The organism is Actinoplanes subglobosus (genome assembly GCF_042650585.1).
Classification (GTDB): domain Bacteria; phylum Actinomycetota; class Actinomycetes; order Mycobacteriales; family Micromonosporaceae; genus Actinoplanes; species Actinoplanes subglobosus.
This window is the reverse complement of record NZ_JBHSBL010000019.1, coordinates 272-110,718: the sequence shown is the minus strand read 5'-3', so window position 1 is coordinate 110,718 and position 110,447 is coordinate 272. Positions and strand designations below refer to the sequence as shown.

Sequence of the window (110,447 nt, the reverse complement as noted above, 5' to 3'; positions counted from 1 at the left end):
TCGACGAGGACGGCGATTCCCGCCTCCAAGAGGGCCTCATAGGCCTCGGCTTTGCCTTCCCGGTAGTCGTGGTTCTTCACCAGGGTGTCGTTGCGCAGTACCACGGGCGTGAGCTTCCTGACGAATCCTCGAATCTCGCCGGGCCCCGCCAAGCCCTGCACTCTCGCCCACTCCTGGGCTTTCCCGCGGTTGGCCGGGTCACCCAGGAAATCGGTGAGTCTTTTCTTCGCGCAGGATTTCTTGTTCCGGGTCCCGCCGTACAGACCAGGCTGATCGCCCTTCTTCGTGCCGCCGCCGATGGCGAACGTCTCGTCGACCATCGCGTCGATCCCGAGCTCGAGGGCCTCATCGAAGAAGGGCGCGACGGTCTTGGCACCGCGGGCCACCGCCTGGACGAGAACGGGCCCGCTGCACGCCGCACTGGTCCCGCCAACGGCGATCAGAAGGGCCAGGAGTACCGCGCACGCGACTGACTTACGCCCGATCCGCTGTTTCCCTGCCCATTTAATCTCAGTCACGGAGAAACAATAGAAACAGCAGTCAAATGCGAATTTCACTCCACTTGCACAGCCGATTCGAATGCCTTTCACAAAGGACTCCCATGACGTCACGAGATTGCGTGACCGTGTATAAAACCAGTCGTACCCGTGGGGAAAGGTGACCGCATGCGGCCTGATCGGCAGGCGATGGCAGAAGGAACGGTCTCCACCACGCTGACGATCGTCGTCGGTGTGGCGATCAACCTGGTGACCGGCGACCACCTCCTCACCGGCGGCGTCGCCCTCGTGATGGGAGGAGTGCTCACGGTCTGGTGGACCTCGAGGCTGGCGTCACGCCGAGCGGAAGCCGACGCCGGGGACGGCCGGCTCGAGAAGGCAGCGCTCATGCTGGCCGCAGCCGTCAGCGCCCGATGGCACGACGAAGCCGGCCGGCGGAGCCTGCTCGGCAGTCACCCCTTGAACGTGCGCTGGGGAAGGGTCGGCGCGGAGGCCGACGCCGGCGCGGATCTCGCCACCGTGTTCGCCGGCGCGCAGCGGCTGGTGGTGCTCGGCGAATCCGGCGCCGGCAAGAGTGTCCAGGCGATTCTGCTGACCTGCGCCCTGCTCGACTCCCCGGCACCCGGTCGGCCGATCCCGGTGCTGCTCTCCCTGGCCCGGTGGAATCCGGTCCGGCAGCAGTTGTGGCCATGGGTGGAGCGCAGGATCGTCGAGGACTACCGGATGTCCGAGGAGACGGTGCGCGAGCTGGTGGGATCAGGGCAGGTGATCCCGTTCCTGGACGGCCTCGACGAGTTGCCCGCGGGCCTGCGTACGCCGGCCCTCCGGGAGATCGGTGCGGCGGTGGGACAGAACCGGCCTTTCCTGCTGACCAGCCGGACCGCCGAGTATCAGCGCACGCCGTACCTGCTCACCGGGACCGTGGTCGTGCGGCTGGAACCGATCCTCGTCGACGACGCGGCCGACTTCCTCACCCGTGACGAGTCACCGGGCGCCACGCGCTGGCAGGACCTTCTCGGCACGTTCGCGACCGGGGGAACCCCGCTGGCCGCGGCCCTGTCCCGGCCGCTCCTGCTCGATCTCATGCGGACCGTGTATCTCACCGGCGAACGTGATCCCGCGGAACTGTCGGACCGGCAGGTCTTCGCGACCGTCGCGGACATCGAACACCACCTGCTCCGCTGGTATCTGCGTACCGTGTACGAGCCCCGCGCACCCCGGCCGGACGAGCGCTGGCGTCCCGGCCGGTACCTCTACCAGCGGCCCGCCGAAGCGGAACGCTGGCTCGCATTCCTCGCCCGCCGGCTCGACAACCCGGCGCGGCAGGGCATGGCCTGGTGGCGGTTGCCCGCAGCCGTACCCGGCCAGGGTTACGGCACCGCGATCGGCGTCAGCACCGCCGGACTGGTGAGCGTGCTGCTCGTGGTGCTCGGGGGCGCCCCGGACGGTGTCGTCCTGGCCCTGCTGTGGGGTCCGGTCGCCGGGATCGCCGCCGGGGTGGCCGGGCAGCAGGCGGTCGCCCACCTGCCCGTCGAACAGCCACGCGCCTTCACCCCGGTACGGCCCGAAACGGCCGTGACCGGTACGACCTGGCGATTCGGCCTGGCCTTCGGGGCGCCGGCCGCCGTCGCCGGGCTGCTGAACTTCGCCGATGGCCCGGTCATGGGGTTCATGACGATATCGATCATCTGCGCGGCCGCGGCGGGACTCGGGCTGGCCCTGGCGTTCGGTGCCCCGGTCACACTGGCGAGTGCGGCCAGTCCGTCGTCGGTGTTGCGCCGTGATCGAGCCACCGCCCTGGTCACGGCGGTGCCGGCGGCGCTGCTGGTGAGCTTGGTGTTCTGGACGGGCGTTGGCCCCCGTGTGGGTGTGGCCTGCGGCGTGGGAGTGCTGCTGGCCCGCATGTCCTGTGGCGCATACGGGGGTTTCGTCCATGCGCGATGGTGGCTGGCGGCGCGTGGCAGAACCCCGCTGTCGCTGATGACGTTCCTGGACGACGCCCACCGTCGTGGGGTGCTGCGCCAGGCCGGTGCCGTCTACGAGTTCCGGCACGACGCCCTGCGCCGTTACCTGCTCTCATCCGGCACGGGAGGCCGGAGGGCCCGCCACAGCGCCCACGTTCCGTGAATCATCACGGCCAGCCCCACAATGATCATCAGAGCCAGGAAGAACATGTACGGCGTGTACCAGGCCGCGTGACGGGAGAACCTCGGCGCAAACGTGATCAGCAGCATCCACGCCGACAGATAGGCGGCGATCAACAGGACCAGGGAGAGGCAATGGGCCAGGAGCCCGAGGAACGGACGGAAGCCGGCGAACCCGTCCGGGTGGCCCCGCTGAGGTTCCCACCGGACCCCGAGGCCGCGCAGGCGCAGAGGCAGGCCGCTGAAGAAGAGCACACGACCGATGAACCGCCCGGCCAGCAATCCTCCGGCCGTCTCCAGGAAGGCCGCGGCGACATTTCCGGTGAACATGCGCGACCCGTCCGCCTGCCACTGCGCGATGACGACGGCCCATGCCACGGCGATCAGCGCGGCCACCGACCAGCCGCCGTACCGGGCGTACCCGGCGGCGATCCGATGGAGGCGGGCGAGGGACGGGTCGAGCTGATCCGGCAGCACGGCGACCCCGTTCCCGGCCAGCGCCCGTACCACCGGTGTGGCTCTCATCGCCACCAGCAGCGACAGCGGATAGGCGAGCAGCAGCAGCGCGAACCCGGTACCCCACTGCCAGTCCCAGCGCACCGAATGCTGCAGATGAGGCAGCGTTCCGGCCACGACCAGCACGATCACGACGGTCACCAGAAACGGATAGTTGCGGAGCGCGAGACGCTCGAAATCATGGAGCGGTTCGGAGGTGCCGGTCTCGGTGAAGCTGCAGGGCCGCATCTGACCTCAACGGACAAGGCCCCCCGGAGGTTCGTCCGAGGCGCTCTAGCATGTCGGCATGGTCGAGCACGAGATCGCCTCGGAGGAAGACGGATGGTTTCGAGGCGACTGTCATGTGCACTCGCGCCGGTCGCACGCCGGTGAGCTGACTCCGGAACAGCTCGCGTCGGCGGCTCGTCAGGTCGGGCTCGACTTCGTCGCCGTCACCGAACACAACACCGCCGACACCCACAGCGCCTGGCAACAACTCGCCGGCGACGATCTGCTCGTCATCCTGGGCCAGGAGGTCGTCACCCGGACCGGGCACTGGCTGGCGCTCGGCATCGAACCCGGCCGGGTGATCGACGGGGACTACGGCGTGCGCGACGACCGCATCGGCCGGGCCATGGCCCAGGTCCATCGCACCGGAGGTCTGTGCGTCGCGGCCCATCCCCACGCCCCGTACCCCTCCGGCACCTTCGCGTATCCGTTCACCGGCTTCGACGCGGTGGAGGTCTGGAACGGCCTGTGGGCCTCCGACCTGCCGTGGAACGCCGACAACGAGGCGGCCCTGGCCGAATGGGGGCGCGGTCTGGCCGCCGGCGTCCACGCCGGCCACTGGATCCCGGCGATCGGCAACAGCGACGTTCATCTGGCCGGCCAGATCGGCACACCCCAGACGGTGGTACGGGCGCGGGCCCTCGACTCCGAGGCCATCATCGCCGGCATCCGCGCCGGACGTTGCTGGATCGCCGGGTCGGCCACCGTCCAGCTCGCCTTCACCGCCGAAGCCGGTGACCGGGTCGCCGAGGTCGGCGATCAGCTGACCACCGGCGGCGAGCCGGTCGTGCTGCGGTTGCGGGTCCACGGCGTACCGTCCGGCATGGTCTCCTTCCACACCGACCGTGGCCACGCCCACCAGCAGACTCTGCCCCCGGACGGTGCGGGTTCGATCGAGTGGTCCACCAGCGCGAGCGAATCGATGTTCGTCCGCGTCCAGGTCCGCCACTCCGACGGGCGCATGGCGGCCCTGACCAACCCCATCGTCCTGAAGTGAGGCGTGGGCGCCGTACTCAGCTGGTGGCCCGCGCCCACAGATCGTCCAGGACCGTGCCCGCCTCGGCGCCGTCCCGGGCCGCGACCGACAGGATCTCCCTGGTCAGGTGGACGGCCGCGGTGCTGATCACGAGCGTCGGCGACAGCCGGGACGAGAACCCGCGGGCCACGTCGAGAGCGTCACCGAGCCGCCCGTCGGCGACGTCGCCGGCGATCGCGTCGAGTGCCGGGTTCTCCCCGCCGGCGTCGATGCGACCGGACACGCCGTGAGCCAGGCCGAAATACCAGACCAGCAGGTCAGCGGGATCGCCGGTCTCGATCAGCACCCGCAGATGCTCACGCTGGGCGTCGGCGTCACCGGTCATCTGCGCCCACACCAGCCGGAACGGCGTCTCCGACACGGCGACCAGCTGCCCGGCCCGGCCGCAGCCCAGCGCCAGCAGATCGTCGCGGTTGTCGAACTGCATGACGAGCGCGGCCAGCGCCAGGATCGCGTCCATCGGCGCGTCGAGGGCGGTGTCCCCGGCTTCGGCGATCATCCGGTTCGCGGCGCGGCGGCAGAGCAGGGCGAAACTCGGCTCGGTCCAGCGGCGGGCCGTCTCGACGACGATGCCGCGCAGGGCCGGGCGTGGCGTGTTGGTGGTGCCGATGGAGGTGAGGAGAGCGTCGACCAGGCGGTCACCGGCGAGACCGTGGACGGTCCGCAGGATCTGCCCGGCGGCGATCAGCGCGATCTGGGTGAGGTCGACGGCGTGTTCGCCGCCGCTGTTCTCCTGGACAAGACGGCCCGCCCGCTCCGGCCGCCGGGCCAGATATTCCCCGGCGGCGACTTCGACGACGGCAGCCTTGCTGACGGTATCGGTCACGGCGAACGATTCTGCCCCAGCTGTCACATTCGGAACTCCCCGGCCGTCCCTCCCTTCGACCGACCATCGAGGAGGGCCCGTTGTCCACGGCATTCACCGTCGTCACGCTCGTCACCGCGTTCTTCACCGGTAGCGCCGCCGTGTTCTACCTGATCGGCCACGAATACCCTAAGTCGCAGGCGGACATGAAACGCATCCCCCGCAAGTATGTGCCGGTCCTCGGCTCGTTACTGGCCGCGGGCACCGCCGGGCTGCTGATCGGGTTCGCCGTACCCCTGATCGGAACCTTGGCCGCCGTCGGCCTGGTCCTCTATTTCACCGGCGCCCTGATCGCGCACTTGAGGGTCGGTTCCCGCAACCTGCTCGGCTGGGCGATCTTCGCCGTCACCGTCGTCACCGACCTGGTGGTGAATCTGCTGTACCACTGAGGTGCCGACCGACGTCGGTCAACTCGGCCAGCCGGCGACACAGAACCGGTTGCCGTCCGGGTCGGCCAGCACCACGAAGGGCAGCTCGCCGGGGTGCCGGTCCCCCGGCTCCGGATAGAACGGCCAGTCCACCCGGGTCGCACCGAGCTCCAGCAGCCGTTCCACCTCGCCGTCCAGACCGCCGGGGCCGGCCAGCAGGTCGAGGTGGACGCGCGGGAAGTCCTCGGCCGGGCTGCCGCTGTCGTCGAGGGCGATCGGCGCGCCCGGCTCGCCCGGTGGTGGTTCGAGGACGATCCAGTCGTCGCCGGCCCACCGGGGTGGCCGCCGCACCCAGCCGAGCGCCGCCGACCAGAAGGCGGCGGCCCGCCCGCAGTCGGTCACACCGAGGGAGATCTGTGCGAAGACGGCCATCCGCCGATCGTAGGTCGCACCCGCAGCCGCCCGGTCAGCAGGAACACCGCGACCATGTTGGCCACGAACAGGCCGGCGGTGGCGGCGGCGACCCAGCCGGGCAGGTCGTTGTTCAGGGCGAGGGCGGTCAGTCCGGCGAAGGCGACCGCGATCAGGGCGGTCACGATGCAGCCGGTGAGGTGGGCGGCCCACGTGCGGACGCCGCCGACCAGCGCCGCCACCGCCGGGCAGATCAGGGCGACCGCGGCGAGGCCGACGAACATCTGGATCACGGAGTCGGCCATCGTCCAGAACAGCTGCACGGTCACGGGGACGGTCATCGCGAAAGCGGCGACGGCGTCGGCGACCAGGACGATCGGGGCGATGACGGCCGCCGCCGAGACGGGGCCGCGCGGGTTGTCGGTGAGCACGCGGGAACGCTAACGGTCTTCTATGCTGCGACGGTGGCCCGTACGCGCCACCTGCACCGGTTCTCCACAGTCTCTCCGCAAGGGATCAGCCGTGGCCCACACCGACGTGTTCGACGACCTCGAAGCCGAGCAGCAGCAGCTGGAGTCGGTCCTGGCCCGGTTGTCCCCGGCCGACTGGGCGACGCCGTCGGCGGCGGCCGGCTGGACGATCGCCGACGTGGTGCTGCATCTCGCGCAGACCGAGGAGGCGGTGACCGCCACCGTCGGCGCGCACGGCGATCCGGTCCGCTGGCACGAGCTGGGCGCCACCGTCGACGAGGCGATGGGCGCCCTGGTCGCCGCCGAGCGCGGCGACGGCGAGCAGATCTTCGGCAGGTGGCGGGTCGCCCGGCGCGATGCGGTCGCGGCACTGCGGGCCGCGGACCCCCATCAGCCGGTACGGTGGGTCGCCACCCCGTTGAAGCCGCCCACCCTGGCCACCACCCGGCTGGCCGAGCACTGGGCGCACGCCCTGGACATCACCGTTCCGCTGGGCGTCGGCTACCCCGACACGGCCCGTCTGCGGCATGTCGCCTGGCTCGGCATGGGCACCCTGCCGTACGCGTTCCGCCTGGCCGGTCTGCCCCCGGCACCGGTGCGCTGCGACCTGACCGCCCCGGATGGCTCCCAGTGGCTTCTCGGCGACCCGTCCGCCGACAGTGTGATCAGCGGCCCGGCCGCCGACTTCTGCCGGGTCGGAGCCCAGCGCCTGCCTCCCGGCGATTCAAAACTGCAGGTCAGCGGGCCACACGGAGCGACCGCCCTGCGGCTGCTGCGCAACTACGCCGTCAGCTAGCCACCTTCCACGGTCAGGGTCTGCCAGGCCCGCTGCACCGCTGTCGACGGGCTGTCTCCGAAGCTCTCCGGCGCCTCACTCCAGGAGCCGGTCGACCAGCCCGTCACCCGGCTCCTCGTCGGGGAGAAGATCCTCTTCGACTGTGGTGAGGAGGCGTTCGGCGATCTGCTCCACGTCTCCGGTCACACCGGCTGTGCGTAGTGCGGTGGTCAGCTCCGCCCGTACCCCCGGGGAATTGAGGATCGGAACCAGCAGCAGCAGGACCATCGCGCCCAGACGCGGGGTGGGCTGGCGGCCGGCGAGGCCGGACAGCTCGGCCCAGCTGATGCCGCGCCCGGCCCGCGCCCCCTCGTCCACCGCGAACGTGATCGCCGTCCCACCGTCCGGGAGCAGCAGATAGTCGACACCCTCGTCCTCGTCGAAGTTCCGCTGGACGACGGCGAGCCGCGCACCCCGGCCGGTGTCGAAGACGAACACCGGCCACGCCGAGGGATCAGTCAACCGGGCGTAGGCCGACTCGACATCGCCCTCGTCCATGCCGAACAGTGCCGCGACCTGGTCCATCGGCTCGTCCAGGCGGCCGCCCAGGAAGGCGGGCCAGAAACCGGGCAGGTCGAGCAACTCCGGCGCCTCGCGGGCCAGGCCGTCGTCGTCGTATCCGGGGAGCAGCGTCACGGGACGACGATAGGCGGTCGGCCGCGTCTAGGATCGGCCGGGTGACGACGGCGGAGTGGGCGCGGAACTGGGCGCAGACGTGGCGGACCGGCTGGCCGGCGCAGGACGTCGAGGCGATCGCCGCACTGCAGGCGCCGCACGGTGACCACTGGGCCGGGATCCTGCGCCGTTTCCGGGGCCGCGACGGGCTGCGGACCTACCTCGCCGAGTGTTTCGACGAGGAGACCCGCCCGGCCGAGGTGTGGTTCGGTGAGCCGGTCGTCACCGGCGACACGGCGGCCGTGGAGTACTGGGCGGTCACCTATCCGGGTGGCGAGGCACTGACCATCTCCGGCTGTACGGTGCTGTTGTTCGGCGCCGACGGGCTGGTCGTCGAGGCCCGCGACTACTCGCACGCCGAGCCCGGGGCGCTCCGGCCGCACGCCCGGCAGTTGCCGCGCCTGTCCGGATGGCCGGATTCGGACGAGTAGAGTGCGGCCGTGGCCTGCCGCGGATACTTCCTCGCCCTCGACGAGCGCTGCACCGCGCGACTGCTGGCCTGCGACTCCGACGACGCGCTCCGCGACGTCCTGGAGGAGTTCGACATGAACGCCGACATGTCCGACGAGTGCGTCGTCGACAAGGCGTGGGACGGCATCCACCGCTGCCTCACCGAGGGCGGCCTGGGCAGCGACGACGGCACCTATCCGCTGAACGCGGTGGTTCTCGGCGGCCGGCACCTCTACCGCGGCGACGCCTACATCGTCTGTCACAACAGCGCCGGCGAGGTGCGGGAGATCGCCGCCGCCCTCGACGAGGCCGACCTGGAGCAGTTCGCCGCCGTCTTCTGGTCGCTGGACGCCGGCGACTACGGCGCCTACATCGACCAGCACGGCCTGACCTACCTGCTCGACTACTTGAAGGACGTGACCGCTTTCTACCACCGAGCGGCCACCGCCGGCTGGTCCACGGTCTTCGTCGTCGATCAGTGACAGGGGTTAGCGTGGGGTATGGGCCACGACGGGACGATTCTGGTTATCGGCGGGACCGGCACGGTGGGGAGCCGGGTGGCTGCACGGCTTCGGGAGGCCGGGCGGGACGTGCGGGTGGTGTCGCGCCATACCGTGCCACGGTTCGACTGGGCGGAGCCCGGCTCGTGGGCGGCCGCGTTGGTCGGCGTACCCACGATGTTCATTCTTCTGCCGGATCAGACGGCGATGCCGGAGGCGTTTCTTCCGGAGGCGCTGCGCGCCGGGGCGCGGCGGGTGGTGCTGCATTCCGATCGGGGCCTGGAGGTGATGGGTCTCGGTCACCTGCAAAAGGCCGAGCAGTGGGTACGGGACTCCGCCCCCGAATGGACAATCGTGCGTCCCGACTGGTTCCACCAGGATTTCGAGACGTTCTTCCGGCAGCCCGTGGTCGACGGCCGGCTGTGTGTTCCGGTCGGTGACGCCCGGCAGGGTTTCATCGACGCCGACGACATCGCCGCGGTGGAGGTGGCCGCCCTGACCGGCGACGACCTGCTCGGCCGGCTGGTGGAGGTGACCGGCCCGCGGGCGCTGTCGTTCGGTGAGGCGGCCGCCGAGATCTCCCGCGCGACCGGCCGGGAGATCACCTTCGACGGTTCTCCCGACGCGTTCCGCAAGGCGATGAGCGCCGACGGCCTGCCCGACGAGGTGATCGAGTCCCTGGTCGAGGGCTACACGCGGCTGCGTTCCCGCGGCGACACCGAGCCGACGGGCACGGTCGAGGAGGTCCTGGGCCGCCCGGGCGTGGACTTCGCCGCGTATGCCGCCGGCGCCGCCGCCCGCGGGGTCTGGTGACCGGGGGCCGGAAGACCCTGGCCGGGCAGGCGGACCGTGGGCAGGATCAGGGCCGGCGGTCACAACGGGAGCGGACCATGGGTGAGGTTTTGGTCGCACGCCGGCATCCGGGCGGGCACGGCGGGGACACACCGGGCGGTTGTACTCACCCGGTGCAGATGTCGTGGCCGGACGCCTACGCCACCGCGCGGGACGCCGCCAAGCCGCTGCCCGCCGAACTGACGCCGGTGGTCGCGGCGACCGGCCGGGTGCTGGCCGCGGCGGTGCGGTGCGAGCGGCCGGTTCCGGCGTTCGACAACGCGGCGATGGACGGGTATGCGGTGGCCGGCGACGGCCCGTGGGCGGTGTGCGGGCGGGTGCTCGCCGGCAGTCCGGCCGGCGCGGCGGTCCTGCGGGCGGGTACGGCCGTGGAGATCGCGACCGGGGCGCTGCTGCCGGCCGGCACCGAGGCGGTGATCCCCTACGAGGACTGCTGGGTCGAGGACGGCCTGGTCATCGGCGCGGTCGGGACGCGCCGGCACATCCGGCGGGCCGGTGACGCCCTCTCCCCCGGCACACTGATCGCCCCCGCCGGGCGGATCGTGACGGCGACCGTGGCGGCGGCCGCGCTGCAGGCCGGGGCCGAGCACGTGCTGGCGTACCGGCCGCCGACGGTGACGATGCTGGTCACCGGCGACGAGGTGATCACCGACGGGACGCCGGGGCCGGGGCAGGTGCGGGACACGTTCACCGGGCTGGTCGCGGCGGTCACCGCGCGTGCCGGTGGTGGGTTCACGCTCTCGCGGCGGCTGCCCGACGAGCCGGACCTGCTGGCGGCGGCGCTCGGGACGGCCGGCACCGACGTGATCGTGGTCAGCGGCTCGTCGTCGGCCGGGGCGGCCGATCATCTGCACCGGCTGCTCGGCGCGGCGACCGCGACCTGGCTGGTCCGGGGTGTCGGCTGCCGTCCCGGTCATCCGCAGGCGCTGGCGGTGCTGCCGGACGGTCGTTTCGTGGTCAGTCTGCCCGGTAACCCGTACGCCGGCCTGGTCGCCGCCCTGACCCTGCTGGAACCGCTGGTGGCCGGCCTCGCCGGACGCCCGCCCACCGGCCTGCCGACCGCGACGGTGACCGGCCGCGCCACGCTGATGCCCGGCGGTGTCCGCATCGTCCCGGTCGGCCCGGACGGCGACCTGACGGCGGCCGGACCGGTCGGTCTGCACGCCGCCGCCGCTGCCGGGACCCTCGCCGTCCTGCCCGACGACTGGGCCGACGGAAAACCGGTCGTCACGCTGACCGTCCCGTGACTACCATCGGCGGCAGCTGTGGGCGGCCATCGCGGCGCTTCCTTCTCACACTTTCCGGGTTCAGCACCGTGTCTCTCCGCCCACAGCTTCACGTTCCCGGCGGGTCGTCGTTGAGGATCCGCTCGAAGAGATGGCTGTCCTGCCAGGCCCCGTTGAGGAACAGGTGGCTGTGCGCGGTGCCGTAATGGACGAATCCGTTCTTGGTGAGCACCTTCTGCGAGCCGGTGTTCGTCGGCGCGGTCGCCGCCTCCATCCGGTGCACCCCGCGGTCCGCGGCGATGACCAGAAGATCCGCGACGGCGGCGGTGGCCAGGCCCCGCCCCTGCTCGCCGGGGTCGACCCAGTAGCCGATGGTCGCGCCGCACCGGGGTGACGGCGTGAGATCGGCGAACGACGCGTAACCGACGACCCGGTCGCCGCGGATCATCGCCCGGGTGGCCAGCTCGCCGGCGCGTTCCCTGGCCACGATCGACCGCATCCGATCACGCTGGCCGTCGAGGGTGAAGAACGACTCGGACCGCGGCGGCTCGAAGGGCGCCAGGTAGGCCCGGTTGCGCAGGTGGGCGTCGAGGACCGCGGCGGCGTCCTCCTCGCGCAGCGAACGCATCACGATGTCCGGCATCGACGCATCCTAACGGCGCCGGCCCACCGGCGGGGTCAGGGCCCGATGTCGTACCCCTGCTCTAGGGTTCGCGCATGGTCGATGTCGAGGTGCGCAGCCGGGTGACCGGCACGTCCGGAGGGCTGCCGCCGGTGCGGGTGCGCCCGGCCGGGGAGAGCACGACCGCGCGGGAGCTGATCCGCCTCGCGGTCGAGGAGCAGCTGCGGCTCGCCGGGGCCGACGCGGCGCGCTGCCGTGGTGCCCTGGCCCGGCAGTTCCTGTCCGACGAGGACGTGCGTGCCCAGGCCGCGTCCGGCGTGATCCGCATGCCGTCCGGGCCCGTCTCCCCACCCGGGGTGGAGGGCGAGGTCACGCGGGCGCAGCGGGCGTTCGGCCGGGGCGTGTTCGTCATGTTCCACGCGGGCCGTCAGGTCACCGGCCTCGACGAGCCGGTCACGGTCCGGGCCGGCGAGCCGGTCGTCTTCCTGCGACTGGTCGCCCTGGTGGGTGGCTGATGGCCGATCCGTTCGCCGACATTCCCGAGTCGTGTGTGCCGGCCGCGCGCGACGGTCGTGAGGTGCTGCTGGCGTTGCTGGAGCGGGCGCGGGCCGCCGGTCCGGCGGAGCTGGTCCCGCTCGCCGACGAGATCCGCCGCTCGATGCGACGCGGTGACCGGCTGGCCGGCGGTCATCTGCGGTCCTGTTCGGCCGACGTCGTGGCGGCGCTCGACGATGTCTATGACGGGGCGTTCCCGGTCGCCGGCGGCGCCGACATCGGTGCGGTGCTGGACACGCCGTGGGCGAGCGCCTCGCGCCGGGCGTTGCTGGCCACGACGCTGAGCGGGCTCGGCCTGTCGGTCTGGCTGGACGACGTGGCCCGGCAGGCGCTGGCCGCCGCCGACCTCCGGTTGCTGCGGGCGCTGATCCACACGCCGCTCGGTGACATCGCCCGGCATCTGACGGCCCGCGCGCTGGACGCGCTGCACACCGCGGGCGTCCTCGACGCGGCGACGGTGGTGCGGGCTTTCACCGACGATCGTTACCTGTGGGCCGACATCGAGTCCCTCCCGTGCGCCGGCGCGGTCCGGGCCCACATCGACACGCTGGTGTGGAGCCTGCTCCCCGCCGGGACCGCTGCGGCCGATCTGCCGGAGGAGATGGATCTTCCGAGGGCGCCGGCTCCGCGGGGGCTGCGGTTCGTGCGGGTCGCGCTGGACTGGCCCGGTGACCCGGAGGTGGCCGCATACCTCGGGACGGCCGAGCTGACCTTCGCCGAGCAGCACGAGCTGGTCGCCGTTCTCCGGGAGCGGCCCGACGACGACAGGCAGCGGGTCTGGCAGTGGCGGGTCGAGGCGGGTGACGACGCGGCGATGCTGCCGCTGTTCGACCTGGAGGCGGGCGGGCCACTGCTGCGGCTGATCCGGGCGATGCCGACCGGCCACGAGGCGTTCCGGCAGGACCGGGCGGGGATCCTCGCCACGGTCGAGGCGATCGGCCCCGAGGTCGCCCGCAGACTGCTGAGACGGCAGCCCTGCGAGCTGATCTCGGCGGTCCTCGGCGACAACCGGCCGGCCGTGCAGAGACGGGTGAGGAACAACGCACTTCAGGGCATCGCCGCGTTCGGGATGCTGCCGCTCGCCCCCGGCGAGACGGCCCTCGACCGCTATCTGACGTTGCGGGAGGTGGCGAAGAGGGGCGCCAAGCTCGGCCCGAACCGTCGTATTTCGCACGCCGCCGCGATCGACATCGCCCTCGGCCACCTGGCCCAGGTGACCGGGGCCGCCGACGCGAGCCGCCTCGAGTGGGAGTGCGAGGCCCAGCTCGCCGCCGAGACACCGTCCGGCGCGGATGTCGGCGATTACCGGATCGAGCTGCGGTTCGACGGCGCGGAGCCGCTGCTGGCGGTCACCAGGGGCGGTAAGCCGCTCAGGTCGGTCCCGGCCACCGTCCGCGGGCACGAGGCCTACCGTGATCTGCGCGAGCACCAGGAGCGGCTCCGCGAGCAGGCCCGCCGTATGCGGACCGGCCTGGTCGAGCGGCTCGTCGCGACCGCCGCGACGCTGGCACCCGACGAGCTGGCCCGGCTGTCGTCGCTCCCGGCCGGCGCGGCGATGCTGCCCGGCCTGATCTGGCGCGACGCCGGCGGCACGGTCGGCCTGCTCGACGACGTCGACACGACCGGCCCGGTCACCGCCGTGCACCCGTTCGACCTGCTGACCGGGGGGACGCTGGCCGCCTGGCAGGAGGAGATCGTCCGGCGCAGGCTGCGGCAGCCGGTGAAACAGGCGTTCCGCGAGCTGTACGTGGTGACCCCCGCCGAGCGTGACGCCGTCGACGTGTCGCAGCGGTTCGCCGGCCAGACCGTGTCCGGCCGGGTCGCCGCCCAGCTGCTGGCGGGCCGGGGCTGGTCGACCGGCCACGAGTATGGTGATCATCAAGCCACCCGCCCGGCCGGTGCCGGCCTGACCGCCGCGCTCAGTGCCGATCTCCACGGCTACTGGGGCATGGACGACGTGCGGATCGGCGAGGTGCGGTTCCTGCGGTCCGGCCGGCCGGTCCCGCTGGCGGAGGTGCCGCCGACGGTGTTCTCCGAGGTCATGCGCGATCTGGACCTGGCCGTCTCGGTCGCCGGCACCGCCCCCGACCGATGGGGTTCACCGGCGCGGGCGGAGAGCAGGGCCCGGGTGCTGGCCGCGTTGATCACCGACCTGGGCCTGACCCGTGTCACCGTCGACGGCACGGCCGCCGTCGTCCACGGCACCCGGGCCACCTACCGCGTGCATCTGACCAGCGGCAGCATCCACGTCGAGCCGGGCGGCTACCTGTGCGTCGTCCCGGCCGGTTTCGGCGCCACCGACCATCACCGGTTGTTCCTGCCGTTCGCCGACGACGACCGGATGACCAGCGTGATCCTGAGCAAGGTGCTGCTGCTGTCGGAGGACGACCGCATCACCGACCCGTCGATCCTCCAGCAGTTGACGACGCTGACCTGACCCGAGGAGCCACATCATGCAGTTCGTCCCATCGGCGTGGGCGCAGTTCCGCGACAAGCTGACCGGCGAGGCCGCCTCCGCCCTGGAGGCTCTCGCACTGCCGTCGGTGCGCCTGCATCCGGATGACACCGCCGATGTTGTCCCGGGTCAGCCGGGCGGCCCCGCCGATCCGGCGGGCGTCGTCACCCGTTTCGGCGGCGTGCCACTGGTCGACGACGACTTCACCTGGCCGCACACCGACGACGGCCGGCCGCTGTGCCTGATCGCCCAGGTGAACACCGACCAGGTCAACGGCTGGGCCGGCGAGCAATTGCTTCCGGCGGGCCTGCTGCTCAATTTCTTCTACGACGCGGTCGAGCAGGAGACATGGGGTTGCCAGCCGCAGGACGCCCACTATTGGCGGGTGGTCACGGCTGATTCGGCCGGAGCACGCCCGGCTGAGGCCCCGGAGGAGGCGATCACGTTCGCGGCGCGCTCGGTCACCGGGCAGCCGGTGGCAACGATGCCGTGGCCGTCGGAGCCGGCGTTCGAGGCGGTCGCCGCCACCCACGACGTGGACGACACCGCCTACGGCAACATCGACGCCGAGGAGGAGTCGCCACGATATCGGCTTCTCGGCTGGCCGGAGCCCCAGCAGGGACCGATGCAACGCGACTGCCAGCTCGTCTCCAGCGGTGTCGACCTGTGGGACCCGGCAGACCTCCACCATCCCCGGGTGGAAGGCCTCGCGGCCGGCGCCGACGACTGGCGGTTGCTCCTCCAGGTCGACTCCGACGACGAGCGGGAGGAGGACGAGTGGCTGTGGGGCGACTCGGGGATGCTGTATTTCTGGATCCGCCGCCAGGACCTCGCCGCCGCCCGCTTCGACCGCGTCTGGGCCATGATCCAGGGGTAGTGGCGAGTTCACGGGCTCCCGGCCATGCCCTGTCGGCGCCCGAGGGTCATGCGCCCTCGGGCTTGCCCGCGCGGCGTTTGTAACGCTTGTAGAGCCACTCCCCGGCCATGTAGACGAGGACGGCCGGTATGGTCACGACGACCAGCGCGGCTTTGAGGGCCTTGTCCAGCAGCGGGTCGACGACACGGTCGACGGCTCGGCTGACCCCCTTGTCGATCGCGCCGAAGACGAGGACGAACGGCAGCAGGATCAGGTACACCCCGCATGTCGCGAACACGGCGATGAGGTGGACGTAGAGCGGGACACCGGCGATCTCCCGCTCGAGGAACGACGGCTCGGGCGCGCGGGGCGGGTAAGGATGCACGGCCTCACTGTAGAGAAGCCTGCCAATACCGTGCCCAGTCACATGTCCGAAAAGGATCTCACGCCCCGATTCGGGAACGGGCGACGATTCGACGTCGACGGTCCCGTCGAGCGCGTCGACCCGTTGCCGGAGCGGTCAACCCGAACCCACCGACTCTCCGGGCCTCCGGGGCAGACCCCGGCGCGGGCGCACGTCGGGCAGCGCCTCCTGAACCGCCCGCAACACCGTCACCTCCACCTCCGCATGAACCGGAACCGGCGTCCCGGTGACCGTATCGCCCGCCGTCACCCCGTACAGGGAGGAAAGGAGGTGACCGTCTGGCTGACAGCCTCGCTGAGCCGCACGCCTCCAACGGCCCGGGGCCCGGAACGCTAACGGGCGGCGGCGGGCACCGCGTCGGCGGTCAGGTTGCGGGCCTGCGCGACCAGGTGGGCGAGCGGCGGCGGCAGGTGGCGGCGGAACTGGTCGGACAGCCGGGCCCGGTCACGCGGGTTGCAGGTGTCCAGGACGAACTCGTCGAGGCCGGTGGCGAGGACGAGCCCGGCCAGCATGAGGTCGGCGACGTCCAGATCCTCGTTGTACGACAGGTGGGTGCGGATCCGGGCGGCCGGCTCGCCGGGACTCTTCGGGTCGGTGAGCACCAGGGAGGTGGTGCCGGCGCCGAGCAGCCGCCGTTTGGTCTCCAGCCGCATCACTCCGGCCACGATGAGCCGCCGCTCGATGAGCTCGGTGGCCTCGGCGGCGAAGTAGTGGATCCACTGGCCCGCCCCGTACGGCCCGGGGCCGCCCGCCATCCGTTTCAGCACCGCCGAGCTGGCCGGGTCGCCCGTGGGCGTGGCGTCCACCACGTGCAGCAGGACGCCGTCGGGCCGCAGGCGGCGCCAGAACATCAGCTCACCGAGCAGGGCGGCGGCCAGGCCGACGCCGAGCACGCGGTCGGACAGCAGCAGCCGTCCGCCGATGCCGTCGTGCGCGGCCAGGTAGAAGTCGTCGGCGGGTGCCAGTTTCGGCGGCGATGTCATGGCTCAGCCCCAGAGATCGACGTCCGTGTCGGAACGCCACGTTAGCCGCGAATGGTTGCCACAAGGTTGCCGCCCGGTGAGAGGTGCCTGGGGAAAGCCGACGTAGGGTGAGCAACGGCTCTCACGTGCGGCACGGACGTGTCGATACGGCAAGAGGATCGCGTGGTCGCATCGGAGCGGAGGTCGGATGGACGAGTACGGAACGGATTCCGCCGGGGTCGGGGCGGCTCCCTCGGTGGCCCGGTTGCTGCTGGAGTTGCGCAGCCGGACCACCGTCGACGTGAAGACGCTGGGCAGGTCGTTACAGGTGCGCCCGCAGGGCAAGACCGCCGTCGCGGTGCGGATTCACCCCGGCGGGGTGGATTTCGCCGTCGATCGTGAGCGGGCCAACGAGGTGGCGCTGAGCATGCCGGGCGCCTTCGTGATCGACCCGGACGATCCGGACTGCTGGGTGTCGATCCAGGCGGACTACATCGACGACAACTACGACGCGCTGCTGGACGCGGCCGCCGAGGCGGTGGACCTGCGCGCCGCGGGTAAGCCGGCGCCGGCGAAGCGGACCCGGGCGGCCGCCGCACCGAAGGCGGCCGGTACGGCTGCGGCGCCGAAGTCGCGGGCCGCGGTCAAGCCGCCGCCCCGGCCGGACCCGCCGCGGTGCCCGAAGTGCCGTCAGTACGAGCTGCTGGCCAGCGGGGAGTGTCCCTCCGGCTACTGCTGAGGCTGATCGCCGGGCGGTGCCGGGAAGGTGACGACCATCGCCACGCCCCGTTCGCGGGCCTCGGCGGCCGCCTGGCCGCCGTGGGCCACGGCCAGTTGCCGCACGATCCACAGGCCGAGGCCGACGCCCTGGTCGCCGCCGACGGCGAACTGGCCGAACAGCCGGGGCCGCAGGTGGTCCGGGATGCCCGGGCCGTGGTCGCGCACCTCTAGCCGGTCGCCGGTGGCGTCCCGGGTGAACCGGACGATCACCGGCGGCCTGCCGTAGCGCAGCGCGTTGGTGACCAGGTTCATCAGGATCTGCTCGAAACGCTGCTTGTCGACGTATACCACCAGGTTCTCGTCGACCTCGGCGCGCACGTCGGCGTCCTCGCGCACATATGACAAGGCGTCCTTGACCAGCAGGTGCGCCGGGTGCGGCGCCCGGTCGAGCTTGAGGTGGCCGGTGCTGTCGATGCGCTGGACGTCGAGCAGGCCGTCGGCCAGTCGCGCGATGCGCGAGGTCTGGCGCAGGGCGGCGCCGATCATCTTCGTCTGCGGCGCGGTCGCGGTCTCCTCGAGTTCTTCGAGCACCAGTCGTACGGTGCCGAGCGGCGCCCGAACGTCATGAGCCAGCGTGTTGATCATCGCGGCACGCCACTGTTCGATCCGGGACAGTCGTTCCCGCTCGTCACGCAGGTGGCGGGCCTGAGCCTCGATGAGGAAGGCGACGGCCAGGGCGATCGGCATGAGCACGGCCGCGCTGCCGAGCACGAGGGGCGGCTGACCGGTCATGATCAGCGGGACCAGGTAGGCGAGCGTCGCCGGCAGGGCGAAGAGGCTGAGGATCCAGCGCGGGAAGTGCAGTGCCGCCCATGCGTAGAGCAGCACCAGGAACGGTCCGGTGCCGGCCGCCACGCCGCCGAACGACCAGGTGGACAGGCCGAGCACGGCGAATCCGGCGAGCCCGAGAAAGCCCGGGGCGTAGCGGCCGAGGCGCCGCCACGGGCCGAGCAGCCCGGCCACGGCCAGGGTCAGGTCGCACGCGGCGACCAGGAGCAGCCGGCCGGTGTGCAGCGGGTCGTTGAGGATGCCGACCAGGGCGAGCAGGCCGGCCACCGCGAAGAGCACGCCTGCCTGCCGGGCCGCCGCCCGCGGCCCGGTTCCCAGGAGGCGAAAGGGTCCGGTTTGCACAACTCTGGCAGCATATAGCGGCCCGGGAGTGTGAACGGGCGGCTCCGGTGGCCTGCCCGGGCCGCGATGGCCCTATCCTTGCGCTTTCCCTCACGGCACGGAGTTCGACGATGAGCACGGGCGGGCGGCGGGCGCGGACCGACCAGGCCGAACAGACGCGGGCGCTGATCCTGGCGACAGCCGAGCGGTTGTTCGCGGAGAAGGGTGTGCACGCGGTCTCCAACCGGCAGATCGGCGAGGCCGCCGGGCAGGGCAACAACGCGGCCGTCGCCTATCACTTCGGGACCAAGACCGATCTGGTACGGGCGATCATCCGCCGTCACTCGGTTCCGACCGAGCGGATCCGCCGCCGGATGCTGGCCGTGCACGCGGGCAGCGACGACCTGCGCGACTGGGTGACCTGCGTGGTCCGGCCGATCACCGACCACCTCGCCGATCTGGGGCATCCGAGCTGGTATGCGCGGTTCTCGGCGCAGCTGATGACCGAGCCGGCGCTGCTGGAGGTGGCGGCCGAGGAGTTCCGGGACGCGGCGGGGCTGCTCGCGGTCATCGACGGGCTGCAGCGGTGCCTTCCGGATCTCGCCGAGGAGGTACGGGAGGAGCGCACCCACATGGCGCACACCCTGCTCGTCCACTTCTGCGCGCAGCGCGAGCGGGATCCGGCGCCGGTGTGGGAGACGACGGCGGCCGGTCTGATCGACGCGATCGTAGGGCTGTTCACCGCACCGGTGACCTGACGACGCCTCTTCCGCGCGGCGTGGTGGCGTCCGATCGTACGATATGAGGCTTTTTAAAGGGGTCTCGCCGCTGTTGAAGTTGAATTTTCGGACATCCATGATGTCGAGCGCCCTTTTGGTAAGACAAGTGCTTTAAATTGTGCCCTCTGAGTTTGGTCGCACCACCGGATCAACCCCGCGAAAGGGCCCGCATGTCCCCCTCACCCCCCATCCCCCACCGCCTCAAGCCCGAGGACCTCGTAGCGTTGCGCGAGCGTTACCGGCTGGAGCGGGACCGGCGCATCCGGCCGGACGGCACCTCGCAGTACCGGCGGGCCGCCGGCGATTTCGGCTATTACGCCAAGGATCCGTACACCGAGCGGGCCGACCGGGATCCGAAGACCGACCGGGTCGAGGCGGTGGTGATCGGTGGCGGATTCGGCGGGCTCCTCACCGGCGCCAAGCTGCGGCAGGCCGGGGTCCAGCAGATCCGCATGATCGACGAGGGCGGCGATTTCGGCGGTACGTGGTACTGGAACCGTTATCCCGGGATCCACTGCGACATCGAGGCGACCATCTACATGCCGCTGCTGGAGGAGGTCGGCTACGTCCCGAAATGGCGGTACGCGCCGGGTGAGGAGATCCGGCAGCACTGCATCGCCATCGCGAAGCGCTTCGATCTGTACGCCGACACCCTGTTCCACACCCGCGTCACCGGCCTGACCTGGGACGAGGAGAACGCCGAGTGGCAGGTGACCAGCGACCGCGGCGACGATTTCCGCGCCCGTTACGTGGTGATCTCCTCCGGCACCCTGACCCAGCCGAAACTGCCCGGCATCCCCGGCATCGAGGACTTCCAGGGGCACACCTTCCACACCAGCCGGTGGGACTACGGCTACACCGGCGGTGACCAGACCGGCGGGCTCACCGGGCTGGCCGGCAAGAAGGTGGCCGTCGTCGGCACCGGCGCCACCGGCATCCAGGTCATCCCGCACCTGGCCGAGGCCGCCGAGCGGCTGTACGTCTTCCAGCGCACCCCGTCGACCGTCGACGTCCGCGACAACCGGCCCACCGACCAGTCCGTCCTGGACAGTGTGCGGCCCGGCTGGCAGCAGGAGCGGATGCAGAACTTCCTGCTCAACGTCACCGGCGCCTGGGCCGACGAGGACCTGATCGGCGACCGGTGGACGTCGACGGCGAAACTGCAGCGGCAGATGCTGACCGGCAGCGTCGACTCCAACATCACCGACGAGGAACGCGATCACCTCGACGAGCTGGCCGACTTCCGCAAGATGGACGAGATCCGCGAGCGCATCGACGCGATCGTCACCGACAAGGCCGTCGCGGAGACGCTCAAGCCCTGGTACCGGTACATGTGCAAGCGGCCCACGTTCAGCGACCTCTACCTGCAGACGTTCAACCGGCCCAACGTGACGCTCGTCGACACCGCCGACCACGGCGGCATCACCCGGATGACGGCGACCGGTGTGGTCGTCGGCGACACCGAGTACGAGGTGGACTGCGTCATCTTCGCCACCGGTTTCGAGGTCGGCATCTCCGGTGTGCTGTCCGGGACCCTGCCGGTCACCGGTCGGGGCGGGATGCCGCTGCTCGGGCACTGGGCGCGCGGGCCGCGGACCCTGCACGGCTTCTACAGCCACGGCTTCCCGAACCTGTTCCACCTGGGTTCGCTGCAGAACGCGGCCGCCGTCAACTTCGTGCACGTTCTGCAGGAGCAGGCCACCCACATCGCCGCGGTCGTCGGCGAGGCCGGCAAGCGTGGCGCCCGCTGGATCGAGCCGACCGCGGAGGCCGAGGAGGAGTGGGCCGGGATCATCTTCCAGACCGCGCCGAAGACCTTCGCCTTCCAGACCGAGTGCACGCCCGGCTACTACAACGGTGAGGGCCAGCCGCGGCCGGTGATGTTCTCCTACGGGCCGGGGCCGGTCGCCTTCCACGAGTTGCTGCGCGAGTGGCGGGCCGACAGCATCGACACCGTCCTGCGCTGAGGATGTCCCCGGGCGGCCGACCGGCCGCCCGGGTCTCCCCGCGTCTCCCGTCAGGCGTCGATCTTGACGGACTTCTTGGCCAACTCGTAGGCCGGCTGCATCCCGGTGAACTCACCCTCGTCGAGCGGGCTCAACATCACCACGACGATGCCGGCCTTGGTGTTCAGGGCGAACGCGGCGTACTTGCTGCGCATGTCGTACTCCTTGTCGAGGGTCTCCCACGACGCCTCGGCCGCCTGCGCCGCACCGATCTGCACGTCGGCGATCTCCGTGTTGGAGGCCTCCTTCTTACCGATCGACGCCTTGACGAACTCCTGCAGGTGCTCGGCCGGCGCGCCGCTGAGCCCGTCGGCCACGTGCACCCGCAGGAAGCCGATGTTGCCGGCCGGCTTGGCGTCGACCTCGCAGACGACGGTGAAGTCGCCGACCTTGGCCAGCGCGGCCAGCTCACCGAGCTTCTTCAGATCGATGGGCTTGGCCTTCCAGTCGGCCGCCGTCTGGAAGGAGATCGGCAGCTCGCAGGCGCTGCCCTTGGCCCCGATCGTCTCCCCCGCGGCAGCAGCGGGCACCTCGGCCGCGGCCGGCGCGCTGCTGGCCGCCGCAGTGGTCGGTGCGGCGGCGGTGGAGGTGTCGGCCTTGTCGGAGGAGCAGCCACCGACGGCGAAAAGGACGGCGAACGCGAGGCCCGCGGAGATGTTCATGGTCTTCACAGCCGGGGAACATACACGCCGGGTACGACATCCGTGGGGTCAGAGACGAGCGGCCCAGTCCAGCACGTGATCCACATCGCAGCGCTGCCAGCCGACCGCCGGATCGACCGACACCAGCAGCGTCGGCGCCGGCCGGGCCGCGGCCCACCGCAGGCCCCGCGGCGTGTGGTTGTCGTCGATCCACGCGGTCGGCCGGTCACCGGCGACCAGATCGACCGCCGGGACCTTGAGCTCCGGCTCGAACGGCACCGCCGGGAACCGCACCACCGGCAGCGGATCCACCCCGAGCAGCGGCAGGAAGCGCTCGTTGGCGTGCTCGCCCCAGCCGGTCGCCCACCACAGCTCCCCCGCGGCGGCCAGCTCCTCGATCCACGCGCCGTGCGCCGTGCAGTAACGGCCCGGCTCCTCACCCTCGAAGAAGACGCGCTCCTGATAGCCGTCCGGGCAGATGGGCGCGGCGAACGGGTTGAGCACCCCGTCGAGGTCCAACAGCAGGACCGGCCGTTTCGTCACGCGCCAACCCTATGCCCGCTCAGACGCCGGCCGGGAGCCCGTAACCGCTTCCGCCGGCCCCGAGAATCTTCAGTTTGTCGGCGTAGTACTCCTTGGCGGCGTCCAGGATCCCGTCGACGATCCACGCGTTCACCCCGCCGGCCACGACGGCGCCCAGAATCGGCACGAACCCGGCGAGCGCCTTTCCCGACATTTTCGCGGTCAGTTTCGCGGCGATCTTCCCGGCCACTTTCGCACCGAGTTTCCCGCCCGTCTTGGCGCCCGCCTTCGCACTGATCTTCTGCCCGGCCAGATAGCCCAGGCTGCCCATCATCGTGTGGACACCGGCGTTCACGGCGACCGGGTTCCCGGCGACCAGCGGCATGAATCCGGCGACCGTACGGCCCAGCGCGGCCTGTTTCATCGCCGCGGTGAAGTCGCCGGCGCCGACCCAGTAGAGGACGACGGCGGCCATGTCGTCCTCACCGAGGACGTCACCGCGCCCCGCCCGGTACCCGAGGATCGCCCCGGCCCCGTGACTGGCCACACCCAGCCGGTTCACCACGAACGCGATGTCGGCCAGCATCGCCACCAGGTGGTAGCCAGGCAGGGCCGCCGACCCGGCGCCGGAGGCGGTGACCATGGCGACCTGCTTGGCGTGCCAGTCCCCGATGTCCTGCTGATGGCTGCTCGCATAGATGCTCCGCAGATCCGGAGTCATGGAATTGATGGCGGCAATGAACTTCTCGGCGAATTTCTCGGCAAATCCCACGCCCACCCCAGGTGACGGACCCGACACGGCAATGACCGTCATTCGAGCAGTCCGCGACCCCCATCTCAAGGCGGAGATTCCCCCCGACAGCGACAATCCACCACGATTACCCGCCGCGGAGCCTGGATTTCACCCATCTGCGCGGAGAACCGCCCACAGCGACGACCGCCGTTCCCCCGTTCGCCATCCGAACCTCCACATTCGACTGACCCACCTGGTTCACTGAGCCTTTTCATCCTGAGTAGGCCGGGTTCTCGCGGAGAGTTCGGCCGGTAGCGGTGCCGTTTGAACGGTGTCCGGATGCTGCCGCGGGCGCCTTGGTAGGCCTTGCCGGCGAATGTCATCACCTTGGCGATGGTCAGCACGTCGATGATGGCGTGGGTGCGGGCCGCGGTCAGGTCGTGGACGGTGCCGGGCAGAGCGGCCGATGCCCAGACGAGCCGGCCTGCGGCATCAGCTATGACCTGCACGTTCACGCCGTGACAGCGGTGTTTGCCGGAGTAGTAGGGCTTCTGGTCGGCGACCCGGTCGATGGGAGTCAGGGTGTCGTCGTTACGCAGGTGGGCGAGAGCGGGCAGGGCTTGCCGGCCGGGGTCGAGGCGCCGCCATCGGGACCTGCGCTGGTTGCGGTGGGCTCGGATGAGGCCGGCGAGGTGGTTCAGGCTGCGAGTGGACAACGGAATCGCGGCAGCGTGAGACAGCACGGCGAGGCTCCCGGTCGGGGCATCGGATCTTGGTCGACTGCTGTCTTACCGAGAGCCTCGTCCTATGTCGACTTCGGGGCTCTGTCTCTGCCGCGACCTGCACCGTCACGATGAAAAGGGCTCGTTGGATGGCGTCTCATCGAGTCCCAGTGGAATCGCCATTGGGGCGGAATAGTGTTTCTCGTCAGCAGTACTTAGTTACGGCCGCCGTAAAGTTTTGCCTGAGTGGGTGGATCTTTACGGCGAATCGGGGTGCTCTTCTCGGATAGTCCGGTGAAAGCTGGAAACTTACGGCTATCTTCGATTCTCATGCGAAGGAGGTTGATCGAGTTTACTGTCCGGTCTGCGCGGAAAGTTGGGCGCCGCGCGCGCATCGTCGGCGAGTTGCTGATGGCTCATTGGCGGACGATCGCCGGATGGACAGTGGTGTTGGTGGTGGTGGCGCTGGTGGTGGCAGGCCAAGGCCGGGTCAGGCCAGCTGCGCATTTTCTGCTCTTCTGGTTCCTATGCCTGGTGGCGGTGGCGGCGGTATTGGTGGCAGGCCGCCGTTGGCCGATTGATGCCCTGCTGGCGATGGCCGCAGGCGCGTCCGCCCTGGCCTGGATCGTGCGATATCCACCGGAAGAGGGGGTGGCGAGTTCTGTGCTCGCCGAGGGCGGCGTCATGGGACAGTTCCATCCGGCACTTGAGAACACGCAGGGAGGGCTGGCCGACCAGCTCCCTTGGCCGGCGAATGACATCCTGTCCGCGCTGCTGTGTGTGGTGATGGGATCGGCGTCGGCCGTCGTGGCCTGGAGGTGCCGCGTTCGGACGTCGGTACCGATCCTCGTACTGGCGGGAATGATCCTCGAGGTTGTTCCAGATCCCACGCCGTACAGTGCCGTCGTTTTCCCGAACTGGCGTGCGGTCGCCATTCCAGCTGCCCCGCTGCTTCTGCTCAGGTGGTGGCGTGCGCCGACGAGGGCAGCATGCCCTGCGACTGCGCTGACGCTTCCGGCGCCTTTACTGCGGCAGGCCGCGCCGGAGGTTCCGGATGCGTCGGATGACTCCGGTCCGGCGAACTGGATTGGAGCGGTGTCAGCCATGGTCGCTCTGGCCGGGTTGCTGCTCTTCGTTCCGATCCACTTCGGGTATTCCGCGTTTTATAGCCAGTACGGCCTGCAACCTGAAGACGTTGGAATCGGGTACGCCCAAGCGATCACTCTGCAGTTGGACCGCATCCTTCTGGCATCGATCGCGCTGGCGGTGGTGCTGGCAGTTACGGTGGCGCTGGTCGTGAATGCAGTTAATAAGCGTGGCCTGTCCTTATTTCGGGTCCGATTCGGGGTGGTGCCCAGTCCGGCCTCTCGCCGTGCATGCGCGGTAGCTACGGTCACGGTTCTCCTTCTCGCCGGCTTTTATGTCAGAGAGCGGATTCAACCGCCTTACTATTCAGAAAATGGTATTCCGGTCAATCCCGAGCAGTCGTCGTTCCTGAATCTGCGGACAACGGTGGTGGAGGCTACCTGGGTAGCCGACGGGCCAACCCCAGCCCTTCCACGCAGAATGCTCAAACTCGCTACCGTCAACGGTGAGACGATCTTCTGGAACAATGTCACCTCTAATGTGGTCACCGTTCCCAGTGAAGCGGTGGTGATGACCAACCTGTCCAGTACGGCGATAAGTGTCTACGGGCGCCGAGAATTTGGAACTCCAGCATCCGGATGGATGATGTTTGACGCCGAGGCAAACCCTCTCAGGTTGGAAGGATTGCAAAAGACGCTGTCACTAGACCGGAATTGCTGGCCGACGAACGATTGGTTGACGGGACTGGCGTACGATCGTGGCCTCGTCCTGACCGCTGTTTTCCCGCCTGAATACAGGCGCTACGGTCTCGAGGGACCTGCGCCATATCTGTTGTACGGGCCGGGGTACCGGCTGCTGAACGCGGACCTGCTGGCGGCGGGAGCAGAGCCGGAGACCGCCGCTTGGTTCCCCAGCCCGAGCATCGAGGCAGAGATGCGCCAGGCGGCCGAACGAGGGCAACGGATCCGCGCCGGCACTGAATCCTGCAAAACGGATTGACGGCGTCACGGCGTGAACGTGCAGGTCATAGCTGATGCCCAGACGAGCCGGCCTGCACGACCGTGAACGACAACAGATCCCGATCACCTTTCGCGATCAGGGTCCGACGCTGCAACCCCGAAGCGATGACCAGGCGACACAATCGCGCTGCGTGCGATCCCGTCCTCGTTGAGTCAGGACGCCGACGAGGTCGGCAAACACCCGATGCGCTCGAGGCCGGTTCACGAGCCGCCACCGCGACACCCGACAGCCACTCTTTGGAGGTGTCGCACCGCACCGCGGACGTTTGATCAGCGCCGGGACGTATCGAAGAACCCGTTTCAGGTCTGGACCGGACGGCACAGGGTGGTGACGATGCGGTCGATCTCGGCCAGGGCGTACGCGGCGAGCCGGCGCTGTGCGGTCTCGGCGGCCGGATCGGTCTCCTCCAGGTCGCCCAGGATCACGAGGTTCTCGTCGTTGAGGGTGTTGGCCGGGGCGGTGAAGTTGAAACTGCCCGCGATCACCAGGCGCCGGTCGATGATCATCAGCTTGTGGTGGACCTTGCGGACACCGTTGCCGAAGGCGTTCTCGTAGAGTGCGGCACCGGCCGCCTTCAGGAGTTTCGTCGCCGCCCACTCCTGCGAGCCCTGCCCCCGGTCGAGCACGCCACGGATCGGGATACCGGCCTTGAGCAGCCACTCCATCGTGTCGTCGATACCCGACGACTGGGCGAAGGTGAACATCGCGAAGTCCACCCGCTCCCGCGCCTTCAGCATCTGCTTCATGATCTCCATCTCCGGCCCGTGGTAGGGCGCGAAGATCGGCTTGACCCGGATCCGGCCGAGACGGAACTCCGCCGGGCGCGGGTTGACCCGTTCCTGGAGAGCGCCGAAGGTGCCGCTGCGCATCCGCTGGAACTCGGCCAGGTAGAGGCCGGCCGCCTTCTGCCCGCGCAGGACCACCAGATGGTTGAGGTTGTTGCCGGGCTGCTCCGGGTTGTCCGGCGGGTTGATGCCGGTGTCGGTACGCGTGAAGTTCGTCGACCCGGTCAGCACCGCCGCGGTGTCCTGCCCCGGGTCACGGACGATGAACTTCTGGTGGAAGATCTTCGGGTTCAGGTCGGTGATCAGGTCCACCCCGGCGCGCAGCAGGGCCGCGTGGATGACCCGGTTGCCCTCGTTCTCCCCGGCCACCGCCCACGGATCGGCCCGCGGCGGATCCTCCCGCAGATAGTCGCCCTCCAGGATGACCTGGATGCGGACCTTCCGGCGCTTGGCCGCCAGCACGGCTTCGGCGATCGGCCGGGAGTCCAGCTCCTGCACGGCGATCAGCAGCGTCTCGGTGGCGCCGTCGATGAACTCGCGGATGACGGCGTCCAGGTCGTCCGGCCCGCCGAGCACGGGCGGTCCGGTGTAGAACTCGACACTTCCCAGGTCCAGGCCCATGTCCTCAGTGTGTTCCCCGGCCCGCCACGACACCTCGTTTGATCGGATTGTCCAATCGGTTGAGCGACACCGGAAAGCTCTAGGATCCGGGACATGTTCGACACTGCGGCTGAGCTGACGCCGCGCATCGGAGACCGGGCCGGGGTGTGGGAGTTCCTGCGCCTGTTCACGGCGGCATGGGACCTGACCGGCGAGAGCCGCGACTACGACCAGCCACTGCCGGCGGCGCTGCGGGAGGCCTATGCGCTCGGCGGCGTCCTGGAGCGGATGGGCCCACGCGAGGACGACGGAGTGCTGGTCTTCCACTTCGCCGACCCGGAGATCACCGAGACACGATGGGGTGTGCCGCTCGACGCCGCCGGCCAGGACGATCCACCGGTCCTCATCGACACCGGGAGCGGCTGGGAGCCGTACCTCGACAGGGTTTCCCTGGCCTGCGTCGACATCGCCATGACCACGGTCGTGCAGGAACACGAGTTCGAGCTCTGCAACGCCGCCGAGCTGGCCCCCGAGCTGGTCGGCCCGGCGTTGGCGGCGTTCGACCGGGTGCCGCTGCCCGACGTGCCGATGTGGATCGACATCGAGGACTCCCCGGTGCGGTGGTATTCGGGGCCGGGCCAGCTGCTGCGCACCCACGGCGACGACTGGGTGTGGCTGTGGGTCAGCGCCCAGTCCGGCGCCGCACTGGACGCCCTCTACGCGGCGATGCCCGGCGCCGAGGGCCACTGGAGCAACTAGCCGGCACCGTCCACGTCATACTGTTCGACCGGCTGGGCGACGCCCCCGTGAAACGTTTTCGAGAAGGAGGGCGCGATGGAGCCCGAGGAGACGGCTGCGCTGGTACGCCGTGCCGCATCCGGCGACTCGTCGGCCTGGGAGGACCTGGTCGGGGCGTACGCCGGGCTCGTCTGGTCGGTGGCGCGGGCACACCGCCTGGGCCGTGCCGACGCCGAGGACGTCAGCCAGACCACGTGGGAACGGTTCGCGCGGTCGCTGGACAGCCTGACCGACCCGGGACACGCCGGCGCGTGGCTGTCGACGACCGCACGCCGGGAGTCCCTGCGGGTCCTGGCCGCCCGCAACCGCATGGTCCCCACCGGCGATCTGGCCTGGATCGGCCCGGCCCGGGAGGAGCAGTCGCCGGAGGAGATGGCCGTCGCCGCCGACGAGGAGATCCGCCGCGACGCGCTGGCCGGCCGTCTGTGGCAGGCACTCACCCAGTTGGGTGACAACTGTCAGCGGCTGTTACGGGTCCTGATGTCGCAGCCACCGCCCTCCTACGCCGACGCCGCCGCAGCTCTCGGCGTTCCGATCGGCTATCTCGGCCCGACCCGGCGGCGGTGTCTGGAGAAACTTCGCCGTCTCGCGGATGTATCAGAGCACGCGGAGCGCGGTCATGACCGGTGACGAAGACCTGCCGCCGACCCAGGAGGAGGCCGACGCCATGAATGTGGACGCGGCGCTCAGCGCACTGATCGCCCGGGTGGATCCGATGCCGCCCGAGGTGGCGCGATATGCCATTGCCGCGTACGCGTTCCGCTCCAACGGCGAGGAGTTCGCCGACCTGGAATGGGATTCGCTCACCGACGCCGAGGTCCTGACCCGCGGCCCCGACGACGTGCGGATGCTGGTGTTCGGCCCGGCCGGGCCCGACGGCATCCGTGTTCATCTCGGCCTGGCCCGCACCGCGGGCGGTTTCGAGGTGGACGGCTACGTCGAGCCGGCCGGTCACACCGAGGCGGAGCTGCTCCACGACGGGGGCGCCGTCCGCCGGCCGATCGACACGGCGGGCAGGTTCTACAGCGACCTGCCGGTGGTGCGGTCGATCCGGCTGCGGCTCAGGGGCACCGAATCCGCGCCGATCGTCACCGGTTGGGTGGCACTCGGCTGACAGCGAGAAGCTGACCGCGAGAAAGCGAGACGACGAGGATGCCCGGAGAAACCAGCTTCCCCAACCCGTGGGCGTTGGACCCACGGGTCCGGCGCACCGGTAACACCTACTACATGGCCAACGAGATCCTCGTGGCGGCCGACGACGCGCCGATGGTCCGCGGCGCCATGCGGGGCCTGGGCGCCCAGCGGTCGGAGGCCCCGGACGGGATCGACGAGTACGTGCACCGGTACGTGCTGCCCGATACCGGCGACGACCCGCCGGCGATGACCGCGGTGGTCGGCCAGCTGCGGGCCACCGGCAACAGCCCGCGGGTCGGGCTCAACCACGTGTTCGCCGCGAACGGCAGCATCCCGATCAGCGGCCAGCCGAAACTGCACGGCGGCACCGCCACCGACCCGGCCCCGGCGCCGAACCCGCAGGTCAGCGGTCTGGCGACGGACAGTCGCGTGGTGCGGGTCGCGGTCATCGACACCGGGCTCGACCCGGCGGCGCTGACGCTTCCGGTCTTCTACCAGCACGCCCGGCACGGCCGGCACGAGCCGGACACGGTCTATGAGAACCCGGCGGTCCGGCGGATCGGCCTGATGGGCGGTCACGGCACGGCGGCGGCGGGGATCATCGCGCGGTACGCCCGTCGCGCCCACCTGACGTCCATCCAGGTCCTCAACGTCCACGGTATCTGCGACGAGTGGACGCTGGCGGCCGGGATCCTGCGGGCCCGCGACGCCGGGGCGGAGATCATCAGCATGTCGCTGGGCGGTACCTACGTCGGTGACGAGGAGCCGCTGGCACTGAAGGCGGTCCTCGACGACCTGCCGGCCGGGACCGTGGTGGTCGCGGCGGCGGGCAACGTGGACGCGGCGACGCCGAACTTCTACCCGGCCAGCCGGCCCGGGGTGGTCTCGGTGGCCGCGATCGACACGACCGATCCGGCCGGGACGGAGGTTCCGGCGGCGTTCAGCAACACCGGTGACTGGATCACCGCCTGCGCGCCGGGTGTCCGGGTCCACGCGCCGTATGTCTTCGGCACCTGGAACTACGGGGCGAACCCGATCGACTTCACCGGGGCCGTCGCGTGGAGTGGCACGTCGTTCGCGGCCCCGTTCGTGGCGGCGCAGATCGCGGCGAACACGACGTTGAAGGAGACGTGCGCGGAGGCGGCGGACCGGCTGCTCGGCGGCCTGTCGCGGTCGTTCCCCGGGTACGGGCGTTATGTCCCGGCGCCGCCGGGGTTCATCCTGCCCTGACCGGCCACGATGCGCCGGTGACCGATCATCGTGCTCCGCTGATCGGTCATCCGGCCCGGCTGGCCGGTCATCGGCACCGCTGATCGGTCATCCGGCTCCGTAACAGACGTACGCGGCCGCGGCCGGGTCGTCGCCGGACTGTCGCTGGGCCTCGGCCAGCGCGGCAGCCGGTGACGACCCGGATCGCAGGTGCTGGTGCAGGCGAAGCATCACGTCGCGGGCGTCACCGTCGCGCACGGGGGCGACGGTGGCGATCACCGAACGGGTGCCCATCGCCAGCAGCGCGGCGGCGAAACCCATGATTTCGTCGCCGCGGTGCACCGACGACATGCCCGAGTCGCACGCCGACAGCACCACCAGGCCCGGCGGCCGGTGCAGGCCCTCCAGGTCGTAGACGGTCAACGGCCCGTCCTCCAGCCGCAACGCCGAGAACTGCGGGTTGTCCGCCCGGAAGGTGCCGTGCGCGGCGATGTGCGTACGACCGGATCCGTCCATGGCGGCCAGCACCGCCGACACCCGCGCATCGGCGCCGAGCAGCGCGGACGTCGCGCCGTACCGCCCGGAGAGCGCGGTGACCTCATCGGCCGCGCCCGGCAGGCCCGGACCGGCCACCAGCACCGTCCGGTCACCCGCCGACTCCGCGGTGACGGCCCGCAACCATGCGGCGGCGCTCGGCGCCACCGACACCGTCCGATCACGGCAGAGAACCCTCCACGGTACGCCGTGCAGGCGCCCGGACGGCACGATTACCAGGTCGGCATCCCCGATCCGGGCTTGCAGCGGGCCCAGCAGGACCGCGTGGAGCCGCTCCCCGCCCACGCCCGGCCCACCCGGCCGCACCGACATCCGATGCAGCGCGAACCGCAGCCCGCGCACCTCGGCGTCGACCACCGTGACCGGCCCCAGCTCGTGCCGGGTGAGACGGCCACCAGCCAGCACCACGGCATACAGCGTGTCACCGACGGTGATGAACTCCACAAGCGCACGGTCACCGAGACACGAGAACAGCGCCCCGACATCCCACCCGGCCGTCCGCGTGCCCGTCACGTCGACCGGGCCGGTGACCGCTGTTCCGGGACGGGTGCGGCGGGTACGTTCGCGGATCGAGCGTTCCAGCTGAGCCTGGCGGTGGCTGTACCGGCGGGCGTCACGGCCCTCGGCCAAGGCCTGCTCGCGTTCCGCGGCGACCGCCCGCAGCTCGGCGATCTCCGCCGCGAACCCGTCGTCGGCCGGCGGATGAGCCGGCCGGACCTGCTGCGCGGCGGCCCGCACCCGCTCGGCCCAGGTGAGCAGCGCCAGCGCCGAGCCGTCGGCCACCGCGAGCTCCATGGCGGTTCGGACCAGCTCCAGGCCGTGCTCAGCGGCACGAACCCGCAGCTCCGTCGCGCCGAGCGTGAGCCGGTGCTCGTCCAGCGCCCGCAGCCCGGCCCGTAGAGCGGCATCCGCACCGCGCCGGTCCCCGGCCGCGATCCGCAGCAGCGCCTCGGCATGCCAGGCACTGACCCGCTGCGCCGCCGGATTGCCGGCCCCACGGGCCCGCCCGGTGTGCCGCAGCAGCACCGTGGCCTCGGCGGTACGCCCGGCGGCCAGCGCACACCGGGCCGCGATCAGCGCCGCATCGGCTGCCGCGACCGCCCAGCCTCCGGACCGCAGCTCCTCGGCGCCGGCCACGGCAGCCCGCAGCAGGTCAGGGCCGTGCCGTCCGGCCGCCCAGTCGGTGCGGATCAGCATGTACCGGGCGACGGCCGCCCAGCCCGGACGGCCCTGCTGGTCGAAGGCCCGCTCGGCCAGTCGCGCCGCCTTGCGTGCCTCGTCGGTCTCCCCGCAGGCCAGGGCCGCGGCGGCCAGCAGCAGCCGGGCCTCGGCCAGGTCGGCGGCCATCCGGCGGCGGGCCAGCTCCCGCACGGCCGCGGCCGCCACCTCCCGGGCCTCCTCGTGCAGACCGGCCGAGAGCAGCACGTCACAGCGGTCCATCATGATCATGGCGGCGGAGAGGTTGTTGCCGACGTAGTGCTCCTCGGCCGCGGCCAGGTGGGTGAGCGCGGCGACGACCTGCCCGGCCCGCCCGGCGGCGAAACCCCGGTTCCAGCGCACATCGGCGACCGCCAGGTCCTGGCCGAGCTTGCCGTACAGCTCCTCGGCCCGCAGCAGGTCCGCCTCGGCGGGACCCGGCCGGCCCCGGTACGCCTGGAGCACCCCCCGGTTGTTGAGCACCTTCGCCTGCCAGAGCAGGTCACCCTCACGGCGGAACACCGACAGCGCTCCGCCGTACTCCCGCAGGGCCTCCTCGAGGAGACCCCGCCGCTGCGCGACGACGGCGAGCTGATGACGCAGGCGGGCCGCCTCCAGCCCTTCCAGGTACGCCGCGGCGGCCTCACCCAGCCGTACCGCCCCGGGAATGTCGCCCTGATCGGCCCGGACCAGCGCCAGCGTCATCCTGGCCCGCGCCGCCGCCACCGGAAGCCCCGCCTGGTCGGCGACGGCGACCGCCCTGCGCAGATGCAGCGCCGCCGAACGCATCCGGTTGCTCTCCCGCGCCGCCAGGCCGAGCACGCGCTCGGCCGCCGACTCGGCGCCGGCGTCCCCCGCCCGCCGGGCCGTCGCCCGCAGTCGCAGCGCCTGACCCTTGGCCACCCGCGGGTCGATGTGGACCAGGCGCATGGCCTCGGCCGCCACCGCGAGCAGGGCGGGGTCGCCCGGGTCACCGGCCTGTTCGGCGGGCACGATCGTGTCGCCCGGCGGTGTCGTGCCGGCCGGCGGGGTGCGATCGGCCATGAAGTCACCGGTCCCCGGATGTATCAGGGTGGACACTGGCCCCTCCTTCTGTACATGACACCGGATGAGAAGGCGAACCGGATCATCAAAGCGATGATCCCCAGTGGAATCAACGCGGGCAGTGTGCCGGTGTCCGTGTCGCGGTCTTCGCGCGCGTCGCCGGCCGGTTCATCCCTCATCATCCCGAGGCGGCCGGGGCAGTCCCCGTGTCGCCTCTGATTCGTGTCCGGGTCCTGGTCAGCGACCGTTTCACGGTTCAGCTGCTGGGCCGGGCCGGCCGGGGTGCCGTCGGCAGCGCCGAGCCACGCTCGATCAGCCGTGCCGCCAACCGGACCAGACGAGAGCAACCGCGCGGCGTCGTACGCCGCACACACACATCACGTTCACCTTTCACCGTTCCCGAGGAGCAGAAAGTGATCGACGCTGACCTGATGGACAAGATCCTGATCAGGCTGATCGGAGTGACCGCGGATGTCTCCGAGCGGGTCGTCGACCTGGTCTCGGACCTCGCCGACGAGCTCGGCGAGGTGTCCCACGACGACGTCGTCAAGCTGGTCGAGGCCGCGGTGACCGCGACCGCCGGCACGGCCGTGACGGCGGCGTTCAACAAGCGGCGGGCTCTCGCCCACGCGTCCGGGGGCACCGCCCCGATCAGCTGAGTCCGAGCCTTCGCCGGCTCGGCATCCGCAGGACACCCGGTCGAGTGGGGGACAGCTCGGCCAGGCCAGGAGGCTCGATCACACCGAGGGGGGCCCGGTCACGATCGAGGGGGCCCGGTCGAGCCACGTGCTCGACCGGGCTGGGGCCTCCACTGATCAGCCGGAGATCGGCGACGATCATCGGAGTGGGGCTGTCCGAGCCATGTACCGTGCGGTAGGACGCTTCAGGACAGCCGATCGAAGGGTCCAGATGAGCTACAACCCGTACGAGCCGAGCCAGGACCCCTACCAGCAGCCGCAACAGCCGTCGTTCCCGCCGCAGCCGTACTCGCCGGGACCGTCCGATCCGTATCCGCCGCATCCCCCGGCGCAGTCGTATCCGCCCGCGCAGGCCTACCCGCCGCCGCAGGCCTACCCGGGCCAGCAGTATCCACCGGCGCCCGGCTATCACGGGCACTACCGGCCCGGACCGTCCCACCACGGCCATTACCGTCCGAACGTGGCGTTCGGCTACGGGCAGCCGATGATGCCGGCCTCCGGCTGGGCGACCGCCTCTCTGGTTCTCGGGATCATCGGCGTCCTGAGTGGCTGGTGCCTCGTCGGGCTGCCGTGTGTGGGCGCCGTGATCGCCGGCCACATCGGCCTGGCAGAGACGAGGACGGGCGCCCGCACCGGCCGAACCTTGGCGATCATCGGGCTGACGCTCGGCTACATCACCCTGATCCCGGCGGTCCTCGTCTTCTTCATGGCGGTTCTCGCGCCCAGCGGTTCCTGACCGTGTCATGGCTCGACGGCGGACGGGAGCGGGGCCCGTCGGTTTTGCCCGGGTGCCATGATCGGCAGCGATGAGTACGAATGACGAGATCGGCCGACGGGTTGACGCCTGGCAGCATCACTTCAAGCAGCTGAACGACGTCCTCCGGCACCCGGGGATGTACGGCCGGGACGAGATGGCCGAGCGCCTCCTGCTGGAGGCGATGGCCGCGGTGGACGACAGCCTGGATCGGTGGTCAGCCGAGTGCCAGGAACTCCGTGACCACGATGCCTTCACCGCCACGGGCGTCATGGGGTCGTACAGCCGCATCCTGCCGGCGGACTCCTGCCGTGACGCGGCCACCTCCGTGTATGCCGAGATCGCGCATCGGCTCGGCTGGCTGGAACTGGACCGGGCCCTGTCACCGGCGGAGTTCCAGCGGCTCGACGCCGAGGTCGACGAGTGGGTGCACGAGGACCGGACCGTCGATGAGCTGGTCGAGACCTTCGGCGACCCGTCCGTGCGGATCGGGCCGTCCAGTGAGGTGCGCCCGAAGACGTTCGCCTACACGACCGCTGATCCCGGGTCGCCGCTGATCAGCTTCCACCTGGGACACGATCTGCCGCAGGCGGCCCGGACGACGCTGGTGGTGCTCGCCGTGCGACATCGGCGTGGCGGTTTTGCGGACGCCTTCTCCTTCACACCGGCCGGCATGCGGCACCGGTCGGCACCGGCCACACCCGGGTCGAACGTCTGGGTCTTCCACGGCGACGGCGCCCGGTTCGCCGCCGGGGTGTTCACCAGCATGGCCGCGGGCCTCGAGTGGGCGGCCGAGCATGGCGTGACGGGGATTCTCACCGAGTACGCCATCGGCGGGACCTACGACCTCGCGGTCGCGGAGGGCCGGTTCACGCCCTCGAAGGAGCACCACGGCACTCCCGGGCACGTCGCCGGGTTCGGGCCGGGGCTGGAGCACATTCACCTGTTCGACGGCCGCCGCGATTGACACATGACGCCGTGATCGCGGCGGCGTCATGTGTGCCACGGCCCGGTGTTCGCGCGACTCCAGCGCCTGCCAGCCGCGGCCGCCCGCAGGGCACGGCGCCTCGCCCGCACTCGCCAGGTCCGCGCTGGAAAGACCAGGTGGTGGAGCGCGGCGAACGGAGAACCGGGACGAAGGCGCGGCGAACGGAGAACCGGGACGAAGGCGCGGCGAATGGAGAGTCGGGGCGGAGGGTGTGTGGATGGGGCGGGGCGCGGTGTGGGTCAGGTGGTGGCGGTTATGTGGCTGATGACGGCCTGGCGACCCTGGCGGGCCTCGGGGACCGGGAGCAGTGGGTAGACGTGCACGGCGCCCTCCTGCTCGTGGTAGGTCAGCGGGACCGACGACGGCAGGCGGGAGCGGAGCAGGCGGCAGTCGGGCAGGGTGATGTCGCGGGTGCCGACCAGGATCTGTAGCGGGGGCAGGCGGGACAGGTCGCCGAACAGCGGGCTCAGCCGTGGGTCCTGGAGTGGGATCTCGCCGGCCCACGCGGCGGCCAATGGGCGCAGGCCGGGGCGGCGCAACCACGGGTCGTGTGGCTCGACCTCGTCGACCTCGGGGTTGCTGATCGACAGGTCGAGCCACGGGGCGATCGCGGTCACGCCGGCCACTCCCCCGGCGACGCCGCCGACCGCCTGGGCGGACAGCAGGGCCAGGCCACCGCCGGCCGAGTCGCCGGCCAGGTAGCAGCGCCGGCCGCGGGCCGTCTCGGCGGCGATCACGCCGGTGACGAACTCCAGCGCCTCCAGGCCGTGATGGTTGGGGGCCAGGCCGTAGATGGGGACGGCGACCTCGTGACCGGTCCGGTCGGCGATGTGGGCGATCAGCGACCAGTGCTGGCGGACGATCTCGCTCGTATACGCCCCACCGTGCAGGTAGACGACGGTCACGCCGGTGCCGGTGCCGTGCGGGCGGACGCGGTGCAGGTCGAAACCGTGGTCACGGGTGGTGGTCACCGCATATCGCCGGGAGATCGCCGGAGGCGGCTGGGAGGGGCCCTTGGGGCGCGCGAGGGTGCGCAGCCCCGCCTCCTCGGTGATGAATCGTCGCTGGTAGGCGAGCCTGGTGAAGGCGGCCACCACGGTCATCTGCCAACTGGGCACGGTGCCCCGCTCACATCGCGGTGAAGACGACGGCACGGCCCGCGGCGGCGGCCCGCTGGAAGAACGAGCGCACGTCGATGAAGTTGGACCAGGTATAGGCCATGTCCTGGTCGTCGGCGGCACCGTCGTAGTCGTCGTCGAACCCGGCGAAGCGGGCACGCAGCCATGGCTCGTCGATGTCGAGCAGGGCGGCGGCCACCTCACGGGTCTGGGCGGCGGTCACGTGCACCACGTAGATCTCGTCGTGCAGGTGGCGGCCGCCGACCACGGTCAGCGCGAGCGGGCGGGTGCCGCCGTCGGGGTCGAGGGAGCCGTCGGTGAGGCACCGGTGGATCGCGTCCCACGCCTTGTCGGTCTCGACCTGGAAGGCGTCGTCCGCCCACTCCTCCTCGAAGTCGCTCATGATCTCGCTGACCGCGTCGTCGTCGCCATCGGCGTCGAGCAGGATCTTCTCCTGCTCGGCGGTGATCGCGAAGTGCACTCCCAACATGGCGCCGATCATAGGGCGGCCCTCTGACAGAATGGCGCCTTCACGTTCTGACTCAAGGGGTGGCTACTATGCGTGTTCTCGTCGGCTCCGTTCCGGTCATCTTCAGTACGTCCGACGTGAGGAATCGTAGAAGTGGATCTACCACGTAGTTTTGCCGTCCGGGAACGCGATCACCGCATCCACGACCCGTTCACCGCTGAGAAACTGGCCACGCTGGGTGCGGCCATCCGGCTGCGGCCGGGCATGTCGGTGCTCGACCTGGCGTGCGGCAGCGGCGAGATGCTCTGCCAGTGGAGCCGTGACCACGGCGTCTCCGGCGCCGGTGTCGACATCAGCACCGTGTTCCTGGCGAAGGCCCGGGCCCGCGCGGCCGAGATGGGCGTCGACGGCCGGGTGACGTTCACCCATGGTGATGCCTCCGGCCATGTGTCGGCGACGCCGGTCGACGTGGCCGCGTGCGTCGGCGCCACCTGGATCGGCCGGGGTGTCGAGGGCACGATCGCGCTGCTCGAGCGCAGTCTGCGGCCGGGCGGCACGATGCTGATCGGTGAGCCGTTCTGGCGGGAGGCCCCGCCGGACCAGGTGGCGGTCGAGGGCAGCGGCGCCGGGTCGCGGGAGGACTTCCGGGACCTGCCGGCTCTGGTGGAGTCGTTCGGGCGGCTCGGCTGGGATCTGGTCGAGATGGTGCTGGCCGACGAGGACAGCTGGGATCGGTATGTGGCCGCCCAGTGGTTCACCGTCCGGGCCTGGCTCGACGAGAACCCGGACGATGAGCTGGCCGACGCGTTCCGTGCTGAGCTGGACACCGCGCCGTTGAACTATGTCCGCTACCAGCGGCGCTATCTGGGCTGGGGCGTGTTCGCCCTGCGGCGGCGCTGACCGGTGACCCCGGGCCGGGTGTGTCTCATCCGGCCCGGGGTTCCAGGATGACGACGGCGGTCGGGGTGGTCCGGTTCGCGGCGAACGCGTCGAGGTCCTTGTTGGTGTCGCGCCACAGCTGCCAGAGGCGCTCGTGTTCGGCGCCCTCGGCGGCCCGGGCCCGGACGAGACGTTCGCCGCCCGGCCAGACGACGTGCGCGTCCGAGTTGGCCTGCAGGTTGAGCCACCAGGCCGGGTCGCCCTCGCCCCAGCCGTTCATGGCCAGGGTGGACAGGTTCGCGCCGTCCTCGATGTAGGCGAGGATGACGGGGCGCTCGCGGCCGCTGCGACGGCCGGTGACGGTGACCCGCATCGTTCCCCAGTGCTGCGGTTTGGCCCGCTGCAGGGCGAATCGGCCGCCGGTGATGCGGTAGAGGCCGCGGTGGACCGCCCAGGCGGTACGGATCACCCAGCGCGGCGGTAGCCACGGGGCTTTGGTCTGTGGACTGTCTGACACACCGATCACCTCAGACGGAGTCGAGTCCGATGCACTGACCATCCACTGTGTCACCGGCGGGCGAGCCCGGATACTGGCCGGATGAAGTCACGGGGAGATGTCTGGGTGTTCCTGGGGATCGTGTTCGCGCTGCCCTGGTTGTTGCGGGGGCTGGAGGTGGTCACCGGGACCCGGTTCCTCTATTGGGCGATCATGGTGTCGGTGGCGGTCGCGACGTGGGTGGCCGCGCGGTATTTCTGGCGGCCCGCCGAGGGCGTCGCCAGGGCCACGTCGATTCTTCCGGTACGGCCGTGGCACCGCACCCTGGGCTGGTGCGGGCTGGCGTTCGTGCTGTTCGTGGTGATGTCGGCGGCCGCGGTGGCGTTGAACGCGGTCACCGGGATCTACCCGGTCGACCTGGACGGCTTCTCGGCGCTGCGGGACGTCTACGCGCCGGACACGGCCGGGCGGACCGGTGTTCCGTGGGATCTGATCGGGCAGGCGCTGGTGGCGAACCTGGGGCAGTTCGTGCTGATCCTGCCGCTGGCGTTCTACGAGGAGTGGGGCTGGCGCGGCTATCTGCTGAACCGTCTGCGGGAGCCGCTGGGCACGTGGCCGGCGATGATCCTGATCGGGGTGATCTGCGGGGTGTGGCACATGCCGGGTTTCGTCCCGGCGGGTGCGGACGGGCTGTGGCCGCTGCTGCCGTTCACGGTGTTCTGCGTCTTCTTCGGGGTGTTGCTGGGGTGGCTGCGGCTGGCGTCGGGTTCGATCTGGCCGGCTGTCGTGGGGCATGCGGTGAACAACACCGTGGTCTTCTCGTTCGTGCAGGTGGTGGTGGCCGACAAGGCGGCGGAGGACCGGATCGACGGGTGGCTGACGGGGCTCAGCGGCTGGCAGGGACTTGTGATCATGAGTATTCCGATCGCGGTTCTGGCCGTCCGTACGCGAAGATCGCCGGGTGTTGGCATTGAGAATCGTCAAGGGTGACGCGACCAGTCCGCAGGCCAAGGGGCCGAAGATCATCGCGCATGTGTCCAATGACATCGGCGGCTGGGGCAAGGGTTTCGTGGTGGCGATCTCGCGCCGGTGGAAGGAGCCGGAGCGGGCGTTCCGGCAGTGGCACCGGGAGCGGGCCGGCAACGACTTCGGGCTCGGCGCGACCCAGCTGGTGCAGGTTCAGCCGGACGTTTGGGTGGCGAACATGGTCGGCCAGCGGGGTATCAGGAGCGGCAGCGGCGGGCCGCCGGTGCGGTACGAGGCGATCGAGCGCTGTCTGCACACGGTCGCCGGTCACGCCGCCGAGCTGGGTGCTTCGGTGCACATGCCGAGGATCGGCTGTGGCCTGTCCGGAGGCAGGTGGGAGCGGATCGAGCCGATGATCGTGGCGGCGCTGTGTGCGCGCGACATCCCGGTGACCGTCTACGACTTCGGGTGATCCTCGGTGCGGAGCCCTGCCCGCCGGGGACATCAGGCGTAGGGTGGCAGTGACACCTTCAGCAGTGAGGGACCGCCACCGCGTGCCTGACAGGGGTCTTTCATGAATTTCGCGCAGTCCGCCCATCGGCTCACCCTCGTGGTGGGTGAGGCAGATGCTGACGCCCGCGTCCGGGTCGGCCTGATCGGTGAGCTCGATTTCGACGAGGCCGACCGGCTGCGGGACGCGGTGGACGGCGCGATCGAGCAGTTCGGTCCGGCGCATGTCGCCCTCGACGCGACGGAGCTGGCCTTCCTCGACTCCGCTGGGATCAGGGCGCTGCTGCAGTGCCGTGACTCGGCGGAGAAGGTGGGGGCCACGCTGTCGGTGGAGGGTGTCTCCCCGATCGTCCATCAGGTGCTGCGGGTCACCGAGCTGCTCGAGTACCTGCGTGTCACCACCGTCGTCGACGTCTGAGTTCCATCGTTTGCCGGGTTGGAACGGTGCGAGGGAGAATGACTGGGTGACCGCCATCCGATGCGACGTCGAGTCGGTCGGCACACGACTGCTGGTCCGGGTCACCGGCCAGTTGTCGGTGTCGTCGGCGTCGCAGGTGCGGCTGGCGCTGATGAAATGCCTGGTCGAGCAGCCTGACGCGGTCGTTCTGGATCTGGCCGGGATGGGTGTTGCCGAGCCGGCGGCAGCGGCGGTGTTCCTGGCCGTGTCCCGGCAGGCGGCGGTGTGGCCGGGCACGCCCCTGCTCCTGGCCGCGCCCGGGCCGGGGATGTCGCGGCTGCTAACCGGCGGTTGCTATGGACGGATGACGGTGTTCTCCACGGTCGACGCGGCGATGTCCGCGGATCCGGGGCCGCGTCTGCCGGCGATCAGCGACATGATGCTGCCGGCCAGCGGGGCGCCCCGGCGGGCGCGGGATGTGGCCGCCGGCGCCTGCGCGCGGTGGGACCTGCGGCATCTGGTCGATCCGGCGCGCCTGATCGCCGGGGAGCTGGTGACCAACGCGGTGGTGCACGCCCGGACGCTGCTGAGTCTGCGCCTGACGCTGAGCGTGCGTCATCTGTTGCTCGCGGTCCGTGACGGTTCGGCGGAGGTGCCGCGGCTGCCGGGCCGGGTGTCCACCGATCCGGACGCGCCACGGGGGATGTTGCTGGTGGACGCGATGTCGGTGCGCTGGGGCAGCCAGCCCACCCACGACGGCAAGGTGGTGTGGGCCACCCTTTCCCGATCATGATTTGATGCCCGGGCGGGTGGGGTGGCACGGTGTGCGGCATGGACCTGACCGTGATCCTCGGCCCGATGAAGGGCGGCAAGTCGCTTGAGATGATCAGCCTGTTGTCGCCGCTGCAGTATGCGAACATTCCGCACCGGGTGTTCCAGTCGGCGCGGCACGGGCGGGACACGGCGGTGACGTCGCGGTCGGGCGGCAGCCTGCGGACGGTCAAGGTGCACAGCCTGGCCGGGGCGGCCGACGACGGGGTCGAGGTGATCGGGGTCGACGAGATCCACATGTTCACCGTCGACGACATCGCGATCCTCGGGGCGGCGGTGCGGTCGGGGGTCAAGGTGGTGGTCGCCGGCATCGACCTGGATCATCGGGGGCAGCTGTTCGCGCCGGTGCGGGCGCTGTTCGAGCTGGCGCCGGCCGAGGTGATCTACCGGCGGGCGGTCTGTGACGTGTGCCGGTCGCTGGACGCGACGCACACCCAGGTGCTGGAGCACGGCAAGCCGATGATCCGCGAGCTGGCCCCGTCGACGGCGCTGCCCGACGACGGGACGTACACCTATGAGGCCCGCTGCCGGCGGTGTGTGGTCCTACCGTGAGGGCGCCGCTCCCAGGCCGGTGAGGAAGAGGCGGCCCAGTTCGGTGAGCATCCGGCGTGGTTCGATGCCCTGCTCACCGGCGAGCCGGTCGCCCATGCCGTAGACGCGCTGGGCGAGACCGAGGTAGGCGTTGGTCATGGTGGAGGCCATCAGCTCGGGCGGGACCGTGTAGTGCAGGGTGCCGTCGCGGCGGCCGGCGGCGAGGATCTCCACGATCGGGGCGAGCAGGTCACGGACCACGGCGTGGAACTGCCGGCCCAGCTCGTCGGTGACGTTGACGCCGGGCTGGGCGTCGAAGACGCGGGTGAAGCGGACCTCGTCGGCGGCGTCGTCGACGAGCTGTTCGACGTCGGCGAAGGCGGCCCGTAGCCGTTGGGCACCGGTGCCGGTCCACCGCGGGCTGTGTTCGGCGAGCACCTGGGCCCACCGCTGGAGCACGTCCACCTCGACGGCGAGGGCGACCTGCTCACGGGTGGCGAAGTAGCGGTAGACGGTCCGGCGGGTGACGTCGCAGCGATCGGCGATGTCGTCGATGGTGACCTGATCGACGCCCCGCTCCAGGAACAGTTCGCGGGCGGCGGCGACCAGTGCCTCACGGCGTCTCTCCCGTACGCCCACGGCTAGCCGACCACACGGCCGGTGACGTCGCCGAGCGCGAGGCCCAGCGACCCGCGATCGGTGACGAGGTGGTCCACTCCCCCGGCCCGGGAGTGCTGGCGGACGGTGGCCGCGCCGGGCGGGTCCCAGCCGGCCAGGAGCGCCATCGTCTCGTCGTCGTAGCCGGCGACGTCGTCGCTGACGAACACCAGCGACCCGAGGGTGGTGTTGACGGTGAACAGGGCCCGGCGTTCGGCCTCGCTGAGCCGGGTGTCGTCGGTGCGCAGGATGACCACGTCCGGGTCGTTGCCGAACCAGACGCCGTCCGTCCAGGCGCGGGCCACGCTGCTGCGCATCGACGACACGGTGGAGATGCGTTCCGGGTAGCGCAGGGCCCGCTGGACCGGGTCCTCCCACCTGGCCGCGACGTCGGCGCCGACCCGGCAGTACTCGACCAGGCCGGCCGCACTGACCAGCGGCACCCCGCAGCCCAGGACGGCGGCCTCGCCGCACCACTCGCGGAGCAGGGTCATGGCGCGGCGCATCCGCTGGGCGCGGGTGGCGCCGGGGCGCCCGTCGAGCGCGGCCGCGTAGAGGAAGTCGAGTTTGAAGAACCCGAAACCCCACACGTCGCGGGCGGTACGCACGACACCGGCCAGGTGGTCGACGACCTCGGGGTGTTGCAGGTCGAGGGCGTAGAAGGTGCCTTTCCAGCCCGGGTTCCAGCCGGCCGGCACCCGGTGGCCGCGGTCGTCGCGCAGCAGCCAGTCGGGGTGTGCCTCGGCGAGGTCGCTGTTGCGGGCGGTGACGAACGGGGCGAGCCACAGGCCGGGCCGCATCCCGGCGCGGCGGGCGGACGCGGCGAGCGGGGCGACCCCGTCGGGGAAGCCGGGGGCGAAGCCGGTCCAGTCGCCGACGCGGGCCTGCCAGCCGTCGTCGATCTGGAACACGTCGAACCGGACCCCGGAGGCGGCGAGGACGTCGATCTCGCCGGTGAGCCGCCGGGCGTCGATGTCGCCGTAGTAGCGGTACCAGCTGGTCCAGCCGGTGATCGCGTCGGCGGGCCGGGCGGTGGCGACGGTGGCGGCCCAGGCGCGCAGCAGTTCCGGGGCGTGCTCGCCGTGGTGGTGCTCGATCCAGGCGACCCGGGTGGTGCGGCCGGGTTCGAGGCGCCAGCCGGCGACGTCGACGACGATCCGCAGCTCGTCGGTGCCGGCTTCGATGACGGTGTACGCGTCGAAGCCGAGCCGGGATCCCCACAGCTGGGCGCCGGTGCCGTTCTGGACGGCGAGGACCTCGTGGGAGCATTCGGCACGCGGGTCGCGCTGGTCGCGGGCGATGGCGGCGTCGCCGTACCGGTCGAGTTTGAAGAGCCGGGCCACCGGGTGCAGGGGCCGTCGCCGGGCCGCCAGGGGCCGGACCTGCGACTCCGACCAGGTCTGGTAACCGGACAGCCAGGCCAGGTCGCCGGGCCGCACCGCGGCGGGCAGCCGGATGACCAGGTGGTCGAGTTCGAGCTCGGCGGCGCCGGCGGTGACGTCGAGCCAGAAGCCGGGGCCGTCGCCGCTGGTGGTGACGGTCGCGTCGGTGGCGCTGACCGGCACGACGGTGCCGCGCCGCCGGACGGCGAGCCTCCACTCGGTCATCGCGTCGTCCCTTCGATCAGCCATGCGCAGTGCCAGGTCCTTCCGGGGGCGAGCCGGCCGGCCCGCTGGAGCCGCAGGTCGCCCGGCTTGTCGCCGCCGACCCCGCGCTGGGCGACGTCGAGCGACAGCGTCGCCGGCCCGGTGGCGGGCAGTTCGTCGGCGTACGCGGCCGCGGCGAGCTGCTCCTGCGTGTACGGCCGGACCGACGCCTCGAACGGGTCACCGGCGATGCGGCGGATGGTCAGGGTGAGGCCGCCGCCGGTGAGTGTCAGCCTCTCCAGACCGGTACGGTTCCCGTTCTCCTGCGGATGGGCGTACCGGTGCGGGAATTCTTCCACCGACCGTGACCACCGTCCGAGCGGGGACCCCGAACAGCGGTCACGATAGTTCTCGCCGCGGCCGCGCCCGATCCATTCGACGTGGGAGAGCCGGTCGTCGAGGGTGCCGGTCAGCCCGGCCCGGATCAGCTGGTGCCGTCCGGCGGTGGCCCACATCTCGACACGGACGCCGGACAGGGTGGCCTCGACGGCGAGGCGGATGTCGGCGCCGCGGACGCGCCAGCGCATCCGGCCCGGATCGTTGCGGTAGGGGCGGGCCCGCCGGTTCGCGCGGCGCCACGCGTTCACCCCGGTCAGGGGTGTCAGGACGGGTGCGAAGTTGGCCAGGCCGCGATCGTTGTCGGTCGCGGCGCGCCACAGGTTCAGCCGGAGTGGGCTGCGCAGGAACTCGACGCCGCCGAACCGCAGTGAGGTGATCGCGCCGTCGCGGGTGTCGACGCCGGCGTATTCGGAGAAGCCGGTGTCCGGGATGCGGGCCAGTTCGAACTGTTCCCAGGCGATCTCACCGACCTCGATCATCAGGGCCCACAGGCCGGGACCGGCGATCGGCATGATCGGCAGCCGGAGGTCGCGGGTCCGGCCGGGGGCGGTGACGATGTCGCCGACCTCGCCGGACGCGACCGTCGTGCCGTCGCGTTCGAGGCGCCAGCGCAGGGTCTGGCCGGTCAGGTCGAGGAAGGTGTGCCGGTTGGTGAGCCGGATCCCGTCGCCGGTGCGGGTGATCACGACGTGCTGGTAGACCTTCGCCAGTTCGTCGTAGGCGGGGTGCGGGGTGCGGTCGGCGGCGACGATGCCGTTGGCGCAGAACCAGCGGTCGGTCGGCGTCTCCCCGAAGGCGCCGCCATAGGCCTGCCGATCAATACCGGACTTCAGCGGTACGGCGATCGTCTGATCCACCCAGTCCCAGACGAAGCCACCGGCCCAGTTGGGGTACCGGTGGAAGTTCTCGACGTGGTCGGCGGCGTTGCCGAAGCTGTTCTCCATGGCGTGGGCGTACTCGCAGGCGATGACCGGCCGCCCCGCGTACTGCCGCGCGGTGAACGCCTTGTCGTCGCCGCCGAGCTTGTTGAGCAGCCGCTGGAGTGGGTTGATCCGCACGTCCCGGTGCCGGCCGATGCGCCGTTCGAGCTGGGGTGTCGGGTACATCAGGGAGTACACGTCGGAGGTGGTGAGGGTGGTGTCGCCCTCGTAGTGGACCGGCCGGGTGTCGTCGAGGGCGAGGACGGCCCGTTTGGCGGCACGGAACGCCTCGCCGTCGCCGGCCTCGTTGCCCAGCGACCACATGATCACCGACGGGTGGTTGCGGGAGCGGCGGACCATCGCCTCGACGCGGGCGAGCACCGACGGCAGCCATTGCGGGTCGTCGCCGGGGATGCCTCGGCGGCGGACCCCGTGCGACTCGACCTCGGCCTCGTCCATGACGTAGAGGCCGTGTTCGTCGGCGAGCCGGTAGACCTGGTCCGGGTTGGGGTAGTGCGACAGGCGGATCGCGTTGACGTTGGCGGCCTTCATCAGGGCGATGTCGTGTTCGCGGACGTCGGCGGGGACGTCCCAGATCCGGCTCGGGTGGAAGTCGTGGCGGTTGACGCCGTGCAGGACGATCGGGCGGCCGTTGACTCTGAGTTGCTCGCCGGCGATCTCGACGCGCCGGAATCCGACGCGTAGGTGGCGGACGTCGGGGGTGCCGTCCTGCGGCTGGGTGGTGACGCGGAGCCCGTACAGCATGGGGGTCTCGGCGCTCCAGGGACGGACCCGCAGGTCGACCGCCTGCAATGACCCGCTGCCCTCGGCGATGAGGTCGTCGCCGAGGTGGACCTGGACGTGAGCGTCGACCTCGACCCGCAGCGAGCCCCGCTCTTCGACATGGTCGTAATCAGTCGTGACGGCGATGTCCCAGGGGGCGTGGGCGGGTTCGGCCTCGAGCCAGACGTCGCGGGTGATGCCGGAGAGGAACCACATGTCCTGGTCTTCGAGGATGGTCCCGGTCGAGTAGCGGTGCACCACGACGGTGACCTCGCAGCCGGTCCGGCCGGTCAGGTCGAAGGTGGCACCGGTCATGGAGCCTTCGCTGTAGCCGACGAGTTCGCCGTCGATCAGCAGGTGGAAGGCGGATTTGACGCTCTCGAAGCGCAGTGTGATCCGGCGGCCGGCCCATTCGGGCGGGATGTCGAGGTGGCGGCGGTAGACGCCGGTCGGCCGGTCGGTGGTGCTGAGGCGGCCGTCCCGGCCGATCGCCGGTGGGTAGCGGAACGCCAGGTAGTAGGGGGTGCCGTGGCCGTTGAGTTCCCAGACGGCCGGGACCTCGATCTTCCCCCATGTGTCATTTTCGGACAGGCCAGGATTGAAGGACAGGGTGGGGCTCCAGGCGAAGTCCCAGGTGCCGCGGAGGCTGATCCGTTCGATGGTGTCGGCGTCGGAGCGTTCGGCGCGTTGCGGCATGCGGCCCCAGCCCACCACGCGCGGGTCCTCGACGTCGCGGCGCATACGGTCGATGTTCACGCGAGTTCGAGCTCCCGGACCAGTTCGGCGTGACGTTGTTCGTCGAGGCGGTACCAGATGAGCGGGATCGCGGCGAGCACGCCGATGACGCCGGGAACGATCGTCATGGTCGCGTGCAGGCCGTCGAGGGTGGCCCGGGTCTGGTCGGTGTTGGCGACGTAGCCGAAGACGCCGAGCAGGGCGAGGCCGAGGGACGCGCCGATCGCGGAGGCGACCTTGGTCTTGAAGATGTTGCTGGAGAAGACCAGTCCCTCGGTACGCCGTCCGGTGCGCCACTGCCCGTACTCGACGGTGTCGGCCAGCATCGACAGCAGGGTGATGTTGGTGACGCCGTAGCCGAGCCCGGTGATCGCGATCCACACCAGCATCGGTGTCAGCGACTCGTAGCCGGTCAGCCACGATCCGATCGAGGTGACGGTGGTGACGGCGAGGCCGGCCAGTGCCGCCGTCCGCTTGCCCCACAGTCTGGCCGCGGCCGGGCTGATCAGTGAGCCGGTGACCGTGGTGATCGCGAAGACGCCGACGAACGCGGGCACCAGCGCCTCGGCGTCGAAGTTGTAGCGCAGGTAGTAGGCGGGGATGATGCTGCGGATCGTGAACGCGATCTCGGTCAGCAGCATCGCCAGGAGCAGCAGCAGGAGCGGGCCGTTCCTGGCGAACAGCGCCAGCATCTCGCGTGCCCCGTAGCGGGGGGACGGCACGTAGTCCTCGCGTTCGCGGACCCGGGCGAAGGTGATCCAGGTCAGGATCATGGCGGTGACCGCGTAGAGGACCGCGACCGCCGGCCAGGACAGCGCGGCCACCAGCGGCAGCGTGATGATGTTGACGCCGATGAAGCCGATGCTGGCCAGGGTGCGCGGGACCATGACCAGCGAGGTGCGTTCGCGGGCGTCCAGGGTGAGGGCCGCCGACATCGACCAGTAGGGCACGTCCATGGCCGAGAACGACAGCCCCCACAGCAGGTAGCTCAGGTAGGCCAGCGCGAGCGTCGTCGACTCGCCGAGCTGCGGGATCGAGAAGCACAGCACGGTGAGCAGGCCCAGCAGCGGCGGGGCGAACAGCAGGTACGGCCGGAACCGTCCCCAGCGTGACGAGGTGCGGTCCACGAGCATCCCCATGACCGGGTCGAACAGGGCGTCGACCACCCGGACGACCAGGAACAGCAGCGACGCGGCGGCGGCCGTGACGCCCAGTTCGTCGGTGTAGAACAGCGCCAGGTACGTCGCGACGAACCCGTAGATGATGTTGTTGCCCAGGCTCCCCCAGCCGTAGGCGAGTTTCGTGCTCCAGCCCATCGCGTGTGCCTTCCTGTCCCGGCGATCTCACCGCGGGCCAGAAAATAACACACGTGTGTCATTTTAGCGTGGTGCGGATCACGTCGTACATACGCGCGGCATCCGAGGCGTCCGGCAGCGGCACCGCCACGCCCCGGCGCAAAGCGGTCAGGCAGTCCGCCGGAGGGACATCGACCAGGGCTTTCAGCGGCTCGGCGGCCCTCCGCGCCGACATCCCGAGAACTTTCGCGGCGCCACCGACCAGTGCACGCATCGGCTGGTCGAAATGGACGTGCATCCCGCTGTCGACGAACAACGGGTTGTAAAGGACATACCGGATCGGAGTGCCCGGATACTCGCCCGCGAATCCGGCGCCGAGCAGATCGTTGGCCCGTGCCACCTGCATCGTCGCCGCGAACAGCGAGTACCCGCGGGTCAGGGTCAGGTCGTCCCAGTGCACATGACCGGCCCGGATGCCACCCACCCCGCACAGGTTGAGGATCATCGGATCCGGGGAGCGTTCCAGGGCCGGGCGCAGGCCGTCGGCCAGCAGATAACGGGCCAGGACACCGATCGCGAACGTCCGCTCGTGGCCCTCGGCGGTCACGATCCGCCGCCGCGAGAACGATCCGGCCGACAGGACCAGGGCGTCGATCCGGTCCGGCAGACGACCGATCAGGTCCCGGGTCTCCCGCACCGACGTCAGGTCGGCGTCGGCGCTGCCGAGAGCGATGACGTCGGCGTCCAGCGAGGTGGCCAGGGCCCGGCCGATTCCGCGGGTCCCGCCCGCGATCACCACAGTGCGCATACTGGGATCGTCGACGCCACCGGACCCGGCCGAAAGAAGGCACATTCATGTCACCGGTCGTGCCCCTGCCGGTCACCGCCGCCGACCGTTCGTCGTGCGCGGCGACCGGGGTGCCCGACGTGCTGCGCCTCGTCGGCGAGAAATGGTCCGTCCTGATCCTGGTCGTCCTGCGTGACGGCGGGCCCTCCGGGTTCAACCGGCTCCACCGCGCGGTCGAGGGCCTCAGCCGGCGCATCCTGACCCGCACGCTGCGCGGCCTGGAGGAGAACGGCCTGGTCAGCCGACGGGCCGCCGACTCGCACGTCGAGTATGCGATCACCGCTCTCGGTGCGTCCCTGCTGCCGCTGATCATCGCTGTCGGTGAGTGGGCGGTCGAGCACGAGCCGGCGATCACCGACGCCCGGGCGCGTTACCGCAGCCGCTTGCGGTAACGGTGATGACGGGTCGCCACCCGGAAGCCGAGCCTCTCGTACAGCGTGCGCGCCCCGGCCGGATCGTGCGCCTCCGTCCGCAGCCGCGCCGGCCCGCCGAGCGCCACCAGCGCCCGGGTCAGCAGTGCCGACGCCAGCCCGCGCCGCTGGAAATCCGGGTCGACGGCGACATCCTCGATCTCGTCACCGTGCACCGCCACGAAACCGGCGATCCGCTCCCCCGACGTCGCCACCAGGAACGACGACCGGTCCGACCGTCGCAGCCAGTCCCGCAGCCGGTCCTCCGGCGGCAGGGTCACGAACGGCCTGCCGGCCCACGCCCGCTGCGCGAGCCGCCACAGATCCCCGGCATCGTCCACGGTCGCGTTGCGCACCGCGATCCCTTGCGGCAGATCCCTCAGCGGTACGGCCGAAGCGTCCCGCCGCATCCAGATCATCGTGAAGATCCGTGCGTACCCCCGGCTGGCCAGCAGCGCCGCCCGGTCGTGCTGCCCGTCGTCGGCGTTGCCACCGAGCATCACCGTCCCACCGAGGCGCCTCTGCTCGCTGAGCCGGGCCGCGGCCACCTCGGTCTCGTCCAGCAGCATCCCGCCGAGTCCACGCCGCCGGTCCGCCGCCCGCACGTGCCCGTGGGTGAGGAACAGGTGAACCCCGTCGTCCTCGGTCCACGACCGCAACGACGCCCACCCGGCGACCGTCCCGTCCCCGTCCTCCGCCACCAGCGACCACTCCGCCGCCGCCAGCCGCTCCCCGACCGCATCCCCGGCCCGCAACGGCCGCAGCAGAAACCCCGCCATACCACCGCACTGTAAGCCCTACCGGCGGGTCACCCTCGCGGACCGAACGGCGCCAGCCCGGAACACCACGCCGGGCAGGTGCAGGCGCCCTGCTCCAGCAGACGGCGCCGCAGGTCGTCCGGTGTGTTCGGGTGGTGGGCGATCATCGCGCGGTCGAGGAGGTGCCGGTCGCCGAAGCGGACCTCCTCCCGGCCGGCCGTGCGCTGCAGAGCGGGACCGGGAGTGTCGTGGTGGAGCAGCGCGTTGTACTCGACCGAGCTGTCCTCGTCGTCCATCAGCCGGTCCAGTGCGTCGGGCGGGGTGCGCGGGTTACGGGCCGTCCACAGGCGCACCGGGCGAATCGGGTCGCCGGCCAGCTCCCGCAGACGATCGAGGGTCGTGTGTGGTGACCGCGCTTCGAGCACCCGCCGGTAGCCGGCCATCCGTTCCTGGTAGGAGCGCACCACCCGGACGGGTTCCGTCACCGGTGCGGCCACTCGCCGATGAGCGCGACGGCATGACCACCGCCCCCGCACCACCAGACCGCGGCCCCGTCATGCTCGCGGGCATGCACACCGCCACGGTGACCGGGACACACCGGCCAGGCCGACCACAGCGCGTGCATCACCGCGTCCTGCGCGTCCTCGGCCACCGCCACCAGCGCGGACACCGGATCGGCGCCCTCACGCGGGTGGACACCGCACCCCGACCCGGTGTGCCCGTCCCACGTCTCGACGTAGGCGTTGCCGTTGCGGCCGCGCTCCTCGTCGAAGAACCGGAACCGGCACTCCCGGCCCGGCCCGATCGTCGCCACATCCCGGTTGACCAGGCGCAGCGCCTCCTCGACGTGGACCATCAGCTCCGGCGCGTCCAGAAAGCCCGGCTCGACGCCGTCGTCGCGGTCGTCCACGCTATTCACCGACGAGGGAGCTGAACTGGATACCGGCCAGGCGCCAGCCGCCGGCCTGCTCGACCCACGTCTGACTGACCCGGACGGTCAGCTCCATCGGCTGCCCGCGCCAGACCGAGCTGCTGTGCTGCACGCACCTGACGATGGCCGCGTGCTCGTAGGCGGCGATCTCGATGTCGCTGCTCTCGACGCCGGTGTAGGCGAAGTCGGCGAACTTGCCGAGCCATTGCGCCTTGTCCAGCACGTATCCCTGCTCGCCGATGGAACGGAAGTCGTCGGCCAGCAGAGTGTCCAAGGCGCCGGTGTCGCCGCGGGACTCGGCCTCCTCGAACGCCCGGTGCAGCCGGTGGATGTCGACGGTCACGGACCCATCATGCCGGTCGCCCGCGAGCACTATCCTGGCGACCGTGACTGAACCGCAGCTCGCCTGCCCCCTGTGCCACGGGACCGAGTTCCAGCAGGAGGAGTCCCGCCAGGACAGCCGATGGGGGTTCACCAGCCACCGGATGACACTGATGATCTGTGTCCGCTGCCGTTACGTCCTGCATTTCTACGACAAGCACAGCATCTTCGACATCGACTGAGGCAGGCGGTGTCAAGTCCCGCGGCGGTGCCGGGCCGCGTCGACGGCACGCAGCGCGTCATCGACGCTGCCGAACAGCCACGCGCCCGGGTCCTCGCCCAGTTCGGAGGTGACCAGGCTGGTCAGGGCCTTGCGGCAGCTGTCGGACACCACGACCGCCGGGTTCACGCCGTGGACGACGGCGTCGTCGAGCACCGAAGCCATCATGTCGCCGGAGCGGTAATCGAGGTCGCGCAGGTCCAGTACGACACCGGCCGGTGTGTGCGCCCGGCGCGCGGAGGCGAGCACGGCCCGCATGAACACGCCGTCGCCGTCGCTCTCGTCGTACGTGCCTGAGAAGGCCACCACCAGCAGATCGGCGTCACCGCGGCGCACGGTCGCGAACCGATACCGGATGGTGTGAGAGCGGGACACGGGGGCAATTACATACCACGACCGCTCCATGCCGGTCGGGGAACCGCTGCTGCCGGTGGCGCGGGACGGCAACGTCGACCAGCGCACACAGTGATCGACCGTGCGGCCCGGTTCTTGCCCGAACGGGCACGAGCGAACACACACGGCCGATCGTGAGCGCTCAACCACGCCGGGACGACGGCACGAGCACACGCAACGTCAACGTGTGCGCGGGTCACCGCTACGACGAGGCCTGCCGAACAAGGACTGCTGCGGCCCCTGGCGTTGCGGCAACGGCTATCGGGTGTAGGAGGACGATGCCTCGGAGCGGGTGCGGCAGATCCGGCGATGCGGGCCGGGACCTCGATCGGCAGGCTGGCCCGGCGTGTTGCCTAGGATGACTCCCGATGACGACACCCGAATCTCCGACCGATGCCATGTCACCCGCCCTGGCCAGGGCGGAAGCGGCCCTGCGGCTGCTGTCCGGTGTGCCGGTGGCCCTGGACGTCGCCGTCCGGCAGCTCGCCCGGGGCGGCGGTGTCTACGCGTGGTGGGCCGGTCCGGCGGTCTTCCCCGAGTTGCCCGGCCGGGCGAACGAGCACGACCCGTCAATGCGGATGCTGTATCTCGGGCGGGCCGGCAACCTGCGCGGCCGGATCCTGCGGAACCACCTGCGGCGTTCGGGTAGCTCGACGCTGCGTCGCACCCTGGCCGGGTTGCTTCTCTCCGAGGGCTACCGGACGACCTTCACCGACCGGGTCGTGCTGGTCCCGGAGGACGAGGCCCGTCTGACCGCGTGGATGCACGCGAACCTGTGGCTGACCTGGGCCCAGGACGCCGAGCCGGTCTCGGTGGAGGCCACTCTGGTCCGTCGCCTGCACCCGCCGTTGAACGTGAGCGGCGTGGACCGTGAGCACGTCCAGCAGGCGGTGGTCGACGCCAAGGCCGCCTACAACAGGTCGACCTCGTCGTAGTCGAAGCTGACTTTCCGCAGGTGGGGCAGCCCGCGCAGTCTCGCCAGGAGCGCGTCGTCCGGTTCGCCGGGCAGTGACAGGTCTCGGAGCTCGGTCAGCTCGGCGATCCAGTCGGGGATCTCGTCGATCTCGTTCAGCCACAGGCCGAGCTCCCGCAGCTTCGTCAGACCGCGGATCCACTCGGGGACGGTGGTCAGGCCGTTGCGGGACAGCTCGAGGCGGGTCAGCTCGGTGAGCTGCCCCATCGTCGCGGGCAGGCTGTCCGGCGAGTCGTTGAACCAGCCGAGGTAGAGGTCCAGGTCGGTGAGGTGGGTCAGGTCGCCGATGCTGGCGGGCAGCCGATCCGACCGGGTGTCGATCAGGGCGAGTTCGCGCAGGTTCGTCAGCCGGCCGAGGGCGTCGAGCGGGCCGGCCTCCAGATTGTTCTCGCTCAGGCTGAGCACCTGGAGCCCGGTCAGCGACCCGATCACGTCGGGCACCTCCTCCAGGGCGTTGCTCTGCACGTTGAGGCCGGTCAGCGCGTCCAGCTCGGTCAGCCAGCCGGGCAGGTCGTCGAGGCTGTTGAACTGGAGGTCGAGCGATTCGAGGTGGGTGAGCCCGCGCACCTGCTCGGGCACCTCGTGCAGCCCGCACCGCGACAGGTCGAGCGCCGTCGCCCGCGTCGCCAGCGCGGCCTCGATCCGTTCCTGTGCCTCCCGCATGCGCCACATGCTAGGCGCTGACCGGTAGTCACCCCGTTGGTCCGACAATTCCCGGTCAGTCGAGGGGCGCGTACCAGTGGGCGCCGGTCACCAGGATGCGTTTGGACTGGTCACGGTTCCAGACGACCTGCATGCCGTGTTTCTGGAGGGTCGGGAAGACCACGGCGTCCATCAGGTGTTCGAGGTCGATCTGGTAGGCGGCCTCCTTCTCGCTGTCGGCCAGCTTCTCGTACGCCTCCTCGTCGAAGTCGGCCGGCGGATACACGCCGTAGCCCAGGTAGACCGAACCGGTGGGGTCGGCGATCAGCGAGTCGGTGTCCTGCTGGTGGTACCAGACGTAGCCGTGCCAGTGCCGCGAGTCGTCGCGCTCGTCGTGGATCTCGGCCGACGCGCAGGTGCCGCAGCAGCTGAAGTTCTCCCGGGCGAGGACGCCGCGCGCGTTGAGCTCGTCGAAGGCCATCGTCAGGTTGCTGCGGATCTCACCCCACGACCGTTGCTGATCGCGCCGGAACGCGAGGGCCGCCTCGTACGCCGCGGTCAGCTCCTCGTCGGTGAGGCCGTGCCGGTCCTCGTCGTCCTCGAGGTACTCGACGAACTCGGCCGGGTCGTCGTCGCCCCGGACGATCCAGGTCCAGATCTCCTCCTCGATCCCGGTGCGGGCCGGTCCGGTGATCCGGGCAGGCAGGAAGCTCACACCGTCGGGGCGATCGTTGTAGACCCAAGTACTCATGCCGGTGATGATGACACAGCGTGATCGCGGCCCGGTGAGGGCACCGGGCCGCCCGAAATGGATCAGCGCTTGACGGCCGTACCGCCGAGGAAGCCGGACCATCGCTCGCCGCCGGACCGATGCGCCGGGGTGAGGTGTGCGCCGTCGCGGAAGGCGCGGAACGCGGCACCGGGAAGGCGGACCGGGACCACCCGGCGGTGGCTGCCGATCGCTTCCAGGTAGGAGCGGAACAGGTCGGGGGCGTGCAGCACCTCGGGTCCGCCGAGGTCGTCGGCGCGGCCCGGGACCGGGTCGGCGGCGAGTTCGGCGAGGCGGGCGGCGACGTCGGCGGTGGAGATCGGCTGGACGTCGACGTCCGGTGCGAACACGAGCGGCAGCTTGGCGGCCAGCCGGGCGCCGGACAGGACGAACTCGTGGAACTGGGTGGCCCGCAGGGTCGTCCCGCCGTACGCCGTGATCAGGCCTTCGACGTCGAGCTTGATCCGGTAGTAGGGGAACGGGATCCGGTCGACGCCGACGATCGAGACGAAGATGACGTGCGGGTGCCCGGCGCGGGCGGCGGCGTCGAGCAGGTTGCGGGTGCCGGCGATGTCGGTCTTTCCCTGCCGGCGGGTGTCGCTGGCGCAGTGCACGACCGTGTCGACGCCCGCGAGGGCCGCGTCGAGGCCGGCGCCGGTGACGAGATCACCCTGGTGGGCGGCGCCCGGGCGGCGGCTCAGGCCGCGGACGTGGTGGCCCTGCGCGGTGAGGAGGTCGGCCACCGGGCGGCCGAGGGTGCCGGTGGAACCGGTGACGAGGATGTGCTTCATGACAGCAGGACGAACCGGTTCGGCAGAATGTGACGGTGTTTTCCGAACTCGTGGTGCGCGGTCTCGTCCAGAACCCCTCGGTGCCGGCGGACGCTCTGGTCCGGCTGCTGCGGGACTGGCCTGACGCGCTGACCTCGGGCCTTCACGGCCGGGCACGTCTGCCGATGCCGTTGCAGGAGGCGATGGCCGGGCACCCGTCACGGCTGGTGCGGTCGGCTCTCGGCAGGCATCCGGACGTCAATCCGGCGCTACGGGTTCGTCTGCTCGCCGACGACGACTCACGGGTGCGCCTCAGCGCCCTCGAAGGGCGCCATCGTCCGCCGCTGCCCCCGGATGCTCTGGAACAGGTGCTGTCCGGCGCATGCGAACCCCCGCCGGACGGGTGGTTGACGGTCGACGAGTACTTCGAGGAGATCTTCTTCGGCGATGTGGGCAGGATCCGTGCGGCGGCACAACACCCGGATCCGCGGGTGCGCCGGCAGGCGGCCTCGCGGAAACCGGAGCTGCTGCTGGACGACCCGGATCCGCTGGTGGCGGCTGCCGCGGCCGAGCGGCACCGCCCACGGGTGCCGGCCGATCTGCCCGGTCAGCACTGCCACATGTTCTGGGTCGTGCTGCACATGCCGTTGTCGCGGGAGCTGGCCGAGCAGGTGGTGGCGTCCGGTGACGTGCAGGCCATGAGGAGTGTCGGCGCGAACCCGACGACGCCCGCCGACCTGGTGGAGACGCTGTCACGGCACGCCGACGCCGGCGTCCGGGCCGCCGTCACCGACCAGGACCTGACCGCCGACCAGGTGCGGCGGCTCGCCGGCGATCCGGACCCGTCGGTCCGCGGCGGGATCGCCCACCGCGCCGACCTGCCGGACGACCTGGTGCGACGGCTGGCGGCCGACCCGGATCCCGAGGTCCGCCGGATCCTCGCCGAGTGGGCCCTCGTCAGCGACGACGACCGGGCCGCGCTGATCTTGCCCGAAATCGATCTGCCGCGGGCGATCCGGTGGGCGCGGTCGGACAACCCCCGGCTGCGCCGGCGGGCGGCGTCGGTCACCGGGTTGCCCACCGATCTGGTGGCGGTCCTCGCCGACGACCCCGATGCGGTGGTACGGGAGAAGCTCGCGACCACCCACCCGGAGGCGCCGGGCGAGCTGTTGTTGCGCTGCTTCCTCGAGGGCCACGCCCGGCAGGAAGTACTGGCCCGGCCTCAGTTCCCGTTCGACGGGCTGGCCCGTTTCGCCACCCACGACGATCCCCGGATCCGCGCGCTGGCGTTGCACGACCCCGCACTCGACCCGGCGACCGCCGACCTGCTGACCCGCGACCCCGACGACCAGGTCCGGGTCGCGGCCGTCCGCTGCCCGCGCCTGCCCGCCGACCGGCTCACCGCCCTGCTCGACGACCCGTTCCTGGCCGTCGACGCCGCCGCGAACCCGTCATTGGACTGGGAAGCAGCCCTCGAACGGATCGGGTAGTTCCCGCCATGCCGCGAACCCCTGCGCCACCTCGTCGTCGGTGAGCAGGCAGCGGCTGAGCAGCCCGGTCAGTGCCGTGTGGTCCAGGTCGAGCCCGATCAGGGCGAGCGCGGTCCGCCGGTCGCCGTAGTAGGGGTGCCAGGACAGATCGGCGGCGATCCTGCGCTGGTCACCGGCTTCCATCCAGCGGTCGGCGGGCAGCGCGTCCAGCCAGTAACCGAGACTGCCGAAGCTCACTCCCCCACCGGCCGACTCGAACGCGATGACGGTGTCGGGCTGACTGGCGATCCACAGCTGCCCACGGCCGCGGACGGCGTCGGCGGTCAGCTCGTCGAGGGCGTCGTGCAGCCGTTGCGGGTGGAACGGCCGCCGGCAGCGGAACACGACGCTGGTCTGCGGGTCGTGGACGCCGATGGCACGGCCTTCGAGGGCGAGACCGAGCGTTCCCGGGCGTTCGGGGTCGTGCCGGCGGGTGCCGCGGACCAGCGTGGACAGTCCGCCGATGTCGAGGCTGTGGGTGGTGCCGGTGGGTACCTGCACGGCCCACGGGGCGAGCCGGTGCACGAGCGCGCCGAGCCGGTCGACGTGGTCGCGGTCGCTGCCGGGGCGGCTCCACAGCACGACGGTGTCACTGAACTCGACCTGGTGCACGACCACGTCGGCGACCGTGCGGTGGTCGTCGTCGGCGGCGTGCAGGCCGCGGTGGCGCAGGTCGTCGGTGCTGACCAGGTCGTCGAGGAACCGGTCGGTGTCGACGACGGTGACGTAGGAGTCGAACCGGACCTCGGTCAGCGGTCCGCAGGCGGTGGCGACGGCTTCCGGTTCGATCGTGTGCGGCAGGACCAGCAGCAGGTCACGTCCGGGTTGTTCGGCGGCGAGGCGGGCCAGGGTGGGTACGACGTCCTCGCGCAGGGTGCAGGCGACGCAGCCGTGTTCGATCCGGACGGTCTCGTGTTCGAGGATGCCGGTCGCGGTACGGACGGTCCGCAGCACGATGCCGTCGCGGATGCCGGTGATGTCGTGGCTCACCGCGACGAGCCGGTCGTCGGCGATGAGGAGGGCCTGTGCGGTGGCCTGCACCGCGCTGGGGACGAAGCCGGACAGCACGGTGACGGCGGTGGTGGTCAGTTGGACGTTCACCACCCCATCTTGTTGGAAATGATTTTCATTGTAAAGTGTCGGCATGTCGAACCACCACGGGAACCACGAGAGGGTGCGGCTCTGATGGCCCGCCGCAGCCTCACCGAGCGCGAGAAGCGCCGGACCGAACTGTCCGCACGCCACTGCGACCGCCGCACCGAGCTGAAACGGCAGGTCCTCGACCCGGACACCCGCGCCGAGGCACTACGCGGACTGGCCCGGCTGCCCCGCGACGCCAGCCCGTCCCGGCGCCGCAGCCGCGACATGATCGACGGCCGGCCACGCGGCGTGTTCAGCCGTTTCGGGCTGTCCCGCGTCCGGTTCCGCGAGATGGCGCTACGCGGTGAGCTCCCCGGGGTCCGCAAGGCCTCCCTCTGAGCAGCCGGCTCACACCCGCCGGACGATCGTCCCCGCCGAGCCGAGGGCACCGGTGTGTTCCTCAAGGGCGTCGTCGGTCGTGACGACGACGTCGAAGGCGGACACCGGCGCCACGTGAGCCAGGGCCGTGCGGGTGAACTTAGCCGGGTCGGCCACCGCGATCACCCGGTGGGCGGAGGCGATCATCGCGCGTTTGACCGCGGCGTCCTCCAGGTCGTAGGCGGTCATCCCGTCGGCGGTCAGGCCGCAGCAGCCGAGGATCGCGGTGTCGAAACGCAGCGCGGCCAGCGATGCCAGGGCCAGCGGGCCGGTCAGCGCCAGCTCGCCGGCCCGCGGCTCGCCGCCGGGCAGCAGCAGCCGCAACCCGGGCGCGCCGACCAGCACGTCGACGGCGTGCAGGGACATCGGCATGACGGTGAGCCGGCGGGCGGTCAGCAGGCGGGCCACCTCGACACAGGTGGTGCCGCTGTCCAGGACGACGGCCTCACCGTCGGCGATCATGTCGGCCACGGCCGCGGCGATCCGGCGTTTCGCCTCGTGGCCGTCGTGCGCGCGTACCGTGAAGGGAGGCTCTTCTCCGCGCAGCGTCAGGCTGCGCGCGCCGCCCCGGTAACGCTCGATGACGCCCTGGTCGGCGAGATGCTCCAGATCCCGGCGGACGGTCATCTCGGAGGTGCCGGTCAGCTCGGCGAGCCGGGTGACGCCGACCTGGCCGGCCTGCTGCACCGCGTCGAGGATCCGCCGATGCCGGTCACTGATCGTCATGCCCGTCATTGAACAGCAAAGTTGGCCCCGATACAACTTTCCGAACATCATCGCTGTTTGTTATGTTCGAAAACATGTTCACAACTGTAAGGCCGGAAACGGTCCGGGCGGCCACCACGGCCACCTACGTCGCCTTCATCGGCTCCGGCTTCGCGTTCGCCAGCTGGGCGTCCCGCATCCCGCAGGTCCGCGACCAGCTCGGACTCGACCCGGCGGGCCTCGGCCTGGTCCTGCTCGCCATCGCCGCCGGCTCCCTGCTCGCGCTCCCCCTCTCCGGGCCGGTCGTCACCAGGATCGGGTCGTCACGCACCGTCATGGCGATGGCCGTCCTGCTCGGCGTCGGCCTGACCGTCGCCGCCATCGGCTCGCTCGCCGGCGTCGTACCCGTCGTGATCGGACTGTTCCTGCTCGGCTTCGCCAACGGCGCCTGGGACGTCGGCATGAACGTGCAGGGCACCGTCGTCGAACGGCACCTCGGCAGCTCGATCATGTCCCGCTTCCACGCCGGTTTCAGCCTCGGCACCGTCGCCGGCGCACTGCTCGGCACCGGCATGGTCGCCCTGCACGTGCCGGTCGCCGCCCACCTGACCGGAGTCGCCGCCGTGGTCGTGGCCGCCGTGGTGTGGCAGGCCCGCCACTTCGTCGCCGACCAGGACGAGCCCGATCCCGGCACCGCCGACAGGGCACCGCGGTTCAGCGCGCTCGCCGCGTGGAAGGAGCCGCGCACCCTGCTCATCGGCGTGTTCGTGCTGTGCTTCGCCTTCACCGAAGGCGTCGGCAACGACTGGATCAGCATCGCCGCCATCGACGGCCACCACGTGTCACCGGCGCTGGGCACGCTCGCGTTCGCCGGCTTCCTCGTCGCGATGACCATCGGCCGCTGGTACGGTCCGGCCATCCTGGACCGGCACGGGCGCACGGTTGTCGTACGCATCCTCGCCCTGATCGGCACCGCCGGTGTCGCCCTGTTCGTCTTCGCCCCCCACCCGGTTCTCGCCTACGCCGGCGCCCTGCTCTGGGGCCTCGGCGCGTCACTCGGCTTCCCGGTCGGCATGAGCGCCGGCGGCGACGACCCGTCCCGCGCGGCCGCCCGCGTCAGCGTGATCGCCTCCATCGGCTACTGCGCGTTCCTGGCCGGCCCACCGGTGATCGGCTTCCTCGGCGACCGGATCACCGTGCTCCGCGCCCTGATCACGGTGGCCGCCCTGCTCGGTCTGGCCGCCCTCATCGCCACCGCCGTCCGCCCGCTCCCGGCCAAGGCCCACCAGCGGTGAAGCCCGGGCCGCGCTGATCGGCCGGACGCTGGTCCGGAGGCACCGACGGCCGATCGACGGCCCGCCCACCTGCTGCCGCGTGACCGGCGGTCCCTCCTACAGCGGCAGCAGGTCCTTGGTGAGACGGCGCCGCAGCTGCCACCAGTCCTTGTCACCGGGCGGCCGAGGGAAACCGCCGTCGCTGAAAACCCAGTTCAGGTAGGAGACGAACGGCAGGTCGGTCTCCCAGCTGAAGACCCCGTCGACGCACCCGTCGGGAAGGATGAAGCCGTACGCCCCGCCGCCGCTGGTGTTGTTCTTGTGATAGTGATCGGGCGCGACCGGGAGCACGAACGGTTCGTCGTCGGGGTCCTCCGCCTGCCTCTCCTGCCAGTCGTCCCACTCCTCGTCGACGACGTCGACGAACCACCGCGGCACCTCGTGCAGGCTGCCCTCCAGCTCGATCACGAGCGGGTCGGCGCCCGCCAGGCCCGGCATCGACGGGTGGGTGCCCACGAACCAGACGTCCCCGACGATGCGCGCCCACGCCGACAACGTCATGGGTACGGCACCGAACCGGTCCTCCAGCCGTTGTACGTACTCCGCAGCGCCCGCCGTCGGAGGGGCATGCGGCAGCATCGGCACCTGACCGTCGTCGTTGGAGTGGAATCGGTAGCCGTCCTCCGTCAGCCGTTCGACAAGGACCTCGATGTTCTGCCGGGCCCGGCGCGCCATCTCGTCGCAGACCAGCTGCGCCTCCTCGCCGAGTCCGGTCCCGCGGAGAGTGCTGCCGACCTGGCGCAGCTCCAGCCACACCCGCTGCCGTTGCCCCCGCTGATAACGGCTGAGCCAGCCCGGCGATGAAGTCATCCCGCGATCTTGCCAGACGGCCGGGAGAATGATGTCGGCTATCGCTCGGACACCCGGCGGCCAGACGAATAATTCGGCGGCATCGATGGGTGCGGTTCTGTTAGACAACTCGGATGCCCGGACGCCGACGCCTCGTTCCGCTCGCTCTGGCCCTTGCCGTCGACATGTTCGGCAGCGGCCTGTTCCTGCCGGTGTCGCTGCTGTACTTCACCGAGGTCGCCGGGCTGTCGCTGGGCACCGTCGGGGTGCTGCTGAGCGCCGCCGCTGTGGCGTCACTGCCGGTTCCGCTGCTGGTGGGGCACGTGGCGCACCGGTTCCGGGCGGTCGACCGGGTGATCCTCGCGCAGGTCCTGCAAGCGGCGGCGTTCGGGGCGTACGGGTGGGCGCACAGTGCCGCCGGGGTGCTGGCCGTGGCCATGCTCGCCTCGATCGGTCAGCGGCTGTTCTGGTCGTCGTTCTTCCCGGTCGTCGCCGGCCTCGGCGAGCCCGGCGAGCAACGGGGGCACACCGACCGGCGGTACGCGGTCACCGGCATGATCCAGATGGCGTCGATGGGCGCCGGGACGCTGCTCGGCGGGCTGGTCGTGGCGTACGGCTGGTATCAGCCGGTGGTCTGGTTCAACGCGGTGACGTTCCTGGTGTCGGGGGTGCTGCTGCTGTTCGCGCCACGGGACGCGCCGGTCACCGCCGAATCGGTGGCGGGTGGCTACCGGGCGATGATGCGCGACCGGCCCTACCTGCTGCTGATCGCGGTCAACACGGTGTTCGCACTGTGCAGCGTGTTCATCGGGGTGGCGTTGCCGGTCTATCTGGTCGAGGCGCTGCCCGCCCCGGACTGGCTGGTCGGGCCGCTGCTGGCGGCGAACACGGTCCTGCTCGCGTCGGGACAGGCGCTGGCCGTCCGGCTGGTCCGGCCGCTGTCCCGGCCGCGGGGGCTGGCGCTGGCCGGGGTGCTGTGGGTGGTGTGGGCGCTGGTGTACGCGGCGGCGGTCCAGGTTCCGGGAACGGTGCTCATCCCGTACCTCCTGGTGGGTCTGATCCTCTTCGCCGCCGCCGACCTGATCCACGCGCCGCTGTCGAACGCCCTGTCCGCGGCGGCCGCGCCACCCGCGCAGCGGGACCGTTATCTCGCGGTCTACCAGTACTGTTTCGCCTTCGCGAGCGTCCTCGCGCCGGTGTTCTTCACCGCGCTTTACACCCGCGGCCCGGCCGTGCCGTGGCTGACCCTGGCCGCCCTCACCACGGTGGCGACCGTCGTCGTCCACGTCCTGAACGGCCCGCTGACCGCGCGGGAAGAAGCGTCGAGCGAACAGGCCGTCCCGTGACCGGTCACCAGGAAGCGGCTTTGAACGCCCCAGTCACCCGCCCCTCCGTATGCCCGATGCCCGCCCAGGCCGCGTCCTCACTGCATGCGCGAGCCGACACGATGATCTCCACGGGCCGGCCGAGGGCGTCGTAGTCGGTGAAGTCGTAGTCGACGGAGTTGCCGGTGCCCTGCTCGACGAGCATCTCGATCTCGATGGAGTCCTCGTCGATGTAGTAGCCGGTGGGGGCGGTCTGGGTCACGACGTTCGACTCCTGACAGTCCGCGTTGCCTTCGTCGTCGGCAACGCCGGTCTGCACCTCGACCGTGATGTCGATGAATCCGGGCCCGGCCTGGACGGCCGTCGCGGGCGCCACGGCGAGGACCGATCCGAGGGCCACCGCCACTACTGCGTTCATCACAAACTCCTTGCCGACGAATTGGTACTATTCGCCCGAAGTATGCCCGCCTTTGAACGCTGGCCTGCGAGTCATCGCGCCGCGCGATCAATCGGTCAGCGATATGGACGGCGGGAGCCGGTCATCTAGGTGATCATCAGGAGCAGTGCCTGGTCGTTGTCGGCGGCGGAGCGGTAGAAACGCCGCAGGTCGGCGACGTGCCCCAGGAATCTGTCGGCAGGGACGTCCTCGTGCCAGATGTCGGGGTAGATCTCGGCGGCCTTCATCGCGCGGCGGTCGAAGCGGGCGCGCAACGTGTCGTCGTCCAGGGCGTCGAGGGCGTCGGCCACCACGCGGACCCGGTCGGCGGTGACCAGGCGGGCCGGGCCGTAGCCGCCGTCCTCGCCGATGTCCTCGCCGCCCAGGACCGCCGCGCCGGCGACACCATCGCCGAGGTCCCATGCCGAACCGGCCAGCAGGTAGTGCACGCCGTGCCAGAACTTGTCCAGATTCAGCTCGGGCTCGGGCATCTCGGCGTCGTAGTCGTTGAGATCGCCGAAGAGCAGCGCCTCGACGGTGTCCGGGTCGTCGTGGACCGATTTCAGTTCGGCGTCGGAGAGACGACGGCCGATCAGTTCCATTCCCACGGGGCGTCCCCTCCGCGACGGCTGTGCCAAGATCGCTGAAATGAGTACCGCAGCGACCTACACCGAGTTCGCCACCCGGGAAGCCTACGGCGTCTCCCCCACCTACGAGCGGCTGTCCCGTGCGGTGGCCGCGAACCCGGCGATCCACGAGTTACTGGAGACGGTTCCGGAGGCGAAACGGCAGCCGAACCTGCTCTTCGGGGTGGTTCGGCTGCTCGGCGGCCCGGTCGACGACCCGGCCGGGTTCCACGACTTCACGGTCGCCCACTGGAACGAGATCGCGGCGAACCTCCGGGTCCGGGCGACACAGACGAACGAGCCCGGACGATGTGCGGTGCTGCTGCCCGTACTCGCGAAGTTGCCGCAACCCCTCGCCCTGCTGGAGGTCGGCGCGTCGGCCGGGCTCGGGCTCTATCCCGACCGGTACTCCTACCGCTACGGTGACCGGCTGCTCGGGACCGCAGGTCCGGTCCTGGAGTGCGAGCTCACCGGCACCGAACCGCCGGCCCGGCTGCCGGAGGTGGTGTGGCGGGCCGGTCTCGACCTGAACCCGCTGCGCGTGACCGATCCCGACGATGTCGGCTGGCTGGACGCGCTGATCTGGCCGGAACACGAGCATCGTCGCGAGCGATTGAGGGCCGCGGCCGCGATCGCCGCCGCTGATCCACCGACGCTGATCCGCGGTGATCTCGTCGAGGACCTGCCGGCTCTCGCGGCGCAGGCGCCGGCCGGGGCGACGCTCGTCATCTTCCACACGTCCGTGCTGTACCAGGTGCCGGAGCCGCGGCGGCAGGCGTTCGAGGCACTGGTCCGGACGCTGCCCGGGCACCGGATCTCGGTCGAGGCGCCCGGAGTGGTCCCGTTCGACGGCTTGCCGCCGGCACCCGACGACACGCTGCACAACGTGGTCGCGCTCGACGGTGTGCCGCTGGCGTGGGCGCGCGGCCACGGTCAGGCGATGTCCTGGTTCGCGGACTGACTCTCGTCGATCCACCGGCGCAGGTCGGCGGCGGACTCCCCGATGGTGCGGCCGGTCGTGTCGATGACCGTTACCGCCCATCGGGGGTGCTCGTCCCACCGATCCCAGCGCATTCCGTCCCAGCCACCGGCGGTGATCACTTCCGGCCGGTGGCCGGGGTCGGCGGCGTGCGCCCGCTGCCAGCGTGCCCAATTGATGAACGCGTCGGTCTGCCGGGCGTCCCACCGGCCCGGGTCACGCTCGGTGAGTCGCCGGCGGCGCACGTCGTCGTCGACGTCGAGCAGGCACGCCGCGATGCCGTCGAGGGCGGCCGCCGACGGGCAGGCGAGCACCTCGCCGAGCGGCGACTGGCCGGTGAGCAGCATGTCCAGGCCGTCGGACTGATAGCGCAGGGCCCGCTGGAGCCAGACCTCCAGGCTGCGCTGCCGCCAGACGAGATCAGCGCCGGGCGGCACGCCGATCTCGTCGAAGTCGTGGCACACCAGGCCCTCGATGGGTCCGCAGGCGCGGACCGTGGTCGTCTTTCCGGAACAACTCGAACCCGAGATCGTCAACAGCATCGGAGGCCTTCCATGGAGCAGATCAGCAGCCGCGTCGTCTATCGAAATCCATGGATGACGGTACGGGAGGACGAGATCCGCCGCCTCGACGGCACGTCCGGCATCTACGGGGTGGTCGAGAAACCGGACTTCGCGCTGGTGCTGCCCCGCTGGCGGGACGGGTTCTGGATGGTGGAGCAGTTCCGGTACCCGGTCGGGCGGCGGGCGTGGGAGTTCCCGCAGGGCAGCTGGGGTGCCGGCGCCGAAGGCGATCCGGCCGCGCTGGCCCGGCAGGAGCTCGCCGAGGAGACCGGGCTACGCGCCGAGGAGATGATCCATCTCGGACATCTCTACGAGGCTTACGGGTACTGCACGCAGGGCTTCGACGTGTATCTCGCGTCGGGGCTGGCCGAGGGTGAGCCCGACCGGGAGGCGACCGAGATGGACATGATCCACCGGGCGGTCACCGACGAGGAGATCACCAGCATGATCCGGACGGGGCAGATCGTCGACGCCCCATCGCTGGCCGCGCTCACCCTGTACCGTCTCGGGACGTGACCGGGCGCCTCGACCACGTGTTCCGGCTGGCCGCCGACGACGACCCGTGGCCGCTGGTTCGGGAGCTGGCCGGATCCGGGGACCTGTCGCTCGTGCCGCCGGTGCAGGCCGCCCTGGAGCGCTGCCTGGACGACCACGACTGGTACGGGCGCGATCTGATGGCGTACCTCCTCGTGGGTCTGCGCGGTGTCGCCGCGTTTCCGCTGGTCCTGCGGGCGTTCGCCAGGCCGCTGGAGGGCGGTGACCATCGCCGTCTCATCGGCGAGCTGGTCGTCGAGCTGATGCGGAAGGATCCGGGTGCGTGCCGGCCGGTGATCGTCGCGTTCGCGGGTTCGGCGCATCCGGGTCTGCGGAGTGCGGCGGTGTGGGCGCTCGGGTATGTCCTCGAACCCGCCGACCTGGATCTGCTGCGGGCAGCGGCAGCCGATCCGGACCGTGCGGTCCGGCAGGCGGCGGTCGGTTCGCTGGCCGAGCTCAAGGATGATCGGCGGGCTTTCGAGCTGGTGGTGGCGGCGCTGGCCGATCCGGACGATCCGGTCCGGCTCGCCGCGGTCACCGGGTTGCGGTGGTTCGGCTCCGAGGATGCGGTGCCGCATCTCGCCCGGCTGGCCCATGACCCGTCGCCGGCGGTGCGGTCGGTGCTCGGCGACGCGCTCGGCGCCCTACTCATCTCCCCCGGCATCGCCGGGGACCTCGATCCCGCCCCCGGCGCCCTCGGTCTCCTCTCCGGCGCCCCCGGTGCCTCTTTCGGAATCGAGGACACGCTCGCGGTACTGCTCGGTGACCCGGAGCCGTCGGTGCGGGCCGCCGCCGCTCGTGGGGTTCAGCGGCTCGAGGTGTTGCGTGCCCATCTCGGCGATCCTGATCCGCGGGTTCGTGCCGCGGTCGCCGCCGGACTCGCGCGTCACGGCGGGCCGGAGCTGGCTGTCCTGGCGGCCGATGAGTCTCCCCTGGTCCGGGCCGACCTGGTGACCGCGCTGGGCGTCAGCGGACACCCCGGGGCCCGGCCGTTGGTGGAAGCTCTCGCCGACGATCCGGATCGCGCGGTGCGGGCCCGCGTCCGGGTCGCGCTCGACCGGCTGGGGTAATCCGTTGCACCGGTGCCGTCCGCCGTCATAGCGTGGCCGGACACGACTGGCGCGGGTGGATCACCACCGGGGAGTGACGTCGGGGGCATCGACCGCCTGGGTGCTCATCCTTCACCGGATGAGGAGCTGCCCGTGTCCGAGCATCGCATTCTGCATCTGTCCGATCCGCATCTGACCGGGTCCGGCCTCGACGAGGACGGCGTCGACGCGGCCGCCTCGCTGGACCGGATCCTGCACGACGCGCGGTTCGTCCCCGACATCGACGTCGTCCTGGTCACCGGGGACATCGCCGACGACGGCTCGGCCGACGGGTGTGCCGCCGTGTTGCGGCGGGTCGGCGGGTTCGCCCGGGAACGCGGGATCCCGCACATCTACACGACCGGCAACCATGATGCCCGGGAGCCGTTCGCCAAGGTGTTCGGCAGTGCCCACCTCGGGCCGGACGGTGCGGATCTCGGCACGTCCGGCCCGGATCGGGCGGCGGTCAGTGAGGTGTCCGGCCTGCGGATCATCACGTTGGACAGTCTGGTACCCGGTTCGACGCACGGGGTCGTCGGTGAGGAGCAACTGGCCTGGCTCGGTGACATGCTGTCACGGCCGGCGCCCGCGGGTTCGGTCGTGGCCCTGCACCATCCGCCGATCGTGACCGCCGCGTCGCCGTCGATGGAGCAGGTCAACCTCCGCAATGGGGAGCGGCTGGCCGAGGTGCTGGCCGGAAGTGACGTCCGGGCGGTGCTGTGCGGTCACTACCACGCGCAGTTGTCGGGGTTCCTGGGCGGGATCCCGGTGTGGGTTACCCCGGGCGTGGTGACCCGGATCGATCTGACAGCCCCGCCGCACCTGGTCCGTGGGGTCCTCGGCGCGGGGGCGACGGTCGTCGAGCTGGGCGGCCCGTTCTCACCGGTGTTCCATACCCTGCACGCCCGCGACCCACGAGCGGGCGAGCAGGTCTACCTGGCCGACACCCGGACCGGGCAGGACGTCACCGCCGAGGAGTAGCTGACGGCGGCCGATGTACCCGTCTTCTGCCCGCGGAGTCGGGTGCTCGACAGCTGCCGCTGCTGTCCGGGACGGCGCTCCGTGCCGCCCCTGCCTGCCGCTGACTGGCCCTTGACCTCTCCCCGCCCTAAAGGACGGGGATTCCGGCGGTCGCCCGCCGGGTTTCCTGCTTCACAGCCCGCCGCCCCGAACGGAGATTCCCCCGTTGAGGTCTTACGCCAGCTCCACAGGCAGACACCGCCAGCCCGGCGGCCAGAATGTTGCGCGCCGCATTGACGTCACGGTCGTGGACGGCCCCACAGGGACAGGTCCACTTGCGTACGTTCAGCGGCATCTTGTCAGCGATGGCCCCACACGCCGAGCAGACCTTGGACGACGGGTACCAGCGGTCGATCACGACCAGGTCCCGGCCGTACCAGTCGGCCTTGTAGGTCAGCATGGAGCGGAAGTCGTGCCAGGCCGCGTCGCTGATGGCGCGGGCCAGCGTGTGGTTCTTGACCATGTTGCGCACGGCCAGGTCCTCGATCACGAGCGTTTGGTTCTCACGCACGAGCCGAGTGGTCAGTTTGTGCAGGGTGTCACGGCGACGGTCGGTGATGCGGGCGTGGACCCGGGCCACCTTCAACCGGGCCTTCGCCCGGTTCTTGGAGCCCTTGTCCTTGCGGGCCAACTCGCGCTGCGCGCGGGCCAGCCGAACGCGGTCGGCGCGTTCGTGGCGGGGGTTGGCGATCTTCTCCCCGGTCGACAGCGTCACCAGGTGGTCGAGCCCGGCGTCGATTCCGACCGCCGCCGTGGTCGCCGGGGCCGTCTCGATCGTGTCCTCGCAGAGCAGGGACACGAACCAACGGTCCGCCGAGTCCCGGGACACCGACACGGTGGACGGCGACTGCCCCTCGGGCAGCGACCGGGACCAGACGATGTCCAGCGGGCTGGTCATCTTCGCCAGGGTCAGCTCGCCGTTCTTCCACCGGAAGGCGGACGGGGTGAACTCGGCCGACGCCCGGGACTTGCGCTTGGACTTGAAACGCGGGTACCTGGCCCGCTTCTCCCAGAACGCGGTGAACGCGCTCTGGAGGTGTCGCAGGCACTGCTGGAGCGGGACCGAGGAGACCTCGTTCAGGAAGGCCAGCTCCTCGGACTTCTTCCACGCGGTCAACAGCGCCGACGTGGCGTTGTAGTTGACCCGCTCCTGCCGCTGATACCAGCCCTCGATCCGGGCCTGCAACGCCAGGTTGTAGACCTTGCGCACGCACCCGAACGTCCGGTTCAGCAGGTCGGCCTGCTCCGGAGTCGGGTGGAAGCGGAACTTGAAAGCCCGCTTCACGAGGCGCTTGGACATGCCTCACATGTTAGAACACTTGTTTGTGACCGATCTTGCGGCCGGTCTGCGGGCAGACGCCGAGTTCGCCTTGACTGCGAATCGGCTATCCCTGACCTGCTCCGCAGGGGTCCGTTTCCTCTCCGGCCTGAAGGCCGGAGTATCCACGGAGGAATCTGATGACGAAGTCGATTTCGCTCCGCCAGCCTATCGGCAATCCGACAAAGTCACGTGAGGCGTGTATCGGCAAAGGCCACGAGCAGCCAACCTCTCCGTTCGACGACCGGAATGACGGAAGTTTTGTGATCAGCCACGGCAGGTGTGTCTACGATGCACCCCCGACATCACTTAGAGTAGCCATACATTCACCGAAAGCTATGCTTGGTGGGATGGTGGTGCCGAATGGCACGAAACACACACAGGGACAATTGCGCCAACGCCCAGAATCCCGGCTGCGTCTGCTCCGGCTGCGGCGGTGCGCTTCACGGCTGGCAAGGCTGGACCAGACTCGCCCGAGACGTGCCATCGGCGCGGGACGATCGACGCCGGCGGATCGAAGCCAGGATCGAAAGAAACCAACGGACCGACGAACTGAACTTCAACGCCCGGAACCGTCAGGCGCTGGTCGACCTCGCACGCCTGGACATCACGGAACACCTGTGGGATACCGACCCCAAGACGCCACCTGCTGAACCCCAAGCGCAGACCGGAGATCTTTCTGATCCCGCACTGTCCTCGTCGGATCTCCGGCGCCTTTCCACCCTGGGCGACAAACTCATGGCCGAACCGTGGAAGGAGATCGACGCAGATATCGACAGGCAGATCAAGAACCAGCAGACCGCACTCGACGTGAAGAGACGTCTGGCCGACCACACGTGGTGCGGGCTGCTGGTGGCGCTGATCCGCTGGATCGAAAAGATCGACACCGCCGTCCAGATCGTCACCGACAAGGCCAAAGAGTTCGTCAAGGACTTCCTGGTCGACCACTTGTCCGGCCTGCCTGGAAAGCTCGCCGAAATCGTCGTGGACATCGTGATCGACAGAGTCTGGTCGGCGCTGGCCAGGCTGGTGGAGGCGCATTTTCCCCTCTTGGGAGACGACACGCTTCGAGCCTTGCGGATGCTGGCCCTCTTCGCCTGCCCATCCGTGGAACGGCACCCACAGGTCTACCAATACACCGCCGAGCCGCTGATGGGAGACGCGCTGAACCTGGTCTCCGAGGAGGTCAAGGAACAGGTCAGCACTCTTTTCAACGCTTGGTGGCGACGGCGTGCTCCGGAAGCGCTTGCGTGAAGGGCCCGCTCACGGAAGCCCTCTCCGGCGCCGAGCGATTTCCACGACAGACAGGCTCCGTCGGCCGATACCGGAAACCGATGGGCGACGGGCGGCGCCCCCGCGGCGCCGGCCGTCGCCGGGAGTGTGGTGTGGCGGGTGGTCAGGTGCGGGCACGGCGGGCGGCCCACGTGACCAGGGCCGCGCAGACGGCGGTCAGGGCCAGGGTGGCCGTGGTGACGGCGTTCTCGAAGGCGTGCGCGCTGGCCGTACCGCTGGTGATGTCGGCGAGGGAGCCGGTGAGGGCGGCCGCGACGATGGTGCCGGTGACGGCCATGCCGATGCTGCTGGCGACTTCCTGGCTGGTGTCGCTGAGGGCGGCGCCGGTGGAGGTCTGGTCCTCGGGGAGGCCGCGCATCACGGTGACGCCGGCGATGGTGGCGACGATGCGCATGCCGCCGGCGGTGAGGGCGAGCGCGACCGCGATCCACGCGTAGTCGTAGCGGCCGAGCAGGGCGTACACGAGCAGGCCGGTGATGACGGCGGCGGCGCCGATGCGGGCGGCGCGCTGGGTGCCGAGTCTGGTGACGATCTTTTCGACGAACGGGCCGATGGCGAGCATGACGATGATCTGCGGGAGGTTGCCGAGGGCGGCCTGGGCCGGGCTCCAGCCCCACACGAGCTGCAGCTGGAGGGAGACGCTGAAGGCGAGGGCGGCCATGCCGAGGCCGACGGCCGCCTCGTAGGCGAGGCTGGCGGACACCGCGGGCCGCTTGATCAGGGCGAAATCGAAGAGCGGGTGGGCGGTACGGCGTTCGTGAACCACGAACACGACGGCGGTGACGACGGCTCCGAGGCCGGCCAGCCAGGGGGTGACGTGTCCCCAGCCCTGCTCGACGGCAAGGGTGGCGGTCCACAGGGCCAGGACGATGGTGACGGTGCCGAGGAAAGCGCCGGGCAGGTCGAGTGGGGTGGTGTTGCGCTGGGCGGGGTCGTCGGCGGGGATGCCGGTGCGGATGCAGTGGATGGCGAGCAGGGCGATCGGCACGTTCATGACGAGCAGGGTCTGCCACGGCAGGACCTGGAGGACGAGGCCGCCGACGGTCGGCCCGACGGCCAGGCCGACGAGCCCGACGGTGGTGATCAGTGAGGTGGCTCGCATCAGCAGGTTCTCGGCGTCGAAGAGTCGGAAGCAGAGCGCCATGGTGCCGGGGGCGGTCATGGCGGCGGTGATGCCGATGGCGGCGCGGACGGCGATCAGCTGGCCGGGCGTGTGCACGAACAGGACGGCCAGGTTGGCCAGGGCGAACAGGGTGAGGCCGATCAGCATCATCCGGCGGGTGCCGAACCGGTCGGCGATCGCGCCGAAGGCCATCATCAGGCCGCCGAACAGCAGCGAGTAGCCGGAGGTGATCCATTGCAGGTCGGTGGCGGAGGCGCCGAGTTCGCGGGCGATGGTCGGCAGGGCGACGTTGAGGACGGAGTTGTCGAGCATTTCGACGAGGAAGACGACGGACAGGCCGAGGATGGCCGGCCAGACGGCGCGCAGGGATCCGGCGCCGGTCTTCTCCTCCAGGGTGATTGCACTCATAGGGGGACCTTTCTTCGATATCACTGGAACGTCGTTCCAGACCTAGCTTGGAACGTCGTTCCAGACATGTCAAGATGGGCGCATGGCAACCAGGACCGGGCAGGACGGCCTCTCACGGGAACGGATCGTCGACGCCGCGATCGCGATGCTTGACGAGGGCGGCGACGGCGCGCTGACCTTCCGCGCGCTCAGCACCAGGCTGAAGACCGGGGCGGGAGCGATCTACTGGCACGTGGCGAACAAGAGCGAACTGCTCTCGGCGGCCACCGACGCGATCCTCGCCGAGGCGCTGCGCAGTGACGAAGCTGACACCTCACCGCGAGGTCAGATCCGGGCGATCGCGCTCGGGCTGTTCGATGCGATCGACGAGCACCCGTGGGTCGGCGGTCAACTGTCCCGGCTCGCGTCCCAGGCGGGCACATTGCAGATCTTCGAGCGGATCGGGCAGCAGGTGGAGGCGCTCGGCGTGCCCGCCGGCGAGCAGTTCTACGCGGCGTCCGCGCTGCTCAACTACATTCTCGGCAGCGCCGGGCAGAACGCCGCGAACGCCCGGGTGCACGAGCCGGGTACGAGCCGCGCCGACCTGCTGGGTGCGGAGGCGGCCGTGTGGACGAGCCTGGATCCGGCGACGTTCCCGTTCCTGCACCGGGTGGCCCGGCAGATGGGCGACCACGACGACCGCGAGCAGTTCATGGCGGGGATCGACCTGATCCTGGCCGGGATCAGCGCGGGCCGGTGACAGCGGAGGTCGTCGCGCGCTGGCGGCTGGAGAACTGCCGGGCGCTGACCCAGCGGGCGAACGGCACGTGGGCCGCCGAGCGGGACGGCACGCCGGTGATCCTCAAGTACTTCACCGACGACTGGGCGTACCCGTTACGGGTGGCCGCGACGCTGCGGGAGCGCGGCTGGCCGGTGCCCGAGCCGATCGAGGAGCCTCTGGCCGTACCGGGAGGGGCCTGGATCCTCTTCAATCGGCTGCCCGGTGTGCCGCGGCAGGCGTCGGAGGAGGAACGGCGGTCGCGGGGGCGGTTGCTCGCCGAGTTCCACGAGGCGGCGACCGGGATCGCCGGGCAGCGGGGCGGGTTCGCGATGCCGGCCGAGGTGGTCGGCGATCCGGAGCTGGAGCACTGGCTCCGGGTGCACGAGGCGGTGAGACCCGAGGAGGGCGGCATCCTGCGGCGCTGCCGGGACGAAGTGATGGCCTGGTTCGGCGAGCATCCCGGCGTCGACGTGCCGTGCGGTGTCATCCACGGCGACTTCACATCCTGGAATCTGCTGTACGAGGACGACCGGCTGACCGGTGTCATCGACTTCGAGTGCACCCATCACACGTACCGGGTAGCCGATTTCGCATTGTCGTGGCGCGGCTACCAGGACGAGGTGATCCGCGGCTACCAGGAGGTCCGCCCGCTGTCGGAGCTGGAGCGGCAGCTGATCGTGCCGGCCTACCGGGCGTGGATGTTCCTCGGCCTCGAACGGGAACTGGCCGCCCACCACCGGACCGGGGCGCCGCTCGACCTGAGCTGGCAGATCACCCACATCCAGCGGATCAGGACCACAGGTCACGCTGGGTGAGCAGGGACTCGGCGAAGGAGAGCGGCGACATGAGGCGGCCGCGCTCGCGCTCGAGATCGGTGATCGGGACGACGTTGAGGATGCGGACGGCGCCCTCGCCGGTGCGCACGTAGTCGAGCGCCTCCGGGCTGAGCGGCCCGGACAGGAACACCGAGCGGCGGCCGGGGAACGCCGGGAACTCCTCGCCGAGCCCGATCATGTGACCCCAGTTGAGCTGTTCGCCGGTGAGGAACGGGTGTACGGCGAGGTTGGCCAGCCGTACCGCGATGGCGTGCTCCTCGGCCCTGGCGAGCCGCCCACGGCGGGCCAGGCGCAACTCGGCACGGCCTCCCCCGCCCGGACCGGGCGCCGACGGCATCGGCTGGGCGGCCATGCCGATCGTCGCGAACGTGGTCAGGTCCATCGACCGGTAGACGAACACGTCGAGCCGCGTCAGCGGCCCGCGTGGGTCCTCGAAGAGGAAACCCTCGTCCTCCTCACCGTCACGGTCACGGTAGGTGAGGAACACGTCGCGGAGAATCGCGGGTGCAGGCATGTCAGTCTCCGCTCCAGCCGAAAAAGTAGATCCACGCGGGCCGGTCACCCTCATAGGCGATCACGTATGCCCCGTGCCAGCGCTCGAAACCGTCGAGACCGTCGTCGAGGGCACGCTCCACGGCGGCCGCGTCCGGCCGGTCGGTGCCGAACCACTTGTCGAGGTCGGCGGCCGGCAGCGGCGCCACCTTGCCGCCCTCGGGACTTCCGGCGACGCCGGTCATGTCGATGATCGAATGCGTTCCCGAGTACGGCTGGGAGTCCAGCAGTGAGTCCGGGTCGATCACGTCGATCTGGGCGGCCCGCCAGAAGTCGCGGGAGAAGGTGTCGTCGGGCTCCCCGGCGTCCTCCTCACCGAACTCGGCGACCAGATGCGCGCGCTCCTCGGCCATCTCGGCGGCGACGTACTCCTCCTCGCTCATCTGCCGGGCGCGCGGGTCCGCCTCGCGCCGGTAGTAGTCGCCGTCCGCGTACGCCTCGCGCCTGGCCTGCCGCAAGGCGGCATCCACGTCCGGCTGATAGGGAACCTTGCGGTTCCACTGCGAGGCCCCCATGATCATCCCTTCGCTCCGGCGGGGCGATCCTACGCGGCCATTCCGGCGTACGATCGCCGCGTGCTGGCATACGTCATCGGGGTCACGCTGTTCGTGGCCGGGTTGTGTCTGTCTCTCGCGCTGCACGAGGCGGGTCATCTGCTGACGGCGCGGGCCTTCGGGATGCGGGTGCGGCGCTACTTCGTGGGTCGTGGCCCGACCGTGTTCTCGTTCCGGCGCGGTGAGACCGAATACGGTTTGAAGGCCCTGCCGATCGGCGGTTTCTGTGACATCGCGGGCATGACCACGCTCGACGAGCTGACGCCGGAGGAGCGGCCGCGGGCGATGTGGCGCTACCCGGCGTGGAAGCGGACCGTGGTGATGGCGTCCGGCGCGGTGACACACGTGCTGCTGGCGATGGCGATCCTCTACGGCATGGCGGTCAGCACCGGCCTGCCCAACATGAACCCGGTCGCCGAGCCGGTCGTCGCGTCCACCACGTGCCCGTCGACGTGCCCGGCGGCCGACGCGGGCGTGCTGCCCGGCGACCGGATCACCGCGGTCGGCGGCACGGCCACGCCGCTCTGGTCCGACGTGCTCACCGCGGTGCAGGCCGCGAGTGGGCCGACGGCGGTCACCGTGCTGCGTGGCGGGGCGACACTGATCCTGACTGTGGACGTGGCGCGGGTGACGCGCGACGGTGCCGAGGTCGGGATGATCGGGGCGACCGCGCAGGCACCGGCCGCCTATCTGACCTACGGTCCGGTGGAGGCGGCCGGGGCGACGCTGGCGTTCACGGGTGACCTGGTCGGCCGTACCGTCGATCAGCTCCTGGCTTTTCCGCAGCGTCTGCCCGCGGTGGTGGCGGCGATCGGTGGCGCCGAGCGCGGTGCCGACACGCCGATCAGCATGGTCGGGGCGAGCCGGCTCGGCGGTGAGGCGGTCGAGCGCGGCCTGTGGGAGATCTTCCTGATGCTGCTGGCCAGCCTGAACCTGTTCATGGCCGTGTTCAACCTGCTGCCGCTGCTGCCGTTGGACGGCGGTCACATCATGGTCATCTGGTTCGAGCGGATCCGCGACGGCCTGCGGCGGCTGCGCCGCCTGCCGGCGGCCGGGCCGATCGATTTCACCCGGCTGTACCCGGTCACGATGGCGCTGGTCCTGATCGGCGGCGCGGTCATGCTGCTGACCATCACCGCCGACGTGGTGAACCCGATACGGCTGTCCTGACCAGGGTCGCCAGCGTGAACGCCTGGTCTCGGCCACGCGCAACCCTCTACCGTGGGGAGTGATGGCTGGGAGGAACCCATGACCGACGACCTGACCTTCGGCACCCGACTCCGCGCCCTCCGCGAACGCGCCGGCAAAAGCAGGCCCGTCCTCGCCGGTCTCGTCGGCCGATCTCCGGACTGGGTGAAAGCCCTGGAGAGTGGCCGCCTACTCCCGCCCCGGCTGCAGATGATGGTCGCCCTCGCCGAGGCCTTGGACCTGCGTGACCTGTCCGAGCTCACCGGCAGCCACGCCCTTCCAGTCGCCGGTGCCGGCAAGGCACCGGTGTCCGGCACCGAGGCGGTCGCCTCGGCCCTGTTGCGACCGACCACGCAGGCCCGGCCGCCGCTACCGGTAGCCGAATTGGTCGGCCGGGTCGACATGGCGTGGCGGGTCTGGCACGGATCCGCGAACGAGCGGACCGCGATTGCCGGTGTGCTCCCCGAGCTGGTCGCTGACGCCCGCGCCACCGTCGCCGGGCAGTCCGGCGCCGAGCAGCGCCGCGCCAGGGTCGAGCTGGCCCGCACGTATCACCTGGTGCAACTCCTCAACGCCTACCAGCCGTCCGAACAACTCTCCTGGCTGTCCGCCGACCGGGCGTTCACCGCAGCGCAGGAGGCCGACGACCCGGTCGCCCTTGCGATCGCCGCCTGGTACTACGCCCACCTCTACCGGTCGTCAGGCCAGACCGACCTCGCCGTCGACGTCCTCACCGATGCCCTCGATCTCCTCCCGCGCGACGACAATGCCGAGCCCGACACGCACGCCGTGTGGGGGCAGCTGCACCTCGGCCTGTCACTGGCCCACGCCAAGGCCGGCCGGAGCGGGAAGGCCTGGCATCACTGGGACATCACCTCCGGTGTGGCCCGCAGTCTGGGTGAGGGCTACCACCATCCGTGGTTGATGTACGGCACCGCCGCCGTCGACATCTACCGGGTGACGATCGAGACGGATCTGGCCAGGTTCGGTGAGGCTGAGGCGGCGGCCCGGAAGGTGACCCTGGCGGGGCTGCCGTCACACACCCGACGGGCGTTCTTCCTGATCGAGCAGGCCCGCCAGCGCCGTGCCCAGCAGGACGACGTCGGCGTGTTGTGGCATCTCAGCAAGGCGCTGCGGGAGTCCCACGACACGACGAAACATCATCCGGTCGCGCGGGCCGCGGTCGCTGAACTGGTGACCCGGCCGGGCGTCGTGGGCGAGGACGCCCGGGAGCTGGCCCTGGTGATCGGCCTTGACGGGGACAGGGGATACGTGGGGTAGGGGGACGAACTCTCCCCCTCGCTGTATTGCGGCCGCCGTAACTTCCGGGTCAGAGGCGGCGGGCGTCCCGTGATGCGCCCGCCGCCTCCGACCCGATCGGAGGCGAGCATGTTCAGCGAGATCGTGCGACGCGTGAGATGGCGCCGGCGGCTTCGTCAAGCCCGTGCCTGGCAGGCGTCAGAACGCGCGGAGGCTGCTGAACACAGTGCAGCGGTCCGGCGCATCCTCGACCAGGCGGAGCGGGCCGCATGAGCCGGTCGATCCTGGTCGAAGGGCCGCGAGCGCTCCCGGCCGTCGGCCGGGTAGAGGTATGGATCGACACGGGATCGGCCCGGATATTTGCGGCAGGTCGACCGCGGCCGCTTGGCCTTGGCCCCCGTCGATGACGGTGAGAGCGCCCGGGCCATCTACGAACTCTCCCCAGGAAGCGTGGTGTCCGCGTGAGTCTCGCCCTGCGTGAGGCAGTCGAGTCGCCGGGCTATCCGTTCGTGGCGGGCAGCGCACCCGACCAGTTCGCGCGGCTACTGGCCAGGCTGATCCCGGGCTGGCGCACTGAACCGTTCGACCCGAATCCGCCCGACCTCTACCTGGCGACGCTCGAACCTGCCGGGTCGGGCAGAAGCCTGTCCATTACAGCGGGGTTCCCCGGTCCCTACGGGTATGGGCCCCACCGGGAGTGGCATGTGGCCGGCCACGGCTCGGTTCTGAGCGTCGAGCTTGAGCTCAGCTATGCCGCCGGCCAACCAGAGTTCGCGGCAGCACTTCGGGTGCTTCGGGTTCTCGGCGCGTTGCCCTACCAGCAGAGAGACTTCCCGGCCCGGATCCGACCCGGCTGGCGACCGAGGTCCGCGGCTCAAAGAACCTGTCAGGACTGGCGTTGACCTTCGGGAAACCGAGTAACACGCGTTCCTGAACGGCGCCGAGGACGGCACGTTCGGCCGGGCTGACCGTTGGCACCACCGCGCCCCGGGGTGATGGGCACTCTCGGCCGCCAGCCTATTCGCCTTTCTCGCCCGAACGACGATTCCTCTCCCGCAACACCGCAACCTGGCCGGGCAGCGGGCACCCCGCGCCTGCGTCGCGGCGAACTACAGCAAACACGGTCTCATTCTCATGCCGAAGCGCTGATGGCGGCTCCGGCGATCGTCTCAAGACTCCGGCACGTATGCGCAGCGTTGGGACTGCGTCGAGATCAGGAGTTAGAGGGCGACGCCTCAGGCGGCGTGGCTTTAGGACTCGAACCGCGCGAACTCGAACCGAGGCGTAACCGAGAACTTCCCGAGCCGGCTGGTCCGGCTCTTCTCCAGATGCATTTGCGTCCGCGCCTGACCGTCAAGTCCGCGCTCGGTACGCAGCAAGATCAGCTTGTCCGAGACCGCCGCGAATGGGAACAAGTCCTCGGCGTACATCGGCTCCCTCGCCGGCAGAACCTCAACACGATGCGCCATGCAGATCGTGATCTTGAGCCGCATCGCCAGATGCTTGAGAAGTACGCCAAGCTCGGTCAGGTGCTCTTCGGACGACATGCCAGCTCGCACATGGTCGAAGTGCCGCACCTCGTCGAGGATCAAGACCCGCGGCATTTGCGGTGCCGCGCGAAGCGCCTGCTCGACAGCCGCAACGGTTCGCAGGCCATCGCGGATCCACAGCGGACTGCGTTTTAGCCGGGCCGTGGCTGCGCGGACCCGGCCAGCCTCGTCGCCGGAAAGGCTAGGATCGGCGAAACGAGTCCGGTTCACTTGGGCCAGCCCAGAGACCATCCGCTCGGCCACCAGGCCGACTGGAGACTTCCCCTCGACCCACATGGCGCTGACCTGCTGCTGTACCGCGACATGCGAGGCGATGGTGAACAACGCAGTGCTGAGCCCCGACGACGAGACCCCCGCGAAAACCACAACATTGCCCTGCTCGAGACCACTGGTGAGCTCGTCGAACCCAGCAAGCCCGCTAGCCACCGGACCTGAACCCGGGCGCTGGCCGAAAAGGTCGAGAAGGTGATCAGAATCGTCGGCCTGGATCAGAGTCGATTCAGGGTCGCGAATTTGGCGCAGCGCCTCAGCGTAGGGGATGCCCATCTGCTTGGCGAGCCGCACGGCGCGGGGATTCCTGCTCACGGTATGTCCCAGTCTCCGATGGATCCCACGCAACCACCGGCAGAGTGGACAAGCCGGAGAACGTCTGCGTGACGATTTATCGCCTTATCCCTCGATGCCGCATCGCTGAACGTGGGACAGCAACGACAGGAGAACGGGCAGCGCAGGCCACCGTTCCTGAAACCGTAGCAGAGGTAGCCTCCGCCGCTGAAATGTGGTCCAGCCGGCCGTCGTCTTGGCACACGTCCGCGATCAATACCATGGTCCGCCGCCTCGACCGAGGACGACCCGCCACCCGCCAGAGCCGCCGGACCTTCAGCACGCCCGGATGACAGCACTCTCAAACACCCACCAAAGGCGCTCTACAAGCCCATGATCACGTGCACTGATCTGCCGCAGTCGCGCACTCGCCACTCTCTTCCGGAGGCAGGTGAGTGTCCCTGCCCTGAGGCAGCGCGGGTCGGGCTGGCGCATTGCGTCGCGCCTGACGCTGGGACGATCGGCGGTATGCGGCAGCTACCACATGGCTATACCCATGACACCCGCAGCGACGGTGCAACGGTGGTAAAGCGGTACCAGGGCCCGTCCGCCCCTGGCCGCGGATCTACCGAGCGGCTGGCGTTGTCGCGTCTGGCCAACAGTGTCGTGCCGGTTCCTCATCTGATCGACGCGCCAGCTGGTGCGCTGCGTATGCGGCACGTTGCCGGAGTCCACGGCCAGGATCTGATCGCCATCGGCCTGGCCGGGCCCGTTCTACGGTCCTGCGGGCAAACGCTGCGTCAGGTTCAGATGTTGGAGCCCGCAACGGTTCTCGGCGGCATGCCGGGCCCGGCGCGAGTTGTGCTCGTGCACGGTGACTACGGTCCGAACAACATGCTCTTCGACCCGATCACCCACACCACCGTCGCGGTCATCGACTGGGAATGGGCCCACGCCGGTGACCCGGTAAAAGACCTCGGCTGGTGTGAATGGATCATCCGCATGCACCACCCTGAAGCCGTCGACCAACTTCCCGAGTTGTTCGACGCATACGGCGAGCGCCCCGACTGGGCCCGACGGCAGGACGCCCTTCGCGGTCGCTCATAGGTTTCATCCTCGTCCACGCTAGTCGGGCAGCTCGGTGATGCCGAGGGCCTCGACGAATTCGAGGACCCCGTCGCCGCCCGGGCCCGGCCTGACCTCGAGTGCGACGGTGAGTCGATCGGGGCTGGCGACGAGGCCGGCCTTTCCGGCCCATGCCAGCAGTCCGGCGACAGCCTGATCGTTGAGTGGCTCGAATTCGTCCTCGTCGTCGACGAGATCCCGCACGATCTCCTCGTTGAGGTAGAACTCGACGGCGCTGCCGGAGGGATCGACCGCCGTGGCGAAGGCGCAGTCGCTGTCGAAGACCGACAGTGCGATGGCCGGCGCCGCCGTCTCCAGCGCGAGTTCGCCGGCCAGGGCGTCGGGCGAGGTGTCGTCGATGGGGCCGAGGAACCCGATCCGCCAGCCACCGGCGCGAACGTCGTCGGTTACGGCTACGAACAGATCCTCGATGCACGCCAGCTCATCGAGCCGGGTGCCGCTGGTGCGCGCGATGACGACGAAACCGGAGTAACCCATGATCATCCCTGCCGTTCGTTGAGACGCTCGTTGGCGATTGTCAGGGCGACCGCGGCCAGCGAGTCCGGGCCGTTGTCGGGCCAGCCCGCGGTCTCGGCCGCGACCGCTTCCACGTCGCCACGCTCGGCGTGCGCGTAGACGCGGATGATGCCGGCGTGCCATGTTCCATCCGGCCAGCGGCCGGCCTTCCACTCGCCGGAGGCGAGTTGCTCGGCCCGCGCCCGGACGGATCGTTCCCTGTCCTGTTCGACAGCGGCGAGCATCGCGTCGAAGTCGCCCAGCCAGCTCTTCATGCGAGGCAGGTTCGCCACCAGCCACGTCCGCACGATGGTGGCAGCACGTTCCGTGTCGGCTTCGGTGGACAGCGAGAACGTGTGGTCGGGCAGCTCCGCGGTGTCGTCGGTGGCCACCAGGCGGTGGTGCCAGACACCGTGCCTCGGCATGACGTCGAGGCGCGGATCATCCTGGCCGAAGTAGTACTGGAGGTGCGGGGCGAGCAGTACCCCGACGTTGATGAAGAACTCGGCCTCGCCCCTCAGCGCGGTGGTGCGCTGGATGTCGAGAGCGATGCCGTTACCGGCGGAGTCGAAGTACCTGAAGACCGGGCCCCGGCGGACGAAGCCGGCGACCGACAGGTCAGGTTCGACGAGTTCGACGAAACGTCGGAGTAAGGCGTTCACGAGGCGGAAGGCTACCGTCCGCCACCGACAAAACCGCCCGCGGACGGATCGCACGATGGGTCAGCTGCCTTTTTCGGCAGGGCGTTCCGCTTGATCCCCGGACTGCGGGTCGGAGGATCCGGGTGCGGCCGGATATTTGCGGTTGAGCCAGATCTGCTGGCCGAGGGCGAACAGGTTCTGCGTGGTCCAGTAGAGGATCACGCCGACCGGGAAGACCAGGCCGGAGGCGAGCAGCGACAGCGGGATGCCGTACAGCATGACCCGCTGGACGGTGCGCTGCTGCGGGTTGTCCGACCAGCCGGACTTGAGGATCGACATGCGGCTGGTCAGGAACGTGGTCGTGACCATGAGGACGATCAGGACACCGGCGACGATCTGCACGGTGCCGCCGGCCTGGAAGGACGCGGCGATCGGCGCACCGAACAGGTGCGCGCCCGAAGCGTCCAGGAACTGGGCCTCCGACCAGCCGTAGAGGGTCCGGGTGGCGAGGTCGGTGGTGGCCGGGTTGAGGTGGCGCAGCACGTGCAGCAGGCCGATGAAGATCGGGACCTGGATCAGCATCGGCAGGAACGCGCCGAACGGGCTGACCTTCTCCCGCTGATACAACTCGGTCAGCTCGCGTTGCAGCGCCGGCCGGTCGTCCTTGTGTTTGGCCTGCAGCTCCCGGAACTTCGGCCCGAGTTTCTGCAGGGCCTGCTGCGAGCGGACCTGGCGCAGGAACAGCGGGAACAGAGCGACCCGGATGGTCAGCACCAGGAAGACGATGCCGAGGACCCAGGCCCAGTCGGTGGACAGGCCGTGCGGATCGCCGAGCAGGGCGTCCCAGGTCGAGTGCCAGAACAGGAGCACGGCGGAGATGAGGTGATAGATCGCGGACATGAAGGAACCCCCAGGGGCGGCTGGCGACAGGATGGTCGGCAGCGGCCACCCGACACGGGCAGCAGCGAGGTCAGGCGGCCGCGGGGACCGCTGTCGGACCTCGGGGGCGGGTGCGCCCGGACGCGTCGGGATCTCGATGGCGGGGCACGCCGGTGCGCTCGGACCGGCTGCGCAGCGCTCCCCCGGCGGCCCGGCCGTCGAGGGTGCGGGTGGGGCGGGCCAGCAGGACCCGGGCCAGGACGGCGATCAGGACGACGCTGACCAGGGCGGTGGTGCCGCCGGCCAGGTCGGACGAGCCCGCGGCCTCGGCCAGCATGCTGACCAGGCGCCACAGCGCGTCCCACCATTTCACCGGCACAACCTAACAGTCGCTGTCGAGGATCCCGTATCGCGCCATGATCGTCGCCCGGCGCCGGCGGTTGACCGCCCGCACGCGCCGTCCCACGAAGAATACGTCCAGCAGCGTCCACACGCCGAGGCCACCGAGGGTGAACAGCATCGCGACCGAGCGCCCGGTGTCGCCGAGATAGAAGCGGTGGCCGCCGATCAAACCGGTCAACCCCCAGAGGAGGTACGCCACCCGCGTCTCCTTGCGGACCGAGGCGAACTCGTGCTCGGCCCGGAGGATGCGGAGGCTCTCCCACTCCGGCAGTGGCGCTGCGGTCATCGGCGGATGATAGCCCTTGATAATTCTTGAACTTTCTTAACAGATACCTTGACGCAGGGTCTCGCCATCTAGTTGAGTCGATGTACCTCTCATCCCTCTCGCACCATGCGTCCCCCGGCGCACGGAAGGTGAACCATGCCCAGAAAACGGATTTTGTCGATCCTGGCGACGATCGGTGTCGCCGTGGCCGGCGCCGCCGCGGCGATCCTGCCGATGTCGACGTCCAGTGCCGCCGAGGCCTGCGTCGCGGCCTACAACAACTCGGCCGTCTACACCGGCGGGCAGCGGGCCTCCTACAGCGGGCGCAACTGGACCGCCAAGTGGTGGACCCAGGGCGAGACGCCCAGCACCGGCGGCTCCGGCGTCTGGGCCGACAACGGCGCGTGCGGTGGCGGCACCACGAACCCGCCGACGACCGGCTGCAACTACCCGAACTGGGTGGCCGGGCAGTTCTACCCGGCCGGGTCGATCGTGCGCTACACCAACGGGCAGTACTACCGGGCCACCAACGAGAACCCGGGCTACGACCCGGTGATCAGCACCTGGTACTGGTCGCCGTACACCTGCACCGGCGGCGGCACCACCAACCCGCCGACCAACCCGGGCAGCTTCCCGGTGTCCGAGGCGCAGTTCAACCAGATGTTCCCGAACCGGATCGCGTTCTACTCGTACGCCGGCCTGATCGACGCCGTGAAGAAGTACCCGGCGTTCACCACCACCGGCAGCGACACGGTGAAGAAGCAGGAGGCGGCCGCCTTCCTCGCCAACATCAACCACGAGTCCGGCGGTCTGGTCTACGTCGAGGAGATCAACCAGGCGAACTGGCCGCTCTACTGTGACCGCAGCCAGCCCTACGGCTGCCCGGCCGGGCAGAGCGCCTACCACGGCCGTGGCCCGATCCAGCTGAGCTGGAACTTCAACTACAAGGCGGCCGGTGACGCGCTCGGCATCGACCTGCTCAACAACCCCGACCGGGTCAAGAACGAGTCGTCGGTCGCCTACCAGACCGCCGTCTGGTACTGGATGACCCAGCGCGGGCCGGGCACCATGACGCCGCACGACGCGATCGTCAACGGCCGCGGCTTCGGCGAGACGATCCGCAGCATCAACGGGTCGCTGGAGTGCAACGGCGGCAACCCGGCGCAGGTGCAGAGCCGCGTCGACGCGTACAACCGCTTCACGTCGATCCTGGGCGTCGCGCCGGGCGGCAATCTGTACTGCTGATGCCGGTGGGGGCCGTCAGCGTGGCCGGCCCCCACTCCCCCGGAGAAATCAGGGATCTTCCCTAGACTCTGAACCTCTTGAAGTCCCTACCATTTAGTAATGATGAAGGCACGTTGGGTGACATTCCGCGTGATATTCATCCCGCTCGTCATCGTCGTCGGCGGGATCGGCCTGTCCCTCTACTTCGGCCTCGAAAGCAGCGACAAGGGCGCGTCGATCATCAGCGCGGCCGTGGCGGTCATCACCCTGGCGATCACCTCCTACAACGTCTGGCCCCGCCAACAGGTCAGCCCCGGACCGGTCGTGGTTCCCGCCCAACTGCCGGCGATCTATCCCCGGTTCACCGGCCGCAAGACCGACCTGACCCGCCTCGATGCGCAGATGAAACAGAATTCGGTACTGGTCTCGGGCACCGCGGGCGTCGGCAAGACAGCGCTGGCGGTCCACTGGGCCGACCGGCATCGCGGACGGTTCCCCGACGGCCAGCTCTACATCAATCTGCGCGGCTACGACCCGGATCGGCCGGTCACCGCGGCCGAGGCGCTACCGGTTCTCCTGCAAGGGTTGGGCGTCAAGCCCGACGAGGTACCCGAATCGCCGGACGCCCGGGTGACGACATATCGGAGCCTGATCGCGGGCCGCAAGATCCTGCTGGTTCTCGACAACGCCGCCACCGCCGACCAGGTCCGCGCCCTGCTGCCCGGCCCCGGACCGGCCCGGGCGGTGGTGACCAGCCGCAACCGGCTCGGCGGCAACCTGGCCCTGGCCGAGATGACGTTGCGGCGCATGTCCGACGAGGACTGCCAGGCCCTGCTCGCCACGCTGCTCGGCGACCGCGCCCGCGAGGACCCCGAGGCACTGCTCGCGATCGCCCGCCACTGCGCGGGCCTGCCGCTGGCGCTGCGCCTGGCGGCCTGGCGGCTGTGGGACCAGCCCGGGCAGACCCTCGCCGACCTGGCCGCGGAACTGGCCGGCACCTCGGCGCTGCGAGCGTTGAGCCGGACCGGCGATCCGAACAGCGCGATGCGGACCGTGTTCTCGTGGTCGTACCAGGGGCTGCCCGGTGAGCCGGCCCGGCGGGCGCTGCGCCTGGCCGGGCTGCATCCGGGCCCGGATTTCGACGCCCACGCCCTGGCCGCGCTGACCGGTGACGACGTCGCCACCGCCGACGACCTGCTGGACGAGCTGGCCCGGGCCAATCTCGTCGAGGCCCGCGGCCGTGGCCGGTTCGCCCTGCACGACCTGCTGCGTCTCTACGCCCTGGATCTGGCCGAGGCCGCCGGCGAGGCCGAGGCCGCCCGGGACCGGCTCGCCGGCTACTACCGGGCGGCTTCGGCGCTCGCGGCCACGACCGCGTACCCGGCGTTGCGGCACACCCTTCCCTCGTTCCCGGCCGGTGACTCGGTCGCGCTGCCCGGCCTGGGCGACGAGGCCGCGGCACGGGCCTGGCTCACCGCCGAGGTGCCGGCGCTGGTCCGGGTGGCTCTCACCGCCGCCGAGCACGGGCGGCCCGAGGTGGCCACCGACCTGTCGGAGGTCCTCTACCGGCACCTCGACACGGCCGGCCTGCTGACCGAGGCGTCGCTGCTGCACAGCGCCGCCGCGGAGGCCGCCGCCGGCCCACGGGCCCGCGGCATCGCCCTGCACAACCTCGCGGCGGCCCGTTTCCGGCGCAGCCGCCCGGACGAGGCACGCGACCTGGCCCGGCGGGCCCTGACCGAGTCGCGGGCCGCCGGTGACGACCGGGGCCAGGCGCTCGCCTTGATGGTGCTCGGGCAGATCGTCTTCTGGCACGAGGACCGGGCGGCCGCCCTGCCGCTGTACGAGCAGGCCGTCCGGCACGCGGTCGCGGCCGGTGACGAGGGGCTGCGGGCGCGGCTGCTGTACAACATCGGGGAGATCCTGTTCGACGCGAAGGACTACGCGAGGGCGGCCGGGGCCTTCCGGGCGACCCAGGCCGTGGCGGAGCGGCTCGGTGACGCGCACAGCGAGGCCGCCGCCTGGTCCGGGCTCGGGAGCGTCGCCGCCGCCGAGAGGCGGGTCGACGACTCGGCCGACCTTCACCACCAGGCACTGGACCGGCTGCGGCGGATCGGCGACCGGACCATGCTGGCCGGGGCCCTGGCCGACAGCGCCACGTCGCTGCGTGGCCTCGGCCGGCTGGATCAGGCGCGCGTGCTGTACGAGGAGGCGCTCGAGGTCGACAGCGAGCTCGACGATCCCGGCGGCACGGCGCTGGCCCTGGTCGGGCTGGGCGAGACGATGCTGGCCCAGCGGCGGTGGACGGAGGCGCAGCGCTGTTTCGAGCGGGCGTCCACTCTGGCCCGCGACACCGAGCAGCCGCTGCTCGCCGCGCAGGCCGCCTACGGGCTGGCCCGTGCCAGTGCCGGGCGGCGGCGACGACTCAGTGCCCGCCGGTTCGCCCGGAGGGCCCACGGCCTCTACGTCGATCACGACCATCCGGTTCCGGCGCCGCTCGAATCGCTCGCCGGGAAGTCGACGAGGATGAGGTGGCGGCGGCCGCGGCGGTAAGGTCGGGGCGTGCCTGCCGGGGACGCATCGACGGGAGATGTCGCGTGGCGCTGACCGACGACGCGATCGGGAAGATCAAGAGCATGATCACGTCGGGCGAGCTGGGGCCCGGTGACCGGCTGCCACGGGAGGCGGATCTCGCGGCGCGTCTCGGGCTGTCGCGCAGTTCGCTGCGGGAGGCGGTCCGGGCGCTGTCGATGATCCGGGTGCTCGACGTGCGCCAGGGTGACGGCACCTATGTGACCAGTCTGGACCCGGGTGTGCTGCTCGACGCGCTGAGTTTCGTCGTCGACTTCCACCGCGACGACACCGTGCTGCAGTTTCTCGAGGTGCGGCGGATCCTGGAGCCGGCGGCGACCGCGCTGGCGGCGGAGCGGATGTCCGCCTCCGACATCGAGAAGTTGCAGGCGCTGCTGGACGAGCTCGGTCCTGATCCGACGCTCGACGCGCTCGTCGCCAACGATCTGGAGTTCCATCGCCGGATCGCGGCCGGCGCCGGCAACGGGGTGCTGTGTTCGCTGATCGAGGGCCTGTCGGCGCCGACCAGCCGGGCCCGGGTGTGGCGGGGGCTGACCCAGGAGGGTGCGGTCGCGAGGACCCGGGAGCAGCATCAGGCCATCCACGACGCCCTGGCCGCCCGGCGTCCGGACCTGGCGCGGTCGTGGGCGACGATCCACATCGCCGGTGTCGAGGAGTGGCTGCGCCACGCCCTCTGAGCGTCAGTCATCGGATGTATCGACCGCTGCTACCGACTAAAGCCCGAACAATCTCCAATTGACCTAGTCATACATCGGATGTTGAATCCATGGTGCGGCACCCTTTTCCACCGAAAGGGCTCACACGATGAAGATGCGTAACTCCCTGACCGTCCGGCGGATCCACGCCGGGTCATGAACCCGCTGGAGCAGGTCCGGCTCGGCCGGACCCCGGTCCGGGTCACCCGGCTCGGGCTGGGGATGGCACCGCTCGGCGGGTTGTACTCGCCGGTCGGTGAGCAGGCGGCCCGGGCCACGGTGGAGCACGCGTGGCGGCTGGGGATCCGGTTCTTCGACACCGCCCCGCTCTACGGCTACGGCCTGTCGGAGCGGCGGGCCGGGCCGGTGCTCGCCGAGCGGCCACGGGAGTCGTTCACACTGTCCACGAAGGTGGGCCGGCTGCTGCGGCCGGGCGGGTCGGACGCCCAGGACATCTGGGCCGAGCCCACCGGGGTGACGCCGGTCTTCGACTTCAGTGCGGCGGGCGTGCGGCGGTCGTACGCCGAAAGTCTTGATCGTCTCGGTCTGGAACGGGCCGACGTGCTGCACCTGCACGACCCGGACGAGCACTTCGGCGCGGCCGTCGGCGAAGCCCTCCCGGCGCTGGTGGACCTGCGGGAACAGGGCCGGATCTCGGCGGTGTCGGCCGGCATGAACCAGGCCGCGATGCTCGCCGACCTGGTGCGCACCGGCGGACTGGACGCGGTGCTGATGGCCGGCCGGTTCACGCTGCTGGACCAGTCCGGCGCCGGCGAGCTGCTGCCGCTGTGCGCGGACCGCGGTGTGGCGGTGATCGCCGCGGGCGTGTTCAACTCGGGCCTGCTGGCCGACCCGAGGCCAGGCGCGACCTTCGACTACGCGCCCGCCGACCAGCACCTGGTCGACCGGGCGCTGGCGATCCGGCGGGTGTGCCGGCGTCACGGCGTGCCGTTGCGGGCCGCCGCGATCCAGTTCCCGTTCACCCATCCGGCGGTGACGGCCGTGCTGGTCGGCGCCCGCAGCCCGGACGAGGTCGGGGACGCCGTCGCGATGGCGGGGTTCGCCGTGCCCGGCGCGCTCTGGGCCGACCTGCGTTCGGAAGGTCTGATCACGTGATCATCGACGCGCACCAGCACCTGTGGACCGCCGACTATCCCTGGCTGCGGGATCCGTCGCTGGCCCGGATCCGCCGCGACTACACCGTCGACGACCTGCGTGCGGTGCTCGGTGCCGCCGGGGTGGACCGGACCGTCCTGGTGGAGGCGGGCCGCTGCGAGGGCGCCGAGACGCGGCTGTTCCTGGAGACCGCCCGGGACACCCCGGAGATCGCCGGCGTGGTCGGCTGGGCGAGCCTGCTCGATCCGCTGCTGGCGGACACGATCGCCGCCTACCGGGCCGGGCCCGGCGGCCGTCTGCTCGTCGGCATCCGCGACCAGGTGCAGGCCGAGGCCGACGACTTCCTCGACCGGCCGCCGGTGCGGGCCGGCCTGGCGACGGTGGCCGCCGCCGGGCTGGTCAACGAGCTGGTGGTCCGGGCCGCGCAGCTGCCGTCGGTGGCCCGCGCCGCGGCGGCGCTGCCGCACTCCACGTTCGTCCTGGACCACCTCGGCAAACCGGCGATCGCGGCCGGGGAGCTGCGGCGGTGGCGTGAGCTGATCGCGCCGGTCGCGGCCCGGCCCAACGTGGTCGCGAAACTGTCCGGGCTGGTCGCCGAGGCCGACTGGGCGACGTGGACTCCGGACGACCTGCGGCCCTATGTGGAGACGGCAGTCGATATGTTCGGAACGAACCGCCTGATGTTCGGCTCGGACTGGCCCGTCCTCGAAGTCGCGGCGGGCTACACCGAGGTCAAGGAGGCGATCGGCGCACTGCTCGGCGGCCTCCCGGCGGACGTCTTCAGCGGCACCGCCATCAGTACCTACCGTTTGGAGCTCACGTGAGATACCTGCGAGTCGGATCCGCCGGCAGCGAGCGGCCGGTCGCCGAGTCGGACGGGCGGTACTACGACCTGTCCCCGGTGACCGCCGACATCACCGGTGCGTTCCTGGCCGCCGGGGGCGTCCGGTCCACGGCCGGGCTCCCCGAGACGGACATCGCCGGCGTTCGGCTCGGCCCGCCGATCGCCCGGCCCGGCGTGGTGCTGTGCGTCGGGCAGAACTATGCGGCGCACGCGGCCGAGTCCGGCGCGACCCCGCCGGAGTCGCCGATCATGTTCTACAAGGCGCCCGGCACGATCGTCGGCCCGCACGACGACGTGCTGATCCCGCGCCGGGCCACCCGGGTCGACTGGGAGGTCGAGCTGGGTGTGGTGATCGGACGGACCGCGCGGTACCTGGAGTCGCCGGCCGACGCGGCCGGGCACATCGCCGGCTATGTGGTCTCCAACGACCTGTCCGAGCGGGAGTTCCAGCTCGAACAGTCCGGCGGGCAGTGGTCCAAGGGCAAGTCGTGCGAGACGTTCAACCCGCTCGGCCCGTACCTGGTCACCCCGGACGAGCTGGCCGATCCGGGCGATCTGCGGCTGCGCAGCCGGGTCAACGGCGAGCCGCGGCAGGACTCCACCACCGCCGACATGATCTTCGACGTCGCCTATCTGATCTGGCACCTGTCGCAGTACACGGTCCTGGAGCCGGGCGACCTGATCAACACCGGCACACCGGAGGGGGTCGCGCTGTCCGGCCGGTTCCCCTACCTCACCGCCGGTGACGTGGTCGAGGTCGAGATCGACGGGCTGGGCGGCCAGCGCAACACGGTCCGGGACGCCACATGAAGATCACGGCGATGCGGACGTACGACGTACGCTTCCCCACCTCGCGGGAGCTGGACGGCTCCGACGCGATGAACCCGGACCCCGACTACTCGGCCGCGTACGTGGTGCTGAGCAGCGACACCGGCGTGCAGGGGCACGGGTTCACGTTCACCATCGGCCGTGGCAACGAGATCTGCCAGGCCGCCGTCGAAGCGCTTGCCCCCCTGGTCGTCGGCCACCCGGTGGACGACCTCGGCGAGTTCGCGCGGCGGCTCACCCACGACTCGCAGTTCCGCTGGCTCGGCCCGGAGAAGGGTGTCGTCCACCTGGCCGCGGCCGCGGTGATCAACGCCGCCTGGGACCTGGCCGCCAAGGCAGCCGGGAAACCGGTGTGGCGGTTCCTGGCCGACCTCACCCCGCGGGAGGTCGTCGATCTCGTCGACTGGCGCTACCTGACCGACGCCCTCGGGCCGGCCGAGGCGATCGACCTGCTGGAGGCGGCCCGGCCCGGCCGTGAGGAGCGGATCACGCTGCTCGCCGAACGCGGGTATCCGGCGTACACCACGTCACCGGGCTGGCTCGGCTACTCCGACGAGAAGCTGGAGCGCCTGGCCCGGGAGGCGGTGGCCGACGGTTATCGGCAGATCAAGTTGAAGGTGGGCCACGACCTGGCCGACGACGTGCGGCGGATGGCCCTGGCCCGGCGAACCGTCGGCGACGGCATCCGGATCGCGGTCGACGCCAACCAGCGGTGGGACGTGCCGCAGGCGATCGAGTGGATGGGGGCGCTGGCGCCGTACGACCCGTGGTGGATCGAGGAGCCGACCAGCCCCGACGACATCCTCGGGCACGCCGCCGTCCGCCGGGCCCTGCGGCCGGCGGGCATCCGGGTCGCGACCGGCGAGCACGTCCAGAACCGGGTCGTGTTCAAACAGCTGCTGCAGGCCGAGGCGGTCGACGTGGTGCAGATCGACGCCTGCCGGGTGGCGGGCGTCAACGAGAACCTGGCGATCCTGCTGCTGGCCGCGAAGTTCGGCCGGCCGGTGTGCCCGCACGCCGGCGGGGTCGGGCTGTGCGAGCTGGTCCAGCATCTGTCGATGTTCGACTTCGTGGCCGTCTCCGGCAGCCTCCAGGACCGGGTCATCGAGTACGTCGACCACCTGCACGAACACTTCGCCGACCCGGTGGTGATCCGGGACGGCGCGTATCAGCTGCCGCAGGCGCCGGGGTTCTCGGCCCGGATGCTGCCGGAGACGCTGGCCCGGTTCTCCTTTCCGGACGGGCCGGAGTGGGCCTGATTCACCCATCTCACGAGAGGTTGGTCATGACTGGTTTCGGTTCCCTGGTCGCTGTCGTCACCGGTGGGGGCTCCGGCATCGGCGCCGCGGTCGCCGCCGAGTTCCGGGCCCGTGGCGCCCGGGTCGGCCTGCTCGACGTGCAGCCCGGCACCCCGTCCGACGACGGCCTGCTCCCGGTGATCGCCGACGTCTGCTCCCGTGGCTCGCTGGAGGCGGCGATGGCCACCGTGGCCGGTGCGTTCGGTGGCATCGACGTGCTGGTCAACAATGCCGGCATCAGCTCGGTCGGCACCGTCGAGGCCAACGACGACGACGAGTGGGCGCGGGTCCTCGACGTCAACGTCACCGGCATCGCGCGGGCGTCCGCGGCGGCGCTGCCGTACCTGCGGGAGAGCGGGCACGGCGCCATCGTCAACCTCTCCTCGATCGCGGCGACCGCCGGGCTGGTGCAGCGGGCGCTGTATTCGGCGTCCAAGGGTGCCGTGCACGCGCTGACCCTGGCGATGGCCGCCGACCTGGTCACCGAGGGGATCCGGGTGAACTGTGTCGCGCCGGGCACGGTGGACACCCCGTGGGTGGCGCGGCTGCTGGCCCGGACGACCGACCCGGCGGCCGAACGGGCCCGGCTGGAGGCCCGGCAGCCGACCGGGCGCCTGGTGACGGCGCAGGAGGTGGCGGGCGCGGTGGCCTATCTGGCGTCGCCGGACGCCGGCGCCACCACGGGGATGTCGCTGGCGGTCGACGGCGGCATGTCGGGGCTGCGGCTGCCCGCCCGTTAACGATCGGTGAGCGGGGCGATCACGTCGACCCGGTTGGTCCACAGCCAGCCGGACCAACCGGAGGGTATGGCGTCCACATCGTCCGGCTGGTCGAAGCCCTCCGACCAGCCGCCGTCACCGGCGACCAGGATCACCCGGGTGTCCGCGTCGCGCATCCGGTCGACGAACAGGTTCGGCCAGCCCCACAGGTACCGGCCGTAGGCTTCGGGCAGGTGCAGTTCGGTGTGGTGGCAGCTGTCCGGCACGTGGCTGGTCCAGCCGGTCGCCAGGTAGTCGATCAGGCAGTCCTTCATGATGGCCTTCGACGTGGCCCGGAGCCCGGGCAGCCGGGATCGCACCGCCTCGACCGGGATGTCGCCGCCGTACACGCTGATGGTCGCCAGCCGGTCCGCCGGAAGAGTCGTCAGATAATCGGCCAGCGCTGACCCGTCGGCGGCGTCGTTGTTCTTGAGGTCGATCAGCAGTTCACGGCCGGGGAACGCGGCCACCACCTCCGGTGCCGTGGGCATCAGCCCGACCGCCTTGCCGCGCAACGGGAACGTGGCACCGCCGTCGGCGGTGTAACCGTGACCGAGGTCGAGACGTCGCAGCTCGGCGAGGGTGTGGTCGGCGACCCGGCCGGTGCCGTCGGTGCGGCACTCCAGCATCGAGTCGTGGAAGACCGCCAGCTGCCCGTCGGCGGTCAGCTGCACGTCGAACTCCAGCATGTCGGCGCCGGCGTCGAAGGCCGCCCGCATCGACACGATGGTGTTCTCGATGTACGGGTGATCCGGCGGATGGATGCGGGTGGCCGTGCACGTGTCGTTCTGCAAGCCGTCGATCGGGAACGTCTGGCTGATCCCCCGGTGCGCGAGCAGCGGCGGCCGGCGCTGCCCGGAGCCGTGCAGCACCGAGGAGTTGCCTGCCCACAGACCGGCCGTCAGCAGCAGAAACACGGCCAGGGTCAGCCACAGTCGACGGCGTTTCAGCTTCGGCATCCGGACAGCATGCCATCGGAGGTCAAATGATCTCGACGAAGCCGTCCGTCCCGTGCACCCGGATCCGCTGACCGTCCTTGATCAGGGTGGTGGCGTTCTCGACGCCGACGACGGCGGGCAGTCCGTACTCGCGGGCGATCACCGCGCCGTGGGTCATCTGCCCGCCGACCTCGGTCACCAGGCCGGTGATCGTCACGAACGCCGGGGTCCAGCTCGGATCGGTGTAGGCGGTCACCAGGATGTCGCCGGCCGCCAGGTCGGCGTCGGCCACGTCGTGGACGACCCGGGCGCGACCCTCCACGGTGCCGGCCGAGACGGGCAGGCCGGCCAGCGCGCCGTCCGGCAGATCCCCGCGGCGGTAGGCGCCGGTCACCGCCTCGCCGTCGGAGGTCAGCACCCGCGGCGCGGTCAGCGTCTCATAGAACGCGAACGCCTCCCGGCGCTCCCGGATCAGGTCGTGGTCGGCGTGCTGGGCGGCCACGACGTCCCGGAACTCCGGCAGGGTGAGGAAGTAGACGTCCTCCGGGTCCCCGATCACCCCGGCCGCGGTCAGCCGGGCCGCCTCGGCCAGCAGCGCCCGCTTGTAGATGAAGTAGCGGCTGACCAGGTAGTACTTCGGGTACTCGCGGTAGCCGATGAAGGTCCGCAGCCGGTCGATCTTCTGTTTCGTCTCGGCGGCCTTCGCCTCGCCGTCCGGCAGCTCCCGCAGCCGGGCCAGCACCTCAAGCTCCTTCGCCTCGGCCTCCCGGCGACCCTGCTCGAACCGGCGGGCGGCCGCACCCGGCTCGGCGTTGCGGACGTTGCCGAGAATCAGCGGCACGATCGCCGACGGCTCCTCCGACCAGCGCGGACGCGTGATGTCGATCTCGCCGACGCAGCGCACGCCATGCACGTCGAGGAACCCCTGGATCGCGTCGAGGGCCGCACGGCCGCCGGGCACCTCCGGCAGACGGTCCGGTCCGGCGCCGCTTTCCAGAAGATCAACCACTTGGGGGTACGGCCGGAGCACATCCGCCACGTCCAGCAGGGCCATCCCCATCTCGGAGGTGATGTTGTCGGGCGCCGAACGGGTGAGGACGTCGGCCGCGTTCTTCTCCCCCAGCCACTGTTCCAGATGCTCGTTGAGCCACCACGTCGACTCCATGCCGGCCATGATCGCCGGCATGTTACGCGGGTCGAACAGCATCTTGCGGATCTCCTGAACGTCCGCGAGAACGAAGTCCAGCAGATCCAGGCCGGACCTTCCGGCGATGTCCCGCTCGAGTTCGGCCAGCATGTTCCGCCGATCCTCGATCAGGCCGGCCACGATCGCCGAGTCGGTCGCGACCGGCTCGGGTGCGGCCGGGCCCGGGACGGGTGGGCGGCCGGTGTCCGGGGCGAGCGGGACGAAACCACTGTCGACGACACTGCGCAGGGCGTCACCCATCAGCGGGTCCGACTGGGACATCATCGTCAGCAGGTTCTCGGTGACACGCGAGGTGACCTCGACGAACAGGCGGCCGCCGGCATCACGCATCTCGCCCGGGGACGTCAGTTTCCACACCGACAGGCCCAGCGGCCTCATCGCCTCGGTCATCATCTGCTGGTGGCCGACCGACACGTACACCCGGTTGGTGTCGTCGGGCGCCTCCGGGACCGGGAACAGGGTGGTGATCGGACGACTCTGGACGATCGCGAAACCGTCGTCGTCCAGGCACCATTCGATATCCTGCGGCCGCCCGAAATGTGCCTCTATCTGCTTTCCGAGGGCGTTCAGCCGTACGATCTCCTCGTCTTTGAGGACCTGCTCGCCGGAGACGATCGCCTGCGGTGCGGTGCCGCCTTCCGGTGTTGCTTCGATTTTGAGCCGTTTCACGGCGATGGTCCGCGCGGTGATCGCCCCGCCGCGGACCTGGTAGACGTCCGGGTTGACCAGGCCGGACACCAGCGCCTCGCCGAGCCCGAAGCCCGCGTCGATCGAGGTCGTCCGCCGGTTCCCGGTGACCGGGTCGGCGGTGAACATGATTCCCGACGCCCGCGGGAACACCATGCGCTGCACCACGACAGCCATCCGGACACTCCGGTGGTCGACGCCGTTGCGCAGCCGATAGGCGACCGCCCGGTCGGCGAAGAGCGAGGCCCAGCAGCGCCGCACGTGTACGAGGACCGCGTCGCCGGGAACGTTGAGGTAGGTGTCGTGCTGCCCGGCGAACGAGGCCGCCGCCGAATCCTCCGCCGTCGCGCTCGACCGCACCGCATAGTGTCCCTGATCCAGTGCGGCCTCGATCTCCGCCGCCAGATCATCGGGAATCGGTACCGTCTCGATCCTTTCCCGCAGTTCCGCGCCGAGCCCCCGCACCGTTTCCTGATCGTCCGGGTCGGCACTTTCGAGCCGTTCGAGTTCCTTGTCGAAGGCGGAAGCTATCCATTCGAAGGCCTCGGTGGTGACGCAGAATCCCGGTGGCACCCGGAGGCCACCGATCCGCGAGAGTTCCCCGAGGTGCGCGCCTTTGCCCCCGGCAAGGGCCACCGAGCCCCGATCGATCTCGTCCAGTCTCACGACGTAGCGGCTCACCGCTGACCCGTCCTCTCCCCCGTGCTTTCTCATGTGCTTTCGCATGCGCTTTCCCATGGGCGAGGAAACGACCCGATTGTGCCCGCTGCCCCGGGTCTTGCGGCAAGGTCCCCCTTCCGCTATAGCTTGGAGGTGGAAGGGCTCACCCACACGCTGTTTGCCGTCGACGACGCGATCGTCCGAGGAGATGAATGGCCCGGACGGCCTTGATGACGGGGTGATCGCCCAGTTCACGGTTCTGCTACCGGAAGGCAGCCGCGACACCGCGACCCGCACCATGCCGGCGGCATCTCGAACCGCCCGACCTTCATCCGGGTGATACTGGCGTCGTGCCAGAAGAGTCTCCGTCATTCCCCGATCCAGGCTGTGCGGCGAGTTCCGGGGTCTCTGATCCGGTTCACGTCGCCGACGCGGGGACGCAGCCGATCAGGGAACGCCAATGGGTCGACGGGCAGGGTGACCACTGGCGCATGTGCGGGCGGCAGATCGAGGCCCATGCCGCTGCGGTACGACGGCTGTTGGAGCGTCCCGGCCTGCGCGTTCTGCACGCCGATGGCTCTGCGCCGCGCGAGGTTTTCGGCCGGCAACACGAAGCGCTGCTGGAACGAGTGAGGCGGTCCGTCACCAGTGGCGCGGAGCCCCCAGGCGATTTCTCGCTGGCCGAGTTCCGCACCGACGACGGTCGGATAATGCTCGTTCTCGAAGAGTCCTGTTCGCAGCGACAGTAGATCTGCCGGTGTGCAGTACCCGCAGGTCAGGACGCTGGAACAACCGGCGGAAAGCGGGAGTCGACGACTCCATCGGCCGCCCGCGGATGCTCCACTCGGCAGCACGGCCAGAATCGACACCGACAGGAACGGCCGCAACCGGCTCCGAAAGTGGAGGCAGCGAGTCCGGCCCGTCCCTGCCCGTCGGCCACATGGCTGACCTCGTATGCCGGGCCGGCGGGTTTCTGAACACTCCGTGGCAGGTCAGCCGGTCGTCCGTACGATCTGTGGGGTCTCGAAATTCTCGTTGTCGATGAGGATGTCGGCCCGTTGCTGGGGCGAACAACTCGCGAAGTAGATGCGTTGCGCCTCGACATAGCGACGCATTCCCGGATGACCTGGATCGGGGTTCGTGCCGTCGCGGACGGCCATCCTCCAGAACGTCGTCCCGGAACCGTCGATAATCGTACGAGTCCTCCCAGAATCCCAGCGGGGACTCGCGGCCCTGCCGGTAACGCACGGTCCGGACGTTGTGGAAATCGTCCACCGACACGCGGACGACCGGCCGGCCGAGCGCACGCACCGCCGCGGCGAGCTCGTCCGCGAAAACGGTCTTCCCGGAACCGTCCGGACCGTCGACGGCAACCCGAAGACAATCACCGTTCCGGCGTACGGGAATCCGCGACGCAACATGGCCGATGACATCCCGCCGTCGCGCGGATCCTTGCAATGTCACGCTGATCCGCCGCTCACCGGTAGTCGAAGGTCGTGCAGGCATCGTAGACGCGGGCAGCAGCGGGGCGGACACCCGTTCGAGTTCGATCTACGATCTTCGCTGAGGTCGTCCGGCGTTCCCGGGTGGCCACCGCAGAGTGAGGATTCGTGATCGTGCAGGTTTCACCCGGCCCTGGAACTCCCGTCGTACCGCCGATGGTGCGCATCGTCGCGGCCGGTGTCGCGCTGCTCGGGGCCCTGAACATTCTGCGGCTCATCGTGCAGACGGCCCTGACGTTCTCCGGTGACGAGTGGAGCACCGGCTCACGGACGGTGTTCCTGGTCCTCAACGCGATCCCGTTCGCCCTCTCGGTGTTCCTTCTGCCGCTGGCGTTCCAGCTGGTCCGGGGCCGGATGTGGGCCTGGGTCACCGCTCTCGTGCTGGTTTCGCTGGCCACGCTCATCGGTTCGTTCGCCCTGCTCGTCTCGTTCAGCCTGGACGGCTTCCCGTTCCTCGGGCTGGCCATGTTCGTCCTGCCCCTGGCCGTGCTGCTCGGGCTGGTCGTGCCGCGCGAGGTCCGCGCGTACTTCACCGCCCGCCCGGCACCCGCCGCCTACTCGGGCTACCCGGCACCCGGGCCGTGGGGCCCGCCGCACCGGTAACCCCGGCGCTACGAGACGGCGCTGCGGTGGTATCGCCGGGCCGCTGACCTCGGCGATGCCGGGGCGCTGCGGATGGCCGGTGTCATGTACGCCACCGGCCAGGGCGTCCCCAAGGACGACGCGGAGGCGGAGCGGCTCCTGCTGGCTGCCGCGGCGCAAGGTGATCCTCAGGCGGCGTTCGATCTCGGCATTCTGTACGCCCACGAGCGCCACGATCCGGTCGGTGCGATGCAGTGGTTCCTCAACGCGGCGAAGGAGAACGATCCTCGGGCTGGACGGGAGGTGGCGTTGCTCGTACCCCCTCTGAAAGATCTGTCGCCCGGGAATGCTCGCGCCGGAACGCTGTGCGGTGTCGCTCTCGCGTTCTTCCTCGACCAGCCGCAGGCCGGCATCGCGCTGCTGGAGGCGGCCGCGGCAGCCGGTGATCCGGAGGGGCAGCGGACCTTGGCGTTCCTGATCCGGGAGGGCGACCCGGCCCGGTCGGCGGAGCTGAACCGCCTGGCCGCGGAGGCCGGCGACGGCTACGCGGCCCACAATCTCGGCGTGGCGGCCGGTGACCCGCACGAGGCGGTGTCGTGGTTGCGGCGGGCGGCGGAGGCCGGGGTGACCGACTCGTACCCGCATCTGGCGAACCGTCTCAGCGAACTCGACATCGACGACGAGGCGCTGCGGTGGTATGTGCGCGGCGCCGAGGCCGGGCATCAGGGGTGCATGTTCGCGGCGGCCTGCTGGTATCGCGACGGGTTCGGCGGCCCGGTCGATCTCGTCCAGGCGCTGCGCTGGTATCTGGTCATGCTCGGCACCGGCAACGGCGACGGCCTGCACGAGGCCCACCAGATCGTCGCGGCGATGTCCGACGACGAGATCCACGAGGCGGGCCGCCAGGCGGGCCGGATCCTGGACGCCCACCTCTTCGTCGTGCGCCGGGGGCAGCCGCAGGCCTCGTGAGGCGTCAGCACCAGGGGTCGATGGGCGTCCCCCAGCCGGCCGGTGCCGCGAGGCGAGCCTCGCCGGGACCCAGGGACGCCACGTCGGCCAGTCTGATCTTGACGACCGGGACGCCGAACGGGAACTCCACGTTCTCCCCGTCGTCGAACGACACCGTCACGTGCGTGTCGGGGCCGGCCGGGTGGTTGTCCATCCACTGCACGTGGACCACCTCGTCGGTCAGGGTGCCGTCCGGGCGCACCAGCATGAACCCTTCCAGGTCACCCTGTGCCACATCCGCCTGAAAGCGCGTCACGGCGATCATTCTGCACCCGCGCTCCTAGGTATGCCTAGGCGGCCTGAGTACCCTACCTACGGCTCGTTGAGCTGGGAAGATAGGTAACGGCACCCCATGTGCCGGCCCTCCTTACGGACGACGATTGACACATCGACGAACCGCGAGGAGACGGAAATGTTCACCAACCCTGAGTTCATGCTCGACCTGGCCCACGACCGCAGCCGCGAGATGATCGCCGACGCCGATCGGGAGCGCCTGCTGTCGAGTGCCCGGCTGACCCGCCGTGGGCGTAAGGCGCGGGGGCGGCCCGCCGGTACCCTGTCGTCGTGCGAAACGGCCGTGGTGGTGCCAGCCCGGTGATGATCGGGCGGGGAAGCGAGCTGCGCCGGCTGGCGCAGCTCGCGAAGTCCCGCGAGCCGGCGGTGGCGATCATCGCCGGTGAGCCCGGCATCGGGAAGACCCGGCTGGTCGCCGAGTTGCTCGACATCGTGCCGGCGGGAACGATCGTGCTGGTCGGGCAGGCCGAGCCGGGATCGCTGGCCCGGCCCTACGAGGTGCTGCTGGACGCCATCGACGGGCGGCCCGGCGTCGACGACAGGCAGCTGGCCGCGCTGGCCGACGCCGAGCGCAGCCCGGTCGAGCGGCTGCACACGGGGCTCGCGATCCTCGCCGGGCTGATCGGTGACGCGCCGGCGGTCATCGTCTTCGAGGATCTGCACTGGGCCGACTCGGAGAGTGCCGCGCTGTTCGAGCGGATCGCCGACCAGCGCGGGCCGCGGCTGCTGATCGGGACGTACCGGCCTGACGAGGTGACGCGTCGTCAGCCGGTGGCGGGGCTGCTGGCGCAGCTCGAACGACGGCACGCCGTCACACACGTACGGCTGGATCGGTTGTCTCCGGCGCAGACCGCGGCCCTGCTCGCGGCAGCCATCGGTGCCCCGGCCCCGTTGCGTGCCGCGACCGCGCTGCACCAGCGCACCGGCGGCAACCCGTTCTTCCTCGAAGAGCTTTTGAAAGCCTTGCCGGGGTACGACCTGGAGGCGCTCGTCGATCAGCCGCTGCCGTGGAGTCTCGCGGATGTGCTGCGGCGTCACGTGGAGGATCTGGATCCGGCGAGTCACCGGATCGTCGAGGCCGCCACGGTGCTCGGCCATCGGATCCTGTTCGACCTGCTGGCCGACGTGACCGGCACCGACGAGGATCAGCTGATCGCCGTGCTGCGGGACCTGGTGACGCGGGGTGTGCTGGTCGAGTCGGGTGAGGACGAGTTCGCGTTCCGGCATGCGCTGGTGCGGGAGGCGATCGCCGGGCAGATGCTGGGCCGGCAGCGGCGGCGGCTGCACGAGGCGGCGCTGGACGTGCTGTTGCGCGGCGGCGGGTCGGATCCGGCGATGGTGGCGCATCATGCGCGGGGCGCCGGCCGGTACGACGACATGATCGCGGCGGCCCGGCACGGTGCGGCGCTGTATCTGTCGATCGGTTCGGCCTATCAGGCGCTGCAGCTGGCCGAGATGGGGCTGGACGAGGTTCCGGAGGACGCCGAGCTGCTCGGTGCGGCGGCCCGGGCGGCCTGGCTGGCCGGTCTGCTCGACGACGCGCAGCGGCACGGGCGACGGTGGCGGGCGCACGCCGGTGATCCGTCCGATCAGGCCGAGGCGCTGTATCTGCTGGTCCGGATCGCGTGGGAGTCACGGGAGACAACGGAGGTCCGTGCGCTGACCGCCGACATCGAGAGCCTGATCGCGCAGCTTCCACCGGGTGCCGGGCAGGCGCGGGCGATGACGGCGATCGCCCAGTCGGCGTATCTGTACGACGAGACCGAGACGGCGCTGCTGTGGGCGGACCGGGCGCTGGCGCTGGCCGACGAGTTCGACCTGCCGGGCGTGCGGATGACCGCGCTGCTGGAGAAGGGTTCGGCGCTGTCGGAGGTGCCGCACACCGCCGCCGACGGAGGCCGGATCCTGTCGGCGCTGGTGACGGAGGCCGAGGCGGCCGGTGAGTGGGTGCTGGCGGCGCGGGCGCTGAACGTGCTCGTGCACGGGGCGCCGCCGTCGGAGGCGGAGCATGCCGAGATCCTGGAGCGGATGCGGGTCAACGCCGAGCGGGCCGGGTTCGAGTCGATGGCGGTGGCCGCCTATTTCCAGGGCCGGGCGCGGCTGGCGCTGCGATCCGGTGACCTGGGTGCGGCGGTCGCGGCGTTGCAGGAGGGCCGGGCCCAGGACCGGAGTCTGCGGCGTCGGGGCCGGTGGGCCGACTTCCACGGGGTGTTCCTGGCCGGGTTGTCGCTGGAGTCCGGTGAGCTCGACCAGGTCGACGAGTTGATCACCGATCTGGCGGCGCTGCCGAACAATCCGCCGACCGTCATTCCGGGCCTCGCCTTTCACCTGGCCTGCCGCCGTCATGATCGGCCGCGCGCCGAGGCCGCCCTCGCGGAGCTGGTCGCCGGGCTGGCGGAGCAGAGCTGGCGCAGCGGCGAGCAGGCCCACGACCTGGTCTCGGCGGCGCTCGAACTCGGGCTGCCGGCCGATCGTCTGGACGCGATGGCCGGGCTGCTGCTGGACGCGGAGGTGTGGGACGCGTACCGGGTTCTGGTGGAGGCGCAGGTCGCCGAGGCACACGGCCGGCACGCCGAGGCGCTGGCCGGCTATCTGTCCATCGTCGAGGCACACACTCTGAGTCCGGCGGTCCGCGGGACGGTCCGGGTCGGTGCGGCCCGTTGCCTTCTCGCGGCCGACCGGCGGGGTGAGGCGCAGGTGCAGGTCGAGGCGGCCACTCCCCTGCTGGCCGGGTGGTGCGGCTGGCGGGTGACGCAGCTGGACCGGGTGCGGGCCCAACTGGGCATGGCACCGGCGGACGCGCCGGCCGCGGTCACCGGCCCGGCCGCCCTGACGCCCCGGGAGCGGGAGGTGGCGGTGCTGATCAGTGACGGGCTGACCAACACGGAGCTGGCGCAGCGGCTGTACATCTCACCGAAGACGGCGGCGGTGCACGTGTCGAACATCCTGCGGAAACTGGGGGTTTCGTCGCGTACCGAGGTGGGCGACCTGGTCGGACGGCGCTGAGTGCCTGGCTCTACTGAGATCGTCCGGTTCCATGCGCTGGAAGCCGTGGCCGAGCAGCAGCCAGTGGCCGACGGTCCGCGTCGCTTCGGCCGCGGTGCCCCGGCCGCGAGCCCAGGGTGCCCAGTGGCCGCCAAGTCCGCTGCCTGGTCCTGCCGATGGGCGAGCTGGCACCAGCGATAAAGCCCGTGCAGCTCATCGAGAGGTGACGCTACCGTCCGCCTATGCTCAGACTGGTCAAGCCCACGATCCGCCTGCACACCGCCTGGCTTGACTCCCGTGACGACTGGGGTCGAGGTACTCACCAGCCCGGCGCTGGTCTGCGTTCCATCGATGAGGTGGACTCCCCGGCGGGCTTCGCAGCCTGGGTCGGGCGTCTGCACGCGCACGAGGATCGGTCGGTCCCGCCCGAGGATGGATGGGTGCACTGCACTTATCGATGGGTGATCAACGATGACGAGGTGGTCGGCGCGATCGCGCTTCGGCACGAGCTGAACGACTCACTACTCGACGTCGGAGGGCACATCGGATACGGCGTCCGACCGGTTGCGCGTCGCCGAGGTCTGGCTTCCTGGGCACTCGGCACGATGCTGGACGAGGCACGCCGACTCGGAATGGATCGCGTTCTGCTGACCTGCAAGACCGACAACGTGGCCTCGGCGCGCACTATCGAAGGGCACGGTGGGTTGCTCGAAGACGTCCGTGACACCGGCTCGGGGAAGTCGAAGCGGTACTGGATTCCGCTATGAACTCCCCCATGGTCACCGCAGACGCGCGCGGGTGCAGCGGGTGAGGTACGGCATCTCGAACTCGTCGCCGACGCCGTGCCGGTCCAGCAGGCCGAGGACGCTGTCGAACAGTGCCCGCCGCTGCGGTTCCGGCAGCAGGATCACGTAGCTGCGCGAGGCGACCATGTCCAGCAGCGAGTCCCGGTTCAGTGGGTGCCGCCAGCGGAACTCGGCGCGTTCCGGCTCCTCGAACGGGCCGCCGATCGGCGGGGCGGTGTCGATCTCCTGGCGGGTGTGCCGGTGCAGGACGTCGTCGAGGGCGGCCACCCACGGTTCGTCGTGGTCGCGGATGTTCCAGATCAGGGCGAGGGTGCCGCCGGGCCCGAGCACGCGGGCCACCTCGGGGACGGCTCGGGCGGGGTCGACCCAGTGCCACGCCTGTGCGCACACGGCGGCGTCCACCGACGCGTCGGGTAGTGGGATGCTCTCCCCCGTACCCTCGAAAAGGGAAGCCTGACCAGCGGAAACCGCGAGTTGATCGCGCATCTGCGCCGAAGGCTCGACGGCGTCGACCTGGAAACCGGCGTCCAGCAGGACCCGCGTCAGCTTCCCGGTGCCGGCACCGAGATCCAGCACGCGCCGCGCTGCCGCCGGAACCGCCCAGGCCACCGCCTCGGCCGGATAGGACGGACGGCCCCGGGCGTAGGCCTCGGCCGCGTCACCGAACGAAGCCGCATGAAGATCAAGAGCCATGACCACCCCATTTGGTACGCCGTGGACCGTAACGGTACCTACACCCGGCCGTGGCCACCGCGCGACGCCCGGCGGTGGTGCCGCCGATCACCGCGTCTCACGGGCGAGGCGGCTGGTCACCGAGGGTCGTTGAACCGAACGGAAGATCAACTACTCCGTCCGGAAGGGAACACCGATGCCGGTATCTCGAAGTCACGCGGGACTCCTGGCGGCAGCCTTGTGCATGGTCACAGCATTCGCCGTCCCCGCCCGGGGCACCCCGTCCTCCTCGCCGGGTGTTGCGCCTTCTTCGGCTTCCTCCCGGGGCACGCCGGCTCCCTATCGAGGCGCTGTGGCCGCTTTCCCGGGCGCTCCGGCTCCTCATCCAGGATCCGCCACCGCCGGCCCGGGCGCACCGGCTCCCCCGGCCGGGTCGGCCTCTTCCCCGGCCGGCTCGACGGTGGCCTGGAAGTCGGTGTCCACCGGCTCCGGGAGGGCCAACTGTGCGATCGCCGGCGACGGGACGCTGTGGTGCTGGGGCGACGCCGGCGACGGTACGCAGCGGAACGCGCCGGTCCGCGTGGGTGACAGCACGGACTGGGCGTCCGTGTCGCCCGCCGGGACCCACACGTGCGGGACACGCACCGACGGCAGCCTGTGGTGCTGGGGCAGCAACTCGAACGGGCAGCTCGGGCTCGGCACCACCGGCGGCGGCGCCCTGCCACCGGCCAGGGTCGGGACCGACGCGACCTGGGCCACGGTCACCACCTCGGGGAACACCACGTGCGCGATCCGGAACGACCGCAGCCTGTGGTGCTGGGGTTCCAACGCCGACCGGATGATCGGTGACGGCACCGACCAGGACCGCCCGGAACCGGCCCGTATCGGAACGGGCACCTGGACCGACGTCGATCTCGGCGGGTCACACACGTGCGGCGTCCGCGACGACGGCACGCTGTGGTGCTGGGGATCCGGGCCGTCCGGCGAGCTCGGCACCGGCCCGGACCAGGGCCAGCAGACGTCACCGGTCCGGGTCGGGACCTCGTCGTCCTGGACCAGCGTGAACGCCACGCACGATCACACCTGCGCCGTCGACACCGCGAAGGCACTGTGGTGCTGGGGTGACAACGGCTCCGGGCAGCTCGGTGACAGCACCACCGTCGATCGGGACCGGCCGGTCCGTGTCGGCGCTGGAACCTCGTGGGCGTCGGTGGCCGCCGGCACGGACCACACGTGCGCGCTGACCACCGCGGGTGGCACCCGGTGCTGGGGCGCGAATGACAACGGTCAGCTCGGTGACAACACCACCGCCGGCTCCACCCGGCCGGTCCCGGTGAACGCCGACCTCACGACGAGGCAGGTCATCGCCGGGTTCCGGTACACGTGTGCGCTGACCGGCGACGGCGGCCTGTGGTGCTGGGGCGACAACTCCGGCGGCCACCTCGGCGACGGCACGTCCGTCTCGTCGACGAGTGTCCCCTCCGCTGTCCGGGTCGGTGATCGCACGGACTGGGCCGAAGTCGTCACCGGTGCTCGGCACACCTGCGCACGGCGTACCGACAGATCGGTGTGGTGCTGGGGCGGCGGAGCCGCGATGAGGCAGGTGCCCGGGAGCTGGTGGGCGATCGCGGCCGGCGGGGACACCACCTGCGCCGTCCGGGCCGACGCGACACTGTGGTGCTGGGACGCTCACCCACCGGCCCGGGTCGGTGACGGCACCGGGTGGGTGAGCGTCGGCGTCGGCGAGTCGCACGCGTGTGCCGTGCAGACCGACGGTGTCGTCTGGTGCTGGGGTGACAACAGCCGGGGCCAGGTCACCTCGGAGCCGTCGGCCGGGGAACTGGCGCCGACCCGGGTACGGGCCGACGTCGCGGACGTCACCGCCGGCGACCATCACACCTGCGCCGCCGACCGGGCCGGAGCGGTCTGGTGCTGGGGCGACGACTCCCTCGGCCAGCACGGCGACGGTGCGGTGGCCGCTCCCGGCGCCCCGGTGACCGGACTGACCGGTGTCGTCTCGCTGCGTGCCGGGGCCGACCGCACCTGCGCCGTCGACGCCGATCATCGCCTGTGGTGCTGGGGCGGTGGGCCCGCCCTGACCGCGCCGCTCGAGGTCACCGGTGACCGGAACTGGGCGAGCGTCGCCGTCGGGTCGTCGGCCGCCTGTGGTGTCCGCACCGACGCGAGCCTGTGGTGCTGGGGCGGTAACGCCGCAGGTCAGCTCGGCGACGGCACCACCATCGGCCGGGACGCCCCGGTCCTGTCCGGCGACGGGACCTGGCTGGCGGCGAGTGCGGGCGGCGCGCACGCCTGCGGCATCAGTACCGATCACAGCCTGTGGTGCTGGGGCGACAACGCGGCCGGCCAGGTGGGCCGGGCCCTGATCGTGCGGCGTCCGGTCCGGGTGCCCTGAGATGGTCCCGGCCGCCGGTTCCGGGAGTCACCGCCAGGGTGGAAGGCGCACCCTGAACGAATGGACCGGTGCCGGGGACAGATTCGGGTCGTCCGTCGGCCGAAGGTATGAAGAGTGGCGGCTTCATCGGACTTCTTCGCTAGCCTGTCCTATCTGGTGTGACACACGCGGGAGGTGGCATGGCGCGGCTGCGGCACCTGGTGGTGGTTCTCCCGGGCATCGGCGGCAGCGAGCTGGCCGGCCCCGAACCGGCTGTGGAGCAGGTCCGTTACGGTCTGACCGCCTCGGCTCTGGTAGGGGCGGTGGCTTCGCCGGCTCGGCTGGATCTGGCGAGGTCGCCCCGGCTGGAGCCGGTCAAGCTGGTCAAGGACTTGTCGATCCTGCCACCCCTGCTGACGTTGCCCGGATATCAGCGGATCCGCTTGCACCTGTACAACGCGTTCCCGGATGCGGTGATCGACACGTATCGGCCGGGCAAGGTGGATCCCCGAACTGACGTGTTGCTGGTGCCGTACGACTTCCGTCGTTCGGTGGCCGATGCCGCAATCCGCGTTCATGAGGCGGTCGAGGAGGCGTTGTCGCACCGGCTGTCTCGCGATGACCGGCCGGTGATCGTGCTGGCGCATTCGATGGGTGGGCTCGTCGCCCGTTACTGGGTCGGGGTTCTGGAGGGCTGGCGACGCTGCCGCGCGTTGATCACTCTGGGGACTCCGGCGCGAGGGGCACCGAAGGCCCTCGACTGGCTGATCAACGGTGCGGGTGCGGGCAGGCTGCGGGATCCGCGGATGACCCGGGTGATCCGCGGTTGGCCGTCGATGTATGAGCTTCTGCCGCAGTATCCAGCGGTGTGGGATGCCGAGGCGGCGGCCCCGATGGAGTTGACCACGCTACCGGCCTCGATGGTGGACGCCGACCCGGGCCTGGCCGCCTACGCTGAGACGTTCGCCGGGATGGCTGCTGATGCCCGGGCTGTCCATGAGCGTCTCCGCGATGGTTGGTCGGCGCTGGAGGCTGCCCAACGGCCTGACGTGGTGCCGTACTTCGCACGCGGGCACGGCACCCCCAACCTGGCGACTGTCGATGATGGCCGGCTGACGGTGTCGAAGGAGGATCCGCCGTGGCGCGGGAATGCCGGCTGGGCCGGCGACGGCACGGTGCCGGCATTGTGCGCCATCCCGGTCGAGCTGGGTGAGTCGCCGAAGGACTGGCGGCCGGTCGCGGCACGGCACGGGCCGATGGGGTCGATCGCGGATCCGGTCGACGTGCTGCGGTCATATGCCGGCGAGCCGATCCCGACCCGTGGCGGCGAGCTGCCGGACCGGCCGTGGCTGGGCTTGGACCTTGAGGACTTCGCCGTCGCGGGTGAGCCGGAGCCGCTGACGGTGAACGTGTTGCCGGCTCCGTTGGCCGCGGACCGGGTTCGGATGAGCGTCACCCCGATCGGTGGCGGGCCCCGACAGGTGCGGGATCTGCTGCCCGACCCGAACTGCCCGGCCGGCACACGCTGGCGGGGTGAATTGCCGCCCTTGCCCGCCGGGAGCTACGACGTCACGGTCGAGGCAGGCGTCGATCTTACGGCCCAGGCGCAGGTCGTGGTCCTTGATCCGCAGGTGGGGGAAACGCGGTGAGGTGGCCGGCGTGGCGTGCGGACAATCCGGCCGGGCTGCTGCTCTACGTGCAGCCCGACGAGGTGGCCCGACGGCTGCCGGGCCTGCCGGCCCGGGCAGAGGGGCACGGCGGGGACGTGTTGAGCCGGGTGGAGGCGATCTACGCGGCTTTCTCCGCCGCCCGGGTGCGCTACGCCGACGAGCCGATCACCGGTACGGGTAGCGGGCAGCTGATCCGCCCGCCTGACGAGATCTTCCAGGTGCCCGGGTGGGGCAATTGCCTGGATCTGTCGGTCGCGTTCGCCGGAGCGTGCCTGGCCGCGGGTGTTCACCCGCTGATCGTGGTGGCCGAGGCGGCCAACGGAGGTGTTGCTCATGCGATCGTCGTGGTCTGGCTTCCCAGCCAGTGGACGGCAATCGGTGGGCACCGCGACTACGACGCGCCGGGCGGCGACCAGCCGGTGTTGACGGCGATGCCGGCCTGGACGCATGGCGGACTGCGGACCTACGCCGACGACATGGGCGGGTTCCTTCCGATCGACATCACTCTGGCCAGCGAGGGATACGGGTCCGGTCCGGCCGACTTCGCCGCAGCGGTGCGGTCGGCGGCCGAGTTGCTCGCCGGGGACCGGTGGCGGTGGCAGTTGGGCGTCGACGTCGGACGTTTCTACGACACGAGCAACGCGCTCGAGCCGCCTGGCCGGCCGACCGTGCTGCCGTTGGAGCCCCCGTACCAGCCGCAGGCGTCGGCCGGCGATGGTCCGCTGGCGGAACTGCGCGCCCGGACCACGGTGGTGCCGTTCCAGCCTCGGCCTGAGTTGGACCTGCTCCTGGGCTGGTGCCGCGCCCCCGCCGGGGAACCCCTTCAGGAGAGCACTGGCGCGGATGGGCCTGCCGAGCCGCTGCGGATCGCGGTCGTCGAGGGCGTCGGTGGCGCGGGCAAGACCCACCTCGCCGCCGAGCTCGCCAACCGGCTGATCCGCGACCGGTGGCATGCCGGGTTCCTGATCGCCCCGCCCGCCGCTGACGAGCTGTCCTGGCTGGTCCGGGTGGCCTCGCCGATACTCGTCGTGATCGACTATGTCGAGCGGTGGCCCACCGAAGCGCTACGCGACCTGCTCCGTGATCTGTCCACCCGGCGGCGACCCACGGCCGTGCTGTTCACCGCCCGGTTCCGCGCCGACTGGTGGACCGCACTCGACAAGGAACTCACCCGCACGGGTGTGTCACGGCAGACCTTCCCGCAGCTACGCCTCGACGCCCGGCACCCCGACCCGGTACGGCTGTTCAACCGCGCCTACCGCCGGTTCGCCAACACCGCCGAGGCGGTCGACGACCCGGACGGACCCGAGGACGCCAGCCGGTGGAGCACTCTCGAACTGGTCATGCTCGCCTGGCTCGCCGCCCGCGCCGACGCCGACCGGCCGACGTCCCGCACCGGCCTGTTCAACGAGGTCATCGACCGGGAGCTGGCCCATTGGGCGGAAACGATCGAGGGCCGGTTCCACGACCGTCCGGCCGCCGAGGGTTTGCGAATGGCTGCGGCGTACGTGAGTCTGCTGTCGCCGACCCGGCGGCAACTGGCCACCGTCCTGCGTCATGCCGAGATCGCCGACTACACCCGGCTCGCGCCCGCCCAGCTGGTGGAAGGACTGGCGCAGCTGGTGGGTGACGGCGACGACGTTCTCGCGCTGCGGCCGGACCCGGTCGCCGAGCATCTCATCCTCGGCGAGTTCCCGGGTGAGCCGGCCCGATACGCTCTGGCCGTCGACCTACTGCCCGAGCAGGAGGACACGCGCACGGCAACGACGGTGTTCGACAGCCTGGCCTCTCGATTCTGCGACAACCTCACCCGTACCGCCGAACGCAGCATCGCCGCCCGGCAGGCAGCCACCGAGCTTGCCCGCGCCGCACTGCAGCGGAGAACCGGGCTGTGGCCGCAAGCGTTCGCGGTCGCGCTGCACCGGGGTGGCCCGTTCGTCGCACCGCTGACCGAACTGGCCGGACGCGACGACAGCCCGCTACCGCTACAGCAGTTCAACGCGGTGATCCCGATCGGGCACACAGAGCTGCGCCAATTGGCGCTCATCGCCGCCACGGCAGCTATGCCGCCACGGCCGGACGACGACGAGACCGACGACAAGCTCGCCGAGTGGGCATCTGCCCTCGCCACGCTCGCCACCCGCCAATCCGCCGCCGATGACCCGGCGACGCTCGCCAGCGCGACCTCGGCGTGCACCGCCTACCGGCGGCTGGCCG

At 70.6% G+C, this 110,447-nt stretch carries 115 protein-coding genes, 1 pseudogene and 1 riboswitch (2 of these 117 running past the window's edge); of the genes and pseudogenes, 62 read left to right on the top strand and 54 right to left on the bottom strand.

Translation table 11 applies throughout. The features are described from left to right. Window positions 1–590 carry the 5' portion of a DUF6777 domain-containing protein gene (locus ACFO0C_RS25840; protein ID WP_378069266.1) on the bottom strand. It extends 490 nt beyond the left edge of the window, so only the first 590 of its 1,080 coding nucleotides appear in the window; the start codon lies at window positions 588–590; its stop codon lies beyond the left edge, outside the window. Between the two features lie 75 nt (window positions 591–665). On the opposite strand from ACFO0C_RS25840, the gene ACFO0C_RS25835 reads away from it, so the two are divergent. Continuing rightward, window positions 666–2,624 carry an NACHT domain-containing protein gene (locus tag ACFO0C_RS25835; RefSeq protein ID WP_378069265.1) on the top strand — a complete coding sequence of 653 codons (1,959 nt, stop codon included), beginning with the start codon at window positions 666–668 and terminating at the stop codon, window positions 2,622–2,624. Here the strand turns inward: ACFO0C_RS25835 and ACFO0C_RS25830 are convergent. Further along, window positions 2,564–3,385 (bottom strand): hypothetical protein, encoded by an 822-nt coding sequence (locus ACFO0C_RS25830; RefSeq protein WP_378069264.1) that lies wholly within the window; start codon window positions 3,383–3,385, stop codon window positions 2,564–2,566. The genes ACFO0C_RS25835 and ACFO0C_RS25830 overlap by 61 nt on opposite strands. A 58-nt stretch (window positions 3,386–3,443) precedes the next feature. On the opposite strand from ACFO0C_RS25830, the gene ACFO0C_RS25825 reads away from it, so the two are divergent. Further along, window positions 3,444–4,421, top strand: coding sequence for a CehA/McbA family metallohydrolase (locus tag ACFO0C_RS25825; RefSeq protein ID WP_378069263.1), 978 nt, complete (start codon window positions 3,444–3,446; stop codon window positions 4,419–4,421). Between the two features lie 16 nt (window positions 4,422–4,437). Here the strand turns inward: ACFO0C_RS25825 and ACFO0C_RS25820 are convergent, their stop codons facing one another. Further along, window positions 4,438–5,286, bottom strand: coding sequence for a hypothetical protein (locus ACFO0C_RS25820; RefSeq protein WP_378069262.1), 849 nt, complete (start codon window positions 5,284–5,286; stop codon window positions 4,438–4,440). Window positions 5,287–5,366: 80 nt separating this feature from the next. Between ACFO0C_RS25820 and ACFO0C_RS25815 the strand changes: the two genes are divergently transcribed. Next, window positions 5,367–5,714: a DoxX family protein gene (locus ACFO0C_RS25815; RefSeq protein WP_378069261.1), complete on the top strand. Its 348-nt coding sequence runs from the start codon at window positions 5,367–5,369 to the stop codon at window positions 5,712–5,714. 18 nt (window positions 5,715–5,732) lie between these two features. Here the strand turns inward: ACFO0C_RS25815 and ACFO0C_RS25810 are convergent, their stop codons facing one another. Next, window positions 5,733–6,125, bottom strand: coding sequence for a VOC family protein (locus tag ACFO0C_RS25810; protein ID WP_378069260.1), 393 nt, complete (start codon window positions 6,123–6,125; stop codon window positions 5,733–5,735). Further along, window positions 6,092–6,535: a hypothetical protein gene (locus tag ACFO0C_RS25805; protein ID WP_378069259.1), complete on the bottom strand. Its 444-nt coding sequence runs from the start codon at window positions 6,533–6,535 to the stop codon at window positions 6,092–6,094. Before ACFO0C_RS25805 ends, ACFO0C_RS25810 begins: the two co-directional genes overlap by 34 nt. A gap of 91 nt (window positions 6,536–6,626) precedes the next feature. On the opposite strand from ACFO0C_RS25805, the gene ACFO0C_RS25800 reads away from it, so the two are divergent. Next, entirely contained in the window at window positions 6,627–7,370 is a 744-nt protein-coding gene (locus ACFO0C_RS25800; protein ID WP_378069258.1) for a maleylpyruvate isomerase family mycothiol-dependent enzyme, read from the top strand. Window positions 7,371–7,445: 75 nt separating this feature from the next. Here the strand turns inward: ACFO0C_RS25800 and ACFO0C_RS25795 are convergent, their stop codons facing one another. Continuing rightward, window positions 7,446–8,045 (bottom strand): hypothetical protein, encoded by a 600-nt coding sequence (locus ACFO0C_RS25795; RefSeq protein ID WP_378069257.1) that lies wholly within the window; start codon window positions 8,043–8,045, stop codon window positions 7,446–7,448. Between the two features lie 41 nt (window positions 8,046–8,086). On the opposite strand from ACFO0C_RS25795, the gene ACFO0C_RS25790 reads away from it, so the two are divergent. The 4 genes from ACFO0C_RS25790 to ACFO0C_RS25775 all read left to right on the top strand — a co-directional run bounded on the left by ACFO0C_RS25790 (window position 8,087) and on the right by ACFO0C_RS25775 (window position 11,133). Then, the gene (locus tag ACFO0C_RS25790; RefSeq protein ID WP_378069256.1) at window positions 8,087–8,515 is read left to right on the top strand and encodes a nuclear transport factor 2 family protein; all 429 of its coding nucleotides are present in this window, start codon (window positions 8,087–8,089) and stop codon (window positions 8,513–8,515) included. 9 nt (window positions 8,516–8,524) lie between these two features. Beyond that, window positions 8,525–9,016, top strand: a complete 492-nt coding sequence (locus tag ACFO0C_RS25785; RefSeq protein WP_378069255.1) for a DUF1877 family protein — start codon at window positions 8,525–8,527, stop codon at window positions 9,014–9,016. Between the two features lie 18 nt (window positions 9,017–9,034). Further along, on the top strand, window positions 9,035–9,847 hold the full coding sequence (locus ACFO0C_RS25780) for an NmrA family NAD(P)-binding protein (RefSeq protein ID WP_378069254.1): 813 nt from the start codon (window positions 9,035–9,037) through the stop codon (window positions 9,845–9,847). 77 nt (window positions 9,848–9,924) lie between these two features. Next, window positions 9,925–11,133 carry a molybdopterin molybdotransferase MoeA gene (locus tag ACFO0C_RS25775; RefSeq protein ID WP_378069253.1) on the top strand — a complete coding sequence of 403 codons (1,209 nt, stop codon included), beginning with the start codon at window positions 9,925–9,927 and terminating at the stop codon, window positions 11,131–11,133. A gap of 88 nt (window positions 11,134–11,221) precedes the next feature. Here the strand turns inward: ACFO0C_RS25775 and ACFO0C_RS25770 are convergent, their stop codons facing one another. After that, window positions 11,222–11,755 (bottom strand): GNAT family N-acetyltransferase, encoded by a 534-nt coding sequence (locus ACFO0C_RS25770; RefSeq protein ID WP_378069252.1) that lies wholly within the window; start codon window positions 11,753–11,755, stop codon window positions 11,222–11,224. Between the two features lie 74 nt (window positions 11,756–11,829). Here ACFO0C_RS25770 and ACFO0C_RS25765 point away from each other — a divergent pair, with 74 nt between their 5' ends. The 3 genes from ACFO0C_RS25765 to ACFO0C_RS25755 are packed head-to-tail and all read left to right on the top strand — an operon-like array spanning window position 11,830 to window position 15,621. Next, window positions 11,830–12,249: a hypothetical protein gene (locus ACFO0C_RS25765; protein WP_378069251.1), complete on the top strand. Its 420-nt coding sequence runs from the start codon at window positions 11,830–11,832 to the stop codon at window positions 12,247–12,249. Continuing rightward, window positions 12,249–14,726 (top strand): DUF4132 domain-containing protein, encoded by a 2,478-nt coding sequence (locus tag ACFO0C_RS25760; RefSeq protein WP_378069250.1) that lies wholly within the window; start codon window positions 12,249–12,251, stop codon window positions 14,724–14,726. Before ACFO0C_RS25765 ends, ACFO0C_RS25760 begins: the two co-directional genes overlap by 1 nt. A gap of 16 nt (window positions 14,727–14,742) precedes the next feature. After that, the gene (locus tag ACFO0C_RS25755) at window positions 14,743–15,621 is read left to right on the top strand and encodes a YwqG family protein (protein ID WP_378069249.1); all 879 of its coding nucleotides are present in this window, start codon (window positions 14,743–14,745) and stop codon (window positions 15,619–15,621) included. A gap of 46 nt (window positions 15,622–15,667) precedes the next feature. On the opposite strand, the gene ACFO0C_RS25750 is transcribed toward ACFO0C_RS25755, so the two are convergent. After that, entirely contained in the window at window positions 15,668–15,985 is a 318-nt protein-coding gene (locus ACFO0C_RS25750; RefSeq protein WP_378069248.1) for a hypothetical protein, read from the bottom strand. A 371-nt stretch (window positions 15,986–16,356) separates the two neighbouring features. Continuing rightward, window positions 16,357–17,007 (bottom strand): GOLPH3/VPS74 family protein, encoded by a 651-nt coding sequence (locus tag ACFO0C_RS25745; protein ID WP_378069247.1) that lies wholly within the window; start codon window positions 17,005–17,007, stop codon window positions 16,357–16,359. A 187-nt stretch (window positions 17,008–17,194) separates the two neighbouring features. Here ACFO0C_RS25745 and ACFO0C_RS25740 point away from each other — a divergent pair, with 187 nt between their 5' ends. Continuing rightward, window positions 17,195–17,725 carry a hypothetical protein gene (locus ACFO0C_RS25740; RefSeq protein WP_378069246.1) on the top strand — a complete coding sequence of 177 codons (531 nt, stop codon included), beginning with the start codon at window positions 17,195–17,197 and terminating at the stop codon, window positions 17,723–17,725. Here the strand turns inward: ACFO0C_RS25740 and ACFO0C_RS25735 are convergent. Further along, window positions 17,716–18,834, bottom strand: a complete 1,119-nt coding sequence (locus ACFO0C_RS25735; RefSeq protein ID WP_378069245.1) for a sensor histidine kinase — start codon at window positions 18,832–18,834, stop codon at window positions 17,716–17,718. The genes ACFO0C_RS25740 and ACFO0C_RS25735 overlap by 10 nt on opposite strands. A gap of 173 nt (window positions 18,835–19,007) precedes the next feature. Between ACFO0C_RS25735 and ACFO0C_RS25730 the strand changes: the two genes are divergently transcribed. Then, window positions 19,008–19,634 (top strand): TetR/AcrR family transcriptional regulator, encoded by a 627-nt coding sequence (locus tag ACFO0C_RS25730; RefSeq protein ID WP_378069244.1) that lies wholly within the window; start codon window positions 19,008–19,010, stop codon window positions 19,632–19,634. A gap of 191 nt (window positions 19,635–19,825) precedes the next feature. Beyond that, window positions 19,826–21,622, top strand: coding sequence for a flavin-containing monooxygenase (locus tag ACFO0C_RS25725; protein ID WP_378069243.1), 1,797 nt, complete (start codon window positions 19,826–19,828; stop codon window positions 21,620–21,622). Window positions 21,623–21,672: 50 nt separating this feature from the next. Here ACFO0C_RS25725 and ACFO0C_RS25720 read toward each other — a convergent pair whose 3' ends face one another. The 4 genes and pseudogenes from ACFO0C_RS25720 to ACFO0C_RS25705 all read right to left on the bottom strand — a co-directional run. After that, complete coding sequence (locus ACFO0C_RS25720) at window positions 21,673–22,323, bottom strand: lipoprotein (protein ID WP_378069908.1); 651 nt, start codon at window positions 22,321–22,323, stop codon at window positions 21,673–21,675. A gap of 48 nt (window positions 22,324–22,371) precedes the next feature. Beyond that, window positions 22,372–22,845 carry a hypothetical protein gene (locus ACFO0C_RS25715; RefSeq protein WP_378069242.1) on the bottom strand — a complete coding sequence of 158 codons (474 nt, stop codon included), beginning with the start codon at window positions 22,843–22,845 and terminating at the stop codon, window positions 22,372–22,374. A 19-nt stretch (window positions 22,846–22,864) separates the two neighbouring features. Then, entirely contained in the window at window positions 22,865–23,545 is a 681-nt protein-coding gene (locus ACFO0C_RS25710) for a hypothetical protein (RefSeq protein WP_378069241.1), read from the bottom strand. Window positions 23,546–23,850: 305 nt separating this feature from the next. Beyond that, window positions 23,851–24,300: pseudogene (locus ACFO0C_RS25705) on the bottom strand (transposase family protein); the annotation flags it as partial. A gap of 309 nt (window positions 24,301–24,609) precedes the next feature. On the opposite strand from ACFO0C_RS25705, the gene ACFO0C_RS25700 reads away from it, so the two are divergent. Next, window positions 24,610–26,364 carry a hypothetical protein gene (locus ACFO0C_RS25700; RefSeq protein ID WP_378069240.1) on the top strand — a complete coding sequence of 585 codons (1,755 nt, stop codon included), beginning with the start codon at window positions 24,610–24,612 and terminating at the stop codon, window positions 26,362–26,364. Between the two features lie 320 nt (window positions 26,365–26,684). Here ACFO0C_RS25700 and ACFO0C_RS25695 read toward each other — a convergent pair whose 3' ends face one another. Beyond that, entirely contained in the window at window positions 26,685–27,791 is a 1,107-nt protein-coding gene (locus ACFO0C_RS25695) for a phospholipase D-like domain-containing protein (protein WP_378069239.1), read from the bottom strand. Window positions 27,792–27,884: 93 nt separating this feature from the next. Here ACFO0C_RS25695 and ACFO0C_RS25690 point away from each other — a divergent pair, with 93 nt between their 5' ends. The 4 genes from ACFO0C_RS25690 (at window position 27,885) to ACFO0C_RS25675 (ending at window position 30,932) form a co-directional block, all read left to right on the top strand. Beyond that, window positions 27,885–28,529: a hypothetical protein gene (locus tag ACFO0C_RS25690; protein WP_378069238.1), complete on the top strand. Its 645-nt coding sequence runs from the start codon at window positions 27,885–27,887 to the stop codon at window positions 28,527–28,529. 75 nt (window positions 28,530–28,604) lie between these two features. Next, window positions 28,605–29,198, top strand: coding sequence for an RNA polymerase sigma factor (locus ACFO0C_RS25685; RefSeq protein ID WP_378069237.1), 594 nt, complete (start codon window positions 28,605–28,607; stop codon window positions 29,196–29,198). Further along, on the top strand, window positions 29,188–29,682 hold the full coding sequence (locus tag ACFO0C_RS25680) for a hypothetical protein (RefSeq protein ID WP_378069236.1): 495 nt from the start codon (window positions 29,188–29,190) through the stop codon (window positions 29,680–29,682). Before ACFO0C_RS25685 ends, ACFO0C_RS25680 begins: the two co-directional genes overlap by 11 nt. Window positions 29,683–29,720: 38 nt before the next feature. Continuing rightward, window positions 29,721–30,932: a S8 family peptidase gene (locus ACFO0C_RS25675; protein ID WP_378069235.1), complete on the top strand. Its 1,212-nt coding sequence runs from the start codon at window positions 29,721–29,723 to the stop codon at window positions 30,930–30,932. A gap of 87 nt (window positions 30,933–31,019) precedes the next feature. Here ACFO0C_RS25675 and ACFO0C_RS25670 read toward each other — a convergent pair whose 3' ends face one another. Continuing rightward, entirely contained in the window at window positions 31,020–33,743 is a 2,724-nt protein-coding gene (locus ACFO0C_RS25670; RefSeq protein ID WP_378069234.1) for a CHAT domain-containing protein, read from the bottom strand. A 377-nt stretch (window positions 33,744–34,120) separates the two neighbouring features. Here ACFO0C_RS25670 and ACFO0C_RS25665 point away from each other — a divergent pair, with 377 nt between their 5' ends. The 3 genes from ACFO0C_RS25665 (at window position 34,121) to ACFO0C_RS25655 (ending at window position 36,126) form a co-directional block, all read left to right on the top strand. After that, a complete protein-coding gene (locus ACFO0C_RS25665) occupies window positions 34,121–34,366 on the top strand; it encodes a hypothetical protein (protein WP_378069233.1) in 246 nt (81 codons plus the stop codon). 250 nt (window positions 34,367–34,616) lie between these two features. Beyond that, entirely contained in the window at window positions 34,617–35,141 is a 525-nt protein-coding gene (locus tag ACFO0C_RS25660) for a DUF4190 domain-containing protein (RefSeq protein WP_378069232.1), read from the top strand. 70 nt (window positions 35,142–35,211) lie between these two features. Further along, complete coding sequence (locus tag ACFO0C_RS25655) at window positions 35,212–36,126, top strand: DUF7710 domain-containing protein (RefSeq protein ID WP_378069231.1); 915 nt, start codon at window positions 35,212–35,214, stop codon at window positions 36,124–36,126. 260 nt (window positions 36,127–36,386) lie between these two features. Here ACFO0C_RS25655 and ACFO0C_RS25650 read toward each other — a convergent pair whose 3' ends face one another. After that, complete coding sequence (locus tag ACFO0C_RS25650) at window positions 36,387–37,265, bottom strand: alpha/beta hydrolase fold domain-containing protein (RefSeq protein WP_378069230.1); 879 nt, start codon at window positions 37,263–37,265, stop codon at window positions 36,387–36,389. Between the two features lie 10 nt (window positions 37,266–37,275). Continuing rightward, entirely contained in the window at window positions 37,276–37,755 is a 480-nt protein-coding gene (locus tag ACFO0C_RS25645) for a DUF1877 family protein (RefSeq protein ID WP_378069229.1), read from the bottom strand. Window positions 37,756–37,887: 132 nt separating this feature from the next. Between ACFO0C_RS25645 and ACFO0C_RS25640 the strand changes: the two genes are divergently transcribed. Next, window positions 37,888–38,634 (top strand): SAM-dependent methyltransferase, encoded by a 747-nt coding sequence (locus tag ACFO0C_RS25640; protein WP_378069228.1) that lies wholly within the window; start codon window positions 37,888–37,890, stop codon window positions 38,632–38,634. Window positions 38,635–38,659: 25 nt separating this feature from the next. On the opposite strand, the gene ACFO0C_RS25635 is transcribed toward ACFO0C_RS25640, so the two are convergent. Continuing rightward, a complete protein-coding gene (locus ACFO0C_RS25635; protein WP_378069227.1) occupies window positions 38,660–39,130 on the bottom strand; it encodes a nitroreductase/quinone reductase family protein in 471 nt (156 codons plus the stop codon). An 81-nt stretch (window positions 39,131–39,211) separates the two neighbouring features. Here ACFO0C_RS25635 and ACFO0C_RS25630 point away from each other — a divergent pair, with 81 nt between their 5' ends. The 5 genes from ACFO0C_RS25630 (at window position 39,212) to ACFO0C_RS25610 (ending at window position 42,365) form a co-directional block, all read left to right on the top strand. Continuing rightward, window positions 39,212–40,099, top strand: a complete 888-nt coding sequence (locus ACFO0C_RS25630; RefSeq protein WP_378069226.1) for a CPBP family intramembrane glutamic endopeptidase — start codon at window positions 39,212–39,214, stop codon at window positions 40,097–40,099. Next, complete coding sequence (locus tag ACFO0C_RS25625) at window positions 40,071–40,547, top strand: macro domain-containing protein (RefSeq protein ID WP_378069225.1); 477 nt, start codon at window positions 40,071–40,073, stop codon at window positions 40,545–40,547. The genes ACFO0C_RS25630 and ACFO0C_RS25625 overlap by 29 nt, the downstream gene beginning before the upstream one ends. A gap of 102 nt (window positions 40,548–40,649) precedes the next feature. Continuing rightward, window positions 40,650–41,003, top strand: a complete 354-nt coding sequence (locus tag ACFO0C_RS25620) for an STAS domain-containing protein (RefSeq protein ID WP_378069224.1) — start codon at window positions 40,650–40,652, stop codon at window positions 41,001–41,003. 46 nt (window positions 41,004–41,049) lie between these two features. Beyond that, window positions 41,050–41,775 (top strand): STAS domain-containing protein, encoded by a 726-nt coding sequence (locus ACFO0C_RS25615; RefSeq protein ID WP_378069223.1) that lies wholly within the window; start codon window positions 41,050–41,052, stop codon window positions 41,773–41,775. Between the two features lie 38 nt (window positions 41,776–41,813). Next, window positions 41,814–42,365 (top strand): thymidine kinase, encoded by a 552-nt coding sequence (locus ACFO0C_RS25610; protein WP_378069222.1) that lies wholly within the window; start codon window positions 41,814–41,816, stop codon window positions 42,363–42,365. Here the strand turns inward: ACFO0C_RS25610 and ACFO0C_RS25605 are convergent. Genes ACFO0C_RS25605 through ACFO0C_RS25585 form a run of 5 tightly spaced genes read right to left on the bottom strand, consistent with a single transcriptional unit; the run spans window position 42,357 to window position 49,527 of the window. Then, entirely contained in the window at window positions 42,357–42,983 is a 627-nt protein-coding gene (locus tag ACFO0C_RS25605) for a TetR/AcrR family transcriptional regulator (RefSeq protein ID WP_378069221.1), read from the bottom strand. The genes ACFO0C_RS25610 and ACFO0C_RS25605 overlap by 9 nt on opposite strands. Window positions 42,984–42,985: 2 nt before the next feature. Next, on the bottom strand, window positions 42,986–44,608 hold the full coding sequence (locus ACFO0C_RS25600; protein WP_378069220.1) for a glycoside hydrolase family 36 protein: 1,623 nt from the start codon (window positions 44,606–44,608) through the stop codon (window positions 42,986–42,988). After that, window positions 44,605–47,445 (bottom strand): glycoside hydrolase family 2 TIM barrel-domain containing protein, encoded by a 2,841-nt coding sequence (locus ACFO0C_RS25595; RefSeq protein ID WP_378069219.1) that lies wholly within the window; start codon window positions 47,443–47,445, stop codon window positions 44,605–44,607. The genes ACFO0C_RS25600 and ACFO0C_RS25595 overlap by 4 nt, the downstream gene beginning before the upstream one ends. Beyond that, window positions 47,442–48,740, bottom strand: coding sequence for a glycoside-pentoside-hexuronide (GPH):cation symporter (locus tag ACFO0C_RS25590; protein WP_378069218.1), 1,299 nt, complete (start codon window positions 48,738–48,740; stop codon window positions 47,442–47,444). The genes ACFO0C_RS25595 and ACFO0C_RS25590 overlap by 4 nt, the downstream gene beginning before the upstream one ends. A 58-nt stretch (window positions 48,741–48,798) precedes the next feature. Further along, a complete protein-coding gene (locus ACFO0C_RS25585; protein ID WP_378069217.1) occupies window positions 48,799–49,527 on the bottom strand; it encodes a hypothetical protein in 729 nt (242 codons plus the stop codon). Between the two features lie 47 nt (window positions 49,528–49,574). Between ACFO0C_RS25585 and ACFO0C_RS25580 the strand changes: the two genes are divergently transcribed. After that, window positions 49,575–49,958 carry a winged helix-turn-helix transcriptional regulator gene (locus ACFO0C_RS25580; protein ID WP_378069216.1) on the top strand — a complete coding sequence of 128 codons (384 nt, stop codon included), beginning with the start codon at window positions 49,575–49,577 and terminating at the stop codon, window positions 49,956–49,958. On the opposite strand, the gene ACFO0C_RS25575 is transcribed toward ACFO0C_RS25580, so the two are convergent. Genes ACFO0C_RS25575 through ACFO0C_RS25560 form a run of 4 tightly spaced genes read right to left on the bottom strand, consistent with a single transcriptional unit; the run spans window position 49,937 to window position 52,008 of the window. Further along, window positions 49,937–50,755 carry a GNAT family N-acetyltransferase gene (locus tag ACFO0C_RS25575; protein WP_378069215.1) on the bottom strand — a complete coding sequence of 273 codons (819 nt, stop codon included), beginning with the start codon at window positions 50,753–50,755 and terminating at the stop codon, window positions 49,937–49,939. The two genes, ACFO0C_RS25580 and ACFO0C_RS25575, sit on opposite strands and share 22 nt — an antisense overlap. 29 nt (window positions 50,756–50,784) lie before the next feature. After that, on the bottom strand, window positions 50,785–51,219 hold the full coding sequence (locus ACFO0C_RS25570; protein WP_378069214.1) for a hypothetical protein: 435 nt from the start codon (window positions 51,217–51,219) through the stop codon (window positions 50,785–50,787). Then, window positions 51,216–51,644: a hypothetical protein gene (locus tag ACFO0C_RS25565; RefSeq protein WP_378069213.1), complete on the bottom strand. Its 429-nt coding sequence runs from the start codon at window positions 51,642–51,644 to the stop codon at window positions 51,216–51,218. Before ACFO0C_RS25565 ends, ACFO0C_RS25570 begins: the two co-directional genes overlap by 4 nt. 1 nt (window position 51,645) lies before the next feature. Then, on the bottom strand, window positions 51,646–52,008 hold the full coding sequence (locus ACFO0C_RS25560) for a nuclear transport factor 2 family protein (protein ID WP_378069212.1): 363 nt from the start codon (window positions 52,006–52,008) through the stop codon (window positions 51,646–51,648). A gap of 43 nt (window positions 52,009–52,051) precedes the next feature. On the opposite strand from ACFO0C_RS25560, the gene ACFO0C_RS25555 reads away from it, so the two are divergent. Then, window positions 52,052–52,228: a hypothetical protein gene (locus ACFO0C_RS25555; protein ID WP_378069211.1), complete on the top strand. Its 177-nt coding sequence runs from the start codon at window positions 52,052–52,054 to the stop codon at window positions 52,226–52,228. 11 nt (window positions 52,229–52,239) lie between these two features. Here the strand turns inward: ACFO0C_RS25555 and ACFO0C_RS25550 are convergent, their stop codons facing one another. Continuing rightward, complete coding sequence (locus ACFO0C_RS25550) at window positions 52,240–52,641, bottom strand: hypothetical protein (protein ID WP_378069210.1); 402 nt, start codon at window positions 52,639–52,641, stop codon at window positions 52,240–52,242. A gap of 386 nt (window positions 52,642–53,027) precedes the next feature. Here ACFO0C_RS25550 and ACFO0C_RS25545 point away from each other — a divergent pair, with 386 nt between their 5' ends. Continuing rightward, complete coding sequence (locus ACFO0C_RS25545) at window positions 53,028–53,594, top strand: GIY-YIG nuclease family protein (RefSeq protein WP_378069209.1); 567 nt, start codon at window positions 53,028–53,030, stop codon at window positions 53,592–53,594. Here the strand turns inward: ACFO0C_RS25545 and ACFO0C_RS25540 are convergent. From ACFO0C_RS25540 to ACFO0C_RS25530, 3 genes are all read right to left on the bottom strand, one after another. Beyond that, on the bottom strand, window positions 53,570–54,295 hold the full coding sequence (locus ACFO0C_RS25540) for a leucine-rich repeat domain-containing protein (protein WP_378069208.1): 726 nt from the start codon (window positions 54,293–54,295) through the stop codon (window positions 53,570–53,572). The two genes, ACFO0C_RS25545 and ACFO0C_RS25540, sit on opposite strands and share 25 nt — an antisense overlap. A 55-nt stretch (window positions 54,296–54,350) precedes the next feature. After that, on the bottom strand, window positions 54,351–55,025 hold the full coding sequence (locus ACFO0C_RS25535) for a DUF6891 domain-containing protein (RefSeq protein ID WP_378069207.1): 675 nt from the start codon (window positions 55,023–55,025) through the stop codon (window positions 54,351–54,353). A 62-nt stretch (window positions 55,026–55,087) separates the two neighbouring features. After that, window positions 55,088–55,834, bottom strand: coding sequence for an SDR family oxidoreductase (locus ACFO0C_RS25530; protein ID WP_378069206.1), 747 nt, complete (start codon window positions 55,832–55,834; stop codon window positions 55,088–55,090). 35 nt (window positions 55,835–55,869) lie between these two features. On the opposite strand from ACFO0C_RS25530, the gene ACFO0C_RS25525 reads away from it, so the two are divergent. Then, complete coding sequence (locus ACFO0C_RS25525) at window positions 55,870–57,303, top strand: hypothetical protein (RefSeq protein ID WP_378069205.1); 1,434 nt, start codon at window positions 55,870–55,872, stop codon at window positions 57,301–57,303. Here the strand turns inward: ACFO0C_RS25525 and ACFO0C_RS25520 are convergent. After that, entirely contained in the window at window positions 57,265–58,443 is a 1,179-nt protein-coding gene (locus ACFO0C_RS25520) for a CobW family GTP-binding protein (RefSeq protein ID WP_378069204.1), read from the bottom strand. The genes ACFO0C_RS25525 and ACFO0C_RS25520 overlap by 39 nt on opposite strands. Before the next feature lie 84 nt (window positions 58,444–58,527). Here ACFO0C_RS25520 and rpsN point away from each other — a divergent pair, with 84 nt between their 5' ends. Further along, on the top strand, window positions 58,528–58,821 hold the full coding sequence (gene rpsN, locus ACFO0C_RS25515) for a 30S ribosomal protein S14 (protein ID WP_378069203.1): 294 nt from the start codon (window positions 58,528–58,530) through the stop codon (window positions 58,819–58,821). Between the two features lie 9 nt (window positions 58,822–58,830). Here rpsN and ACFO0C_RS25510 read toward each other — a convergent pair whose 3' ends face one another. Beyond that, on the bottom strand, window positions 58,831–59,586 hold the full coding sequence (locus ACFO0C_RS25510) for a DeoR/GlpR family DNA-binding transcription regulator (protein WP_378069202.1): 756 nt from the start codon (window positions 59,584–59,586) through the stop codon (window positions 58,831–58,833). A 74-nt stretch (window positions 59,587–59,660) separates the two neighbouring features. Here ACFO0C_RS25510 and ACFO0C_RS25505 point away from each other — a divergent pair, with 74 nt between their 5' ends. Then, entirely contained in the window at window positions 59,661–60,860 is a 1,200-nt protein-coding gene (locus ACFO0C_RS25505) for an MFS transporter (protein WP_378069201.1), read from the top strand. A 96-nt stretch (window positions 60,861–60,956) separates the two neighbouring features. Here ACFO0C_RS25505 and ACFO0C_RS25500 read toward each other — a convergent pair whose 3' ends face one another. Next, window positions 60,957–61,709 carry a hypothetical protein gene (locus ACFO0C_RS25500; protein ID WP_378069200.1) on the bottom strand — a complete coding sequence of 251 codons (753 nt, stop codon included), beginning with the start codon at window positions 61,707–61,709 and terminating at the stop codon, window positions 60,957–60,959. 113 nt (window positions 61,710–61,822) lie between these two features. Between ACFO0C_RS25500 and ACFO0C_RS25495 the strand changes: the two genes are divergently transcribed. Beyond that, window positions 61,823–63,034, top strand: a complete 1,212-nt coding sequence (locus tag ACFO0C_RS25495; RefSeq protein ID WP_378069199.1) for an MFS transporter — start codon at window positions 61,823–61,825, stop codon at window positions 63,032–63,034. Between the two features lie 4 nt (window positions 63,035–63,038). Here the strand turns inward: ACFO0C_RS25495 and ACFO0C_RS25490 are convergent, their stop codons facing one another. Together ACFO0C_RS25490 and ACFO0C_RS25485 are read right to left on the bottom strand one after the other, a co-directional pair. Beyond that, the gene (locus ACFO0C_RS25490) at window positions 63,039–63,431 is read right to left on the bottom strand and encodes a hypothetical protein (protein ID WP_378069198.1); all 393 of its coding nucleotides are present in this window, start codon (window positions 63,429–63,431) and stop codon (window positions 63,039–63,041) included. A gap of 125 nt (window positions 63,432–63,556) precedes the next feature. Next, on the bottom strand, window positions 63,557–64,051 hold the full coding sequence (locus ACFO0C_RS25485; RefSeq protein WP_378069907.1) for a YfbM family protein: 495 nt from the start codon (window positions 64,049–64,051) through the stop codon (window positions 63,557–63,559). A 46-nt stretch (window positions 64,052–64,097) separates the two neighbouring features. On the opposite strand from ACFO0C_RS25485, the gene ACFO0C_RS25480 reads away from it, so the two are divergent. Beyond that, the gene (locus ACFO0C_RS25480; protein WP_378069197.1) at window positions 64,098–65,036 is read left to right on the top strand and encodes a DUF2332 domain-containing protein; all 939 of its coding nucleotides are present in this window, start codon (window positions 64,098–64,100) and stop codon (window positions 65,034–65,036) included. Here the strand turns inward: ACFO0C_RS25480 and ACFO0C_RS25475 are convergent. Beyond that, a complete protein-coding gene (locus ACFO0C_RS25475; RefSeq protein WP_378069196.1) occupies window positions 65,009–65,596 on the bottom strand; it encodes a hypothetical protein in 588 nt (195 codons plus the stop codon). The genes ACFO0C_RS25480 and ACFO0C_RS25475 overlap by 28 nt on opposite strands. Before the next feature lie 12 nt (window positions 65,597–65,608). Here ACFO0C_RS25475 and ACFO0C_RS25470 point away from each other — a divergent pair, with 12 nt between their 5' ends. From ACFO0C_RS25470 to ACFO0C_RS25460, 3 genes are all read left to right on the top strand, one after another. Further along, complete coding sequence (locus ACFO0C_RS25470) at window positions 65,609–66,133, top strand: NUDIX domain-containing protein (protein WP_378069195.1); 525 nt, start codon at window positions 65,609–65,611, stop codon at window positions 66,131–66,133. Further along, complete coding sequence (locus ACFO0C_RS25465) at window positions 66,130–67,221, top strand: HEAT repeat domain-containing protein (protein WP_378069194.1); 1,092 nt, start codon at window positions 66,130–66,132, stop codon at window positions 67,219–67,221. The genes ACFO0C_RS25470 and ACFO0C_RS25465 overlap by 4 nt, the downstream gene beginning before the upstream one ends. Window positions 67,222–67,253: 32 nt before the next feature. Further along, a riboswitch (ZMP/ZTP riboswitch) is annotated at window positions 67,254–67,330 on the top strand. Between the two features lie 23 nt (window positions 67,331–67,353). Then, a complete protein-coding gene (locus ACFO0C_RS25460) occupies window positions 67,354–68,220 on the top strand; it encodes a metallophosphoesterase family protein (protein WP_378069193.1) in 867 nt (288 codons plus the stop codon). A gap of 127 nt (window positions 68,221–68,347) precedes the next feature. Here ACFO0C_RS25460 and ACFO0C_RS25455 read toward each other — a convergent pair whose 3' ends face one another. Beyond that, entirely contained in the window at window positions 68,348–69,559 is a 1,212-nt protein-coding gene (locus ACFO0C_RS25455; protein ID WP_378069192.1) for an RNA-guided endonuclease InsQ/TnpB family protein, read from the bottom strand. Between the two features lie 381 nt (window positions 69,560–69,940). Here ACFO0C_RS25455 and ACFO0C_RS25450 point away from each other — a divergent pair, with 381 nt between their 5' ends. Beyond that, the gene (locus ACFO0C_RS25450; protein WP_378069191.1) at window positions 69,941–70,831 is read left to right on the top strand and encodes a hypothetical protein; all 891 of its coding nucleotides are present in this window, start codon (window positions 69,941–69,943) and stop codon (window positions 70,829–70,831) included. A 142-nt stretch (window positions 70,832–70,973) separates the two neighbouring features. Here ACFO0C_RS25450 and ACFO0C_RS25445 read toward each other — a convergent pair whose 3' ends face one another. Next, on the bottom strand, window positions 70,974–72,401 hold the full coding sequence (locus ACFO0C_RS25445; protein ID WP_378069190.1) for an MFS transporter: 1,428 nt from the start codon (window positions 72,399–72,401) through the stop codon (window positions 70,974–70,976). An 82-nt stretch (window positions 72,402–72,483) separates the two neighbouring features. On the opposite strand from ACFO0C_RS25445, the gene ACFO0C_RS25440 reads away from it, so the two are divergent. Then, a complete protein-coding gene (locus ACFO0C_RS25440; RefSeq protein WP_378069189.1) occupies window positions 72,484–73,140 on the top strand; it encodes a TetR/AcrR family transcriptional regulator in 657 nt (218 codons plus the stop codon). Then, a complete protein-coding gene (locus ACFO0C_RS25435) occupies window positions 73,137–73,976 on the top strand; it encodes a phosphotransferase enzyme family protein (protein ID WP_378069188.1) in 840 nt (279 codons plus the stop codon). The genes ACFO0C_RS25440 and ACFO0C_RS25435 overlap by 4 nt, the downstream gene beginning before the upstream one ends. On the opposite strand, the gene ACFO0C_RS25430 is transcribed toward ACFO0C_RS25435, so the two are convergent. After that, window positions 73,951–74,511: a suppressor of fused domain protein gene (locus tag ACFO0C_RS25430; RefSeq protein WP_378069187.1), complete on the bottom strand. Its 561-nt coding sequence runs from the start codon at window positions 74,509–74,511 to the stop codon at window positions 73,951–73,953. The two genes, ACFO0C_RS25435 and ACFO0C_RS25430, sit on opposite strands and share 26 nt — an antisense overlap. A gap of 1 nt (window position 74,512) precedes the next feature. Beyond that, complete coding sequence (locus ACFO0C_RS25425; protein WP_378069186.1) at window positions 74,513–75,064, bottom strand: hypothetical protein; 552 nt, start codon at window positions 75,062–75,064, stop codon at window positions 74,513–74,515. A 63-nt stretch (window positions 75,065–75,127) separates the two neighbouring features. Between ACFO0C_RS25425 and ACFO0C_RS25420 the strand changes: the two genes are divergently transcribed. The 3 genes from ACFO0C_RS25420 (at window position 75,128) to ACFO0C_RS25410 (ending at window position 78,453) form a co-directional block, all read left to right on the top strand. Beyond that, complete coding sequence (locus ACFO0C_RS25420) at window positions 75,128–76,273, top strand: M50 family metallopeptidase (protein ID WP_378069906.1); 1,146 nt, start codon at window positions 75,128–75,130, stop codon at window positions 76,271–76,273. Window positions 76,274–76,351: 78 nt separating this feature from the next. Further along, window positions 76,352–77,572: a helix-turn-helix domain-containing protein gene (locus ACFO0C_RS25415; protein ID WP_378069185.1), complete on the top strand. Its 1,221-nt coding sequence runs from the start codon at window positions 76,352–76,354 to the stop codon at window positions 77,570–77,572. Between the two features lie 440 nt (window positions 77,573–78,012). Further along, a complete protein-coding gene (locus tag ACFO0C_RS25410) occupies window positions 78,013–78,453 on the top strand; it encodes a hypothetical protein (protein ID WP_378069184.1) in 441 nt (146 codons plus the stop codon). Between the two features lie 348 nt (window positions 78,454–78,801). Here ACFO0C_RS25410 and ACFO0C_RS25405 read toward each other — a convergent pair whose 3' ends face one another. After that, window positions 78,802–79,686 (bottom strand): DnaB-like helicase C-terminal domain-containing protein, encoded by an 885-nt coding sequence (locus ACFO0C_RS25405; RefSeq protein WP_378069183.1) that lies wholly within the window; start codon window positions 79,684–79,686, stop codon window positions 78,802–78,804. Window positions 79,687–80,172: 486 nt separating this feature from the next. On the opposite strand from ACFO0C_RS25405, the gene ACFO0C_RS25400 reads away from it, so the two are divergent. Then, the gene (locus ACFO0C_RS25400) at window positions 80,173–80,751 is read left to right on the top strand and encodes a phosphotransferase family protein (RefSeq protein WP_378069182.1); all 579 of its coding nucleotides are present in this window, start codon (window positions 80,173–80,175) and stop codon (window positions 80,749–80,751) included. Between the two features lie 18 nt (window positions 80,752–80,769). On the opposite strand, the gene ACFO0C_RS25395 is transcribed toward ACFO0C_RS25400, so the two are convergent. The 5 genes from ACFO0C_RS25395 to ACFO0C_RS25375 form a co-directional block, all read right to left on the bottom strand. Next, a complete protein-coding gene (locus ACFO0C_RS25395) occupies window positions 80,770–81,267 on the bottom strand; it encodes a hypothetical protein (protein ID WP_378069181.1) in 498 nt (165 codons plus the stop codon). A 2-nt stretch (window positions 81,268–81,269) separates the two neighbouring features. Then, the gene (locus ACFO0C_RS25390) at window positions 81,270–81,947 is read right to left on the bottom strand and encodes a hypothetical protein (RefSeq protein ID WP_378069180.1); all 678 of its coding nucleotides are present in this window, start codon (window positions 81,945–81,947) and stop codon (window positions 81,270–81,272) included. 60 nt (window positions 81,948–82,007) lie between these two features. Beyond that, a complete protein-coding gene (gene yidC / locus ACFO0C_RS25385; protein ID WP_378069179.1) occupies window positions 82,008–82,826 on the bottom strand; it encodes a membrane protein insertase YidC in 819 nt (272 codons plus the stop codon). A 70-nt stretch (window positions 82,827–82,896) separates the two neighbouring features. Then, a complete protein-coding gene (locus ACFO0C_RS25380; RefSeq protein ID WP_378069178.1) occupies window positions 82,897–83,178 on the bottom strand; it encodes a DUF6412 domain-containing protein in 282 nt (93 codons plus the stop codon). Window positions 83,179–83,187: 9 nt separating this feature from the next. Further along, a complete protein-coding gene (locus ACFO0C_RS25375) occupies window positions 83,188–83,493 on the bottom strand; it encodes a TM2 domain-containing protein (protein WP_378069177.1) in 306 nt (101 codons plus the stop codon). 135 nt (window positions 83,494–83,628) lie between these two features. Here ACFO0C_RS25375 and ACFO0C_RS25370 point away from each other — a divergent pair, with 135 nt between their 5' ends. From ACFO0C_RS25370 to ACFO0C_RS25335, 8 genes are all read left to right on the top strand, one after another. Continuing rightward, the gene (locus ACFO0C_RS25370) at window positions 83,629–84,717 is read left to right on the top strand and encodes a glycoside hydrolase family 19 protein (protein ID WP_378069176.1); all 1,089 of its coding nucleotides are present in this window, start codon (window positions 83,629–83,631) and stop codon (window positions 84,715–84,717) included. Window positions 84,718–84,816: 99 nt separating this feature from the next. Next, window positions 84,817–87,249 carry an ATP-binding protein gene (locus ACFO0C_RS25365; protein WP_378069175.1) on the top strand — a complete coding sequence of 811 codons (2,433 nt, stop codon included), beginning with the start codon at window positions 84,817–84,819 and terminating at the stop codon, window positions 87,247–87,249. 44 nt (window positions 87,250–87,293) lie between these two features. Continuing rightward, window positions 87,294–87,965 carry a FadR/GntR family transcriptional regulator gene (locus ACFO0C_RS25360; protein ID WP_378069174.1) on the top strand — a complete coding sequence of 224 codons (672 nt, stop codon included), beginning with the start codon at window positions 87,294–87,296 and terminating at the stop codon, window positions 87,963–87,965. A 174-nt stretch (window positions 87,966–88,139) separates the two neighbouring features. Then, on the top strand, window positions 88,140–89,099 hold the full coding sequence (locus tag ACFO0C_RS25355) for an aldo/keto reductase (protein ID WP_378069173.1): 960 nt from the start codon (window positions 88,140–88,142) through the stop codon (window positions 89,097–89,099). Further along, window positions 89,096–89,923, top strand: a complete 828-nt coding sequence (locus ACFO0C_RS25350) for an amidohydrolase family protein (protein WP_378069172.1) — start codon at window positions 89,096–89,098, stop codon at window positions 89,921–89,923. The genes ACFO0C_RS25355 and ACFO0C_RS25350 overlap by 4 nt, the downstream gene beginning before the upstream one ends. After that, the gene (locus ACFO0C_RS25345; protein WP_378069171.1) at window positions 89,920–90,753 is read left to right on the top strand and encodes a fumarylacetoacetate hydrolase family protein; all 834 of its coding nucleotides are present in this window, start codon (window positions 89,920–89,922) and stop codon (window positions 90,751–90,753) included. Before ACFO0C_RS25350 ends, ACFO0C_RS25345 begins: the two co-directional genes overlap by 4 nt. Continuing rightward, complete coding sequence (locus ACFO0C_RS25340) at window positions 90,750–92,030, top strand: enolase C-terminal domain-like protein (RefSeq protein ID WP_378069170.1); 1,281 nt, start codon at window positions 90,750–90,752, stop codon at window positions 92,028–92,030. Before ACFO0C_RS25345 ends, ACFO0C_RS25340 begins: the two co-directional genes overlap by 4 nt. Before the next feature lie 26 nt (window positions 92,031–92,056). Continuing rightward, entirely contained in the window at window positions 92,057–92,809 is a 753-nt protein-coding gene (locus ACFO0C_RS25335) for an SDR family NAD(P)-dependent oxidoreductase (RefSeq protein WP_378069169.1), read from the top strand. Here the strand turns inward: ACFO0C_RS25335 and ACFO0C_RS25330 are convergent. From ACFO0C_RS25330 to ACFO0C_RS25315, 4 genes are all read right to left on the bottom strand, one after another. After that, window positions 92,806–93,786 carry a glycerophosphodiester phosphodiesterase family protein gene (locus tag ACFO0C_RS25330; RefSeq protein ID WP_378069168.1) on the bottom strand — a complete coding sequence of 327 codons (981 nt, stop codon included), beginning with the start codon at window positions 93,784–93,786 and terminating at the stop codon, window positions 92,806–92,808. The genes ACFO0C_RS25335 and ACFO0C_RS25330 overlap by 4 nt on opposite strands. A gap of 22 nt (window positions 93,787–93,808) precedes the next feature. Beyond that, complete coding sequence (rph, locus tag ACFO0C_RS25325) at window positions 93,809–96,385, bottom strand: rifamycin-inactivating phosphotransferase (protein ID WP_378069167.1); 2,577 nt, start codon at window positions 96,383–96,385, stop codon at window positions 93,809–93,811. Window positions 96,386–96,687: 302 nt separating this feature from the next. Next, on the bottom strand, window positions 96,688–97,206 hold the full coding sequence (locus ACFO0C_RS25320; RefSeq protein ID WP_378069166.1) for a hypothetical protein: 519 nt from the start codon (window positions 97,204–97,206) through the stop codon (window positions 96,688–96,690). Between the two features lie 105 nt (window positions 97,207–97,311). Next, a complete protein-coding gene (locus ACFO0C_RS25315; protein WP_378069165.1) occupies window positions 97,312–97,479 on the bottom strand; it encodes a hypothetical protein in 168 nt (55 codons plus the stop codon). A gap of 498 nt (window positions 97,480–97,977) precedes the next feature. Between ACFO0C_RS25315 and ACFO0C_RS25310 the strand changes: the two genes are divergently transcribed. Together ACFO0C_RS25310 and ACFO0C_RS25305 are read left to right on the top strand one after the other, a co-directional pair. Continuing rightward, window positions 97,978–98,424 carry a hypothetical protein gene (locus ACFO0C_RS25310; RefSeq protein WP_378069164.1) on the top strand — a complete coding sequence of 149 codons (447 nt, stop codon included), beginning with the start codon at window positions 97,978–97,980 and terminating at the stop codon, window positions 98,422–98,424. 72 nt (window positions 98,425–98,496) lie between these two features. Further along, window positions 98,497–99,372 (top strand): tetratricopeptide repeat protein, encoded by an 876-nt coding sequence (locus tag ACFO0C_RS25305; protein WP_378069163.1) that lies wholly within the window; start codon window positions 98,497–98,499, stop codon window positions 99,370–99,372. Between the two features lie 4 nt (window positions 99,373–99,376). Here ACFO0C_RS25305 and ACFO0C_RS25300 read toward each other — a convergent pair whose 3' ends face one another. After that, complete coding sequence (locus ACFO0C_RS25300) at window positions 99,377–99,667, bottom strand: hypothetical protein (RefSeq protein ID WP_378069162.1); 291 nt, start codon at window positions 99,665–99,667, stop codon at window positions 99,377–99,379. 156 nt (window positions 99,668–99,823) lie between these two features. Between ACFO0C_RS25300 and ACFO0C_RS25295 the strand changes: the two genes are divergently transcribed. The 3 genes from ACFO0C_RS25295 (at window position 99,824) to ACFO0C_RS25285 (ending at window position 103,457) form a co-directional block, all read left to right on the top strand. Beyond that, window positions 99,824–100,009, top strand: coding sequence for a hypothetical protein (locus ACFO0C_RS25295; RefSeq protein ID WP_378069161.1), 186 nt, complete (start codon window positions 99,824–99,826; stop codon window positions 100,007–100,009). Continuing rightward, a complete protein-coding gene (locus tag ACFO0C_RS25290; RefSeq protein WP_378069160.1) occupies window positions 99,976–102,711 on the top strand; it encodes a helix-turn-helix transcriptional regulator in 2,736 nt (911 codons plus the stop codon). Before ACFO0C_RS25295 ends, ACFO0C_RS25290 begins: the two co-directional genes overlap by 34 nt. 221 nt (window positions 102,712–102,932) lie before the next feature. Next, entirely contained in the window at window positions 102,933–103,457 is a 525-nt protein-coding gene (locus ACFO0C_RS25285) for a GNAT family N-acetyltransferase (RefSeq protein WP_378069159.1), read from the top strand. A gap of 12 nt (window positions 103,458–103,469) precedes the next feature. Here ACFO0C_RS25285 and ACFO0C_RS25280 read toward each other — a convergent pair whose 3' ends face one another. Further along, window positions 103,470–104,189 (bottom strand): class I SAM-dependent methyltransferase, encoded by a 720-nt coding sequence (locus ACFO0C_RS25280; RefSeq protein ID WP_378069158.1) that lies wholly within the window; start codon window positions 104,187–104,189, stop codon window positions 103,470–103,472. A 331-nt stretch (window positions 104,190–104,520) separates the two neighbouring features. Here ACFO0C_RS25280 and ACFO0C_RS25275 point away from each other — a divergent pair, with 331 nt between their 5' ends. The 3 genes from ACFO0C_RS25275 to ACFO0C_RS25265 form a co-directional block, all read left to right on the top strand. Further along, a complete protein-coding gene (locus tag ACFO0C_RS25275; RefSeq protein WP_378069157.1) occupies window positions 104,521–106,581 on the top strand; it encodes an RCC1 domain-containing protein in 2,061 nt (686 codons plus the stop codon). Between the two features lie 179 nt (window positions 106,582–106,760). Further along, the gene (locus ACFO0C_RS25270; protein WP_378069156.1) at window positions 106,761–108,209 is read left to right on the top strand and encodes an esterase/lipase family protein; all 1,449 of its coding nucleotides are present in this window, start codon (window positions 106,761–106,763) and stop codon (window positions 108,207–108,209) included. 2,212 nt (window positions 108,210–110,421) lie between these two features. Beyond that, window positions 110,422–110,447, top strand: part of the annotated coding region (locus ACFO0C_RS25265; RefSeq protein WP_449191311.1) for a tetratricopeptide repeat protein (this coding region is incomplete at its 3' end). 271 nt of the annotated region lie beyond the right edge of the window; 26 of its 297 annotated nt are in view.

Excerpts from the sequence above, each read along its gene's own strand:
- ACFO0C_RS25660 (WP_378069232.1), top strand. The coding sequence starts at position 34,617 with ATGAGCTACAACCCGTACGAGCCGAGCCAGGACCCCTACCAGCAGCCG.
- ACFO0C_RS25780 (WP_378069254.1), top strand. The coding sequence starts at position 9,035 with ATGGGCCACGACGGGACGATTCTGGTTATCGGCGGGACCGGCACGGTG.
- ACFO0C_RS25370 (WP_378069176.1), top strand. The coding sequence starts at position 83,629 with ATGCCCAGAAAACGGATTTTGTCGATCCTGGCGACGATCGGTGTCGCC.
- ACFO0C_RS25585 (WP_378069217.1), bottom strand. The coding sequence starts at position 49,527 with ATGCGCACTGTGGTGATCGCGGGCGGGACCCGCGGAATCGGCCGGGCC.
- ACFO0C_RS25655 (WP_378069231.1), top strand. The coding sequence starts at position 35,212 with ATGAGTACGAATGACGAGATCGGCCGACGGGTTGACGCCTGGCAGCAT.
- ACFO0C_RS25680 (WP_378069236.1), top strand. The coding sequence starts at position 29,188 with ATGACCGGTGACGAAGACCTGCCGCCGACCCAGGAGGAGGCCGACGCC.
- ACFO0C_RS25540 (WP_378069208.1), bottom strand. The coding sequence starts at position 54,295 with ATGCGGGAGGCACAGGAACGGATCGAGGCCGCGCTGGCGACGCGGGCG.
- ACFO0C_RS25725 (WP_378069243.1), top strand. The coding sequence starts at position 19,826 with ATGTCCCCCTCACCCCCCATCCCCCACCGCCTCAAGCCCGAGGACCTC.
- ACFO0C_RS25720 (WP_378069908.1), bottom strand. The coding sequence starts at position 22,323 with ATGAACATCTCCGCGGGCCTCGCGTTCGCCGTCCTTTTCGCCGTCGGT.
- yidC (WP_378069179.1), bottom strand. The coding sequence starts at position 82,826 with ATGTCCGCGATCTATCACCTCATCTCCGCCGTGCTCCTGTTCTGGCAC.
- ACFO0C_RS25630 (WP_378069226.1), top strand. The coding sequence starts at position 39,212 with ATGAAGTCACGGGGAGATGTCTGGGTGTTCCTGGGGATCGTGTTCGCG.
- ACFO0C_RS25695 (WP_378069239.1), bottom strand. The coding sequence starts at position 27,791 with ATGGGCCTGGACCTGGGAAGTGTCGAGTTCTACACCGGACCGCCCGTG.
- ACFO0C_RS25620 (WP_378069224.1), top strand. The coding sequence starts at position 40,650 with ATGAATTTCGCGCAGTCCGCCCATCGGCTCACCCTCGTGGTGGGTGAG.
- ACFO0C_RS25710 (WP_378069241.1), bottom strand. The coding sequence starts at position 23,545 with ATGACTCCGGATCTGCGGAGCATCTATGCGAGCAGCCATCAGCAGGAC.
- ACFO0C_RS25335 (WP_378069169.1), top strand. The coding sequence starts at position 92,057 with ATGACTGGTTTCGGTTCCCTGGTCGCTGTCGTCACCGGTGGGGGCTCC.
- ACFO0C_RS25355 (WP_378069173.1), top strand. The coding sequence starts at position 88,140 with ATGAACCCGCTGGAGCAGGTCCGGCTCGGCCGGACCCCGGTCCGGGTC.
- rpsN (WP_378069203.1), top strand. The coding sequence starts at position 58,528 with ATGGCCCGCCGCAGCCTCACCGAGCGCGAGAAGCGCCGGACCGAACTG.
- ACFO0C_RS25810 (WP_378069260.1), bottom strand. The coding sequence starts at position 6,125 with ATGGCCGTCTTCGCACAGATCTCCCTCGGTGTGACCGACTGCGGGCGG.
- ACFO0C_RS25505 (WP_378069201.1), top strand. The coding sequence starts at position 59,661 with ATGTTCACAACTGTAAGGCCGGAAACGGTCCGGGCGGCCACCACGGCC.
- ACFO0C_RS25490 (WP_378069198.1), bottom strand. The coding sequence starts at position 63,431 with ATGAACGCAGTAGTGGCGGTGGCCCTCGGATCGGTCCTCGCCGTGGCG.
- ACFO0C_RS25700 (WP_378069240.1), top strand. The coding sequence starts at position 24,610 with ATGCGAAGGAGGTTGATCGAGTTTACTGTCCGGTCTGCGCGGAAAGTT.
- ACFO0C_RS25580 (WP_378069216.1), top strand. The coding sequence starts at position 49,575 with ATGTCACCGGTCGTGCCCCTGCCGGTCACCGCCGCCGACCGTTCGTCG.
- ACFO0C_RS25825 (WP_378069263.1), top strand. The coding sequence starts at position 3,444 with ATGGTCGAGCACGAGATCGCCTCGGAGGAAGACGGATGGTTTCGAGGC.
- ACFO0C_RS25340 (WP_378069170.1), top strand. The coding sequence starts at position 90,750 with ATGAAGATCACGGCGATGCGGACGTACGACGTACGCTTCCCCACCTCG.
- ACFO0C_RS25395 (WP_378069181.1), bottom strand. The coding sequence starts at position 81,267 with ATGGGTTACTCCGGTTTCGTCGTCATCGCGCGCACCAGCGGCACCCGG.
- ACFO0C_RS25305 (WP_378069163.1), top strand. The coding sequence starts at position 98,497 with ATGGCCGGTGTCATGTACGCCACCGGCCAGGGCGTCCCCAAGGACGAC.
- ACFO0C_RS25590 (WP_378069218.1), bottom strand. The coding sequence starts at position 48,740 with ATGGGCTGGAGCACGAAACTCGCCTACGGCTGGGGGAGCCTGGGCAAC.
- ACFO0C_RS25755 (WP_378069249.1), top strand. The coding sequence starts at position 14,743 with ATGCAGTTCGTCCCATCGGCGTGGGCGCAGTTCCGCGACAAGCTGACC.
- ACFO0C_RS25775 (WP_378069253.1), top strand. The coding sequence starts at position 9,925 with ATGGGTGAGGTTTTGGTCGCACGCCGGCATCCGGGCGGGCACGGCGGG.
- ACFO0C_RS25375 (WP_378069177.1), bottom strand. The coding sequence starts at position 83,493 with ATGACCGCAGCGCCACTGCCGGAGTGGGAGAGCCTCCGCATCCTCCGG.
- ACFO0C_RS25480 (WP_378069197.1), top strand. The coding sequence starts at position 64,098 with ATGAGTACCGCAGCGACCTACACCGAGTTCGCCACCCGGGAAGCCTAC.
- ACFO0C_RS25765 (WP_378069251.1), top strand. The coding sequence starts at position 11,830 with ATGGTCGATGTCGAGGTGCGCAGCCGGGTGACCGGCACGTCCGGAGGG.
- ACFO0C_RS25285 (WP_378069159.1), top strand. The coding sequence starts at position 102,933 with ATGCTCAGACTGGTCAAGCCCACGATCCGCCTGCACACCGCCTGGCTT.
- ACFO0C_RS25365 (WP_378069175.1), top strand. The coding sequence starts at position 84,817 with ATGATGAAGGCACGTTGGGTGACATTCCGCGTGATATTCATCCCGCTC.
- ACFO0C_RS25495 (WP_378069199.1), top strand. The coding sequence starts at position 61,823 with ATGCCCGGACGCCGACGCCTCGTTCCGCTCGCTCTGGCCCTTGCCGTC.
- ACFO0C_RS25440 (WP_378069189.1), top strand. The coding sequence starts at position 72,484 with ATGGCAACCAGGACCGGGCAGGACGGCCTCTCACGGGAACGGATCGTC.
- ACFO0C_RS25545 (WP_378069209.1), top strand. The coding sequence starts at position 53,028 with ATGACGACACCCGAATCTCCGACCGATGCCATGTCACCCGCCCTGGCC.
- ACFO0C_RS25535 (WP_378069207.1), bottom strand. The coding sequence starts at position 55,025 with ATGAGTACTTGGGTCTACAACGATCGCCCCGACGGTGTGAGCTTCCTG.
- ACFO0C_RS25315 (WP_378069165.1), bottom strand. The coding sequence starts at position 97,479 with ATGGCCGTCCGCGACGGCACGAACCCCGATCCAGGTCATCCGGGAATG.
- ACFO0C_RS25280 (WP_378069158.1), bottom strand. The coding sequence starts at position 104,189 with ATGGCTCTTGATCTTCATGCGGCTTCGTTCGGTGACGCGGCCGAGGCC.
- ACFO0C_RS25310 (WP_378069164.1), top strand. The coding sequence starts at position 97,978 with ATGGTGCGCATCGTCGCGGCCGGTGTCGCGCTGCTCGGGGCCCTGAAC.
- rph (WP_378069167.1), bottom strand. The coding sequence starts at position 96,385 with ATGCGAAAGCACATGAGAAAGCACGGGGGAGAGGACGGGTCAGCGGTG.
- ACFO0C_RS25295 (WP_378069161.1), top strand. The coding sequence starts at position 99,824 with ATGTTCACCAACCCTGAGTTCATGCTCGACCTGGCCCACGACCGCAGC.
- ACFO0C_RS25400 (WP_378069182.1), top strand. The coding sequence starts at position 80,173 with ATGCGGCAGCTACCACATGGCTATACCCATGACACCCGCAGCGACGGT.
- ACFO0C_RS25415 (WP_378069185.1), top strand. The coding sequence starts at position 76,352 with ATGACCGACGACCTGACCTTCGGCACCCGACTCCGCGCCCTCCGCGAA.
- ACFO0C_RS25430 (WP_378069187.1), bottom strand. The coding sequence starts at position 74,511 with ATGCCTGCACCCGCGATTCTCCGCGACGTGTTCCTCACCTACCGTGAC.
- ACFO0C_RS25645 (WP_378069229.1), bottom strand. The coding sequence starts at position 37,755 with ATGTTGGGAGTGCACTTCGCGATCACCGCCGAGCAGGAGAAGATCCTG.
- ACFO0C_RS25675 (WP_378069235.1), top strand. The coding sequence starts at position 29,721 with ATGCCCGGAGAAACCAGCTTCCCCAACCCGTGGGCGTTGGACCCACGG.
- ACFO0C_RS25760 (WP_378069250.1), top strand. The coding sequence starts at position 12,249 with ATGGCCGATCCGTTCGCCGACATTCCCGAGTCGTGTGTGCCGGCCGCG.
- ACFO0C_RS25685 (WP_378069237.1), top strand. The coding sequence starts at position 28,605 with ATGGAGCCCGAGGAGACGGCTGCGCTGGTACGCCGTGCCGCATCCGGC.
- ACFO0C_RS25455 (WP_378069192.1), bottom strand. The coding sequence starts at position 69,559 with ATGTCCAAGCGCCTCGTGAAGCGGGCTTTCAAGTTCCGCTTCCACCCG.
- ACFO0C_RS25475 (WP_378069196.1), bottom strand. The coding sequence starts at position 65,596 with ATGCTGTTGACGATCTCGGGTTCGAGTTGTTCCGGAAAGACGACCACG.
- ACFO0C_RS25575 (WP_378069215.1), bottom strand. The coding sequence starts at position 50,755 with ATGGCGGGGTTTCTGCTGCGGCCGTTGCGGGCCGGGGATGCGGTCGGG.
- ACFO0C_RS25770 (WP_378069252.1), bottom strand. The coding sequence starts at position 11,755 with ATGCCGGACATCGTGATGCGTTCGCTGCGCGAGGAGGACGCCGCCGCG.
- ACFO0C_RS25445 (WP_378069190.1), bottom strand. The coding sequence starts at position 72,401 with ATGAGTGCAATCACCCTGGAGGAGAAGACCGGCGCCGGATCCCTGCGC.
- ACFO0C_RS25600 (WP_378069220.1), bottom strand. The coding sequence starts at position 44,608 with ATGACCGAGTGGAGGCTCGCCGTCCGGCGGCGCGGCACCGTCGTGCCG.
- ACFO0C_RS25270 (WP_378069156.1), top strand. The coding sequence starts at position 106,761 with ATGGCGCGGCTGCGGCACCTGGTGGTGGTTCTCCCGGGCATCGGCGGC.
- ACFO0C_RS25830 (WP_378069264.1), bottom strand. The coding sequence starts at position 3,385 with ATGCGGCCCTGCAGCTTCACCGAGACCGGCACCTCCGAACCGCTCCAT.
- ACFO0C_RS25745 (WP_378069247.1), bottom strand. The coding sequence starts at position 17,007 with ATGACATCGCCGCCGAAACTGGCACCCGCCGACGACTTCTACCTGGCC.
- ACFO0C_RS25510 (WP_378069202.1), bottom strand. The coding sequence starts at position 59,586 with ATGACGATCAGTGACCGGCATCGGCGGATCCTCGACGCGGTGCAGCAG.
- ACFO0C_RS25730 (WP_378069244.1), top strand. The coding sequence starts at position 19,008 with ATGAGCACGGGCGGGCGGCGGGCGCGGACCGACCAGGCCGAACAGACG.
- ACFO0C_RS25610 (WP_378069222.1), top strand. The coding sequence starts at position 41,814 with ATGGACCTGACCGTGATCCTCGGCCCGATGAAGGGCGGCAAGTCGCTT.
- ACFO0C_RS25835 (WP_378069265.1), top strand. The coding sequence starts at position 666 with ATGCGGCCTGATCGGCAGGCGATGGCAGAAGGAACGGTCTCCACCACG.
- ACFO0C_RS25450 (WP_378069191.1), top strand. The coding sequence starts at position 69,941 with ATGGCACGAAACACACACAGGGACAATTGCGCCAACGCCCAGAATCCC.
- ACFO0C_RS25530 (WP_378069206.1), bottom strand. The coding sequence starts at position 55,834 with ATGAAGCACATCCTCGTCACCGGTTCCACCGGCACCCTCGGCCGCCCG.
- ACFO0C_RS25500 (WP_378069200.1), bottom strand. The coding sequence starts at position 61,709 with ATGACTTCATCGCCGGGCTGGCTCAGCCGTTATCAGCGGGGGCAACGG.
- ACFO0C_RS25740 (WP_378069246.1), top strand. The coding sequence starts at position 17,195 with ATGGACGAGTACGGAACGGATTCCGCCGGGGTCGGGGCGGCTCCCTCG.
- ACFO0C_RS25330 (WP_378069168.1), bottom strand. The coding sequence starts at position 93,786 with ATGCCGAAGCTGAAACGCCGTCGACTGTGGCTGACCCTGGCCGTGTTT.
- ACFO0C_RS25470 (WP_378069195.1), top strand. The coding sequence starts at position 65,609 with ATGGAGCAGATCAGCAGCCGCGTCGTCTATCGAAATCCATGGATGACG.
- ACFO0C_RS25690 (WP_378069238.1), top strand. The coding sequence starts at position 27,885 with ATGTTCGACACTGCGGCTGAGCTGACGCCGCGCATCGGAGACCGGGCC.
- ACFO0C_RS25485 (WP_378069907.1), bottom strand. The coding sequence starts at position 64,051 with ATGGAACTGATCGGCCGTCGTCTCTCCGACGCCGAACTGAAATCGGTC.
- ACFO0C_RS25425 (WP_378069186.1), bottom strand. The coding sequence starts at position 75,064 with ATGGGGGCCTCGCAGTGGAACCGCAAGGTTCCCTATCAGCCGGACGTG.